The 112,804-nt window shown below is 70.0% G+C and carries 111 protein-coding genes and 1 pseudogene (1 of these 112 cut by a window edge); 78 read left to right on the top strand and 34 right to left on the bottom strand.

Features of this window, described 5'->3' with window-relative positions; translation table 11 throughout:
- The first annotated feature begins 83 nt into the window (after positions 1 to 83).
- Positions 84 to 1,052 carry a pirin family protein gene (locus AB0K11_RS15145; protein WP_364977778.1) on the top strand — a complete coding sequence of 323 codons (969 nt, stop codon included), beginning with the start codon at positions 84 to 86 and terminating at the stop codon, positions 1,050 to 1,052.
- Here the strand turns inward: AB0K11_RS15145 and AB0K11_RS15140 are convergent.
- Positions 1,049 to 3,196, bottom strand: a complete 2,148-nt coding sequence (locus AB0K11_RS15140; RefSeq protein WP_364977776.1) for an FUSC family protein — start codon at positions 3,194 to 3,196, stop codon at positions 1,049 to 1,051. The genes AB0K11_RS15145 and AB0K11_RS15140 overlap by 4 nt on opposite strands.
- Positions 3,197 to 3,216: 20 nt before the next feature.
- Positions 3,217 to 3,780 carry a TetR/AcrR family transcriptional regulator gene (locus tag AB0K11_RS15135; RefSeq protein ID WP_364977774.1) on the bottom strand — a complete coding sequence of 188 codons (564 nt, stop codon included), beginning with the start codon at positions 3,778 to 3,780 and terminating at the stop codon, positions 3,217 to 3,219.
- 145 nt (positions 3,781 to 3,925) lie between these two features.
- Here AB0K11_RS15135 and AB0K11_RS15130 point away from each other — a divergent pair, with 145 nt between their 5' ends.
- The 8 genes from AB0K11_RS15130 (at position 3,926) to AB0K11_RS15095 (ending at position 10,855) form a co-directional block, all read left to right on the top strand.
- The gene (locus tag AB0K11_RS15130) at positions 3,926 to 4,561 is read left to right on the top strand and encodes a helix-turn-helix domain-containing protein (protein ID WP_364978498.1); all 636 of its coding nucleotides are present in this window, start codon (positions 3,926 to 3,928) and stop codon (positions 4,559 to 4,561) included.
- A 60-nt stretch (positions 4,562 to 4,621) separates the two neighbouring features.
- Positions 4,622 to 5,560, top strand: coding sequence for a class I SAM-dependent methyltransferase (locus AB0K11_RS15125; RefSeq protein WP_364977772.1), 939 nt, complete (start codon positions 4,622 to 4,624; stop codon positions 5,558 to 5,560).
- Positions 5,561 to 5,630: 70 nt separating this feature from the next.
- Positions 5,631 to 7,025 carry an aldehyde dehydrogenase family protein gene (locus tag AB0K11_RS15120; protein WP_364977770.1) on the top strand — a complete coding sequence of 465 codons (1,395 nt, stop codon included), beginning with the start codon at positions 5,631 to 5,633 and terminating at the stop codon, positions 7,023 to 7,025.
- 51 nt (positions 7,026 to 7,076) lie between these two features.
- Complete coding sequence (locus tag AB0K11_RS15115; protein WP_364977768.1) at positions 7,077 to 7,943, top strand: SDR family oxidoreductase; 867 nt, start codon at positions 7,077 to 7,079, stop codon at positions 7,941 to 7,943.
- Positions 7,940 to 8,902 (top strand): NADPH:quinone oxidoreductase family protein, encoded by a 963-nt coding sequence (locus tag AB0K11_RS15110; protein WP_364977766.1) that lies wholly within the window; start codon positions 7,940 to 7,942, stop codon positions 8,900 to 8,902. The genes AB0K11_RS15115 and AB0K11_RS15110 overlap by 4 nt, the downstream gene beginning before the upstream one ends.
- Positions 8,899 to 9,603 carry a haloacid dehalogenase type II gene (locus AB0K11_RS15105; RefSeq protein WP_364977764.1) on the top strand — a complete coding sequence of 235 codons (705 nt, stop codon included), beginning with the start codon at positions 8,899 to 8,901 and terminating at the stop codon, positions 9,601 to 9,603. Before AB0K11_RS15110 ends, AB0K11_RS15105 begins: the two co-directional genes overlap by 4 nt.
- 49 nt (positions 9,604 to 9,652) lie before the next feature.
- Complete coding sequence (locus AB0K11_RS15100) at positions 9,653 to 10,351, top strand: methyltransferase domain-containing protein (protein WP_364978495.1); 699 nt, start codon at positions 9,653 to 9,655, stop codon at positions 10,349 to 10,351.
- An 18-nt stretch (positions 10,352 to 10,369) separates the two neighbouring features.
- Positions 10,370 to 10,855, top strand: a complete 486-nt coding sequence (locus AB0K11_RS15095; RefSeq protein WP_364977762.1) for a DUF456 domain-containing protein — start codon at positions 10,370 to 10,372, stop codon at positions 10,853 to 10,855.
- Positions 10,856 to 10,864: 9 nt separating this feature from the next.
- On the opposite strand, the gene AB0K11_RS15090 is transcribed toward AB0K11_RS15095, so the two are convergent.
- From AB0K11_RS15090 to AB0K11_RS15080, 3 genes are all read right to left on the bottom strand, one after another.
- Complete coding sequence (locus AB0K11_RS15090; RefSeq protein WP_364977760.1) at positions 10,865 to 11,665, bottom strand: tyrosine-protein phosphatase; 801 nt, start codon at positions 11,663 to 11,665, stop codon at positions 10,865 to 10,867.
- Complete coding sequence (locus AB0K11_RS15085) at positions 11,662 to 12,885, bottom strand: acyl-CoA dehydrogenase family protein (RefSeq protein WP_364978492.1); 1,224 nt, start codon at positions 12,883 to 12,885, stop codon at positions 11,662 to 11,664. Before AB0K11_RS15085 ends, AB0K11_RS15090 begins: the two co-directional genes overlap by 4 nt.
- A 125-nt stretch (positions 12,886 to 13,010) precedes the next feature.
- Positions 13,011 to 13,235: a hypothetical protein gene (locus AB0K11_RS15080; RefSeq protein WP_364977758.1), complete on the bottom strand. Its 225-nt coding sequence runs from the start codon at positions 13,233 to 13,235 to the stop codon at positions 13,011 to 13,013.
- Between the two features lie 174 nt (positions 13,236 to 13,409).
- On the opposite strand from AB0K11_RS15080, the gene AB0K11_RS15075 reads away from it, so the two are divergent.
- The 4 genes from AB0K11_RS15075 (at position 13,410) to AB0K11_RS15060 (ending at position 16,796) form a co-directional block, all read left to right on the top strand.
- Entirely contained in the window at positions 13,410 to 14,060 is a 651-nt protein-coding gene (locus AB0K11_RS15075) for a response regulator transcription factor (RefSeq protein WP_364977757.1), read from the top strand.
- 1 nt (position 14,061) lies between these two features.
- The gene (locus tag AB0K11_RS15070) at positions 14,062 to 15,261 is read left to right on the top strand and encodes a sensor histidine kinase (RefSeq protein WP_364977756.1); all 1,200 of its coding nucleotides are present in this window, start codon (positions 14,062 to 14,064) and stop codon (positions 15,259 to 15,261) included.
- A 52-nt stretch (positions 15,262 to 15,313) separates the two neighbouring features.
- Entirely contained in the window at positions 15,314 to 15,940 is a 627-nt protein-coding gene (locus tag AB0K11_RS15065; protein WP_364977754.1) for a LysE family translocator, read from the top strand.
- Positions 15,941 to 16,022: 82 nt separating this feature from the next.
- Positions 16,023 to 16,796, top strand: a complete 774-nt coding sequence (locus AB0K11_RS15060; protein WP_364977752.1) for a methyltransferase domain-containing protein — start codon at positions 16,023 to 16,025, stop codon at positions 16,794 to 16,796.
- A 9-nt stretch (positions 16,797 to 16,805) separates the two neighbouring features.
- Here AB0K11_RS15060 and AB0K11_RS15055 read toward each other — a convergent pair whose 3' ends face one another.
- The 6 genes from AB0K11_RS15055 to AB0K11_RS15030 all read right to left on the bottom strand — a co-directional run bounded on the left by AB0K11_RS15055 (position 16,806) and on the right by AB0K11_RS15030 (position 24,519).
- Positions 16,806 to 17,987: an acyl-CoA dehydrogenase family protein gene (locus AB0K11_RS15055; RefSeq protein WP_364977750.1), complete on the bottom strand. Its 1,182-nt coding sequence runs from the start codon at positions 17,985 to 17,987 to the stop codon at positions 16,806 to 16,808.
- A 130-nt stretch (positions 17,988 to 18,117) separates the two neighbouring features.
- Positions 18,118 to 19,557: a Re/Si-specific NAD(P)(+) transhydrogenase subunit beta gene (gene pntB / locus AB0K11_RS15050; RefSeq protein WP_364978489.1), complete on the bottom strand. Its 1,440-nt coding sequence runs from the start codon at positions 19,555 to 19,557 to the stop codon at positions 18,118 to 18,120.
- Positions 19,558 to 19,570: 13 nt separating this feature from the next.
- Complete coding sequence (locus AB0K11_RS15045; protein ID WP_364977748.1) at positions 19,571 to 21,106, bottom strand: Re/Si-specific NAD(P)(+) transhydrogenase subunit alpha; 1,536 nt, start codon at positions 21,104 to 21,106, stop codon at positions 19,571 to 19,573.
- A 91-nt stretch (positions 21,107 to 21,197) separates the two neighbouring features.
- A complete protein-coding gene (locus tag AB0K11_RS15040; RefSeq protein WP_364977746.1) occupies positions 21,198 to 22,568 on the bottom strand; it encodes a glycosyltransferase in 1,371 nt (456 codons plus the stop codon).
- The gene (locus tag AB0K11_RS15035) at positions 22,565 to 23,575 is read right to left on the bottom strand and encodes a glycosyltransferase (RefSeq protein WP_364977744.1); all 1,011 of its coding nucleotides are present in this window, start codon (positions 23,573 to 23,575) and stop codon (positions 22,565 to 22,567) included. Before AB0K11_RS15035 ends, AB0K11_RS15040 begins: the two co-directional genes overlap by 4 nt.
- Positions 23,572 to 24,519 carry a WcbI family polysaccharide biosynthesis putative acetyltransferase gene (locus tag AB0K11_RS15030; protein ID WP_364977742.1) on the bottom strand — a complete coding sequence of 316 codons (948 nt, stop codon included), beginning with the start codon at positions 24,517 to 24,519 and terminating at the stop codon, positions 23,572 to 23,574. Before AB0K11_RS15030 ends, AB0K11_RS15035 begins: the two co-directional genes overlap by 4 nt.
- Positions 24,520 to 24,803: 284 nt before the next feature.
- Here AB0K11_RS15030 and AB0K11_RS15025 point away from each other — a divergent pair, with 284 nt between their 5' ends.
- From AB0K11_RS15025 to AB0K11_RS14990, 8 genes are all read left to right on the top strand, one after another.
- On the top strand, positions 24,804 to 25,682 hold the full coding sequence (locus AB0K11_RS15025; RefSeq protein WP_364977740.1) for a hypothetical protein: 879 nt from the start codon (positions 24,804 to 24,806) through the stop codon (positions 25,680 to 25,682).
- Entirely contained in the window at positions 25,679 to 26,770 is a 1,092-nt protein-coding gene (locus tag AB0K11_RS15020) for a glycosyltransferase family 4 protein (RefSeq protein ID WP_364977738.1), read from the top strand. Before AB0K11_RS15025 ends, AB0K11_RS15020 begins: the two co-directional genes overlap by 4 nt.
- A complete protein-coding gene (locus AB0K11_RS15015; protein WP_364977736.1) occupies positions 26,767 to 27,750 on the top strand; it encodes a glycosyltransferase in 984 nt (327 codons plus the stop codon). The genes AB0K11_RS15020 and AB0K11_RS15015 overlap by 4 nt, the downstream gene beginning before the upstream one ends.
- A complete protein-coding gene (locus tag AB0K11_RS15010; protein WP_364977734.1) occupies positions 27,747 to 28,586 on the top strand; it encodes a galactosyltransferase-related protein in 840 nt (279 codons plus the stop codon). Before AB0K11_RS15015 ends, AB0K11_RS15010 begins: the two co-directional genes overlap by 4 nt.
- A 62-nt stretch (positions 28,587 to 28,648) precedes the next feature.
- A complete protein-coding gene (locus tag AB0K11_RS15005) occupies positions 28,649 to 29,494 on the top strand; it encodes an ABC transporter permease (RefSeq protein ID WP_364978486.1) in 846 nt (281 codons plus the stop codon).
- Positions 29,491 to 30,528, top strand: coding sequence for an ABC transporter substrate-binding protein (locus AB0K11_RS15000; protein WP_364977732.1), 1,038 nt, complete (start codon positions 29,491 to 29,493; stop codon positions 30,526 to 30,528). Before AB0K11_RS15005 ends, AB0K11_RS15000 begins: the two co-directional genes overlap by 4 nt.
- Positions 30,512 to 31,315, top strand: a complete 804-nt coding sequence (locus tag AB0K11_RS14995; protein WP_364977730.1) for an ABC transporter ATP-binding protein — start codon at positions 30,512 to 30,514, stop codon at positions 31,313 to 31,315. The genes AB0K11_RS15000 and AB0K11_RS14995 overlap by 17 nt, the downstream gene beginning before the upstream one ends.
- A gap of 42 nt (positions 31,316 to 31,357) precedes the next feature.
- A complete protein-coding gene (locus AB0K11_RS14990) occupies positions 31,358 to 31,801 on the top strand; it encodes a hypothetical protein (RefSeq protein WP_364977728.1) in 444 nt (147 codons plus the stop codon).
- Here AB0K11_RS14990 and AB0K11_RS14985 read toward each other — a convergent pair.
- On the bottom strand, positions 31,798 to 32,694 hold the full coding sequence (locus AB0K11_RS14985; RefSeq protein WP_364977726.1) for a class I SAM-dependent methyltransferase: 897 nt from the start codon (positions 32,692 to 32,694) through the stop codon (positions 31,798 to 31,800). The two genes, AB0K11_RS14990 and AB0K11_RS14985, sit on opposite strands and share 4 nt — an antisense overlap.
- A gap of 81 nt (positions 32,695 to 32,775) precedes the next feature.
- Complete coding sequence (locus AB0K11_RS14980; RefSeq protein ID WP_264014633.1) at positions 32,776 to 32,886, bottom strand: hypothetical protein; 111 nt, start codon at positions 32,884 to 32,886, stop codon at positions 32,776 to 32,778.
- A 144-nt stretch (positions 32,887 to 33,030) separates the two neighbouring features.
- Here AB0K11_RS14980 and AB0K11_RS14975 point away from each other — a divergent pair, with 144 nt between their 5' ends.
- The 3 genes from AB0K11_RS14975 to AB0K11_RS14965 are packed head-to-tail and all read left to right on the top strand — an operon-like array spanning position 33,031 to position 36,259.
- Positions 33,031 to 33,696 (top strand): TetR/AcrR family transcriptional regulator, encoded by a 666-nt coding sequence (locus AB0K11_RS14975; RefSeq protein WP_364977724.1) that lies wholly within the window; start codon positions 33,031 to 33,033, stop codon positions 33,694 to 33,696.
- On the top strand, positions 33,693 to 34,466 hold the full coding sequence (locus AB0K11_RS14970; protein ID WP_364977722.1) for an SDR family oxidoreductase: 774 nt from the start codon (positions 33,693 to 33,695) through the stop codon (positions 34,464 to 34,466). The genes AB0K11_RS14975 and AB0K11_RS14970 overlap by 4 nt, the downstream gene beginning before the upstream one ends.
- A complete protein-coding gene (locus AB0K11_RS14965; RefSeq protein WP_364977720.1) occupies positions 34,463 to 36,259 on the top strand; it encodes an acyl-CoA dehydrogenase in 1,797 nt (598 codons plus the stop codon). Before AB0K11_RS14970 ends, AB0K11_RS14965 begins: the two co-directional genes overlap by 4 nt.
- A gap of 10 nt (positions 36,260 to 36,269) precedes the next feature.
- Here the strand turns inward: AB0K11_RS14965 and AB0K11_RS14960 are convergent, their stop codons facing one another.
- Positions 36,270 to 37,418, bottom strand: a complete 1,149-nt coding sequence (locus tag AB0K11_RS14960; protein WP_364977718.1) for an FAD-dependent monooxygenase — start codon at positions 37,416 to 37,418, stop codon at positions 36,270 to 36,272.
- A 12-nt stretch (positions 37,419 to 37,430) separates the two neighbouring features.
- Positions 37,431 to 38,474, bottom strand: coding sequence for a cupin domain-containing protein (locus AB0K11_RS14955; RefSeq protein WP_364977716.1), 1,044 nt, complete (start codon positions 38,472 to 38,474; stop codon positions 37,431 to 37,433).
- A gap of 298 nt (positions 38,475 to 38,772) precedes the next feature.
- Between AB0K11_RS14955 and AB0K11_RS14950 the strand changes: the two genes are divergently transcribed.
- Together AB0K11_RS14950 and AB0K11_RS14945 are read left to right on the top strand one after the other, a co-directional pair.
- Entirely contained in the window at positions 38,773 to 39,747 is a 975-nt protein-coding gene (locus AB0K11_RS14950; protein ID WP_364977714.1) for an alpha/beta hydrolase, read from the top strand.
- Positions 39,744 to 42,521 (top strand): AAA family ATPase, encoded by a 2,778-nt coding sequence (locus AB0K11_RS14945; protein ID WP_364977712.1) that lies wholly within the window; start codon positions 39,744 to 39,746, stop codon positions 42,519 to 42,521. Before AB0K11_RS14950 ends, AB0K11_RS14945 begins: the two co-directional genes overlap by 4 nt.
- Positions 42,522 to 42,523: 2 nt before the next feature.
- Here AB0K11_RS14945 and AB0K11_RS14940 read toward each other — a convergent pair whose 3' ends face one another.
- Entirely contained in the window at positions 42,524 to 43,474 is a 951-nt protein-coding gene (locus AB0K11_RS14940; RefSeq protein ID WP_364977710.1) for an alpha/beta hydrolase, read from the bottom strand.
- Positions 43,475 to 43,613: 139 nt separating this feature from the next.
- Here AB0K11_RS14940 and AB0K11_RS14935 point away from each other — a divergent pair, with 139 nt between their 5' ends.
- The 4 genes from AB0K11_RS14935 to AB0K11_RS14920 are packed head-to-tail and all read left to right on the top strand — an operon-like array spanning position 43,614 to position 48,341.
- On the top strand, positions 43,614 to 45,803 hold the full coding sequence (locus AB0K11_RS14935) for a xanthine dehydrogenase family protein molybdopterin-binding subunit (protein ID WP_364977708.1): 2,190 nt from the start codon (positions 43,614 to 43,616) through the stop codon (positions 45,801 to 45,803).
- Positions 45,803 to 46,339 (top strand): 2Fe-2S iron-sulfur cluster-binding protein, encoded by a 537-nt coding sequence (locus tag AB0K11_RS14930; protein ID WP_364977706.1) that lies wholly within the window; start codon positions 45,803 to 45,805, stop codon positions 46,337 to 46,339. Before AB0K11_RS14935 ends, AB0K11_RS14930 begins: the two co-directional genes overlap by 1 nt.
- Positions 46,336 to 47,328, top strand: coding sequence for a xanthine dehydrogenase family protein subunit M (locus tag AB0K11_RS14925; protein WP_364977704.1), 993 nt, complete (start codon positions 46,336 to 46,338; stop codon positions 47,326 to 47,328). Before AB0K11_RS14930 ends, AB0K11_RS14925 begins: the two co-directional genes overlap by 4 nt.
- Positions 47,325 to 48,341: an amidohydrolase family protein gene (locus tag AB0K11_RS14920; protein WP_364977702.1), complete on the top strand. Its 1,017-nt coding sequence runs from the start codon at positions 47,325 to 47,327 to the stop codon at positions 48,339 to 48,341. The genes AB0K11_RS14925 and AB0K11_RS14920 overlap by 4 nt, the downstream gene beginning before the upstream one ends.
- Before the next feature lie 25 nt (positions 48,342 to 48,366).
- Here the strand turns inward: AB0K11_RS14920 and AB0K11_RS14915 are convergent, their stop codons facing one another.
- Positions 48,367 to 49,305, bottom strand: a complete 939-nt coding sequence (locus tag AB0K11_RS14915; RefSeq protein ID WP_364977700.1) for a LysR family transcriptional regulator — start codon at positions 49,303 to 49,305, stop codon at positions 48,367 to 48,369.
- A 126-nt stretch (positions 49,306 to 49,431) separates the two neighbouring features.
- On the opposite strand from AB0K11_RS14915, the gene AB0K11_RS14910 reads away from it, so the two are divergent.
- Genes AB0K11_RS14910 through AB0K11_RS14900 form a run of 3 tightly spaced genes read left to right on the top strand, consistent with a single transcriptional unit; the run spans position 49,432 to position 52,577 of the window.
- The gene (locus AB0K11_RS14910; RefSeq protein ID WP_364977698.1) at positions 49,432 to 50,454 is read left to right on the top strand and encodes a tripartite tricarboxylate transporter substrate binding protein; all 1,023 of its coding nucleotides are present in this window, start codon (positions 49,432 to 49,434) and stop codon (positions 50,452 to 50,454) included.
- A 2-nt stretch (positions 50,455 to 50,456) separates the two neighbouring features.
- On the top strand, positions 50,457 to 51,038 hold the full coding sequence (locus AB0K11_RS14905; protein ID WP_364977696.1) for a tripartite tricarboxylate transporter TctB family protein: 582 nt from the start codon (positions 50,457 to 50,459) through the stop codon (positions 51,036 to 51,038).
- Between the two features lie 15 nt (positions 51,039 to 51,053).
- Entirely contained in the window at positions 51,054 to 52,577 is a 1,524-nt protein-coding gene (locus tag AB0K11_RS14900) for a tripartite tricarboxylate transporter permease (protein WP_364977694.1), read from the top strand.
- A gap of 73 nt (positions 52,578 to 52,650) precedes the next feature.
- On the opposite strand, the gene AB0K11_RS14895 is transcribed toward AB0K11_RS14900, so the two are convergent.
- Both AB0K11_RS14895 and AB0K11_RS14890 read right to left on the bottom strand, forming a co-directional pair.
- Positions 52,651 to 53,334: a GntR family transcriptional regulator gene (locus tag AB0K11_RS14895; protein WP_364977692.1), complete on the bottom strand. Its 684-nt coding sequence runs from the start codon at positions 53,332 to 53,334 to the stop codon at positions 52,651 to 52,653.
- A 7-nt stretch (positions 53,335 to 53,341) separates the two neighbouring features.
- Positions 53,342 to 54,463: a mandelate racemase/muconate lactonizing enzyme family protein gene (locus tag AB0K11_RS14890; protein ID WP_364977691.1), complete on the bottom strand. Its 1,122-nt coding sequence runs from the start codon at positions 54,461 to 54,463 to the stop codon at positions 53,342 to 53,344.
- Positions 54,464 to 54,583: 120 nt separating this feature from the next.
- Here AB0K11_RS14890 and AB0K11_RS14885 point away from each other — a divergent pair, with 120 nt between their 5' ends.
- Positions 54,584 to 55,501, top strand: coding sequence for a mechanosensitive ion channel family protein (locus tag AB0K11_RS14885; protein ID WP_364977689.1), 918 nt, complete (start codon positions 54,584 to 54,586; stop codon positions 55,499 to 55,501).
- Here the strand turns inward: AB0K11_RS14885 and AB0K11_RS14880 are convergent.
- Positions 55,488 to 56,600 carry an alcohol dehydrogenase catalytic domain-containing protein gene (locus AB0K11_RS14880; RefSeq protein ID WP_364977687.1) on the bottom strand — a complete coding sequence of 371 codons (1,113 nt, stop codon included), beginning with the start codon at positions 56,598 to 56,600 and terminating at the stop codon, positions 55,488 to 55,490. The genes AB0K11_RS14885 and AB0K11_RS14880 overlap by 14 nt on opposite strands.
- Before the next feature lie 35 nt (positions 56,601 to 56,635).
- Between AB0K11_RS14880 and AB0K11_RS14875 the strand changes: the two genes are divergently transcribed.
- From AB0K11_RS14875 to AB0K11_RS14860, 4 genes are read left to right on the top strand one after another with little or no spacing between them, the layout of a single operon-like run.
- Positions 56,636 to 57,079, top strand: a complete 444-nt coding sequence (locus tag AB0K11_RS14875) for a thioesterase family protein (protein ID WP_364977685.1) — start codon at positions 56,636 to 56,638, stop codon at positions 57,077 to 57,079.
- Between the two features lie 19 nt (positions 57,080 to 57,098).
- Positions 57,099 to 57,536, top strand: coding sequence for an SRPBCC family protein (locus AB0K11_RS14870; RefSeq protein WP_364977683.1), 438 nt, complete (start codon positions 57,099 to 57,101; stop codon positions 57,534 to 57,536).
- A gap of 4 nt (positions 57,537 to 57,540) precedes the next feature.
- Positions 57,541 to 59,421 (top strand): protein kinase, encoded by a 1,881-nt coding sequence (locus AB0K11_RS14865; RefSeq protein WP_364977681.1) that lies wholly within the window; start codon positions 57,541 to 57,543, stop codon positions 59,419 to 59,421.
- Positions 59,422 to 59,467: 46 nt separating this feature from the next.
- Positions 59,468 to 61,267, top strand: a complete 1,800-nt coding sequence (locus tag AB0K11_RS14860; protein WP_364977679.1) for a serine/threonine-protein kinase — start codon at positions 59,468 to 59,470, stop codon at positions 61,265 to 61,267.
- A gap of 25 nt (positions 61,268 to 61,292) precedes the next feature.
- Here the strand turns inward: AB0K11_RS14860 and AB0K11_RS14855 are convergent, their stop codons facing one another.
- A complete protein-coding gene (locus AB0K11_RS14855; RefSeq protein WP_364977677.1) occupies positions 61,293 to 61,997 on the bottom strand; it encodes a GntR family transcriptional regulator in 705 nt (234 codons plus the stop codon).
- 71 nt (positions 61,998 to 62,068) lie between these two features.
- Between AB0K11_RS14855 and fadD5 the strand changes: the two genes are divergently transcribed.
- From fadD5 to AB0K11_RS14765, 18 genes are all read left to right on the top strand, one after another.
- Positions 62,069 to 63,784, top strand: a complete 1,716-nt coding sequence (fadD5, locus tag AB0K11_RS14850) for a fatty-acid--CoA ligase FadD5 (RefSeq protein WP_364977675.1) — start codon at positions 62,069 to 62,071, stop codon at positions 63,782 to 63,784.
- A gap of 212 nt (positions 63,785 to 63,996) precedes the next feature.
- Entirely contained in the window at positions 63,997 to 64,797 is an 801-nt protein-coding gene (locus AB0K11_RS14845) for an ABC transporter permease (RefSeq protein WP_364977673.1), read from the top strand.
- Position 64,798: 1 nt separating this feature from the next.
- Entirely contained in the window at positions 64,799 to 65,692 is an 894-nt protein-coding gene (locus AB0K11_RS14840) for an ABC transporter permease (protein ID WP_364977671.1), read from the top strand.
- Positions 65,693 to 65,694: 2 nt separating this feature from the next.
- Complete coding sequence (locus tag AB0K11_RS14835; RefSeq protein ID WP_364977669.1) at positions 65,695 to 66,906, top strand: MCE family protein; 1,212 nt, start codon at positions 65,695 to 65,697, stop codon at positions 66,904 to 66,906.
- Positions 66,903 to 67,934, top strand: coding sequence for an MlaD family protein (locus AB0K11_RS14830; RefSeq protein ID WP_364977667.1), 1,032 nt, complete (start codon positions 66,903 to 66,905; stop codon positions 67,932 to 67,934). The genes AB0K11_RS14835 and AB0K11_RS14830 overlap by 4 nt, the downstream gene beginning before the upstream one ends.
- On the top strand, positions 67,931 to 69,514 hold the full coding sequence (locus tag AB0K11_RS14825; protein ID WP_364977665.1) for an MCE family protein: 1,584 nt from the start codon (positions 67,931 to 67,933) through the stop codon (positions 69,512 to 69,514). Before AB0K11_RS14830 ends, AB0K11_RS14825 begins: the two co-directional genes overlap by 4 nt.
- Before the next feature lie 14 nt (positions 69,515 to 69,528).
- A complete protein-coding gene (locus AB0K11_RS14820) occupies positions 69,529 to 71,175 on the top strand; it encodes a virulence factor Mce family protein (RefSeq protein ID WP_364977663.1) in 1,647 nt (548 codons plus the stop codon).
- 15 nt (positions 71,176 to 71,190) lie between these two features.
- Entirely contained in the window at positions 71,191 to 72,360 is a 1,170-nt protein-coding gene (locus AB0K11_RS14815; RefSeq protein WP_364978482.1) for a virulence factor Mce family protein, read from the top strand.
- A gap of 3 nt (positions 72,361 to 72,363) precedes the next feature.
- Positions 72,364 to 73,923 (top strand): MlaD family protein, encoded by a 1,560-nt coding sequence (locus AB0K11_RS14810; RefSeq protein ID WP_364977661.1) that lies wholly within the window; start codon positions 72,364 to 72,366, stop codon positions 73,921 to 73,923.
- Positions 73,893 to 74,579 (top strand): hypothetical protein, encoded by a 687-nt coding sequence (locus AB0K11_RS14805; RefSeq protein WP_364977659.1) that lies wholly within the window; start codon positions 73,893 to 73,895, stop codon positions 74,577 to 74,579. The genes AB0K11_RS14810 and AB0K11_RS14805 overlap by 31 nt, the downstream gene beginning before the upstream one ends.
- Positions 74,576 to 75,550, top strand: coding sequence for an RDD family protein (locus AB0K11_RS14800; protein ID WP_364977657.1), 975 nt, complete (start codon positions 74,576 to 74,578; stop codon positions 75,548 to 75,550). The genes AB0K11_RS14805 and AB0K11_RS14800 overlap by 4 nt, the downstream gene beginning before the upstream one ends.
- The gene (locus AB0K11_RS14795; RefSeq protein WP_364977653.1) at positions 75,547 to 76,101 is read left to right on the top strand and encodes a mammalian cell entry protein; all 555 of its coding nucleotides are present in this window, start codon (positions 75,547 to 75,549) and stop codon (positions 76,099 to 76,101) included. Before AB0K11_RS14800 ends, AB0K11_RS14795 begins: the two co-directional genes overlap by 4 nt.
- On the top strand, positions 76,068 to 77,027 hold the full coding sequence (locus tag AB0K11_RS14790; RefSeq protein WP_364977651.1) for a mammalian cell entry protein: 960 nt from the start codon (positions 76,068 to 76,070) through the stop codon (positions 77,025 to 77,027). The genes AB0K11_RS14795 and AB0K11_RS14790 overlap by 34 nt, the downstream gene beginning before the upstream one ends.
- Positions 77,028 to 77,047: 20 nt before the next feature.
- Entirely contained in the window at positions 77,048 to 77,728 is a 681-nt protein-coding gene (locus AB0K11_RS14785; RefSeq protein WP_364977649.1) for a YoaK family protein, read from the top strand.
- A gap of 35 nt (positions 77,729 to 77,763) precedes the next feature.
- Positions 77,764 to 78,447, top strand: a complete 684-nt coding sequence (locus AB0K11_RS14780) for a hypothetical protein (protein WP_364977647.1) — start codon at positions 77,764 to 77,766, stop codon at positions 78,445 to 78,447.
- A gap of 9 nt (positions 78,448 to 78,456) precedes the next feature.
- Positions 78,457 to 79,296 (top strand): SDR family NAD(P)-dependent oxidoreductase, encoded by an 840-nt coding sequence (locus AB0K11_RS14775; RefSeq protein WP_364977645.1) that lies wholly within the window; start codon positions 78,457 to 78,459, stop codon positions 79,294 to 79,296.
- Positions 79,297 to 79,298: 2 nt separating this feature from the next.
- The gene (locus AB0K11_RS14770; RefSeq protein ID WP_364977643.1) at positions 79,299 to 80,069 is read left to right on the top strand and encodes a fructosamine kinase family protein; all 771 of its coding nucleotides are present in this window, start codon (positions 79,299 to 79,301) and stop codon (positions 80,067 to 80,069) included.
- 365 nt (positions 80,070 to 80,434) lie between these two features.
- Entirely contained in the window at positions 80,435 to 82,762 is a 2,328-nt protein-coding gene (locus AB0K11_RS14765; RefSeq protein ID WP_364977641.1) for an AAA family ATPase, read from the top strand.
- Positions 82,763 to 82,830: 68 nt separating this feature from the next.
- Here AB0K11_RS14765 and AB0K11_RS14760 read toward each other — a convergent pair whose 3' ends face one another.
- The 3 genes from AB0K11_RS14760 to AB0K11_RS14750 all read right to left on the bottom strand — a co-directional run bounded on the left by AB0K11_RS14760 (position 82,831) and on the right by AB0K11_RS14750 (position 86,970).
- On the bottom strand, positions 82,831 to 84,906 hold the full coding sequence (locus AB0K11_RS14760; protein WP_364978479.1) for an acyltransferase family protein: 2,076 nt from the start codon (positions 84,904 to 84,906) through the stop codon (positions 82,831 to 82,833).
- A gap of 143 nt (positions 84,907 to 85,049) precedes the next feature.
- Complete coding sequence (locus tag AB0K11_RS14755; protein ID WP_364977639.1) at positions 85,050 to 85,883, bottom strand: alpha/beta hydrolase-fold protein; 834 nt, start codon at positions 85,881 to 85,883, stop codon at positions 85,050 to 85,052.
- Between the two features lie 7 nt (positions 85,884 to 85,890).
- The gene (locus AB0K11_RS14750; protein WP_364977637.1) at positions 85,891 to 86,970 is read right to left on the bottom strand and encodes a phosphodiester glycosidase family protein; all 1,080 of its coding nucleotides are present in this window, start codon (positions 86,968 to 86,970) and stop codon (positions 85,891 to 85,893) included.
- A 224-nt stretch (positions 86,971 to 87,194) separates the two neighbouring features.
- On the opposite strand from AB0K11_RS14750, the gene AB0K11_RS14745 reads away from it, so the two are divergent.
- Positions 87,195 to 87,482, top strand: a complete 288-nt coding sequence (locus tag AB0K11_RS14745; RefSeq protein WP_264014591.1) for a GlsB/YeaQ/YmgE family stress response membrane protein — start codon at positions 87,195 to 87,197, stop codon at positions 87,480 to 87,482.
- Here AB0K11_RS14745 and AB0K11_RS14740 read toward each other — a convergent pair whose 3' ends face one another.
- Both AB0K11_RS14740 and AB0K11_RS14735 read right to left on the bottom strand, forming a co-directional pair.
- On the bottom strand, positions 87,483 to 88,805 hold the full coding sequence (locus AB0K11_RS14740; RefSeq protein WP_364977634.1) for a gluconolaconase: 1,323 nt from the start codon (positions 88,803 to 88,805) through the stop codon (positions 87,483 to 87,485). It lies immediately after the preceding gene.
- Positions 88,783 to 89,541 carry a pirin family protein gene (locus tag AB0K11_RS14735; protein WP_364977632.1) on the bottom strand — a complete coding sequence of 253 codons (759 nt, stop codon included), beginning with the start codon at positions 89,539 to 89,541 and terminating at the stop codon, positions 88,783 to 88,785. The genes AB0K11_RS14740 and AB0K11_RS14735 overlap by 23 nt, the downstream gene beginning before the upstream one ends.
- A gap of 68 nt (positions 89,542 to 89,609) precedes the next feature.
- On the opposite strand from AB0K11_RS14735, the gene AB0K11_RS14730 reads away from it, so the two are divergent.
- Positions 89,610 to 90,053: a MarR family transcriptional regulator gene (locus AB0K11_RS14730; RefSeq protein WP_364977630.1), complete on the top strand. Its 444-nt coding sequence runs from the start codon at positions 89,610 to 89,612 to the stop codon at positions 90,051 to 90,053.
- Here AB0K11_RS14730 and AB0K11_RS14725 read toward each other — a convergent pair.
- The 4 genes from AB0K11_RS14725 to AB0K11_RS14710 form a co-directional block, all read right to left on the bottom strand.
- Positions 90,050 to 90,844: an ANTAR domain-containing protein gene (locus tag AB0K11_RS14725; RefSeq protein ID WP_364977628.1), complete on the bottom strand. Its 795-nt coding sequence runs from the start codon at positions 90,842 to 90,844 to the stop codon at positions 90,050 to 90,052. The genes AB0K11_RS14730 and AB0K11_RS14725 overlap by 4 nt on opposite strands.
- Entirely contained in the window at positions 90,844 to 91,149 is a 306-nt protein-coding gene (locus tag AB0K11_RS14720) for an STAS domain-containing protein (RefSeq protein WP_364977626.1), read from the bottom strand. The genes AB0K11_RS14725 and AB0K11_RS14720 overlap by 1 nt, the downstream gene beginning before the upstream one ends.
- A 103-nt stretch (positions 91,150 to 91,252) precedes the next feature.
- Positions 91,253 to 92,377, bottom strand: a complete 1,125-nt coding sequence (locus tag AB0K11_RS14715) for an NDMA-dependent alcohol dehydrogenase (RefSeq protein ID WP_364977624.1) — start codon at positions 92,375 to 92,377, stop codon at positions 91,253 to 91,255.
- Positions 92,378 to 92,524: 147 nt separating this feature from the next.
- Positions 92,525 to 93,562, bottom strand: coding sequence for a sigma-70 family RNA polymerase sigma factor (locus AB0K11_RS14710; protein ID WP_364977622.1), 1,038 nt, complete (start codon positions 93,560 to 93,562; stop codon positions 92,525 to 92,527).
- 19 nt (positions 93,563 to 93,581) lie between these two features.
- On the opposite strand from AB0K11_RS14710, the gene AB0K11_RS14705 reads away from it, so the two are divergent.
- The 10 genes from AB0K11_RS14705 to AB0K11_RS14660 all read left to right on the top strand — a co-directional run bounded on the left by AB0K11_RS14705 (position 93,582) and on the right by AB0K11_RS14660 (position 101,988).
- Positions 93,582 to 94,421, top strand: a complete 840-nt coding sequence (locus tag AB0K11_RS14705; RefSeq protein WP_364977620.1) for a lysophospholipase — start codon at positions 93,582 to 93,584, stop codon at positions 94,419 to 94,421.
- Entirely contained in the window at positions 94,418 to 95,416 is a 999-nt protein-coding gene (locus tag AB0K11_RS14700; protein WP_364977618.1) for a hypothetical protein, read from the top strand. Before AB0K11_RS14705 ends, AB0K11_RS14700 begins: the two co-directional genes overlap by 4 nt.
- A 94-nt stretch (positions 95,417 to 95,510) precedes the next feature.
- The gene (locus AB0K11_RS14695; RefSeq protein WP_364977616.1) at positions 95,511 to 96,260 is read left to right on the top strand and encodes a DUF2786 domain-containing protein; all 750 of its coding nucleotides are present in this window, start codon (positions 95,511 to 95,513) and stop codon (positions 96,258 to 96,260) included.
- The gene (locus tag AB0K11_RS14690) at positions 96,257 to 96,757 is read left to right on the top strand and encodes a TIGR04338 family metallohydrolase (RefSeq protein WP_364977614.1); all 501 of its coding nucleotides are present in this window, start codon (positions 96,257 to 96,259) and stop codon (positions 96,755 to 96,757) included. Before AB0K11_RS14695 ends, AB0K11_RS14690 begins: the two co-directional genes overlap by 4 nt.
- Positions 96,758 to 96,800: 43 nt before the next feature.
- Positions 96,801 to 97,430: an O-methyltransferase gene (locus tag AB0K11_RS14685; protein WP_364978476.1), complete on the top strand. Its 630-nt coding sequence runs from the start codon at positions 96,801 to 96,803 to the stop codon at positions 97,428 to 97,430.
- A 101-nt stretch (positions 97,431 to 97,531) separates the two neighbouring features.
- On the top strand, positions 97,532 to 97,897 hold the full coding sequence (locus tag AB0K11_RS14680) for a hypothetical protein (RefSeq protein ID WP_364977612.1): 366 nt from the start codon (positions 97,532 to 97,534) through the stop codon (positions 97,895 to 97,897).
- Between the two features lie 111 nt (positions 97,898 to 98,008).
- Positions 98,009 to 98,407: an SRPBCC family protein gene (locus tag AB0K11_RS14675; RefSeq protein WP_364977610.1), complete on the top strand. Its 399-nt coding sequence runs from the start codon at positions 98,009 to 98,011 to the stop codon at positions 98,405 to 98,407.
- A gap of 89 nt (positions 98,408 to 98,496) precedes the next feature.
- The gene (locus tag AB0K11_RS14670) at positions 98,497 to 100,071 is read left to right on the top strand and encodes a S8 family serine peptidase (protein ID WP_364977608.1); all 1,575 of its coding nucleotides are present in this window, start codon (positions 98,497 to 98,499) and stop codon (positions 100,069 to 100,071) included.
- A 73-nt stretch (positions 100,072 to 100,144) separates the two neighbouring features.
- Entirely contained in the window at positions 100,145 to 100,660 is a 516-nt protein-coding gene (locus tag AB0K11_RS14665) for a hypothetical protein (protein WP_364977606.1), read from the top strand.
- Positions 100,661 to 100,704: 44 nt separating this feature from the next.
- On the top strand, positions 100,705 to 101,988 hold the full coding sequence (locus tag AB0K11_RS14660; protein WP_364977604.1) for a DUF222 domain-containing protein: 1,284 nt from the start codon (positions 100,705 to 100,707) through the stop codon (positions 101,986 to 101,988).
- On the opposite strand, the gene ilvD is transcribed toward AB0K11_RS14660, so the two are convergent.
- Entirely contained in the window at positions 101,985 to 103,691 is a 1,707-nt protein-coding gene (ilvD, locus tag AB0K11_RS14655; RefSeq protein WP_364977602.1) for a dihydroxy-acid dehydratase, read from the bottom strand. The two genes, AB0K11_RS14660 and ilvD, sit on opposite strands and share 4 nt — an antisense overlap.
- 77 nt (positions 103,692 to 103,768) lie before the next feature.
- On the opposite strand from ilvD, the gene AB0K11_RS14650 reads away from it, so the two are divergent.
- Both AB0K11_RS14650 and AB0K11_RS14645 read left to right on the top strand, forming a co-directional pair.
- Positions 103,769 to 104,383, top strand: a complete 615-nt coding sequence (locus AB0K11_RS14650) for a DUF305 domain-containing protein (RefSeq protein WP_364977600.1) — start codon at positions 103,769 to 103,771, stop codon at positions 104,381 to 104,383.
- Positions 104,384 to 104,406: 23 nt separating this feature from the next.
- Positions 104,407 to 104,718 (top strand): metal-sensitive transcriptional regulator, encoded by a 312-nt coding sequence (locus tag AB0K11_RS14645; protein ID WP_364977598.1) that lies wholly within the window; start codon positions 104,407 to 104,409, stop codon positions 104,716 to 104,718.
- Positions 104,719 to 104,725: 7 nt separating this feature from the next.
- Here AB0K11_RS14645 and AB0K11_RS14640 read toward each other — a convergent pair whose 3' ends face one another.
- A complete protein-coding gene (locus AB0K11_RS14640) occupies positions 104,726 to 105,025 on the bottom strand; it encodes a thiamine-binding protein (RefSeq protein WP_364977596.1) in 300 nt (99 codons plus the stop codon).
- Between the two features lie 25 nt (positions 105,026 to 105,050).
- Between AB0K11_RS14640 and AB0K11_RS14635 the strand changes: the two genes are divergently transcribed.
- Positions 105,051 to 105,566 carry a GNAT family protein gene (locus AB0K11_RS14635; RefSeq protein ID WP_364977594.1) on the top strand — a complete coding sequence of 172 codons (516 nt, stop codon included), beginning with the start codon at positions 105,051 to 105,053 and terminating at the stop codon, positions 105,564 to 105,566.
- On the opposite strand, the gene AB0K11_RS14630 is transcribed toward AB0K11_RS14635, so the two are convergent.
- Positions 105,553 to 105,966, bottom strand: coding sequence for a PPOX class F420-dependent oxidoreductase (locus tag AB0K11_RS14630; protein ID WP_364977592.1), 414 nt, complete (start codon positions 105,964 to 105,966; stop codon positions 105,553 to 105,555). The genes AB0K11_RS14635 and AB0K11_RS14630 overlap by 14 nt on opposite strands.
- Positions 105,967 to 106,059: 93 nt before the next feature.
- On the opposite strand from AB0K11_RS14630, the pseudogene AB0K11_RS14625 reads away from it, so the two are divergent.
- The 7 genes and pseudogenes from AB0K11_RS14625 to AB0K11_RS14595 all read left to right on the top strand — a co-directional run.
- Positions 106,060 to 107,226: pseudogene (locus tag AB0K11_RS14625) on the top strand (MFS transporter); the annotation flags it as partial.
- A gap of 195 nt (positions 107,227 to 107,421) precedes the next feature.
- On the top strand, positions 107,422 to 108,456 hold the full coding sequence (locus AB0K11_RS14620; protein ID WP_364977590.1) for a L,D-transpeptidase: 1,035 nt from the start codon (positions 107,422 to 107,424) through the stop codon (positions 108,454 to 108,456).
- A 115-nt stretch (positions 108,457 to 108,571) separates the two neighbouring features.
- Positions 108,572 to 109,531, top strand: coding sequence for a DUF4129 domain-containing protein (locus tag AB0K11_RS14615; RefSeq protein WP_364977588.1), 960 nt, complete (start codon positions 108,572 to 108,574; stop codon positions 109,529 to 109,531).
- Entirely contained in the window at positions 109,528 to 110,013 is a 486-nt protein-coding gene (locus tag AB0K11_RS14610) for a hypothetical protein (protein ID WP_364977586.1), read from the top strand. Before AB0K11_RS14615 ends, AB0K11_RS14610 begins: the two co-directional genes overlap by 4 nt.
- An 8-nt stretch (positions 110,014 to 110,021) precedes the next feature.
- Entirely contained in the window at positions 110,022 to 110,981 is a 960-nt protein-coding gene (locus AB0K11_RS14605) for a MoxR family ATPase (RefSeq protein WP_364978473.1), read from the top strand.
- Positions 110,978 to 112,225: a DUF58 domain-containing protein gene (locus AB0K11_RS14600; protein WP_364977584.1), complete on the top strand. Its 1,248-nt coding sequence runs from the start codon at positions 110,978 to 110,980 to the stop codon at positions 112,223 to 112,225. Before AB0K11_RS14605 ends, AB0K11_RS14600 begins: the two co-directional genes overlap by 4 nt.
- Positions 112,222 to 112,665 carry a hypothetical protein gene (locus AB0K11_RS14595; RefSeq protein WP_364977582.1) on the top strand — a complete coding sequence of 148 codons (444 nt, stop codon included), beginning with the start codon at positions 112,222 to 112,224 and terminating at the stop codon, positions 112,663 to 112,665. Before AB0K11_RS14600 ends, AB0K11_RS14595 begins: the two co-directional genes overlap by 4 nt.
- A 16-nt stretch (positions 112,666 to 112,681) precedes the next feature.
- On the opposite strand, the gene AB0K11_RS14590 is transcribed toward AB0K11_RS14595, so the two are convergent.
- Positions 112,682 to 112,804 carry the final stretch of a hypothetical protein gene (locus tag AB0K11_RS14590; protein WP_364977580.1) on the bottom strand. Its footprint extends 462 nt past the window's final position, so 123 of the gene's 585 nt are visible here — the last part of the coding sequence; the start codon falls outside the window, past its right edge — the gene reads right to left on this strand; it ends in the stop codon at positions 112,682 to 112,684.

Raw genomic sequence — 112,804 nt, 5'->3', positions numbered from 1 at the left:
CTTTCGCGGCCACTCGGGCGGCGGGGCGTTGACGCAGATGTCTATTAGGGAATGATTCGGACTGCAGTCCGGTTAATCCGAACATGCCTGCCATCACAGCCGACACCCTAACCCTGAGCAGGGTGAGCCCGCCGTCGCCCACCGACACCGACCGTCCCGTCCGATCCATCACCACCGGCCCCCGTGGCTACGAAGGTGAGGGATTCCCGGTGGTGCGCGCCTTCGCCGGAGTCAGCGCCGCCGACCTCGACCCCTTCATCCACATGGACCAGATGGGGGAGGTGGAGTACGAGCCAGGTGAACCCCGCGGCACCGACTGGCATCCGCACCGCGGATTCGAGACGGTCACCTACATGATCGACGGCCGCTTCGCCCATCAGGATTCGCACGGCGGCGGCGGTCTGATCACCGACGGCGCCACCCAGTGGATGACGGCCGGTTCCGGCATCCTGCACATCGAGACCCCGCCGGCCGAACTGGTGGAGAGCGGTGGCGTGTTCCACGGTGTCCAGCTGTGGGTCAACCTGCCGCGCAAGGACAAGTTCGCCGCGCCCCGCTACCAGTCGATCGAGGGCGCTGACGTGGGGCTGCTGTCGTCCCAGGACGGTGGTGCGCTGGTGCGGGTGATCGCCGGAGACGTCGACGGCCATCGCGGCCCCGGTTCCACCCACACGCCGATCACGTTGGCGCACGCGACCATTCAGCCCGGCGCTCAGCTGAGCCTGCCGTGGAACCGGGACTACAACGCGCTGGTGTACGTGCTGTCCGGGCGCGGGAGTGTCGGCCCCGTCGACCATCCCATCGAGCAGGGCCGCCTGGCGGTGCTCGGCCCCGGTGACCGAATCGCGCTGTCCGCGAACAGCTCCCAGGACTCGAACCGGCCCACCATGGAGGTGCTGCTGCTCGGCGGCAGGCCGATCCGCGAGCCGGTGTTCCACTATGGGCCGTTCGTGATGAGCTCGAAGTCCGAGCTGATCCAGGCCGTCGAGGACTACCAGGCCGGCAAGTTCGGCGAGATCCCGCCGGGTGCGCTCATGCCGCACCGGGTCTAACGCTTCACCGGCGCCGCCTGCTTCGGGTACAGCAGTTCCAGCTCGCCCAGGTGGGCGGCGACGGTCACCAGCGGCAGCGCCGCCGACACGGCCAGTTCGTCGTCGCCCGCCTCGGCCCGCAGCGCACCGACGAAGTCGTCGGTGATCGGCGAGAGGGACTGCGCCACGGGCCTGCCGAGCAGCCGAAGACTCACCAGGTCGGCGTGGGTCTCGAGGACCTTGCGGGTGCGGGGGTAGACGCCCAGCGGCGGCGGGACGACGTCGGCGACCAGTTCGGCGGCGGCGCGGATCCGGATCGCCCGGTTCGCCGCCCCGACGACCGGCGCGCGCGCGTCGTTGTCGCTGCGGTTCTCGGAAAGGTATTGCCGCACAGCGTCATCGAGTGTGCGAGACGCCTGGAGCGCATCGTGGCTCAGCGCCATCACCCGGTCGGTGGCGTCCTCGGAGGCCCCGCGGGTGACCCGCAGCACCCCGGCCTTGAGCAGGTCGGCGCCGGCGATGGAGGCTTTGCGCACCGCGATCGACACCGCTGTCGAGGCGCCCCGCGGCCACAGCAGCAGCGAGACGCTGATGCCGACGAGCGCGCCCACCACCACGTCCTCGACCCGGATCAGGCCGACCGACCACCCCGTCGGCTGGATCAGGTTGAAGATGATCAGCACCATCATCGTGAACGCGGCCTGCCCGGCGATGAACGACACGACCTCGGGCACCCATGCCGAACCGAAGGCGACCAGCGGCAGCAGCAGCCACATCACCGCGTGGTCCACCCCGACCAGTTCGATGACGACGACGCCGACGACGAATCCGATCCCGGTGCCCGCGACCGCGCGCAGCACCCGGGTGCCGGTGGTCAGCGCGCTGCTGCGCAGCACCGACATGGCACCGAGAACCACCCAGAATCCGTGTTCGACGGGGAAGACATGGGTGACGGCGACCGCGAGCGCCAGCCCGAGCCCGGTCCGCAGGCTGTTGCGCAGCACCACCGCCCGTGTCGCGAGGAAGCCCTTGGTGATCGCGGCGACTGCCGTCGTCTCGGGCATCACCCAGTCCGCCGCGCCCGTCTGGGGGAGCCTGCGGCCCAGCACGCGGGCCCAGACCGGCCGGGCGTCGGCCAGCGCGGCGTTGCGGATGATCCGGCCGGTGACCCCGACGGTGGCGGAGAAGGTGCGCCGCGCGAGCAGGGTCTGGCCGACCGCGAGCGCCGTCGCGTCGTCGGGCACCGCGAGGATCTGCTCGATGTCCTCGCGGTAGCGGCCCTGCGCCACCGCCCGCAGCTCGCCGAGCGCGGCATCGAGATCGGCGGTCCGGATCGCACGTTCGTCGCGGTCGGCGATGCGCAGCACCGCCGCCGCATCGCGCAGCACCCGGACGATCGGCGGTTTCATGTCGCCGAGCAGGGCGCCGGTGTCGGCGGTCAGGCGGTCGGACAGCCAGCCGAGGTCGTCGACGACGCGGACCAGCGCCCGGCTGCCCGCGGTCAGCGCGACCGGCCGGAAGTCGGCGTTGACGAAGTTGTCCCACAGCGCGTTCATCGCCCGGGTGACGTCGCGGGTGCCCGCGGCGCCCTCGAGGCTGTCGGCCAGCAGCCGGCACACCTTGGCGGCATGGCGGCGCAGATCGTCGTGGTGCCGCGGCGGGAAGACGAACAACGCCGCGGGCACGCACACCGCGAGCGCGATCAGCCAGCCGAGCAGCCGTTCGCCGATGGGCCCGGGTGGAGTGCACGCGGGCAGCACGAACAGCATCAGGGTGGCGCGCTGGCCGGCCGCGACGCTCTCGCTGAGCACCCCGGAGAACGTCACCACCACGCCGAGCACGAACATCATCGCCACGCTCAGCCACGGGTGCGGCGACACCAGGGTGCCGACGGTGATGAGCACCGCGCCGTTGAAGCCCAGGCCACCGTAGGAGAGCGCCCGGGCGGGCCGGTTGCCCGGGAAGTCGACGAGGATCAGCAGTGCCACCGAGCCGAAGATGGTGAACAGCGGGGTCTGCGACCCGGCGCCGACGGTGAAGCTCACCGCGGCGGCCGTCGGCAGGACGATCGCCGCGCGGGCGGCCCGCCGCAGCGCGTCACGCTCCGGGTCGCGCTCACCGATCCCGTCTGCCGCCCGGCGCCAGAGAACGCCCGGAGTCAGCATGCCCGCCGATGGTAGACCGGTCAGACGGGCGGCACCGTCGCGAAGCGGCCGGAGTCGAGTGCCTCGAGCAGCTGGTCGGCGATCCAGTTCAGCGCGGGGATGTCCCGGGGCAGGGCGGTCTGCTCGTAGCCGATCAGGATGTAGACGCTCCAGGCGGCGAACACCTCGGCCTGCCGCTTGTCCTGGAGGACTTCGTAGGCCGACTCGAACATGATGTCGTAGCGCTGCTTGTCCACCGCGGCCTGCACGGCGTACACCTCGGGATCGAGCGAGCTCCACACCCGGATGGCGGCCTCGGCGCTGTGCGGCAGCACGAGCGCCTCCTGCACCAGGGTGTCGATGCGCCGGCGCGGATCGGGTTCGGCGCGGACGGCGTCGACCACCCCGGTGGTGCGGGCCTGCCGCCAGTGGCTGACGAGGTCCTTGGTGTAGGCGGGCCAGCTGGGGAAGTAGTGGTAGAACGAACCGGTCGTGACGCCGAGCCGGTTGCACACCTCAGCGAGTTTCAGCCCGCCGTACCCGAGTTCGGAGAGCACATCGAGGCCGGTCTCGAAGTACGCGTCCCGTGAGACGACACTGGCCATGGGTGGCACCTTAGTTGTTCCCCGGCCCCCATTCGGACGCAAATCGAGAGCCCCGACCAGCGGGAATTTGCTGGCATCGAATGCGATCGCGGCTGGTCTGGCAACTCTTGACGGCAGCGTAGGTGACGTGTGGCACAATTTGACCGTGCCGTATACCGCGAGTCGGGGACCGGGTCGACCTCCCGCAGCGAAGGCCGCGGAAACGCGGGAGCGCATCCTGCGCGCGGCACGGGAGATCTTCAGCGAACTCGGCTACGACGCAGCGACCTTTCAGGCGATCGCGGTTCGGGCGGATCTGACCCGGCCGGCAATCAACCATTACTTCGCCAGTAAGCGGGTTCTGTACCGCGAAGTGGTCGAGCAGACGAATGCGTTGATTGTTAGCGCGGGGATGGCGCGGGCGCAGGGCGCCACCACATTGTTGAGCAGGTTGTCCGCCTTTTTCGCCGCCACAATGGACGCCGGTTCCGAAGATCGCTCGGCGGCAGCTTTTCTCGTGACGTCGGTGCTGGAGTCCCAGCGGCACCCGGACCTGCGCAACGACGAGCACGACGCGTTGCGGAATTCGCGCTCGTTCGTGGCGTGGGCCGTCAACGACGCGATCGAGCACGGCGAGCTCAGCACCGACACCGACATCCCCTCGATCGTCGAGATGCTGGTCGCGGTGATGTGGGGGATGGGGTTCTACGCGGGCTACGTCGGCGACCACGACGAGCTGGAACGGGTCATCGACAAGTTCGAGCTGCTGATGGCCAACAAGCTCTGGCAGCTCAGCGACTGAGCCGTCCGGCCCGCACACCCATCGCATAGCCTGGCTAAGCTCTTCGCGTAGCATGGCGTGATGAGCTCTCTGCGCACCCATGACGACACCTGGGACATCACCACCAGCGTCGGCACCACGGCCGTGATGGTCGCCGCGGCCCGCGCCGGCGAGACCGTGCGGGACAACGCGCTGATCCGTGACCCGTTCGCGCGCGTGCTGGTCGACGCCGCGGGCAGCGGGGTGTGGAGCGCGATGCTCGACGGTGACTTCGCCGAGAAGGTCGGCGAGGTGGACGCCGAGGCCGCCGCCATCTTCACCCACATGGGCAGCTACCAGGCGGTGCGCACCCACTTCTTCGACCGGTTCTTCGCCGAGGCGAGCGCCGCCGGTGTCCGGCAGGTCGTCATCCTGGCCTCGGGCCTCGACTCGCGCGCCTACCGGCTGGACTGGCCGGCAGGCACGACCGTCTACGAGATCGACCAGCCCAAGGTGCTGGAGTTCAAGGCGGACACGCTCGCCCGGCACGGCGTGCAGCCGTCGGCCACCCGCCGGGAGGTGCCGATCGACCTGCGGTTCGACTGGCCCGCGGCGCTGCGCGACGGCGGCTTCGACCCGGCGCAGCCGACCGCCTGGCTGGCCGAGGGACTGCTGATGTATCTGCCCGCCGACGCCCAGGACCGGCTGTTCGAGCAGGTCACGGCGCTCAGCGCGGTGGGCAGCCGGATCGCGGCCGAGACCGCGGGGGTGTCCTCGGAGGACCGCCGCGAGGAGATGCGCGCGCGCTTCGAGCGGATCGCCGAGAAGTTCGGCATGGAGGAGACGCTCGACATCCAGGAGCTGATCTACGAGGACCCAAACCGGGCGGACGTCGCCCAGTGGCTCGACGGCCACGGCTGGTCTGCGCACCCGGTGGACTCGCAGCAGGAGATGCGCCGGCTCGAGCGGTGGGCACTGCTGGCGGATCTGTCCGACGACAACGCGTTCTCCCACTTCGTCACCGCCGAACGAACCGGGTAGCACGGGGGTTCTGACGGCCCAACCGGTTGGTTAGGATCGGGTCATCCTCGGGTCAGGAAGGACTCCCGTCATGACCACCGAATCCGTCAGCGCTCCCACCAACGACATCGACTCGACCGTCGCCAGGCTCCGGCAGACGTTCGCCACCGGCCGCACCCGCGACATCGAATGGCGCAAACAGCAGTTGAGGGCGATGGAACGCCTGATGCTCGAGAACGAGGCCGTCATCGCCGACGCGCTGGAACAGGACCTCGGCCGCAAGCCGTTCGAGGCGTGGCTGGCCGACATCGCCAGCGTCGCCGGCGAGGCCAAGGACGCGGCGAAGAACCTCCGCAAGTGGACGCGGCGCAAGTACCGGATGCTGGAGATGTCGCAGCTGCCCGGCCTGGGCTGGGTGGAGCACGAGCCGTTCGGCACGGTGCTGATCATCGGCGCCTGGAACTTCCCCTTCGCGCTGACGCTGGGTCCGGCCGTCGGCGCCATCGCGGCAGGCAACACCGTGCTGCTCAAGCCGTCGGAGGTGGCGGCCGCCTCGTCGGCGGTGATGGCCGACCTGGTGCCCAAGTACCTGGACAACGACGCGATCGCGGTGATCGAGGGCGACGGCACGGTCAGCCAGGAACTCATCGCCCAGGGCTTCGACTATCTGCTGTACACCGGCGGCACGGAGATCGGCCGCAAGGTCTACGAGGGCGCCGCGCCGCACCTGACACCGGTGACGCTCGAGCTTGGCGGCAAGAGCCCGGTGATCGTCACCGCCGACGCCGACATCGACGTCGCCGCCAAGCGCATCGCCTGGACCAAGCTGATCAACTCCGGTCAGATCTGCATCGCCCCCGACTACGTGCTGGCCGACGCCAAGATCCGCGACGAACTCGTCGACAAGATCAAGGCCGCGGTCACCACGTTCGAGTCCGGCAATCCCGAGGGCAAGCGCATCGTCAACGAGCGGCACTTCGACCGGCTCGCCACGGCGCTGGCGGCGACCAAGGGACAGGTCGTCGTCGGCGGCGGGTCCGACGCGTCGACGATCAGCATCCAGCCGACGGTGGTCGTCGATCCCGACCCGGCCGAGCCGCTGATGACCGACGAGATCTTCGGCCCGATCCTGCCGATCGTGACGGTCCAGTCCCTGGACGACGCCATCGATTTCGTCAACGCACGGCCGAAGCCGCTGGCCGCGTACCTGTTCACCAAGACCAAGAGCATCCGCGAGCGGGTGGTCAAGGAGGTGTCCGCGGGCGGCATGGTGGTCAATCACCTGCTGTTCCACTTCGCCACCCACAAGCTGCCGTTCGGCGGCGTCGGCCCCTCGGGCATGGGCGCCTACCACGGCCGGTTCGGCTTCGAGACGTTCAGCCACAAGAAGTCGGTGATGACGAAGACCACCCGACCCGACGTGGGCGCCTTCATCTATCCCCCGTATACAGAGAAGGCCTGGAAGCTGGCCCGCAAGCTGTTCTGATCTCACCCCCTCGCCACCCCTCGTCAACGAAGCTCGAGAGATAGGAAACCCATGCCAGGAGTGCAGGATCGCGTCATCGTCGTCACCGGGGCCGGAGGCGGTCTGGGACGTGAGTACGCGCTGACCCTCGCCAGGGAGGGCGCCAGCGTCGTCGTCAACGACCTCGGCGGTTCGCGCGACGGCACCGGCGCGGGTTCGGCGATGGCCGATCAGGTGGTCGACGAGATCAAGGCGGCAGGCGGCCGCGCGGTCGCCAACTACGACTCCGTCGCGGAGTCCGAGGGCGCCGAGAACATCATCAAGACCGCGATCGACGAGTTCGGCAAGGTCGACGGTGTGGTGAGCAACGCGGGCATCCTGCGCGACGGCACCTTCCACAAGATGACGTACGAGAACTGGGACGCCGTGCTGAAGGTCCATCTCTACGGCGGATACAACGTGATCCGCGCGGCGTGGCCGCACTTCCGCGAGCAGAGCTTCGGCCGGGTCGTGGTGGCCACGTCCACCAGCGGTCTGTTCGGCAACTTCGGGCAGGCCAACTACGGGGCCGCCAAGCTCGGCCTGGTCGGGCTGATCAACACCCTGGCCCAGGAGGGCGCGAAGTACAACATCAAGACCAACGCCGTCGCACCCATCGCGGCCACCCGGATGACGCAGGACATCCTGCCGCCGGAGGTCTTCGAGAAGCTCACCCCGGAGTACGTGGCGCCGGTGGTGGCCTACCTGATGACCGAGGAACTGCCCGACACCGATTCGATCTTCATCGTCGGCGGCGGCAAGGTCCAGCGCACCGCGCTGTTCCAGAACGAGGGCATCACCTTCTCCGACGGGGTGCCGTCACTCGACGACGTCGCGGCCAAGTGGGGCGAGATCACCGACCTGTCGGCGGCGCAGCAGGCCAGCTTCAAACTCGGGTGAAAGCGCTTGTCGCGCAATCGTTGACGGGCCCCGCCGGCCTGGAGTACACCGATGTCGACGACGTGCGCAGTGCCGACGCCGTCGTCATCGACGTCGGGGCTGCGGGGGTCAACTTCCCCGACCTGCTGCTGCTGCGCGGCGAGTACCAGCTGAAGCTGGATCCGCCGTTCATTCCGGGCGTCGAGGTGGCGGGCATCGTGCGCTCGGTGCCCGAGGACTCCGAGTTCACCGTCGGACAACGGGTTTCGGCGTTCTCGCTGCTGGGCGGCTTCGCCGAACGGGTCGCGGTGCCCGCGTCGTCGGTGGTGCCGACCCCGCCGGGTGTCGACGACGCGTCCGCCGCGGCGCTGCTCGGCAACTACTACACGATGTACTTCGCGCTGGCGCGCCGTGGCGCCCTGCGCATCGGGGAGACCGTGCTGGTGCTCGGATCGGCGGGCGGCATCGGCACGGCCTCGATCCAGATCGCAAAGGCGATGGGCGCCAAGGTGATCGCGATGGTGCACCGGCCCGACGCCCGGGACTTCGTCGAGTCGCTGGGCGCCGACGTGGTGCTGCCGCTGACCGACGGCTGGTTGCAGGCGGTCCGCGACGCCACCGACGGCCGCGGCGTCGACCTGGTGGTCGATCCGGTCGGCGGCGAGGCGTTCGACGACGCGATCCGCGCGCTGGCAACCGAGGGCCGGCTGCTGGTGATCGGCTTCGCCGCGGGCGGCATCCCGACGGTGAAAGTGAACCGGCTGCTGCTGCGCAACGTCTCGGTGGTCGGCGTGGGCTGGGGCGAGTTCGTCAACCGCAATCCCGGCGCACAGTCGCTGTTCGGGTCCGGGCTGGGCAAGCTGGTGGAGGCCGGGCTGCGCCCACCGCCGCCGGTGACCTACCCGCTCGCGGAGGGTCGCGCCGCACTCGAGGCGCTGGCCGCGGGTGAGATCCGCGGCAAGCTGGTGCTCACACCGTGACGCCGGTTCGCGCCCTGGCGTTCGACGTGTTCGGCACGGTGGTCGACTGGCGGTCCAGCATCGTCGCCGAACTCGAGGCGTTCGGCCGCCGGCACGGGCTGTCCGAGGACTGGCCGACGTTCGCCGACGACTGGCGGGCCGGGTACGCGCCGGCGATGGACCGGGTGCGGCAAGGCGAGCTGCCCTGGACGCGGATCGACGACCTGCACCGCGGCCGCCTCGTGGAGCTGCTCGCCGGCGCGGGCATCGCGGTCGGCGAGGACGAGATCGGCGAGCTGAACCGGGCCTGGCACCGTCTCGACCCGTGGCCGGACACGGTGGCCGGGCTGACGCGGCTCAAGGACCGGTTCGTCATCACCACGCTGTCCAACGGCAACGTCTCGCTGCTGACGAACATGGCCAAGCGCGCGGGTCTGCCCTGGGACTGCGTGATCTCCGCCGAGCTGTTCCGGCACTACAAGCCGGATCCGGAGGCCTACCTCGGCTGCGCCGACCTGCTCGGCATCGCGCCGCAGGAGCTGATGCTGGTCGCCGCCCACCCCGGTGACCTGCGCGCGGCCCGGTCGGCGGGACTGCGGACCGGCTTCGTCTTCCGTCCGCTCGAACACGGACCCGACCGGGTGTTGCGGATGCCGCCGGACGGCGAATTCGACGTCATGGCAGCCGATTTCCAGGATCTGGCCGACAAACTGGGGGCATGAGCGGCGTAGCGTGGACGGCGTGACCACACCTCTTCCGCCCGCGCTCCGGATGGCTCAGAAGCTGCTCGCCGATCCGCCGGCGAACCCGAGGATCGACGGCGGTTACCTCGACCTGCTGGGCGACACGGGTGACGCGTCCGAACGCAACAGCGGAACCATCCAGGCGATGTGGGCGTCGCGGCTGGGCTCGATGGTCTACGACAACTCCCAGCTCGTGGTGCGCCGGCTGGTCACGTCGTGGCAGCTGCCGATCGACTGGCTGAGCCTGCCGGTCGGTGGTGTGGCGCTCGACGTCGGCAGCGGGCCGGGCAACGTCACCGCGGCGCTCGGCCGGGCGGCCGGTCCCGGTGGACTCGCGCTCGGCGTCGACATCTCCGAGCCGATGCTCGCCCGTGCGGTGCGCGCCGAGGCCGGACCGAACGTCGGATTCGTCCTTGCCGACGCGCAGCGGCTGCCGTTCCGCGACGAGTCGGCCGACGCGCTGGTGTCGATGGCGATGCTGCAGTTGATCCCCGATCCGGCGGTGGCGCTGGCCGAGATGGTGCGGGTGCTGCGGTCCGGCCGCCGGATGGCCGTCATGGTGCCGACGGCGGGACCCGCTGCGCGGCTGATCGGGGTGCTGCCCAACGCGGGCGCCCGCGTCTTCGACGAGGACGAGATCGGGGACACCCTCGAGTCGCTCGGCCTGGTCGGCGTGCGGACCAAGACGATCGGCACCATCCAATGGGTGCGCGGCAGGCGGCCGTGACGCCGTAGGCTCGCTGACGTGAGCACGGGCGGCATCCTCCTGGTCGGATTGGCGATCGCCGTCGGTCTGGTCGGCATCCTGGTTCCGCTGCTGCCGGGCACGCTGCTGATCTTCGCGGCGATCCTGGTGTGGGCGCTGGTGGAGCAGGACATGACCGGCTGGGTGACGCTGGCGGTGGCCTCCGTGCTGCTCGGCGCGACGACCCTGATGAAGTACATGTGGCCGGTGCGCCGGATGCGCGCGGCCGACGTGCGGACGTCGAGCCTGGCGGTGGGCGGTGTGCTGGGCATCATCGGCTTCTTCGTCATCCCCGTCCTCGGCCTGCCGATCGGCTTCGTCGGCGGCATCTACCTCGCCGAACTCGCGGCGCGCCGCGATCAGCGGCTGGCCTGGGCGTCGACGGTGCACGCGCTGAAGGGCGTCGCGCTGTCCATGTTCGTCGAGTTGGCGGGTGCGCTGCTGGCGACGGCGGCGTGGGTGGCCGGGGTCTACGTCACGCAGTAGCGCTGTCGGTCAGTCGCGCAGCTGCTGCCGCAGGCGCGCGACCTCCTCGTCGGTGACGCCGACGGCGGCCAGGTAGTTCTCCAGCGAACCGTAGTCGCCGAGGATGGTGCGCCGCGCCGCGTCGAGGTATTCCTTACGCACACCGAGGATCTCGTTGGCCAGCCGGGCCTCGGCGAACGTCACGATCTCATCGGTGGGCTGTTCGGCGGCGCGGGCACGGATCGACTCCATGATCTGTTCGCGCAGCAGCGGAACGGCGTCGTTGCTGCGGAGGAAGTCGGCGACGATGGCGTCGCGGCCGATACCGGCGGCCTCGAGCACGACCGAGACGGTGAAGCCCGTGCGGTCCTTGCCGGCGAAGCAGTGCGTGAGCACGGTCCGCTGGTCGGCGAGCAGCGTCACCATCCGGCGCACGGCGGCCTGCGCTCCGGCCATCGCCGGGTACTTGGCGTACTCCTCGGTCATGTAGCGGCCCGCCGCGGCCGCGACGTCCTCCGCGCCCTCGGTCTCCTGCGCCAGCATCTGCTCGAAGCCCTGCTCGTGCGGGGCGTGGGTGCCGACCTCCCGGAACGGCAGCCGGTGGACGGCGACGCCGTCGGGCACCAGGCTCGCACCGCGGCGCTCGACCTCACGGTCCGAACGCAGGTCCGCGACGTCGGTGACACCGAGCCCGGCGAGGGCCGCCCGCCCTGCGTCGTCGAGTGCGGCCAGCTCGCTGGACCTGAAGAACCGGCCGGGCCGGATCGCGGTGTGTTCGGCGATGTCGCGGAAGTTCCACGCCCCCGACAGCTCTTCGAGGCCGTGGGTCACGTGCCCGTCACCGCCGCGGCGAACGGGGACTTCTCGCTGCCGAGTTCGGCGCGGGCGATGGTGCGCATGTGCACCTCGTCGGGACCGTCGAAAAGCCGCATCGCGCGGTGCCAACCGTAGAGCCGGGCCAGCGGCACGTCGTCGCAGATGCCCGCCGCGCCGTGCACCTGGATCGCCCGGTCGAGCACGTTGCACGCCATCTGCGGCGCCACCGCCTTGATCTGCGCGACCTGCATCCGGGCTTCCTTGCTCTTGTTGCCGTGCTGGTCGATGGTCCACGCCGCCTTGTGGCAGAGCAGCCGCGCCTGGTCGATCTCGTTGCGCGACAATGCGACCTGCTGCTGAACTACACCCTGCTCGGCCAGTGGCTTGCCGAACGCTATGCGTGTCTGCACCCGGTCGACCATCAGCGCGAGCGCACGCTCGGCCACCCCGATCGCACGCATGCAGTGGTGGATCCGGCCGGGACCCAGGCGAGCCTGGGCGATCGCGAAGCCGCTGCCCTCCTCGTGCAACAGGTTCGCGATCGGTACCCGCACGTTGTCGAACGAGATCTCACAGTGTCCGTGCTGATCCTGATAACCGAACACGGGCAGCGACCGCTCGATCGTCACCCCAGGCGTGTCCACCGGGACGAGGATCATCGACTGCTGCTGATGGCTGGCCGCGTCGGGGTTGGTCCGGCCCATCACGATCAGGATCTTGCAGCGGGGATCGGCCGCACCGGAGATCCACCACTTGCGGCCGTTGATGACGTAGTCGTCGCCGTCCCGCAGCATCGTCGTCTCGATGTTGCGCGCATCCGACGACGCCACCGCCGGCTCGGTCATCGCGAACGCGCTGCGGATCTCGCCGGACAGCAGCGGCTCGAGCCACTGCTTGCTCTGCTCCTCGTCGGCGAACAGGTGCAGCGTCTCCATGTTCCCGGTGTCGGGGGCGGCGCAGTTGAGGGCTTCAGGAGCGATCTCCATGCTCCAGCCGCTCAGCTCGGCCAGCGGCGCGTACTCCAGGTTGCTCAGCCCCGATTCCGACGGCAGGAACAGGTTCCACAGCCCCTGCTCCTTGGCGCGTGCCTTGAGCTCCTCGACAATCGGCGGGACCGTGTGGTCCTTGGGTCCGGCCTCCTCGCGGTAGCGGTGGTACTCCGCTTCGGCGGGGAAGACGAACTCCGTCATGAAAGCGGTCAGCCGCTTGTGGTAATCCAGTGCCTTGGCCGACATCGCGAAGTCCATCCGGCCACGATATGACACGTGTAAAAGCCTGCGGCTCCCGCCCACGCTCGCCCGGGGTGTGAATGGCCGACGGCCCCGCCGTGGGGATGGCGGGGCCGTCGGTGGTCGGTGGATCAGTGCTGCCGCCGGTGGTGGCGCATGACCTTCTTGCGGTGGTGTGAGCCCTTCATCTGCTGGGCGGTCGGCTTCGCCTTGGTCGGCTGGACGTAGGAGTGGCCGGGGTCCTGCGGAGCGGACTGCGGGGCGGCCGATGCGGTGCCGGCCAGGCCGAGGGCGGCGCCACCGATGATGCCGGCCGAGAGGACCGGGAGGGCGAGGACGCGGACGATGGTGTTCATGATTTCTCCTGTGTTCGTTGACTTTTGAGTTCTTCCGCCGGTGTTCTCCGGCGATGACACAACTATGTCGCGATCCGGGGCCCGCGTCTGTCCGCCGATCAGCGGTCACACCGGTGGAATCCCCGTTCCCCCGATCGGGGGAACGGCGGCGACCGCTGTGTCAAGCTGATCGGCGTGGCCGACGAGGCGCTCGGCAAGGTGCGCGTGGTGGTGGGCGACGACCACCCGCTGTTCCGCGACGGTGTGGTGCGTGCGCTGCAGTCCAGCGGTGCGATCGACGTCGTGGCCGAGGCCGACGACGGAGTGGCCGCGCTGGCCATGATCCGCGAGCACCGGCCGCAGGTGGCGCTGCTGGACTACCGCATGCCGGGGCTGGACGGCGTCGAGGTGGCCGCGGCGGTGATCCGCGACGACCTGTCCACCCGGGTGCTGCTGCTGTCGGCCCACGACGAGTCCGCGATCGTCTACAAGGCCATACAGGAGGGCGCCGCAGGCTTCCTCTCGAAGGAGTCGTCGCGCAGCGAACTGGTCGAGGCGGTGCTCGACTGCGCCAGGGGCCGCGACGTCATCGCCCCGGCGCTGGCCGCCGGACTGGCCGGTGAGATCCGCCGCCGCAACGAACCCGACGCCCCGGTGCTGAGCCCGCGCGAGCGCGAGGTGCTCACGATGATCGCCGGGGGGCTCAGCATCCCGGCGATGGCCAAGGACATGTTCCTGGCGCCGTCGACGGTGAAGACCCACGTGCAGCGGCTCTACGAGAAGCTCGGCGTCAGCGACCGCGGCGCGGCTGTCGCGGAGGCGATGCGCCGAAAACTGCTCGACTGACATGTCTTTCGGCACGCGGCAGCTGGTCGAGCGGTACGCCACCGAACCCGTGCGGGTGGCCGCGGTGCTACGGCTGCCCCTGATCGCCCTGATGCTCGTGCTGGTCATGGAGTGGGAGGTGGACCACTGGCTGCCTGCGCTCTACGCCGCGATTCTCGGCGGCTACGCCGTGGCCGCGATCGCCTGGCTGGTGGCGACCCACCGACGTCCGTTGCCGCGATGGTCGACGTGGGTGCCCACCGCGGTCGACGTGGCGGTGGTGGTGATGCTGTGCCTGGTGTCGGGCGGCGCGACCGCGGCCCTGCTGCCGGTCTTCTTCCTGCTGCCGCTGTCGGTGGCGTTCCAGGACCGCCCGGTGTTGACGGCGGCGCTCGGATTGAGCACTGCCGTCGGCTATCTCGCGGTGTGGGTCGTCTACTCCAAGCGCGACGACCGCGTCGGCCTGCCGGACATGGTGTATCTGCAGTTCGGATTCCTGGTGTGGCTGGCCGTCGCCACCACCGCGCTGTGCTTCGTGCTGGCCCGCCGGGCGGCGCGGGTACGGGCCCTGCAGGAGGTGCGCCGCCGCCTGGTCTACGAGTCGACCCGCGCGGAGGAACGCCAGAATCGGGAACTGGCCGAGCATCTGCACGACGGTCCGCTGCAGACATTGCTCGCCGCCCGGATGCAGCTCGACGAGATCCGCGAGGGTCATCCCGACGCGCGCCTCGATGCGGTGTACGCCGCGCTGCAGGACACCGCGGCGGGGATGCGCTCGACGGTGACCGAACTGCACCCGCAGGTGCTGGCGCAACTCGGACTCACCGAGGCGGTACGGGAGTTGTTGCGCCAGCACGGCTCCCGCAGCGAGTTCCTGCTCGAGGCCGACCTGGAGGATGTCGGGGCTCCCGCCTCGCAGGCGCTGCTGTACCGGGCGGCGCGCGAACTGCTCACCAACATCGGCAAGCATGCGGGCGCCACGGAGGTGACGGTGTCGCTCCGTCGCGACGGCGACCGCGTGGTGCTCACCGTCGTCGACGACGGCACCGGATTCGACCCCGCGATCGTCGATGAACGGGTCGCGCAGGGGCACATCGGCCTGGCGTCGCTGATGGTGCGCATCGACGCGATGGGCGGGCACCTGCACGTCGCGTCGACAGACGGCGAGGGCACCCGGATCACCGTCACCTCACCGCCCGAACCCGACCCCGGGGGCTCGTGAGCACCGGTAAATCGGTGGCGGCCGGGAGCGGTCGACGACGAGGATCACGGGGGTGATCGACTTCTCCGCCGTCGCCGGTGTCGCGCTCGTCGCCCTTCTCATGGTGCTGACGCCGGGTCCGAACATGATCTATCTCGCCTCCCGCAGCGTCAGCCAGGGCCGTGCCGCCGGGTTGGTGTCACTGGCCGGCGTCGCGACGGGTTTCGCGGTGTACCTGTCGGCGGCCACCCTCGGCCTGACGGCGATCTTCGTGGCGGTGCCCGCGCTGTTCACCGCCGTCAAGATCGCCGGTGCGCTCTACCTGGGCTACCTGGCGTGGACCATGCTGCGGCCCGGCGGGAAGTCGCCGTTCGGCGGTGCCGACCAAGAGGCGCACCGGCCGCTGCGGCTGTTCGGCATGGGCCTGGTCACCAATCTGCTGAACCCGAAGATCGCGCTGATGTACATGGCGCTCATCCCGCAGTTCATCGATCCGGCGCGCGGGTCGATCTGGTTGCAGGCATTGCTGCTCGGCCTGGTCCAGATTGCGATCGCGGTCACCGTCAACGGGGCGATCGTGCTCGCCGCGGCCACCATCTCCGGCTTTCTCACCGCGCGACCGGTCTGGCTGCGGGTGCAGCGGTACGTGGCGGGGACGGTGCTGGGTGGGATGGCCGTGAAGATGGCCGTCGACAAGTAGGCGCCGACAAGTAGGCGCCGACAAGTAGGCACCGATCGGCGCGAAACGGCCGGCGCCCGAGCCGGGCCACTACGCTCGACCGATGTCACGGACACCGCTCGAAGCGGCGCGTTCGCGCGACTACCTGCTGCGGCTCGCGCATTCCGACGCGGGCAGGTTCAAGGCGATCGGAAACGCTCAACTCGACCTCGGCAGGGGGCACGTGGTCGTCGACGTGGGGTGCGGGCCTGGCGCTGATCTGAGGTCCTACGCCGAGGCGGTCGGCCCGGCCGGCCGGGTGATCGGTGTCGATCACGACGTCGAACTGATCCGGCACGCCCGGGCCGACACCGCCGACCTGCCCAACGTGTCGACCGAGATCGCCGACGCACACCGGCTGCCCGTCGAGACCGGTTCGGTGGACCGGGTGCACATCGACCGGATGCTGCAGCACGTGTCGTCGCCGGCCACCGTGATCGGTGAAGCCGCCCGGCTGTTGCGCCCGGCGGGGCGGATCGTCTGCGTCGAACCCGACTGGGCCACCCTGGTCATCGACCATCCGGACGCCGCCATCAGCGGTGCGTACACCCGCTACAACGTCGAGCGCACCGCGCCCAACGCCACCATCGGCCGGGCACTGCCCCGGCTGCTCCGGCACGCCGGGTTGACGGTCGACGCGATCATCCCGGCCACCGTGGTGTTCACCGACGCCGCCGAGGCCGAGAACGTCCTCACCATCCGTTCGGTCACCGAAGGCGCTGTGGCCGCCGGCTACCTGAGCGAGGAGCAAGCGCGCAGCTGGCTGCAGCACCTCGACGCGGAACCGTTCTTCGCCTCGATCACGTTGTTCGTCGTCGCAGCCACGGCTCAGGCCTAGCGCAGCCGGTCAGCGCGCCGTGAGCGCCCGGGAGATCACGAGCCGCTGAATCTGGTTGGTGCCCTCGAAGATCTGGGTGATCTTGGCCTCCCGCATGAACCGCTCCACCCGGTAGTCACGGGTGTAGCCCACCCCGCCGAGCACCTGCACGGCGTCGGTGGTGACCTTCATCGCCGCGTCGGTGGCCACCAGCTTGGCGATGCTGGCCTGCATCGAATACGGCAGGTCGAGATCGCGCCTGCGCGCCGCGTCGAGATACGTGGTCCGGGCGCTGACCACGGCGGCGGCCATGTCGGCCAGCAGAAACCCAAGCCCCTGGTGGTCGATGATCTTGCGGCCGAATGTGGTTCGCTCGTTGGCGTACTCGGTGGCGGCGTCGAGTGCGGCCTGCGCGATCCCGACCGCCACCGCGGCGATGCCGAGCCGGCCGGAGTCCAGGGCGGAGAACGCGATCTGCAGGCCCTGGCCCTCGGCGCCGATCCGGCGGTCGGGGTCGACGCGGGCGTGGTCGTAGTACGCCGACGTGGTGGGCACCGCGTGCAGCCCCATCTTCTCCTCGGGCACACCGAAACTCAGCCCCGGCAGATCACCGGGGATCAGGAAGCTGCTGATGCTTCCACGACCTCCCCGGTCGCTACGCTCCTGCCCGCCGGCGCGACCCTCCTCGCCGGTGCGGGCGAACAACGTGTAGAAATCCGCCCGCCCACCGTGGGTGATCCAGGACTTCTCCCCGGTGATGACGTAGCCGTCGTCGTCCCGCACGGCCGCGCAGCGCAACGCCGCCGCGTCGGATCCGGCCTGCGGCTCCGACAGGCTGTACGCGCCGATCTGCTCACCGGACAGCATGCCGGGCAGCCAGCGCTGCTTCTGCTCGTCGGTGCCGTACGCCAGCAGCGGATGCGACGACAGGCTGTGCACGCTGACCGCGACGGCGACGGCCGCCCACCGCGCCGCGATCTCCTCGAGCACCTGCAGATACACCTCGTAGGGCTGGCCGCCGCCGCCCCACTCCTCGGGTTGCGGCAGGCTCAGCAGCCCGGCGGCGCCCAACTGCTCGAACACCCCGTCGGGATACGTCTCCGCCTTCTCGTGCTCGTCGACGATCGGTTCGAGCACCTTGTCGGCGATGTCACGCGTCAGCGCGATGAGATCGCGCGCCTCGTCGGAGGGCAGCAGGCGGTCAACGGGCATGGTCGAACATCCTAGTGATCCGCGCTGAGCGGTCGACTAGCGCTGCCCGCCTGCTCTCGAATTTGCGCGCAGGGTCGTGATTCCGCGGAGTGCGCAACCCTGGGCGCAAAAACGACGCCAACGACGTCGGTTACACGTGCTCGCTGACCGACAGCGCCGCGTTGATCGCGTCCACCCGGTCCTTCGCGTCGCCGAACAGCATCTGGGTGTTCTCCCGGAAGAACAGCGGGTTCTGCACGCCGGCGTAGCCCGACGCCATCGAGCGCTTGAAGACGATGACGTGGTCGGCGTTCCACACCGTCAGCACCGGCATGCCGGCGATCGGGCTGCTGGGGTCCTCTGACGCTGCCGGGTTGACGGTGTCGTTCGCGCCGATGACGAGCACGACGGAGGTGCCGTCGAAGTCGTCGTTGATCTCGTCCATCTCCAGCACGATGTCGTAGGGCACCTTCGCCTCGGCCAACAGCACGTTCATGTGGCCGGGCAGGCGGCCCGCGACGGGGTGGATGCCGAAGCGCACGTCGACGCCGCGCTCCCGCAGCTTGCGGGTCAGGTCGGCCACCCCATACTGGGCCTGCGCGACAGCCATGCCGTAGCCGGGCGTGATGATCACCGACGACGCGGTGCTGAGCAGCTCGGCGGCGCCCTCGGCGTTGATCTCGCGGTGCTCGCCGTAGTCCTTGTCCTCGGCCGGGCCCGCCTCGATGCCGAAGCCGCCGGCGATGACCGAGATGAACGACCGGTTCATCGCCTTGCACATGATGTAGGACAGGTAGGCACCGGAGGACCCGACCAGCGCGCCGGTGATGATCAGCAGGTCGTTGCCGAGCAGGAAGCCCGACGCCGCAGCGGCCCAGCCCGAGTAGCTGTTCAGCATCGACACCACCACCGGCATGTCACCGCCGCCGATCGAGGCGACCAGATGCCAGCCCAGCAGCAACGCCAGCACCGTGACGACGACCAGCAGCCACAGCTGCGGGTCGATCACGAACCAGACGGTGAGCGCGGCGAACACCACAATCGCCCCGACGTTGAGGAAGTTCTTGCCGGGCAACATCATCGGGGCGGACTTGATCCGGGCCGACAGCTTCAGGTTGGCCACGATCGAACCGGTGAACGTCACCGCGCCGATGAAGACGCCGATGACGACCTCGGCGGAGTGGATCCCGAGCATTCCCTCGCCCGCCAACTGCACGGCTTCGGAGCCCCCCGCGTCGCCCTCGACGTGCAGGTAGCCGTTCCAGCCGACCAGCACGGCGGCCAGGCCGACGAACGAGTGCAGCAGCGCGATCAACTCGGGCATGCCGGTCATCTCGACGACCTTGGCGCGCCACAGGCCGATCGCGGCGCCGATGACCACGGCACCGGCCAGCAGCGCCAGGCCGACCGGTTCGATGTGGCGGGCCAGCGCGAGCGCGACGGTCGCGATCAGCGCCAGCGCCATGCCTGCGATGCCGAAGCTGTTGCCTGCGCGCGACGTCTCGTGCCTGGACAGCCCGGCCAGCGCCAGGATGAACAGCAGCGCGGCGACGACGTAGGCCGCGGTGGCGGCGGTTTCTATGTTTATCAAGTGGAACATGTCCTTAGCTCCTCGAGAACATCGCGAGCATGCGGCGGGTCACCGCGAACCCGCCGAAGACGTTGATGCTGGCCAGCAGGATCGCGGCGGTGGCCAGGGCGGTGACGGCGACGTCCCCGTGGCCGATCTGCAGCAGCGCGCCGACCACGATGATGCCCGAGATCGCGTTGGTCACCGACATCAGCGGAGTGTGCAGCGCGTGGTGCACGTTGCCGATCACGTAGTAGCCGATCACGATCGCCAGCGCGAACACCGTCAGGTGCACCTGCAGCGCAGCAGGGGAGAAGGCGATGAGGGCGAACAGCACCGCGGCCGCCGCGAAGGCGATGCCCAGCCGGCGTCCCGTCGACATCGGTTCCTTGGCCTTGGGCGCCTCCACCGGGGCGGTCTTGGCGGCGGCGGCCGGTGCGGCGGACACCTGCACCGGTGGCGGCGGCCAGGTCACCTCGCCGTCGCGCACGACGGTCACCGACCGCTGCACCACGTCGTCGAAGTCGAGGGTGAGCTGGCCGTCCTTCTCCGGGGTGAGCAGCTTGAGCAGGTTCACCAGGTTGGTGCCGTAGAGCTGGGAGGCCGTCGCGGGCAGCCGCCCGGCGAGGTCGGTGTAGCCGATGATCGTCACGCCGTTGTCGGTGACGACCGCCTGGTCCTTGACCGTGCCCTCGACGTTGCCGCCGTTGGCCGCGGCCATGTCGACGATCACGCTGCCAGGGTTCATCGAGGCGACCATCTCCGCGGTGATGATCCGCGGCGCCGGCCGGCCCGGGATGAGCGCGGTGGTGATGATGATGTCGACGTCCTTGGTCTGCTCGGCGTACAGCGCCGCCTCGCGGGCCTTGTAGTCGTCGCCCATCTCCTTGGCGTAGCCGGTCGCCGAGATCTCGGCTGCTTCCGGGTCGACGTAGAGGTACTCCCCGCCGAGCGACTTGACCTGGTCGGCGACCTCGGGCCGCGGGTCGGTGGCCCGCACGATCGCGCCCATGCTGCCCGCGGCGCCGATGGCGGCCAGCCCGGCCACGCCCGCGCCGACCACCAGCACCTTGGCCGGCGGCACCTTGCCCGCCGCGGTGACCTGCCCGGTGAAGAACCTGCCGAAGCTGTGCGCCGCCTCGACGACGGCCCGGTATCCGGCGATGTTGGCCATCGACGACAGCACGTCCAGTGACTGCGCCCGGGAGATGCGCGGGACGGCGTCCATCGCCAGCACGGTGATCGGGCGGGCGGACATCTTCTCGACCAGTTCAGGGTTCAGCGCCGGCGAGATGAGGCTGACCAGCGTGGCACCGTCGCGCAGCGCCGCGATCTCGTCGTCGGCGGGCGCGTTGACCTTGAGGACGACGTCGGCGGACAGCGCTTCTTCGGACGAGCCGACCTGGGCGCCTGCGTCGACGTACGCGGCATCGGAGAAGCTCGAGGCGTCACCGGCACCGGACTCGACGACGACGGAGTACCCGAGCTTGATGAGCGCTCCGACGGTCTGCGGCGTGCCGGCGACACGCGTCTCACCCGCGTGGGACTCGCGCGGTATTCCGATAATCATCCGAAGAGTCTCCCATTTGCTCTCAGGGCCCGCGCGCGGCCCTGCGGCGGTAAGCGGTGCGCTTACCCGCCACCTGGACGGGGGCCCGGGTTCACCAGGACAGGTCGGGCTCGGATTCTGCGCAGCGAAGGTCCAGATCGGCAGGCGCAAGGGTCACCGTCCTGCTCACGCGGTCGGCGTCGGCCGGGTCGGCGAACCGGACGCCGCCGGAGCTCCACCGGCGCACCCGATTGGCCGCCCACGAGGCGCGGCAGACCACCGACGCGCCCTCGGTCCGCGATGCGACGGCGCCGACACCGGGTCGCGCGCACTCGCCGATGACGGCCGTCACGGCATCCCGTGGCAGCACCGCCCGTCCCGTGACGGTGAGCGCGAAGCGGCAGCGTCGCCGCACGCCCTCGGGGACCGGACCGGTGTGCACGCGCTGCTCTTCGACGCCGATCTCGCGGAGCAGCGGGGCGGCACGTGGGCCGTCGACCCAGATGCCGACGTCCTCGTGCAGGAAGCAGGCGAGGGTGCGGACGAGCGACGCCGCGCTGTGCCCGGTGGCGTCGACCTGCACGGCGATGTCGGGCAGGGCGTAGCGCAGTCCCGGCCTGCGGGCGTCCGGATCGGTGATGAGCCGCGCCAGGGTGAGCGCCTCGGCGTTCTTCACCGCCCGGCGGTCGGCGACGGGACGGTCGGCCCAGTCCGGGCCGTCGTGCCAGGCGACGGCGTCGCGGGCGTGGTGCAGGACGGCGCCGTTGGCCATCGCGCGGTGAGCGAACTCCCAGTCCTCGCCGCCGTACCGGCCGAATGACTCGTCGAAGCCGCCCGTGTCCTCGAACAGGGTGGCGCTGCAACACATCACCGAGCTGATGAGGTAGCGGTAGGAGCGGTGGTCGATGTCCAGGAGGTCACCGCTGGCCCGGTACGCGTCGGCAAGCCAGGCCGGTTCACGCAGCACCGGCGGCGCGACGGCACCGGCCCACCAGTCCGGCAGCCGCTCGGGGCCGATGTCGTCGAGCACTGCGTGTCGACGCCGGCCCACCACCAGCGCGTCGGGCACTCGTGCCGGAAGCCGGGTGATCTCGCTCAGGTAGGACGGCTCGGGAACGGTGTCGGCGTCGAGGAAGCACAGCACCTCCGCGTCGGTCGCGGCGGCGCCGAGGTTGCGGGCTGCCGCGGCGCGGAACCCGAGGTCGTCCTGCCGGACGGTGGTCACGCTCAGCCCAGTCGGCGGGATCACCGGAGGACGGGCTGAGCCGTCGTCGGCGACGACGACGTGGACGAGACGACCGGGGTGGGTCTGCAGCTCCAGCGCCGCGAGCAGGCGTTCGAGTTCGCTCTGCTGGTTGTAGAACGGGATCACCACGGCCACGGTGGGCAGGTCGCGGGGAGGACCGGTCACCAGATCCCACCGGTTGGCGGGAACGGTGACGCGTCCATCGGTCAGCGGTATGGCCGCGTCGGGTGTGGTCATCGATGCCACCGCGCGAGCAGTTCGGCGTAGCGGGCGGCGGCCTCGTCCCTCGTCGGTGTGCACACCGTCCCGGCGGTCAGCCAGGTGTGCCCGGGCTCGGCGAGCGCCCGCGCCAGCGACTCGCGCAGCCCTTCGACGGTGTCCGGGTACAGCGACAGCACGCCGGGATTGCGGACGTCGATCTCACGGGTGTACCGGTTCGACGGCGCGAGCGGCCGACGGCCCGCGGCGAGCCATGAGTTCAGCGACCCCGACGCCGAGATGTGCCGGTGCGGTGCCACCGGCACCGTGACGCGGCGCAGGGCGTCGGTCACCGTGTCGTCGGGGAGGTGACCGGTCAGGGTGAACCGGCGGCCACGACGTGCACTGCGCGCACGCAGTTTCTCGACCAGGTCGTCGTGTCCCGCCGACGGCGCTCCGATCGCCAGCACCTCGATGCCCGGATCCGAGCCGGTCAGGGCATCGATCACTTCCGCGTGGCCTTTGCCGGGGTAGACGAAGCCGAAGATGCCGACCGTCGGCGGCACCGCGGCCGCCGGTATGGGCGCGAAGGAGACGTCGATCGGCAACGGCACCACGCCGACACGGTCCGCCGGGGCGCCGGATTCGAGCAGCAGCGACCGCTCGTGTTCGCTGCTGACGACGATCCCGTCCGCGGCGGCGGCCACGCTCCGGTATGCCGCCAGCCGCCGCCGGTGGTTCGTCCCGTCGGACGGCTGCGGCAGGTCGTGCAGGGTCGCCGTGACGCGGCCACCGCCTGAGCGCACCGCGCCTGCGACGACGGCGACCGCGTCGGCGGCCTCCTCCGGAGTGCCACCGAACAGTCGGTCGGTGAACTGGAGGTGCGCGCCACCGGTCCACGCGTGCGGGACGTCCGCGATCCCCGCGGTACACACCGCGTGCAGATCGAATCCGTTGTCGCGCAACGCTTGGGTGAGATCGACACCGAAGCGCACGACGCCGTGCCGACGGGGCCCGACGACGAGATGGGTGACGGCCGGTCTCAACGTCGGACCCGGTGTCCGGTCAGGCCCAGCAGCTCAGCGGTGGCCGCATGCCGTTGCAGGGCGAGTCCGACGTAATCGGGATTCTGCGCATACCAATGCATCTGAGTGGCATGCACGTCCTGTGGTGACAGCGGACCGTGCTCAGTGGTCCAGCAGGCGCGCGGCGTCGCGTCGATCCGCAGCGCCTCGAGCACCCGCGGCTCGAGCGGGGCGTAGACCGAGCGCAGCAGGGTCCGCGGCGGTGCGGGCACCCTCGCCGCCACGCCCTGCGATGCGAGGATGCGCCTGCCCAGCTCGACGAGCACGGAGTTGCCCGGATGGTTGATGGTGTGGGCGGCGTCGGCGCCGCAGCGCATCAGCACGTCGGAGACGCCGACATCGGTGTCCCGTTGTTCCCGGCGGCCGAGCTCGGCGAGGCTTGCCTCGGCGGCCGCGACGAGCTGCGCTGCGGACACCTCGACATCCCACGGTGCCTCCGGAGACCGTCCGTCACGCGCGGCCACGATCGTGCGCAGGTCGTGGTACGGCACCGCAGGAGGGACGACGGACCGGTCGGCGGGGTGCCGCACGATGACCTGGAACGGGTACAGACCGGCGTACCGGATCACCGGCCACCGCACCACGGCCGCCGACCGCGGGAGACGGGCGGCGAGCTGGCCGGTGCCGATCGGCAGGTCGCGGTAGTCGGGCCGGATCGGCTGGCTCAACAGCACTGACGTCCGCGCGAGCAGCGCGTCCACGTGAGGCAGATCGGAGTGCTCCAGTTCGTGCACCGGGGGTGTCCGCACGGTCCGGTACGGCCGGCTGGGCACCGCGTCGAGCACCAGACGCAGCGCCTCGGCCTGACAGTTCCCCATGATCAACCACAGCGGTTCGTCCGCCCCCGGATCGGACCGTCCGTAGAACTCGCCGTAGTGCGCGGCCCGCCCGGTGTCTTCGCTCACTCCGCGAGGGTAGATGGCTCCAGGTTGGGTATAGATCACCGTCTACACATCGTCGCAGCGGCGGCGAGGTGTTGCCCGTCGCTGTCCGAAGAAGGTTGAGCAACTTGATCACCGTGGCCTCAGTTCCTGCTGGGCATCCCTATGTCTGCGCGATCACTGACTCCGAAGATGTTGCGCTGCTGCGTGATCCGGTGCCACCGGGTGCGACGTTGCCAGGACAGTGGTGGCCGCCACGCATGCTCGAGCCGAATTATCTGATCGGTCAAATTGATCGAATCGACCTCGTGCACGTGCATTTCGGTTTCGACTCCACGGCGCCCGAGGTGCTGCGGGACGTCGTGCGCCTGCTGCGTGCGCACCGTGTCCCGCTGGTGCTGACGGTGCACGATCTGCACAACCCGCACTTCGTCGACAGCACCGATCACCTGGCTCGGCTCGACGTCCTCGTTCCCGCCGCGGCGGAGGTGATCACCCTCACCCCGGGAGCGGCCGACGCCATCCTCGCGCGATGGGGACGGGTCGCCACGGTGCTCCCGCACCCGCACGTGCTGCCGGTCGAGGCCATCGGCGCGCCGCGCACACCTCACCCCGAACCCGTGGTGGCGGTGCACGCCAAATCGTTGCGCGCCAACATCGATCCCCTTCCGGTGATCGACGGGCTGCTGGCGGCGGAGCTGCCGGACTCGCGGCTGCGCCTCGACGTCGACGACGACGCGACGTCGTCGTCCAGGTCTGACGAACTGTCGGCCGCCCGGCTCGACGAGCTGCGCACCCGAGGTGTCGACGTGCGGGTGCATCCGCGCTTCACCGACGCCGAGCTGGTGCACTACCTGCACGAGGTGGACGTCCTGGTGCTGCCCTATCGGTTCGGCACCCACTCGGGCTGGCTCGAGGCCTGCTTCGACGCCGGTGTGCGTGCGGTCGTCCCCGACTGCGGCTACTTCCACGAGCAGCACGACTTCCCGACCTACCGCTGCGAGGCGGGCGTACCGGACCCGGTGAGCCTGCGGTCCGCCGTGAACGACGCCGTCGACGGCATCCGCCCGCCGCGCCCGATCGAGGATGCCGGCCGCAGACGGGAACGGCTGAACCAACGAACCCGCATCCGCAGGCAGACGACCGGCATCTACCGACGGCTGCTCTCCGAAGCGGCCGCGGCATGATCCGTCCGCTTCGGATCGCGCTGCTCGCGTCGTCCCGCTATCCCGTCCGGCAGCCGTTCGCGGGCGGACTCGAGGCCTTCGTCTACGAGTTGGCCCGCGCACTCACCGCCGCGGGCCACCACGTGACGATGTTCGCCGCGCCCGGTTCTGCCGTCGACCTGCCGTGGGATGTGCTGCCGGTGCACACCTTCGAGATGAGCGAGGCGTCGCGCGACGATCCGTCGGTGCCGGAGTGGGTGGTGCACGAAACCCACGCCTATCTGTCGGTGATGCTGGATCTGGCTGACACGCTGCGGAATTCGTTCGACATCGTGCACAACCACAGCCTGCACTATCTACCCCTGGCGATGGCGCGGACCATCGCGACACCGATGCTGACGACGCTGCACACCCCTCCGCTGAAGTGGCTGGAGCAGGCGGTGGTGCTCCCCGGCGGGGTGGCGAGCGAGTTCGTCGCGGTCAGCGCGTTCACCGCCCGCCAGTGGAAGCCGGTGACCGGTCCGGTCCCGGTGATACCCAACGGCATCAACCTCGACGACTGGCGACCCGGACCCGGTGGCGACTACGCGGTGTGGAGCGGGCGCCTGGTGCCGGAGAAGGGCCTGCCCGACGCGATCGCCGCGTCGCGCCGGGCCGGCATCCCGCTGCGCATCGCCGGGCCGATGGGCCCCCCGGACTATTTCGCCGAGCATGTCCGGCCCCGGCTCGGCGGTTCGGTGAGCTACGAGGGACACCTGTGCCGCGAAGATCTCAACGACCTGGTCGGGGGTGCCGCCGTCGCGCTGGTGACGCCGCGCTGGGAGGAGCCGTACGGACTGGTCACCGCCGAGGCGCTGGCGTGCGGCACGCCGGTCGCCGCGTTCGCGCGCGGCGGCATCCCCGAGATCCTGGACGCGACCAGCGGCCGGCTCGCACCGCCAGATGACCGCGACGCCCTCGCCGATGCGATCGTGGACGCCGCCGAACTGCCGCGGTCACGGGTGCGCGCCCGCGCCGAAGCGCACTGTTCCCAGGCGGTGATGGTGCGCCGGTACCTCGACTGCTACTCCGGACTGCTCGACGAGGAACCCGAGAGTCTGTCGGCGTGATCGGCTACTACGTCCATCATCACGGGCGGGGGCACCTCACCCGCGCGCTGGCCATCAGCCGGCACCTGACCGACGACGTGGTGTTCTTCTCGTCGGCACCGAGGCCGGCGGCGATCCGGCCGGGCGACGACTGGGTACAGCTGCCCTCCGACGTGCCGCCCACCGGCCAGGCCGCCGTGGACGCCACCGCGAACGGCCGGCTGCACTGGGCGCCCGTGGGGGTGGGCGGGCTCGCCGAACGGTCGGCGATGCTCCTCGATGCGATCGCGGAACTGCGGCCGCGCCGCATGGTCGTCGACGTCTCGGTGGAGGTGACGATGCTGGTCCGGCTGGCCGGCGTGCCGGTGACGGTGATGGCGATGCCCGGGGACCGCAACGACCGGGCGCACCGGCTGGCCTACGACGTCGCCGACCGGATCGTGGCGCCTTGGTCCGCCGACGTCTACCGGCCCGCCTGGCTGCGTCGGTATGACGAGCGGACCCACTACGTCGGCTCGATCAGCCGGTTCGACGGGATGCCGCTGCGACCCGGGCCGCAGTCGACGGCGACGACCGGGCTTGTGCTCGCGGGCGCGGGGGGATCGGAGGCGCCGCGCGATGCGGCGGCGGAACTCACGCGCGCCGCACCGGGTCTGCGCTGGGTGGCGGCGGGCGGCGGCGCCGACTGGGTCGACGACCTGTGGCCTCTGCTCTCGGCCGCCGAGGTGGTGGTCACCCACGCCGGCCAGAACGCGATCGCCGATGTGGCCATGGCCAAGGCGTGCGCCGTCGTGATCCCCGAGCAACGGCCGTTCGGGGAACAGCACGCCACCGCGGCCGCTCTCGCGGAGGCGGGCATCGCGGTGTCGGTGCCACGCTGGCCTTCCGCCGACCAGTGGGCGGCGCTGGTGGAACGCGCGCGCCACCAGGACCCGCGGCAGTGGAATCGGCTGCGGGTGGAAGGTGCGGCCGCGCGCGCCGCGGCGGCCGTCGCCGCATGACCGGGCCGAAGACCGCCGTCGTGACGGTCGTCCACGGCAGGCACCATCACCTGCGCGCGCAGAACGCCGGCCTGGCCCGGTCGGACGCCCGACCCGACGTGCGGTGCGTGGTGGCGATGGCGGATCCGGCGATCGCCGCCATCGCCGGAGACCGGGCGGAGGTCGTCGACTGTCCGGTCCCAGGTGCCGGCCTGCCGCTGGCAGCTGCGCGCAACGCGGGCGCCGAGCGGGCGCTGTCGCGCGGCGCCGAGCTGCTGATCTTCCTCGACGTGGACTGCATTCCCGGCCCCTCGCTCGTCGGCCGCTACGTCGAGGCGCACCGCACCCTCGGCGCCGCCGCCCTGCTGAGCGGTCCCGTCACCTATCTGCCGCCGGCGGGACCGAACGGCTACCCCCTCGACACCCTCGACGAGCTGACGCGGCCGCACCCGGCCAGGCCCTCGCCGCCCGTCGGAGCGCTCGTCCGCGCGCCGGACCACGATCTGTTCTGGTCGTTGTCGTTCGCGGTATCGGCGGACACCTGGGGTCGCATCGGCGGCTTCTGCGAGGAGTACGTCGGCTACGGCGGGGAGGACACCGACTTCGCGGCCGTCGCCCGCCGCCATGGCATCCCCCTGGTGTGGGTGGGCGGTGCGCACGCCTACCACCAGCACCACCCGGTGTCCGACCCGCCGGTGGAACATCTCGCTGAGATCGTCGACAACGCCCGCGTCTTCCGCAGCCGCTGGAACCGCTGGCCGATGCCGGGCTGGCTGGACGCGTTCGAGCGGATGGAGCTCATCGTCCGCCGCGGGGACGAGATCACCCTGAGCGTGCCGGAATTCGAATCGCGCTGAGCGCAGCTATTCGCCTGAGCTGAGCCAACCGCCACAGTGTCCGGGTGTCAGTGTTCACCGATATCGAGCCCGACGCGCAGCAGGCCGACGCGCCGGTGGCCGCCCCGCCCGCGGGCCGGTGGCGCGGCCGCCTGACGCGTGCGGCGTTGCCGCTGCTCTCGGTGGCCGTGTTCTTCGGTGTCTGGCAACTCGTCGCGGTCAGCGGCGTCTGGAACCAGACCTTCGTGCCCTACCCGAGCACCGTGTGGCGGGCCCTGCTCGACGTGTCGACCACCCACGACGGCGTCCGCGGCTACGCCGGCTACCTGCTGTGGGAACACCTCTACATGACGCTGCGGCGGGTGCTCGTCGGCGTCGTGGTCGGCGTCGCGCTGGGCGTCGCGCTCGGCGTGGTGATGGGATCGATCTCCTGGGTGCGCAGCGTGCTCGAGCCGTGGCTGACCTTCCTGCGGGCGCTGCCGCCGCTGGCCTACTTCTTCCTGCTGGTGATCTGGCTGGGGATCGACGAGGCGCCAAAGATCACCCTGCTGGCGCTGGCCGCGCTGCCGCCCGCGGCGGTCGCCACCACGGCGGCGGTGATGGCCGCGCCGGTCGGCCTGATCGAGGCCGCACGGGCGCTGGGCGCGTCCCGCCGCGATGTCATCCGTGACGTCGTCATCCCGTCGGCGCTGCCCGAGACGTTCACCGGCGTGCGCCTCGCCGTCGGGATGGCGTACTCGTCGGTGGTGGCGGCCGAACTGTTCAACGGGCTGCCCGGCGTCGGCGGCCTGGTCAAGGACGCGAGCAACTACAACAACACCCCGGTCGTGCTGGTCGGCATCTTCGCCATCGGCATCTCGGGCCTTGTCATCGACGGTCTGTTGCGCGCCATCGAACGGCGCGCGGTCCCCTGGAGAGGAAAAATATGAGGCGCAGGGCATTCGGAGCCGCTGTCGCGGCGCTGGCGGTCACCGCACTGGGGTTGTCCGGGTGCTCGGTGGACCGCTCGGGCGGGGACGCCGAGAAGCCGACGATCCGCATCGCCTACCAGAGCTTCCCGAGCGGCGATCTGATCGTGAAGAACAACCGCTGGCTCGAGGACGCGCTGCCCGAGTACAACGTCAAGTGGACGAAGTTCGACTCGGGCGCCGACGTCAACACCGCGTTCGTGGCCAAGGAGGTCGACTTCGGGGCGCTGGGGTCCAGCCCCGTCGCGCGTGGCCTGTCGGCGCCGCTGAACATCCCGTACCGGGTGGCGTTCATCCTCGACGTCGCAGGCGAGAACGAGGCGCTGGTGGCCCGCAACGGCAGCGGCGTCAACACCGTCGCCGATCTGAAGGGCAAGCGGGTCGGCACGCCGTTCGCGTCGACGGCGCACTACAGCCTGCTGGCCGCACTCGACCAGAACGGCCTCTCACCGGCCGACGTCCAACTCGTCGATCTGCAGCCGCAAGCCATCCTCGCCGCGTTCGACCGGGGTGACATCGACGCCGGCTACTCCTGGCTGCCGACGCTGGACCAGCTGCGCCGCAATGGCAAGGACCTCATCACCAGCAAGCAGCTCGCCGACAGCGGCAAGCCGACCCTCGACCTGGCGGTGGTGGCCGACGAGTTCGCCGAGGCCCACCCCGACGTGGTCGACACCTGGCGGCAGCAGCAGGCCCGCGCCGTCGACCTGATCAAGGACGATCCCGCGGCCGCGGCCAAGGCGATCGCCGCCGAGAGCGGCCTGACGCCGGGTGACGTCGAAGGCCAGCTGAAGCAGGTCGGCTTCCTGACACCCGCCGAGATCGCCTCGCCGGAGTGGCTCGGCACCGAAGGCAGCCCCGGCAATCTCGCCGCCAACCTGCAGAGCGCCTCGCAGTTCCTGTTCGAGCAGAAGCAGATCGAGGCCGCCGCGCCGCTGAAGACCTTCGAGGACGCGCTGTACACCACGGGTCTGCCCGGTGCCCTCACCCAGTGACGGCGCGGTCCGCACCGCGCTCGACGACGGCATCCGCCTGCGGGGCGTCTCGCACCGCTACGGACGCGCAGGCGCCGAGGTCACGGCCGTCGGACCGGTCGACCTGACCGTCGACCCCGGCTCGTTCCTGGTCCTGGTCGGCGCGTCGGGGTGCGGCAAGAGCACCCTGCTGCGGCTGCTCGCCGGCTTCGAATCGCCCAGTGAGGGTTCGGTGCAGGTCGCAGGAACCGTGCCCACCCCGGGTGTGACGGCGGGTGTGGTGTTCCAGCAGCCGCGGCTGTTCCCGTGGCGCACGGTCGGCGGGAACGTGGACCTGGCGCTGAAGTACGCGAAGGTGCCGCGGGACCGACGGGCCGAGCGGCGCGACCAGCTGCTGGAGCGCGTCGGCCTCGAGGGCACCGCGGACCGCAAGATCTGGGAGATCAGCGGCGGTCAGCAGCAGCGTGTCGCGATCGCCAGGGCGCTGGCCGCCGAGACGCCGCTGTTTCTGCTCGACGAGCCGTTCGCGGCGCTCGACGCGCTGACCCGGGAACGGCTGCAGGAGGACGTCCGGCAGGTCAGCGCGGAGTCCGGCCGCACCACGGTGTTCGTCACGCACAGTGCCGACGAAGCCGCGTTCCTCGGGTCGCGCATCGTGGTGCTGACGCGGCGGCCCGGTCAGGTCGCTCTCGACCTGCGGGTGGACCTGCCCCGCGTCGGCGTCGACGCCGACGAGCTGCGCCGGTCCCCGGAGTACACCGACCTGCGCGCCGAGGTGGGGCGGGCGGTCAAGGCCGCCGCGGCCTGATCGGTGCCATCGTGGTCGTCCCGCGCGGGCGACAATCGAGGGATGACGCGGCGCAGATGGTGGTTCGCGGGCGGGGTGGTCGTCGTGGTCGCTGCCGTCGGGATCGGGCTCGGGGTGGTCCTGGCGGGCGGGGGTTCGCCGGACTGCGACGCCGCCCGGGCGGTGGTCGACGAGGCCGGGCGGTTCCATGACGCCGTCGCGAAGGACGTCAACGGCGAGAAGGACACCCCGTCGGCCGAGTATGACGACCGGATCGCGCGAATCACCGCTGCGGCGAACATGATTGGCGACGAGGGTCTGGCCCGGCGGGCACATGACGTGGCCGGTCTGGCCGACCGGACGGCCGCGCTGGTGTCTCGGCAGCGGACGGCCGACTTCGCCGCGGACTTCAGCCGCAACGGCGCGGAGTTCACCGCGAACCTGATGGCGCTGTCGCAGGCCTGTCCCGACCCGGGCGACCGGATCAGGATCGGCGAGCCGGGCTAGTCCAGTTCAGCGCGCAGGTAGGTGACGTCGGAGAACATCGCGAACTCGTCGCTGTCCGGGTAGTCCAGGCCATTGGCGGTATAGAGCTGTGCGGCGGTGCGCAGGGTGCTGCACCAGTCCAGCCCGCGCAGGTAGTCGGGCACCTGGCTGCGGTCGTCCTGGTACACGAGGTCGCGGACGTTCACCGCCGACTGCTCGAACATCTCGCGCAGCGACTCGTGGCCGAACACCGACATGTCGGGCACGTACTCACAGGCCAACTGGCTGCGCGGCGCGCTGAGGGCGGTGAGGTCGTCGAAGAGCCGGTCCTGGGCGGCCGAGGGCAGGTACACCAGCAGGCCCTCGGCGCTCCACGCCGTCGGCGCCGCCGGGTCGAACCCCGCGGCACGCAACGCCGCCGGCCAGTCGTCACGCAGGTCCACCGGCACGCTCCGGTGCTTCGCGGCGGGGGCGGCGTCGAGTGCCCGCAGCGTCGTCGACTTGAACTCCAGCACGCCGGGCAAGTCGACCTCGTAGACCACGGTGTCCGACGGCCACGACAGTCGGTAGGCGCGGGTGTCGAGTCCGGACGCCAGGATCACCACCTGACGGATGCCGCCGCGGACCGCGTTGAGGAAGAAGTCGTCGTAGAACCGCGTCCGCACCGCCATGTGCTCGCCGGATCGTTCGGCGTCGTAGCGGGGCTGGGCGTCGGGCACCTTGCCGTCGAGCAGGTGGACGAAGAACTCCAGGCCGACGGCGCGCACCAGCGGTTCGGCATACGGATCGTCGATCAGCGCCCCGGCGCTGCGGGTGGCGAATGCCCTCGAGGTGGCGACCATGGTCGCGGTCGCGCCCACGCTCGAGGCGAGATCCCAGCTGTCGTTGTCGTCGCGTGCGGTGTGTCGGCTCATTACTTAGAGAAGCTAACACAAAGCGCTGTCACCGCAGCGCGGAGCGCTGCGGGCGTGCAGTTGAACGGAAGCCGTGAGTGTCTAGACCGGCGGGTAGGACGGCGGTGGGTAGACCCCGCGCAGGCCCCAGGGGAACCACTGGAAGAAGTACTCGATCTCGTCGCTCGCGTCGTAGTCCGGATTCGGATCCATCGGTACCTCCCAGTTGACGCGGCGTTGAGGAAAGTCTAGCCCCGCCGGACCCGTCACCGGCAGGGGTTCGGACCCGCATTGCCTAGACTGATCGACCTACCGGTTAGTTGACGCCCCAGCGGGCACGTTCGATAGCGAGTCACCATGTCCGATACGTCCCCAGCAGCCTCGCCGAACGGGATGTCCCGGCGCCAGGAACTGCTGGCAGTGGCCACCAAGCTGTTCGCGGCGCGCGGGTACCACGGCACCCGGATGGACGACGTCGCCGACGCGGTCGGCCTGAACAAGGCGACGGTGTACCACTACTACGCCAGCAAGTCGCTGATCCTCTACGACATCTACAAGGGCGCCGCGGACTTCACCGTCGACGCACTGCACGACGACCCGTCGGCGTCGGCGCGCGAAACCATCTACCACTTCACCCGCCGCCTGCTGGTCGGCATCGCGGGCGACCTGGAGCGCGCGGCGGTGTACTTCCAGGAGGGGCCCTACATCACCGAGTGGTTCACCGAGGACCAGGTGGCCTACATCCGGGAGAAGGAGACCCAGGTCTACGAACACGTCCGCGACGTCATCGACCGCGGGATCGCCAGCGGCGAGTTCTACGACTGCGACTCCCACGTGCTGGCGCTCGGCTACATCGGCATGACGCTCGGCGCCTACCGCTGGCTCCGGCCGCAGGGCCGCCGCACCGCGCAGGAGATCGCCGAGGAGTTCAGCACCGCACTGCTGCGCGGCCTGATCCGCGACGAGACCATCCGCGCCGAATCGCCGCTCGGCCTGGACGTCACCACCGGCCGCGGCGCATGACCGACATGTTCCGCCTCGACGGCAAGGTCGCCGTCGTCACCGGCGGCGGCCGCGGTATCGGGGTGATGATGGCGCGGGGCCTGCTGCAGGCCGGCGCGAAGGTGTACCTGTCCAGCCGCAAGGAGGCCGAACTCGCCTCGGCCACTGCGGAACTCTCCTCGCTCGGCCCGGTCGAGGCGGTACCCGCCGACCTCGGCACCGCCGAAGGCGTGCAGACGCTGACCGCGGCGCTGACCGACCGCGAGGACGCGGTGCACGCGCTGTTCAACAATGCCGGCTCGAACTGGGGCGCGCCGTTCGACGAGTTCCCCGAGTCGGGCTTCGACCGGGTCTTCGACGTCAACGTCAAGGGCGTGTTCCTGCTGACCCGCGCGCTGGTGCCGCTGCTCACCGCGGGCTCGACGGACGACGATCCGGCCCGGGTGGTCAACACCGGCAGCGTCGACGGGTACTTCACCCCGGAGAAGGGCCGCGACAACTTCTCCTACGCGGCCAGCAAGGCCGCCGTGCACATGCTGACCAAGCACCTGGCCACCGAGCTGGCGCCGCGGATCCTGGTCAACGCGATCGCACCCGGGCTGTTCGAGTCGCGGATGACCAAGGTGCTGCTGGCCCCCGGCGCCGACGCCGTCGGCCGGGCGCTGCCGCTGGGCCGCATCGGGGCACCCGAGGACATGGCGGGCATCGCGGTGTTCCTGGCGAGCCGGGCCAGCGCGTACATCACCGGGACCGTGATCCCCGTCGACGGCGGGGTGAGCACCATCCGATGAAGTCCGTCCTGCTGTCGCGGCGCGACCTCGACTTCCTGCTCTACGAGTGGCTGCGGGTCGAGGAGCTGACCAAGCGCGACCGGTTCGCCGAACACTCGAGGGAGACCTTCGACGGCGTCCTCGACCTGTGCGAGCAGCTCGCCGAACGCTACTTCGCCCCGCACAACAAGAAGAGCGACGCCAACGAGCCGACGTTCGACGGGCAGCGGGTAACCCTCATCCCGGAGGTCAAGCAGGCGTGGGACGCGTTCGCCGCGGCGGACCTGCTCGCGATGGGCATGGACGCCGAGGTCGGCGGCGCGCAGCTGCCCGCGACCGTCGCGCAGGCCGCGTTCGCGTGGATCTCCGCGGCCAACCTGGCCACCTCCGGCTACCTGATGCTCACGGTCGCCAACGCGAACCTGCTCGCCGAGTTCGGCACCGCCCAACAGATCGAGACGTACGTCAAACCCATGCTGGCGGGCCGCTTCTCGGGCACCATGGCACTGTCGGAGACGCAGGCCGGATCGTCGCTGGCCGACATCACGATGCGGGCGGAGCCGCAGGCCGACGGCAGCTACCGGCTGTTCGGCTCGAAGATGTGGATCTCGGGCGCCGAGCACGAGATGACCGACAACATCGTCAACCTGGTGCTGGCCAAGATCCCCGGCGGACCGCCCGGCACCAAGGGCATCTCGCTGTTCATCGTGCCGAAGTTCCTCGTCGCCGACGACGGCGCGATCGGCGAGCGCAACGACGTCGTGCTGGCAGGGCTCAACCACAAGATGGGCCAGCGCGGCATCACCAACACCGTGCTGAACTTCGGCGACGGCACCCACCGCCCGGGCGGCGCGGACGGTGCGGTCGGCTACCTGGTGGGTGAGCCGCACCGCGGGATCACCTACATGTTCCGGATGATGAACGAGGCGCGCCTGGGCGTCGGCATGGGCGCGGTCGCCCTCGGCTACACCGGCTACCTCAAGTCGGTGCAGTACGCCAGGGAGCGTCCGCAGGGCCGTCCGGTGACCGCCAAGGATCCGTCGACGCCGCAGGTGCCGATCATCGAGCACGCCGACGTCAAGCGAATGCTGTTGGCGCAGAAGGCCTATGCCGAGGGCGCCCTGGCGCTGGCGCTGTACTGCGCCCGGCTGGTCGACGTGTCGCACAGCACGGAGTCCGACGGCGAGCGCGACACCGCCGCCCTGCTCCTCGACATCCTCACGCCGGTCGCCAAGAGCTGGCCGTCGCAGTGGTGCCTGGAGGCCAACAGCCTGGCGATCCAGGTGCACGGCGGCTACGGCTACACCCGCGAGTACGACGTCGAGCAGCACTACCGGGACAACCGGCTCAATCCCATCCACGAGGGCACGCACGGCATCCAGAGCCTGGACCTGTTGGGCCGCAAGGTGACCCAGCGCGGCGGCGCCAGTCTGGCGGCGCTCGGCGAGGCCATCGCCGGGACGGTAGCGGCCGCCGACAGCATCCGCGGCGAGGCGGCCGAACTCGCCGCCGCGCTGCACGGGATGTGGCAGCGCCTGGTCGAGGTCACCACCGGCATGTTCGCCTCCGGTGACGTCGAGGCGGCGATGGCCAACAGCGTGGTCTACCTGGAGGCGTTCGGGCACCTCGTGATCGCCTGGATGTGGCTGGAGCAGTTCATCGCCGCACACAGCGAGTGCGGCGGGTTCTACGACGGCAAGCGGCAGGCCGCGCGGTACTTCTTCCGCTACGAGTTGCCGCGCATCGCACCGCAACTCGATCTGCTCGAGAGCCTGGACCGCACCACGCTGGAGATGTCGCCGGACTGGTTCTGACGCGCGCCGGTCACAGCAATGGCGCGATGCCGGCCCCCAGCGACGAACTCGCCGCCAGTCGCACCCCGGCGGCGGCCACCGCTTGCAGGTGGGCGAGCCTGCCCGCCTCCCATCTCTGCAGGGCGGGCAGGGGAAGGGGCTGACTCGCGTCCCAGCCTGCGAGCGCGCGGGCGAGGCCTGCGGCGTCACCGAACGCCTTCGACGTTCCAGAAGCGGTGTGCGGCCGAACGGTTCCCACCGCATCGCCGACGAGCACGACGTGGTCGGCGACCATGCGGGACGGCCTGAGGTCGAACACCGGTTGCAGGAACACCGCCGAGAGCCGCACCAGCGCGGCGAACGGTTCGGGAAGCGCGCCGTCGGCGAGCGCCAGCACCGCCCGCTCGGACTCCGGGCTGAGTTCACCGGGTGGCAGGAACTGGTCGAACCGCCGCCCCGAACGCCCCGTGAGCAAGGCCGGCAGCCGTGACTCGGCGGTGTTGACGTACCAGACCCAGTTCACCCGTCGCTCGCCCGGCACGGTCTCGCCGTGGGCGCCCGGGACGAGGTAGCACAGCATCTGCAGCCCGGGAACGGCGAACGAGGTGAACCGTTCGGCCAGCAGGCAGCGGAGCTCGTCGGGCAGCGCCGACTCCTCTTCGAGCCCGCGCAGCGCGATGTACCCGGCGTAAAGCAGGTCGTCACGGTCGGTGAGCAGTCGCCTTGTGGCCGAACCGATCCCGTCGGCGCCGACCACCAGGTCACCGCCCGCCTCGTAGCCGTCCGCGAAGGTGGCCGTCACCTTCCCGTCGTCGAGGCGCAGCGCCTCCAGCGTGCTGTCGAGGCGTACGCACACGGACTCCAGCGGCTCGCGCAGCGCGTCGTGCAGCGTGTCCCAGGCGGACATCCACTGCGGCGCCCGGTACCGCGCGGCGTCGCCGCGGCGGTGGAGTTGTTGGCGCTCCGACAGTTCCACGCTCACCGAGGGCACCGTGCGGCCCAGCCGTCGCAACAGCGATTCCACCTCGGGTTGCATCACGATGCCTGCGCCCCGGGGCTGGGTGCGGTCGACGGACCGCTCGTACACCGCGACGTCGGCTCCCACGGACGCCAGTTCGTGCGCCGCGGCGAGTCCACCGAGGGAACCCCCGACGACGAGTGCTCGGAACGCATTGGGCATGTCGACGCGGGGTCAGTCGAGGGGGTTGGAGCGGGTGACGATCAGCGGATCGGCCGGCGTGAAGGGAAACCGGGGGAGGTCGTCGATGTGGGTGTCGAACGCCGCGGCGAGCACCTCGCGCGAGTACGCACTCGCCGAGGCGCGGTAGCCGATGTCGGCGGGGAAGGGCTGGTCGAAGAAGATCAGGAAGTGCCAGTCGTCGTGGCCGATGTTCTCGATGTGGTGGGGGTACGCGCGCGGGATGAAGTACATGTCGCCGGTCGTGAGGTTCCAGGTGTCCAGCGCTCCATCGGGATTCATGATGGTCATCCGGGCCTCGCCGTGGTGCACGTATCCCATCTCCGCGGTGACGGGGTGCCAGTGCGGTTCGCGCATGCCGTCCTCGGTCACGCGCAGCGAGTACATCGAGATGTCCTTGAGCGCGGGCCAGAACTGGTCGCGGGCGAACCGGGCGTTGCCGCTGGCGTAGTTCAGCCCCGGCGCCTGGGCTTCGATGTCGAACTTGTGCGGGTCGTTGAAGCGTGCCGCGGCGGGGATCACGACGTCGCCGACGCGGGCGGCGAGCTTGCGGTCGGTCCTGCTGCGCCGCATCGTGGCGAAGTCGGCGGCGGGCAGGTCGTAGGTGTTGCCGAGCACCGCGTCGCTGAAGGCGCCGAGCGTGGCGCCGAACCCGAAGTCCTCGGGCCGTTCGTGGCGGAAGGCGATGATGAACTCCGCGACGTCGTCGCCGACGTTCTCGATGTGGTGCAGGGAGCCGGACTCGGCGTGGAACATCTGGCCGGCCGTGACGAGGAACGTCGAGAACCTGCTGCCGCTGTCGAGGATGGAGACCAGGGCGGTGCCGGAGATGCAGTAGGTGAGTTCGTTGGCGTTGGCGTGCCAGTGCGGGGTCCGCATCGCGCCGGGGTTGAGCAGCACCCGCTTGATCGACAGCCCCGCGAGGATCGGGAGGTTGTCGGCCGTCACTCGCCGCATCGAGCCGAGGTCGGACTCCTCCACGACCTCACCGTCGAGAAGGGAGGTGGTGTGGCTGCTTCGGGCGATCGACGTCGTCACGGTGGGCTCCTCTGCGATGGGTGGCCGGGCCGGCCTGCTGACCGGATGGTGCTGCCGTCGACTCTCGCGCAGTCGGCACCCGGTTGTCATGGACGCCTGCACCCATCCGTGGTGCCGGTCGGCGCACCACCCGATTCCGGCCAGCCGGTATCGAGTGTCGGTGCCCGCGTCGCCCTCGTCATCAGTCGGGTGACTGATGGTTCGGGCCTCATCCGCCGCTCTGCCGCCGCCGCGAATCGCGCCTATCATTCGGCGACGACGGGCCGCGTCGGCGGCCACCCGGAAGACAGGACGCGCGGTGAGCACATCTCGGCCCGCGGGAAGCGGCGGCTCGGCCGTCGTCCTAGACCCGGCGATCACCCGACTGCTCGACGCGATGGCGACGCCCCCGACGCTGCGCCAGCTCGGGCCGGACGACGGCCGCACCGCGCTGCGGGAGGCGCAGCAGGCGACCTCGGTGCACGACGGCGTCGAGGCCCGGTTCCACACCGCCGAGGTGGGGCCCGCCGGCCTGACCGGGCTCTGGGTGGTGCGGCCCAGGGACGCCTCGGGTGACCTACCCGCGGTGTTCTATCTGCACGGCGGCCGGTGGATGTTCGGCGATGCGGACACCCACGCCCACCTCATCGGCGAGCTCGCCGTGCGGGCCGGCGTGGCGGTGGTGGTGCCGGAGTACAGCAGGACCCCCGAGGCCCGCTTCCCGGTGGCACTCGAGGAGTGCTACGCCACCCTGTTGTGGATGCACGGCAACGCCGAACTTTTCGGGCTGGACGCGAAAGCGGTTGCCGTGGCCGGCGATTGCGCCGGGGCGACCCTGGCCATCGCCGTCGCGATGCTCGCCAAGACGCGAGGCGGGCCGCGGCTGCGGGCACAGCTGCTGTACTACCCGCCGACCGACGCCGCCTGCGCCTCGGCCTCGCACCGCGACTTCGGTGAGGGCTACCTGCTGTCGAGCGACGAGCAGGCCTGGTACTGGGATCACTACTGCGGCGCCGACTGCACGATTCCGACCGCGTCGCCTGCGCGGGCCGCCCGCGAAGACCTCGCGGGCCTGCCGCCGACGATGCTCGTCACCGCCGAGGCGGACGTCGTGCGTGACGAGGGCGCGCTGTTCGCGAGGGAGCTGCGCGCCGCCGGGGTCGAGGTGACCGCCCTGCGATACCTGGGCACGGTGCACGACTTCGTCGTGCTCAGTCCGCTGGCCGGCATCCCGCCCACGAAGGCCGCCATCGCGCAGGGCGCCTGGTTCCTCGCCGAGGCGCTGCACCCGTGACCACCACGGAGAACTTCCCGCTGATCGGCCGGGACGACCTGATCGCCCTCACCGACGCCGTGGTGAGCGGGGCGGGCACCGCGCCGCCGGCAATCCTGCTGATCGGGGAGGCCGGGTCGGGCAAGACGACCGTCCTTCGGCACGCCGTGCGCGGCGCCGGCGACGACCTGCGGGTGCTGACCGCGGCGGGTGGCGCCGACTCATCCGCGCACGGCCCACTGGCGCGACTGCTCTGGCCCGTCCTGCCGTTCGCGAGTGCTCTCCCGCCCGCTCTACGGGACGGCCTCGCCGGGCTCGTCGACGCATCGGCGGCGACCTCGCCGCGGCGGGCGCTGATGCGGGACTCCGTTGCGGCACTGCTGGAGGCGGCCGCCGTCGAGCGTCCGATCCTGCTGGCGGTCGACGACGTCGACCGGTTCGACGACGACCTGCGCGACCTCCTCGTCGGCGTGAGCGCGCACCTCATGACGACCCGGGTGCGTGCGGTTCTGACCTCGCGGCGCCTCGACGTGCTGCGCGGCGCCGACCGCACGATCCGCACCGTCGAGCTGGCTCCGCTGTCGCCGCAGCACTCCGCGAAACTCGTCGACGCCCAGCCCGACCAACCCGATCCCAGCGTGCGGGGGGAGATCATCCGCTGGTCGCGGGGGAATCCGCTGGCGCTGATCGAGTACACCCGTGCGTACGCCCGCAACCGCACGACGACGTTCCACGGCGCGACGATGTGTGATCCCGCAGGCGCCCACCCGCTGTTCGCCGACCAGATCGCCGCCCTGCCCGAGGTGACCCGGACGCTGCTCGCGCACGCAGCGGCCGGGACGGGTCAGGAGACTGTCGACATGGTCACCGCCGCAGCGGGTTTCGCGCAGGACTTCTCCGGGTGGGAGCCGGCCCGCGCGGCGCGGCTGGTCGAGTTCGCCGACGACCGCACGGTGGTGTTCACCGGCGCGCTGCTTCGGGCGGCGGCCTATGCGGCGTGCGACTTCGGTGAGCAGAGGACAGCGCACCTCGCACTGGCGGCGATGCCCGGTCTCGACGCGGGCACGCGGGCCTGGCATCTCGGTTCGGCGGCGGCGGGACCCGACGAGACGATCGCCGCGGCGCTGGAGGACACGTCGGCACAGTCGAGCGGCCGGGTGCCGGAAGTGCAGCGCGCCCGGGCGCTTCAGCGTGCGGCCGAGCTGAGTCCGGACCGCGCCGACGCCGCCCGCCGGTACGCGCTGGCTGCCGGCGCCGCGAACTACGCCGGTGACGTCGCATGGGCGCTGTCGCTCGCCGACGTGCCACTGCGCGAGTCCGACGACCCCGACGTGTCGGGTTATGCGGCGCTGATCCGGGCGTCCATCCTGCTCCAGAGCGGACGCCCGGGCGACGCGTTCACCGCCGTCGGCGACGTGCTGGACGCGGACTGGCCCGGGGACAGCCACCTCGTGCTCGCGTTGCTCTACTCGGCCGCGGGGTGCACGTACTACACCGGGGTGTTGAAGCACCGGCGAGATCTTCGGCGCTGGCTGGACCGGATGCCGGACATCCCGGTGAGCCCGAGCAGATTCCCACTGCCGTTCCCGGCAGAGGCGGCGGCGTTGCAGCGCGCGTACGCGGCGATGTACGCCGATACCGCCGCTTCGGACACGCGGCCCGCGCCGCCCGACGGCCGCTGGTTCGAACCGCAGTCGCCCGCGGTCGAACCGTACCGGAGGCTCGTCGCGGGGGTGATGGCGTTCGTCGGTGAGGACACCGCGGTGGCCGCCCGGGAATTGAGCGTTGCGATAGAACGGCTTTCGGCAGGCGGTGGGCTGCGCGGATTCACGTTCGCATTGGCGCCGCTGTCGTGGACGCTGCTCGACACCGGGCAGTGGACCAGGCTGGAAGGGGTGCTCGACGAGGCGGCGGTGCTGTCCGCCATGGCACCCGACGCGGCGCTGATGCGGCGGGAGACGCTCGCCTGCCGGGCACGCCTGCTTGCGACGCGGGGCGAAGTGGACGCCGCGGCGCGAGCGGTGCGCGAGGCACGCGACCTGTCCGTGACGGGCGGCCAGCCACCCGGGGCCACCGAGGTCAACCTCGAAGGCGCCGCCGGGTGGATCGCGCTGGCCGGCGGCGACTTCGATGAGGCGTACCGCCGGTTCCGGGCGATGTTCACCGCCGACGGGGAACCCGGGCACTTCGTGGTGTCCTACCGGGCGATCGCCGACGTGGCCTGGGCGGCTGCGCGCAGCGGGCGCATCGGCGAGGTGCAGCCCCTCATCGCGGCGGTCAGCCGCACGCTCGGCTCGAAACCTCCGGTGCGACTGCGTCTGCTGCGACACCAGGCGCTCGCTCTGACCGCCGAGACCCAGTCGGCCGAACGACACCACAAGCTCGCGGTGTTCGACCCGGCCGGCGAGCAGTGGCCGTTGGAGCGCGCCCGTGCCCGGCTGCACTACGGCGAGTGGCTGCGGCGGGCGCGGCGTCCCGCCGAGGCGAGGCCGTTGCTGGCGGCGGCGCTCGACGTCTTCGAGCGGTTCGGCGCCGAACCGCTCGCCGCGATCGCCCGCTCGGAGCTGCGAGCCGCGGGGGTCACGGCCGCCACCCCGGGTCCTGTCGACGACGCGCTGCTCGCACTCACCGCCCAGGAACGCCAGATCGTGGCGCTCGCGGCATCCGGCCAGACGAACCGGGAGATCGCCGAGCGGCTGAAGCTCTCACCGAGAACCGTTGCCTCCCACCTGTATCACGTGTACCCGAAGCTCGGTGTGAGCCGCCGCCACCAACTGCGGGCGTTCACGTCCTGACCTCACCGCGGCGGGCGTGCACCCGTGCCGAGCGAGTGCCGCAGTGCCGAGACGGCCTGGGCCAGCGCGGCCCGGGATGCGCCGGTGTCACGCAGGGCGTCGAGTGCGGCGAAACCGTGGACGGTGCCCTCGTACCGCACCGCCGTCGTCGCCGCACCCGCCTCGCGCAGGCGCGCGGCGAACGCCTCACCCTGGTCGCGCACCACGTCGGCCTCGGCCGTGATGATCAGGGAGGCAGGGAATCTCGCCAGCTCCGATCGATCGGCACGCAGCGGTGCGACGGTCGGATCGCTGTGCCGCCCGCCGGGCAGGTACTCATCGCGCCTCGAGCACAGGTCCTCGCGGCGCAGGAAGTACCCCTCGGCGAACAGCGCGCAGGAGCCGGCGTCGCACGCGGTGTCGGTGATGGGCGTGAACGCGATCAGCTGTGAGACGCGGAAGTCCCTGCGGCGCAGCGAGAGCAGTACCGCACCGATCGCGGCGTTCCCGCCCGACGAGTCACCCGCGACGGCGATTCGCGACGGATCGAGCCGCCACCGCGGGCCGTCGGAGGTGACCCAGCGGGCCGTCGCGTAGGCCTGCTCGACGGCGGACGGGTGGCACGCCGGCGGGACGACGCAGTACTCCGGAACGACGACCGCCACACCCGACCCGAGCGCCAGGCCCGCGATGAGGCGCTCGTGAGAGTAGAGACCCTCCGCCGTCCAGCCACCCCCGTGCAGGTAGACCACTGCCGGCAGTGGCGCCGTGCTGGCTGCGGGCCGGACGATGCACGCGGGGATCGATCCGAACTCCCCGGTGTCGATGTCGGCCACCTGCTCGTCGACGCCGAGACCCGCGAAGCGGCCCGCCAGGCTGACATCGCGGCCGGCCGTGGTGGCCCGGCCGTCGACGAACTCCAGGAACCGCGCCACGGTTCGGTCGAGGCTCAGGCGGTGCGGGTTCGCCGGCACGTCCGTCCTCCCCCGGGCTCGCGGACATCGCCACCAGTGTGGGTGGTGCGCCCGCCGAGCCCATCAGTCATCCGACTGATGACGTCGGCGGGATCGGCGCGCAGGCTGGAGGCGCACCCCGCGAAAGGACCCTGGAGACATGACGGCGACCGTGGATCAGACGGACCGGTCGGTCAACCGCGTCGAGGGCGCTGAGAAGGTCACCGGCGCCGCGCACTACACCGCCGACGTCGCACTGCCGGGCCAGGTGCACGCCGTGCTCGTCCAGTCGGAGATCCCGCACGGCCGTGTCACCGAGGAGTCGATGCGCGCGAGCGCTGATCGCGCGTCGGCGGCCCCGGGGGTGCTGCACGTCCTGACACCGCTGAACTGCCCGGCCCTTGGCGCGGTGCCCGAGGATCTGACCTGGGACCTGCCGCTGGAGCGGCGTCCACCGCTGTCGGACATGACCGTGCAGCACGTCGGGCAGCACATGGCGCTGGTGGTGGCCGACACCCTGGAGAACGCCACCGCCGCGGCGGCGCTGTTCGAGCTCGAGTACGAGCGGCTGCCGGCACAGCTGAACGCCCACGAGGTCACCACCGCTCCGGACGGGCAGGACGGGCCCATCCGACAGGGCAGCTACCGGCCCGACCACTTCGTCAAGCTCTCCGAGGAGAAGCTGCAGGACCGCCGCGGCGAGCCGCCGGCCGACGGCGCCCACCGGGTGGCCTCCCGCTTCACGACGCCGCTCAACGCCCACTACCCGATCGAGCTGTCCGCCACCGTCGCATCGTGGTCCGGAGATCAGCTGACGGTGCACGACAGCACCCGGTGGATCGCCGGTGAGCGGACGGCGCTGGCCGCCTACCTCGGCATCCCCGAGGAGCGTGTGCGGGTGCTCTCCCCGCTGGTGGGCGGTGCGTTCGGGTCCAAGAGCTTCCTGTGGATGCACGTGGCGCTGTGCGCGGTCGCCGCCCGCGAGGTGGGGCGGCCGGTCAAGCTGGTCCTGACGCGTGACCAGATGTTCTCCTCCACCGGGCACCGGCCCCGCACCGTCCAGGACCTCGTCCTCGTCGCCGACGCCGACGGCCACCTCCTCGGCACCGAGCACCACACCTTGACCGAGACCTCCACCGTCGCGCACTTCTGCGAGCCCGCCGGTCTGTCGACGCGATTCCTCTACTCCTCGCCCCACCTGGAGGTGTCGCACCGCACCGCCCGGGTGCACGCGCCCACCCCCTGCTTCATGCGCGGCCCGGGTGAGGCGCCGGGCCTGTTCGCCCTCGAGTCGGCGATCGACGAACTCGCCCACCAGCTGGGCATCGATCCGCTGGAGTTGCGGGGCCGCAACCACGCGGCCGACGACCAGGCGAGCGGCAAGCCGTGGTCGGGCAAGCACCTGCTCGACTGCTACCGCACCGGCGCTCGCCGATTCGGCTGGGACGCACGGCCGCTCACCCCGCGGGCGCTGGGACGCAACGGCATTCAGGTCGGCTGGGGAATGGCGACGGCGACGTATCCGGGCCGGCGGATGCCTGCGGGTTGCCGGGTGGTCACCGGCGTGGACGGGACCGTCCGGTTCGCCTCGGCCACCCACGAAGTCGGCAACGGCGTGCGCACCGTCATGACACAGGTGGCTGCCGACGTCACCGGGCTTCCGCTGTCCCGGGTCGCCTTCGACTCCGGCGACTCCGATTTCCCCGCCGCCCCCTACAGCGGCGCCTCGCAGACCACCGCGACGGTCGGATCGGCCGTCCATGCGGCGGCCACCGAGTGGAAGCGGCGGCTGCGCGAACTCGCCGGCGCCCATGCCGACCCCGCGGGCGTCGACCTGAGCGGACTGGCCGATCAGCTCAGCTTCACCACCGACAGCGACGCCGGCGACCAGAGCGGAAGCGCCTTCCAGTCGTTCGGCGCCCACTTCTGCGAGGTGGAGGTCGACGAGCAGATCGGCCGCGCGACCGTCACCCGGTGGGTCGCGGTGATGGACTGCGGCCGCGTCCTCAATCCGAAGCTCGCGCGCAACCAGGTGATGGGCGGCATCACGTTCGGCCTGGGCATGGCGCTGCTCGAACAGGTGCCCTACGACGCCGACACCGCGCAGATGATCGGCGAGTACTACCTGCCCACGCACGCCGACCGGCCCGAGTTCGACATCTCGTTCGTCGAGAGCGCCGACTTCGGGCTCGACCCGATCGGGGTGCGCGGAATCGGCGAGATCGGCACCTGCGGCGTACCGGCCGCGATCGCCAACGCCGTCTTCCACGCCACGGGAAAGCGGCTGCGGGACCTACCGATCACCCTGGAGGACCTGATGACGCCCTATTCACCCGCGCAGGAGGCGTGATGAGCACCGACCACGCGGTGGAACTCCGCGTCAACGGCGAGACCCACCGCGTCGCCGCCGACATCCGCACCACGCTGCTCGACCTGCTGCGCGAGCGCCTGCACATGACCGGCACCAAGAAGGGCTGCGACCACGGCCTGTGCGGCGCGTGCACCGTGGCCGTCGACGGTGAGCGCGTGCTGAGCTGCCTGACCCTCGCCGCGTCGATAGACGGATCGGACGTCCTCACCATCGAGGGCATCGCCGATGGGGGAGAGCTGCATCCGCTGCAGCGGTCCTTCATGGACTGTGACGGATTCCAGTGCGGCTTCTGCACGCCCGGGCAGATCTCGTCAGCACATGCGATGCTCGCCGAGCACGCCCGCGGCGATCTGAGCACGGCGTCCTTCGAGTGCAGCCGCGACGACGTCGTCACCGGGCGGGTGCGACTGACCGCCGGGGAGATCCGGGAACGCATGGCGGGCAACATCTGCCGGTGCGGCGCCTACGCCAACATCGTCGCCGCCATCGAGGCCGTCGCGAAGGAGACCACGTGAAGACCTTCGAGTTCCGGCACGCCGCCGGCGTCGAGGACGCCGTCGCAGCCGGTGCGGCGCCCGGCGCGAAGTACCTCGCCGGCGGCACCAACCTGCTCGACCTGATGAAGGGCGGGGTCGAGGAACCGAACTCGCTGATCGATCTCCGGCGGCTCGGCCTGACCACGATCACCGCCACCCCCGACGGCGGCGTGTTCATCGATGCCTGCGTCACCAACAGCGCGATCGCCAACCATCCGCTGATCCGCACCCGCTACCCGGTGCTGTCCCACGCGATACTCAGCGGCGCCACCACGCAGCTGCGCAACATGGCGACCGCCGGCGGGAACCTGTTGCAGCGCACGCGGTGTCCATACTTCATGCAGACGACGTTCGCGTCGTGCAACAAACGCGACCCCGGCAGCGGCTGCGCGGCACGCCACGGCTTCCACCGCGAGCACGCCATCTTCGGCGCGAGCGACGACTGTGTGGCGATCCACCCGTCGGACATGGCCGTCGCACTGGCCATCCTCGATGCGACCGTGCACGTCCGGGCGCCGCAGGGCGGCCGCACGATCGCGATCGACGAATTCTTCGCCCTGCCGGGCAGCACTCCGGAGGTCGACAACGTGCTGCTGCCGGGTGAACTCATCCTCGGGATCGAGCTGCCGCCGTCGGACTTCGCCGATCACTCCTGGTACCTCAAAGTGCGCGACCGGCACAGCTACGCCTTCGCGCTGGTGTCCGTCGCGGCGGGACTGCACATCGCCGACGGTGTGATCACCTCTGCCGCAATCGCTCTGGGTGCGGTGGCCGCCACACCGTGGCGGCTGCACCGGGCGGGGCAGAGCCTCGTCGGGCGTCCTCCCGACGAGGAGGCGTTCCACGCCGCCGCAGCGATGGCGATGGACGGTGCGCAGCCACTGACGCAGAACGCGTTCAAGGTCGACCTGGGCCGGCACAGCGTGGTCCGGGCACTGACCCTCGCCGCCGGGGTGCGCGCCTCATGACGTTGCAGATGCCTGTCTCGCCCGTCGGTGACGTCCACACCGACGTTCGCGTGATCACGCTCGAAGAGCACTTCACCACACCCGAATTCCTCGCTGCCACTGCGGCGTTCATGCCGGACGTCGCGCGGTCGGACGCGCTGGAGAGCCGCCTGCTCGACCTGGACGACGGCCGAGTGAGCGCGATGGACGCCGGGGGAGTCGACCTGCAGATCATGTCGCTGGCCGCGGGCGGGCAGGAATCGCTGGCGCCGGCCGAGGCGACGGCGCTGGTCCGCGACGCCAACGACGCGGCCTTCGCCGCCACACGGCGTCACCCCGGACGGCTGGCCATGTTCGCCAGCCTCGCGCTCAAGGACGCCGACGCCGCGGCGACCGAGCTGGAGCGCGGCGTGCGCGAACTCGGCTGCGTCGGCGGCTTCGTGAACGGCACCGAGGGCGGCGCCTTCCTCGACGACCCGCGCTTCAGCCCGATCTTCGAAGCCGCGCAGCACCTCGACGTGCCGCTGTACCTGCACCCGACACCGCCGCCACCGGCCGTGCAGCAGGCCTACTTCAGCGGACTCCCCGAGCGCAGCGCCTATTTCCTGTCCACGGCGGCCTGGGGATGGCATGCGGAGCTGGGCATGCACTGCCTGCGGCTGATCCTGGCCGGCGTCTTCGACCGCTTCCCCGGCCTCCGCTTCATCGTGGGCCACATGGGTGAGAATCTGCCGTTCTCGCTGATCCGTGCACAGGACGGGTTGTCCCCGGCGGTCACCGGCCTGCAGCGGTCGGTGGCGGACTACTTCCTCGACCACTTCGTCGTGACGACGAGCGGCTACTTCACCGCGCCGCCGCTGCGGTGTGCGCTCGACGTCATGGGCGTCGACCGGGTGCTGTACTCGGTGGACTACCCGTACCGCGCGAACACCGCTGGCGCAGAACTGCTCCGGACCGCACCGGTCGCGACGGCCGATCTCCGCAAGATCGCCTCGGGCAATGCCGAGCGGGTGCTCGGACTCGCCACCGACTGAGCGGGGTCTCGAAGCGCTCGCCTGGTCAGTCCGCGCCGAACACCTCGTCGAGATGCTCGGCCGAGCGCGCCACCAACCGCAGCACCTCACGCAGCAGCGGGGTGAGGCCCTGCCGCGGATAGATCGCGTGCAGTTCGACCGGCCGGGCGGGATCGCTGTCGGGGTGACCGCCGAACACGTCGGTGAGTGCCCGGTAAACCACGCCGTCGACCTTGAGTGCGGTGGCGCTGGCCGGGACGAGCGCCACCCCTTCGCCCGCGGCCACCAGCAGCACCGCGGTGAGGATCTGCTGCACCCGCTGCGTGATGCGGGGGTGGCCGTTGAAGAGGAACCGCACGGTCAGCTCGTGGAAGTAGCGCGCCTGGATCGGGTGGTAGCTGATCACCGGCAGGCCGTCGAAGTCCTGCGGTTCCAGCGGCCGGGTGATCCCGGCGAGGGGATGGCCGACCGGCACCACCGCGCGCAGCGGTTCGCGTGCCACGATCTGTGAGGCGAGCAGCGCGGTGTCGAACGGTGGCCGCGCCAGCCCGAGGTCGAGTTCACCGCGGCGGATGCCGTCGACCTGGGCGCCGGTCACCCGCTCGTGCAGCACCACCTCGATGTCGGGCAGCTCCGTGCCCAGCAGGTTGAGCAGCGGGCCGAGGATGGCGATCGCCGACACCGCGGTGAAGCCGAGGTGCAGCGTGCCCGCCGAACCGCGCTCCACCCGCTGTGCGTGCGCGGTCGCCGCGTCGAGCGTGTTGAGCATCCGGTAGCAGTCCTCGAGGAACGCCGCCCCCGCCGGGGTGAGCAGCACCCGACGGTTGTCCCGGTCGAGCAGGCCGGCGCCGACCGCGCGCTCGAGTTTCTGGATCTGGCGGCTCAGCGGCGGCTGGGTCATCGCCAGCCGGTCCGCCGCCCGGCCGAAATGCAGCTCCTCGGCCACCGCGATGAAGCAGCGGACCTGGTCCAACGTCACCGTCATGCACGCAAAGTATCAAACGATGCCAGAAAGGCGTTGGACAGGTATCACTGATTGTTCCTACCGTGTACGTGACGGCGACCACATTCACCGTCGGCGTCGACCACAGATCACACAGGAGTGACACCCATGCCGATCACCACCGCTTCCCGCACCCGCCGCGCCCGCCGCGCCGGTGTGGCCGTCACCGCCGCCGCCGGCCTACTGCTCACCGCGTGCAGCGGTGTGCAGAGTTCGACCGGTGGGGGATCCGGGGACTCCTGGCCGTCGGGCACCGTCGAGATGTACGTCGGTGCCTCGGCCGGCGGGTCGAGCGACCTGATCAGCCGCGCGATCTCCAAGGGCCTGTCCGACGACCTCGGCGCGTCCTTCCCCGTCATCAACCGGGAGGGCGCCAACGGCGCGCTCGCGGCCGCCGAGGTTGCCAAGGCCAAGCCGGACGGCTCGAAGATCGCCATCCAGAACGCCTCACTGTTCACCATCACCCCGCTGGCCGTGGCGCCCGACGAGGTCACCACGATCGACGACTTCGACGTCGTGCAGGGCGTGTCGCGTGACGACTACGTCCTGGTCACCAACCCGCAAAGCGGGTTGCGCAACCTCGAGGACGTCAAGCGCGCCACCAAGACCGTCCGCTACGGCACCACCGGCGTCGGCACCGGCGCCCAGCTGTCGGCCGCGCTGCTGTTCAAGACCTCCAACGTCAACGCCCAGGCCGTCCCTTTCGACGGCGGCGCCCCGGCGCTGGCCGCGGTGCTCGGCAACCAGGTCGACGTGGCGAGCATCCAGGTCGGCGAGGCGATCGAGAACATCCAGTCCGGCAAGCTGACCCCGCTGGCGGTGTTCGGGCCCGACCGCATCAAGTACCTGCCCGAGGTACCGACCGCCAAGGAGCAGGGCCTCGACGTCGAGGTCACGCAGTACCGGTTCATGACGGTGCCCAAGGGGACCCCGCAGGACGTCCGCGACAAGCTCGTCGAGGGCATGAAGGCCACCTTCGAGACCCAGGGCTACAAGGACTTCAACAAGCAGAACAGCCTCACCCCGATGGAACTGTCCGGTGACGAGGTGCTCGCACAGCTCAAGGAGGACCAGCAGCGGTACGCCGACCTGGTCGAGCAGTACGACATCAATCTCCGCAACGAGGGCTAGCCATGACCTCCACCGCCAAGGGACCCGCCGAGGACGGCGGCGCCGTCGAGGCGCCCCACCCCGAGCACCTGCACACCCGCGACATCCTCGCCGAGATCGAGGCCGAGGTCGCCCACGAGATGGAGGAGGACCGCCCGCCCGAGGGCGGTCCGCTCTACCAGACCGTCGGCGCGCTGGTCGGGATCGCGATCGGCGTCGGCGGTGCGGTGCTGGCCTGGGGCTACGGGCTGGGGTCGCCGGCCGAGCCGGGCCCGGGCCTGTGGCCGTTCCTCGTCAGCGTGGTGATCGCCGTGCTGTCGGCGATCCTGCTGGTGGTGGGGCGCGGTCTCGGCGACAGCGAGGCGTTCACCCGCAGCAGCTGGCTGCCGGTGGCAGGCATCGTCACCTTCATCGCCTTCGGTCTGTTGTTGCCGCTCACCGGGTTCGAGATCCCCGCGCTGGTGCTCTCGGTCATCTGGCTGCGGTTCCTCGGCGGGGAGAGCTGGCGCAACACCGTGGTGATCAGCGTGGTGACCGTCACCGTCTTCTACTTCCTGTTCCTCTACGGGCTACGAATCCCGTTGCCCCACTTGATCTCCTTCTGAGAATCGACTGAATCCATGGACTTCACCGCGTTTCTCGACGGGTTCGCCCTCGTCGTCGAGCCGAAGAACCTGCTGTACTGCCTGGCCGGTGTGCTGATCGGGATGGTCATCGGCGTGCTGCCGGGCCTCGGCCCCGCGGCGACCATCGCGATCCTGCTGCCGATCACCTACACCATCGACCCGGTGTCGGCGATCATCATGCTGGCAGGCATCTACTACGGCGCCCAGTACGGCGGCACCATCACCTCGGTGCTGCTGCGGCTGCCCGGTGAGGCGTCCTCGGTGGTCACCGTGTTCGACGGGTTCGCGCTGGCGAAACAGGGCAAGGCCGGCACCGCTCTTGGCATCGCGGCCATCGGATCGTTCGTCGGCGCGACGATCTCGATCGTCGGCCTGACGCTGCTGGCGCCGGTGGTCGCCAGCGTCGCACTGGACTTCGGCCCGCCGGAGTATGCGGCGCTCGCCCTGCTCGGCGTCCTGCTGGTCGCCACGATCGGCAGCGGCAACAAGCTCAAGGCGCTGATCGCAGGCACGATCGGCCTGCTGCTGGCCACCGTCGGCCGCGACAGCTTCAGCGGCGCAAGCCGTTTCACGTTCGACAGCCTGCAGCTCGCCGACGGCATCGACTTCGTCGTGGTGGCCATGGGCCTGTTCGGTGTCGGTGAGATCCTCTACAACCTCGAGCAGCGGCACCGCAAGGTGCAGCCTCCCACCAAGGTCGGCAACGTCTGGCCGTCGAAGGCGGAGCTCAAGCAGTCCTCGGGCGCCATCGGCCGCGGGTCGATCATCGGCTTCGTGCTCGGCGTGCTGCCCGGTGGCGGTGCGGTGCTGTCCTCGATCGTGGCCTACGCCACCGAGAAGCGCCGCTCCAAGACGCCTGAGCGGTTCGGCCGCGGCGCGATCGAAGGTGTCGCCGCCCCCGAGACCGCCAACAACGCGGCGGCAACGTCGTCTTTCATCCCGCTGCTGACCATCGGCCTGCCGGCCAACGCCACGATGGCGATGCTGTTCGGCGCCTTGCTGATCCTGGGTGTCTCGCCCGGCCCGCAGCTCGTCAGCGAGCATCCCGACGTGTTCTGGGGCGTCATCAACTCGATGTACATCGGCAACATCCTGCTGCTGATCCTGTCGATCCCGCTGGTCGGGCTGTTCGTGCGCATCCTGCGGGTCCGCCCGGCGATCCTGGCGCCGATCACCGCACTCATCACGATCCTCGGCGTCTACACGATCAACAACTCGGTCTTCGACATCTACCTGATGGTGGCCTTCGGCGTGATCGGCTACCTGATGAAGAAGGCCGGCTTCGATCCCGGCCCCATGGTGCTGGCGTTCGTGCTCGGATCCATCATCGAATCCAGCACGCGCCGTTCGCTGCTCATCTTCGGCGGCGACGCGACGGGCTTCTTCACCCGGCCCATCTCGGGGGTCATCCTGGCCATCTTCTTCCTGCTGATCGCGCTGCCCGTGATCCGGCACGTGATGTCGGCGCGCAAGGCCAAGGTCGAATCCGCCGACCCCGCAGACAAAGTGGGCGTCTAGGCCTCACGAGTGTGAAACGTGGGCGGAAATCCGACCGGAATCCCGCCCACGTTTCACACTCGTCGCGTCTGAGTCACCGCCCGGCGGCCAGCCGCCTTCGGGTGTTGCCCAGGTGCAGCCGCATCGCGGCGCGGGCGGTGTCGGGTTCCCCCGCCAGCACCGCCGCCGCGATGTCGTCGTGTTCGCGCTGCACCCGCGCGGCATGGCCGGCGTCGGTGATCGAGTACTCGGCGCCCAGCCGGGTGCGCGGCAGCATGATCATCATCGGGCCCAGCGAGTCGAGCAGCTCGAGGCAGAAGCGGTTCGCGCTGACCGCCGCGACGGCCCGGTGGAAGTGGAAGTCGGCCTCCACGGCGTCCTCGGGCGCGGCCGCGACGAACGCCGCCAGCGCCGACCGGATGGTCTCGCGGCCGGCGGCGTCGATGCGGGCGGCGGCCAGCGCGGCCGTCTCGGACTCCACGCCGAGCCGGAAGTCCACCATGTCGAGCACGTCGCGGTGGGTGCGCAGCGCGGCCGACTCAATGGTGAACGACGTGGGCTCGGGCACCGCGAGCACGAACGACCCGCGGCCCTGGAACGTTTCGACCAGACCCTCGGCGCGCAGGCGGGTGACGGCCTCGCGGACCACCGTGCGCGACACCCCGAACTCCTCGATCAGCTCGGCTTCGGAGGGCAGCTTGTGGCCGGGCAGCAGGGCGCCGGTGAAGATCTTGTCCTTCAGCCCGGCGACCACCCCCGCCGCCAATGTCGTCGTCACGGATAGATCATCGCGTACCGAACGACGCGGACTCCTTGGTCAGCGCGCGCATCCGGTCGCTCAGGGTGAAGCCGAGGCCCGGCCGCTCCGGCAGCCACATCCGGCCGTCCCGGATCTCGATGCGCTCGTCGAACAGCGGGTTGAGCCATTCGAAGTGCTCGACCCACGGCTCGGTGGGATACGCCGCGGCCAGGTGCAGGTGGATCTCCATCGCGTAGTGCGGCGCCAGCGCCAGCCCGGCCTGGGAGGCCAGCGTCGCGAAGCGCAGGAACGGCGTGATGCCGCCGATCCGCGGGGCGTCGGGCTGCACGATCCCGCGGTAACCGGCGTCGAGCAGCGCGAGGTGCTCGGGCACGGAGGTGAGCATCTCGCCGGTGGCGATCGGGGTGTCGAAGGTGTGGCTCAGATCGGCGTGGCCGACGGCGTCCCAGGCGTCCAGCGGCTCCTCGATCCAGATCAGGTCGAAGCGTTCGAGCTCGCGGCACATCCGGCGGGCGCGGGCCCGGTCCCACTGCTGGTTGGCGTCCACCATCAGGGGCGCGTCACCGAGGTGTTCGCGCATGGCGGCGACCCGGTCCAGATCGGTCTGCCAGTCGGGCTGACCCACCTTGATCTTGATGCCGCCGATGCCCGACTCGAGCGACGCGGTGGCCTTCTCCTTGATCTCGTCGACCGAGGCCTGCAGGAAGCCGCCGGAGGTGTTGTACACCCGGCACGAATCGCGGTGCGCACCGAGCAGCTTGGCCAGCGGCAGGCCGGCCCGGCGGGCCTTGAGGTCCCACAGTGCGACGTCGAGCGCCGCGATCGCCTGGGTGGCGACGCCCGAGCGGCCCACCGATGCGCCCGCCCACAGCAGCGACTGGTAGATGCGTTCGATGTCGGACGGGTCCTGGCCGAGGACCGTGTCGGCGATCTCGGACAGGTGCGCGTACTGCGCCCGCCCGCCCGCCCGCTTCGAGTAGCTGAAGCCCATTCCTTCGTGGCCGTCCTCGGTGACGACCTCGACGAACAGCAGCACGGTCTCGGTGAGCGGCTTCTGCCGCCCGGTGAGCACCTTGGCGTCGCTGACCGGGTTGTCGAGCGGCAGGACGACGTGGGAGAGCGTGAGGTGGCGGATGCGGTCGGACATCGGGAACTCCTGGGGGGCGCTAATAGACATATGATGAGTTACCAACTCATCATACATGTTGTGTGTGCCGGGCAACAGCTGTGTTTGGCCCCCCGCGGGCAGTGGGAAGGCTCCCGGGCGATGACTTCAGACACCGAGACCCCAGACATCCGCAACCTCGCGGCGTTCGGCGACTCCTGGCACGGCTTCTGGCAGAACAGCCTGGGCCACTGGCTCGCCACCAAAGGCCTGCACATCCTGCTGGTCCTGGTGTTCGTGGTGATCGCGACCCGGGTCATCCGCTACGTCGCCAAGCGGATCAGCAACCGCCTGAGCCGCGTCGACGACAGCGACGCCGTGGTGCGTTCGGAGAGCGTCAAGCACCGGCAGGCGCTGGCGTCGGTGATCTCGTCGGTGGCGATCGCGGTGCTGTACGTGATGGTCGCGGTCGACATCGCCAACCAGTTGGGCCTGCCGGTCGGATCGCTGGTGGCACCGGCCGCCGTGCTCGGCGCCGCGCTCGGTTTCGGCGCCCAGCGCATCGTGCAGGATCTGCTGTCCGGCTTCTTCGTCATCACCGAGAAGCAGTACGGCTTCGGTGACCTCGTCGAGCTCACCGTGAACGGCGGCGGTACGGCGCAGGGCACGGTCGAGGACGTCACCCTGCGCGTGACGAAGCTGCGCACGGCCGACGGCGAGATGTACACCGTGCCCAACGGTCAGATCGTCAAGGCGCTGAACCTGTCCAAAGACTGGGCGCGCGCCGTCGTCGACGTCCCGGTGCCCGCCTCGGCGGATCTGAACCACGTCAACGAGGTGCTGCGCGCCGTCTCGGGCGATGCGATGAAGGCCGACGGCCTTCCGGACCTGCTCCTCGACGAGCCGTCCCTGATGGGCGTCGACAGCATCGAACTCGACACGGTCAACCTGCAGATGGTGGCCCGGACGCTGCCTGGCAAGCAGTTCGAGGTGAGCCGCAGGCTGCGGTCGCTGGTCGTGGACGCACTCCGCCGCGAAGGAATCGCGACGAAGGCCATGGCGGGCGCTAGCCGAAACTGATCACCTGACGCACCGCCTCGCCCTCGGCGAGACGATCCATACCGGAGTTGATCTCGTCGAGGGTGATCGTGGACGACACCAGGGACTCCACCGGCAGCCGCCCCGACCGCCACAGGTCGACGAACACCGGGATGTCGCGGGCAGGCACCGCCGAACCGAGATAGCTGCCGATCAGCGACCTACCCTCGGCCACGAAACCCAACGGCGACAACGTGATTCGTGCGTCGGGCCGGGGCAGCCCGACGGTCACGGTGCGGCCGCCCGGCGCGGTGAGCGCGACCGCCGTCTCCAGCGCCGCGGGGTGGCCGACCGCCTCGATCACCACCGCCGCCTTGAGGTTCTGCTCAGCGGCCTGCTCCGGGGTGTAGGCCTCGTGGATGCCCATCGCGCGGGCGCGGTCCAGCTTGTCGTCGAGTTGGTCGATGCCGACCACCCGCACGTCGTCGTGGGCCAGCGCGGTGATCACCGCGGCCATGCCCACACCGCCGAGGCCGACCACCGCGACGGTCTGGCCGGGTTGCGGCCGCCCGACGTTGAGCACGGCGCCGCCGCCGGTGAGCACGGCGCACCCCAGCAGTGACGCGACCACCGGCGGGACGTCGGCGTCGACCGGGACCACCGAGTGCCGGTCGACGACGGCGTGGGTGGCGAAGCCGGAGACGCCGAGGTGGTGGTGCACCGGCCGGCCGTCGCGGCTCAGCCGGATGTCACCGTGCATCAACGTGCCCGCGGCGTTGGCGGCGCTGCCCGGCTCGCAGGGTGTGAGGCCGTCGGTCGCGCAGGCGGGGCAGTGCCCGCAGCGCGGCAGGAACGTCATCACCACCCGCTGGCCGACGGCAAGGTCCGACCCACCGGGCCCGATCTGCTCCACCACGCCCGCGGCCTCGTGGCCGAGCAGCATCGGCACAGGGCGCACCCGGTTGCCGTCGACCACCGACAGATCGGAGTGGCAGAGTCCGGCGGCCTCGATGGCGATGAGCAGCTCGTCGGGGCCCGGCGGCGCGAGGTCCAGGTCGCTGACGGTCAGGGGAGTCGACTCGGTGTAGGGCCTGGGGCGCCCGATCTCCTCGAGCACCGCGCCGCGGATGCGCACTGTCATGACCTCCAGACTGCCCGACTGCGAGACTGCTACCCATGCCGACCGACCTCACCAGTCGCGACTTCCCCGTGCACTGGCCGGTGCTGACCCGATGGACCGACAACGACATGTTCGGCCACCTCAACAACGCGGTGTACTACGCGCTGTTCGACACCGCGATCAATGCGTGGATCACCACCACGATCGGCGTGGATCCGCTCGAGGCGCCGTGGCTGGGGGTGGTCGCCGAGTCCGGCTGCCAGTACTACGCGGAGCTCAAGTTCCCCGACCCGCTGGCGGTGGGCCTGGCCGTCACCCGGATCGGCACCAGCAGCGTCACCTATCGGCTCTCGGTCTTCCCGGCGTCGGAGGGCGACGTGCCGGTCTCGGCCGTCGGGCACTGGGTGCACGTCTACGTCGACCGCGGCACCCGACGCCCGGTGCCGATCCCCGATCCGATCCGGGAACTGCTCGAATCTGCTCGCGTGGCGTCGGACTGACGCTCGCTATGCTCGGCCGATGCCGCTGGTGAGCAAGACCGTCGAGGTGTCGGCCCCCGCCGAGGCGATCCTGGGGATCGTCCGCGATTTCGAGAAGTACCCGGAGTGGAACCCCGAGATCAAGGGCTGCTGGATCCTGGCCCGCTACGACGACGGCCGGCCGAGCCAGCTCCGGCTCGACGTCGAGGTGCAGGGCCAGGCGGGCACGTTCATCACCGCCGTCTACTACCCCGGCGAGAACGAGATCTTCACGATGCTCCAGCAGGGCGACCACTTCGACAAGCAAGAGCAGAAGTTCTCCGTGGTGCCGATGGGGCCGACGTCGCTGCTCACCGTCGACCTCGACGTGGAGACCAAGCTGGCCATCCCGAAGCCGATGGTGAAGAAGGCGATCGGCGACACCATCGACTACCTGGCCGACAACCTCAAGGCGCGCTCCGAGCAGCTCTCCGCCTGACCGCATGGACGGGGGCCAGGGGGTGGACGGCGCGACCACGTTCGGGTGGTACCGGCTGGAGCGCCTGCTGGGCAGCGGCGCGATGGGACAGGTCTTCCGCGCATACGACACGCAGACCCAGCGGGTGGTCGCCGTCAAAGTGCTCGCGCCGCACATGGCGGCGGACACCGACTTCCAGGCGCGGTTCCGTCGCGAGGCGCATCTCGCTGCGCAGCTGAGTGATCCGCACGTCATCCCCATCCACCGGTTCGGGGAGATCGACGGGCGGTTGTTCGTCGACATGCGCCTCGTCGAGGGCCGCGATCTGGACCTCGTCCTGCGCGAGAGCCCCGGCGGTCTCGAACCGTTCCGCGCCGTCGCGATCGTCGAGCAGATCGCCTCGGCGCTGGAAGCCGCGCACCGGGTCGGGTTGGTGCACCGGGACGTCAAACCGTCGAACGTCCTGATCGGCGCGCGCGACTTCGCCTACCTCATCGACTTCGGCATCGCCCGCGCGACGCACGACAGCCGGCTGACGGCGACAGGCATGACGTTCGGCACGTTGGCCTACATGGCGCCCGAGCGGTTCAGCACCGACACCCTCGATCCGCGTAGCGACGTCTACTCCCTGGCGTGTGTGCTGTTCGAATGCCTGACCGGGAAGAAGCCGTACGGCGGCGGGAACCCGCAGCGCGTGATGGCCGGGCACATGTTCTCGCCGCCGCCCCGAACCGGCACGGTCAAACCGGGGCTCCCTGCGCAGTTCGACGCGGTGATCGGGCGCGGACTCGCCAAGGACCCGGCGGACCGGTTCGCGACGGTGTCGGAGTTCGCGCGCGCCGCCCGCGGTGTTCTCGACGGCACCATCCAGGTCGCGCCGCAACCGCCGGCCCACGTCGGCGGCTTCGCATCCGCGGGCCCCAGACATGTTCCGACGTCGGGGCCGCACCCCGTACCCGCGGGCGGGTTCGCCCCGTTCGCCCCGCAGCCCGGGCGGCCCCTCGCGGTGAAGCGGCCGTGGTGGCGCCGGCGGGCACCGCTCGTCGCGGTGGCGATCACCGCGGTGGCGGCGCTCACCGCGGGTGGCGTCATCGTCGCGATGCAGGACCGGTCCACGTCACCGGCGGCCACCCGATCGCAGGAGGCGTCTCCTGCGCCCTACGGCGAGCCGATCGAACTCCCCATCAGACAGGTCGGTACGGACGAACTCGCGGTGGACGACGAGGGCAGTGTCTACGCCACCGGTCTCGACGGTGTGATCAAGCTTCCGGCCGGATCCGACACACCGACGAAGCTGCCGCTCAGCAACGTGATGGCGCCGTCGGGAGTGGCCGTCGACGATGCCGGTGCGGTGTATGTCGCCTCCTATCTCCCTCCCGAGCGCGTCGTACGGTTGGCCGCTGGAGCGACGCCGCAGATCGATCTGCCGTTCACGGGCCTCGATTCGCCCCAGGGGGTCGCGGTCGATCCCGGCGGAGATGTGTACGTGGTGGATCAGACCCGTCGGGTGCTGCGGCTGTCCGCCGGCTCGTCCAACCAGGTCGAGATGCCGTTCCGCGACCTGCGGAGCTCCGGCCACATCGCCGTCGACGCGACGGGCACCGTCTACGCCACGCAGGTCCGCGGGGATGTCCTCAAGCTGGGAACCAGCACGTCCGGTGGGCAGGAGGTGGTGCCGTTCACAGGACTGGTCGACCCCTCCGGAATCGCCGTCGGCGGGGACGGCGCCGTGTACGTCACCGATCTGGACACCGGCAAGGTGTGGAAACTCGACGGAGGGACCGGTGACCAGGAGGAACTGCCGTTCGTCGATCTGGTCAAACCGAATGCCGTGGCGGTCGACCGGGACGGCAACGTCTATGTCTCCGACGTTCGCGATCGGGTGGTGAAACTGCCGGTGCGGTGAAACACGCGTCGATGGCCGGCGGCGGGCGGTGGCAGAGTTTCCCAGTGTGACGAGGAACGAGCCGACCGTTCTCGGGGGCTATCGGCTGCTGGAATCGCTGGGCGCCGGACAGGTGGGGCACGTGTTCCGGGCCTACGACACCTCGACCGGACGCTTCGTCGCGCTGAAGGTCCTGTCGCCGCGTGCGGCCGCCGATCCGGACTTCCGGGACCGATTCCGCCGCGAGGGCCTGGCCGCCGCCCGGCTCAACGACCCGCACATCGTGCCCATCCACGGCTTCGGGGAGATCGACGGGCAGTTGTACGTCGACATGCGGCTGATCGAGGGACACGACCTCGGCGCCCTGCTCCGGGACGCGGGGCGGCTTGACCCGACTCGATCGGTCGCCATCGTGGAGCAGGCCGCGCTGGCGCTGGACGCCGCCCATCACATCGGTCTGGTGCACCGAGACCTCAAGCCGTCGAACATCCTCGTCACACCGGACGACTTCGTCTATCTCGTCGACTTCGGCTCGGCCGGCGCAGCACAGGGGAGTGCGGGCACGCACGCCTGGGGTAGCCCGGCGTACACCGCGCCGGAGCTGCTCACCGACGCCGCAGCCGATGCGAGATCCGACGTCTACTCGCTGACGTGCGTGCTGTTCGAGTGCCTGACCGGGCGGCAGCCGGACCGCCCGGCGGGCACGCCGCCCCGAGTCACCGATGTGGTGTCGGACCTTCCGCGGGCGCTCGACGCGGTCGTCGAGCTCGGGATGGCCCGCGACGTGGAGCGGCGCTTTCCCACGGCGTCCGCGCTCGCCGCGGCGGCCCGGGCGGCGATCGCGCCGAGGCAGTCCGTACCGCCGACCGCACCGTGGGCGCCGCGGCCCGCACGCGCACCAACCCAGCCGACTGTGCTGCGCCCGCAGATCAGCGTCTCGCCGGTCCACAGCCGGGGCGGTCGACGCGTCACCGTGATGGCGTGCGTCGTCAGTGCCGTCGTGCTCGTCGCTGCCGGGGTGATCGCGGGGTTCGCGGGAGCGACCGAACGGTCCGTCGTCGGCAACGCCACCACTGCCCAGCCCGAACCGAATGCGGCATCGCCATACGGAGAACCGGTCGAGCTTCCCTTCGGCAGCCTCGAGGAGTCTCCGTCGGGTATCGCCGTCGGCCCCGATCGAACCGTCTACGTGACGCTGTTCGTCGAAGGGGGGATCTGGATGTTGCCTCGCGGCGCCGGCGCACCGACCCGCGTGGCGGCCCCCGATGTGACGTTCGGACAGGGCATCGCCGTGGACACGGCGAACCGTCTGTATATCGCCGACGCGGATCCGTCCGCCGGCGAGGTGGTCAGACTCGCGCCGGGGGCCGTGGTGGAGAAGCTGCCGATCACCGATCTGCGCATGCCTACCGGGGTGGCCGTCGACAGAGCCGGATCGGTCTACGTCACCGATCATCTGGGCAACCAGGTGGTCAGGCTCCCGGCCTCCGGCGGCGGTCAGATCCGGCTGCCCTTCCGCGACGTTCGGGCTGCTTCATATGTGGCGGTCGACAAGGCGGGCAACGTCTACGTGTCCCAGGGAGGTGGGGTCGGCGTCATCAAGCTGTACGCCGACTCCGACAGGCAGGAGGTGCTGCCGTTCCCGGGTCTCGTGGCGCCGTTCGGAGTTGCGGTCGACGGCCAGAACAACGTCTACGTCAGCGACTACCTCGGGGGAAAGGTCCTCAGGCTCGACGCGAGGACCAACGTGCAGTCCGAGATTCCCTTCACCGACCTGGTCAAGCCGTCAGCTCTGGCCGTCGACAACCAGGGCAGTGTCTATGTCAGCGATGAGCGCAACCGCGTTCTCAAAGTGGCCCTCAAGTGATCGGGGCGATGTCAGCGCAGCCTGATCAGCTCCACAGCCCGATCTCCTCGAGCCGCGCCATCAGCCGCCGCGCGCCGTCGGTGAACTGCGCACCCGTCAGGCGCACGACGGTGTCGGCGTCGCGCCTGCGCAGCGCCGCGGTCAGCTCGCGGTGGTTGGTCACCGCCCGCTCGCCCCACTGCGGGTCGTTGGCGTAGAACAGCGGCGGCAGGTTGCGCGCCGCGTGCAGCAGGAACCACGCCAGCTTGATTCGTCCGGTCGACCGGTTGAGGGTCCGGTGGAAGTCGAAGACGGCCTGCGCCACCAGCTCGGGTTCGCGCTCGTCCACCGCCTGGGCCAGTGCGTCGATGAGCCGGTCCAGTTCGTCGATCTGCTCGTCGGTGATGCGCGCGGCCGCACTCGCGGCGAGTTCCTTGGCGATGGTGGCCTGCAGCCAGAAGATGTCCTCGACGTCGGCGCGGCTGAGCGGGACGACGACGTGGCCGCGGTGCGGTTCCAGCTGGACCATGCCCTCGCCGCGCAACGTCCGCAGCGCCTCGCGCACCGGGGTGATGCTGACGCCCAGCGAAGCGGCCGTCTCGTCGAGCCGGATGAACATGCCGGGCCGCAGCGAACCGGACATGATCGCGTACCTGAGATGTGCGGCCACCTCGTCGGACAACTGCTCGCGGCGGACCCGTCGCTTCGGCGCGACCCGGGGTGTCGCTGGTGCGTTCACGGTGGTCTCCATGGCCGGGAGTGTCCGTCTGGCGTGGGGTTGTCCCCGAGCCGCCGAGGCCATAGTGTGACCGGGGCTACACCATGTTTGATCAAATATCAGCTGTGCGCAACCCACGAGCCCCCGGAGCAGTGCCGTTGACCGAGCCCGACCATCTCGCGCCGTCCCTGACCGAGCAGCCGTATCTGGCCCGCAGGCAGAACTGGGTCAATCAGCTCGCACGGCACGCGTCGATGCAGCCGGAGAAGACGGCGCTGCGGTTCCTCGGGCGCACGACGACGTGGCGTGAGCTCGACCGGCGGGTGACCGCACTGGCGGGCGCACTGAGCCGTCGCGGTGTCGGGTTCGGTGACCGGGTGCTGGTGCTGATGCTCAACCGCGCCGAGTTCATGGAGTCGGTGCTCGCGGCCAACAAGCTCGGCGCGATCGCCGTGCCGGTCAACTTCCGGATGACCCCGCCGGAGATCGCCTTCCTGGTCAGCGACTGCCAGGCCCGCGTCGTCGTCACCGAGTCGGTGCTCGCCCCGGTCGCCACCGCGGTGCGCGAACTCGACGCGACACTGACCACCGTGGTGGTGGCGGGCGGCAGCACCGACGCCGACGACGTGCTCGGCTACGACGACCTGCTCGACGAGGCCGGTGACCCGCCCGCGCCGGTCGACATCCCCAACGATTCGCCCGCCCTGATCATGTACACCTCGGGCACCACCGGCAGACCCAAGGGCGCGGTGCTCACCCACAACAACATCGCCGGCCAGGCGATGACCAACCTCTTCACCGTCAGCCCCGACATCAACAACGACGTCGGCTTCATCGGTGTCCCGTTGTTCCACATCGCCGGGGTGGGCAACATGATCAGCGGCCTGCTGCTCGGCCTGCCGACCGTGATCTACCCCCTGGGCGCCTTCGATCCCGGTGCACTGCTCGACGTGCTCGCCGCGGAGAAGGTCACGTCCATCTTCCTGGTGCCCGCCCAGTGGCAGGCGGTGTGCGCCGAACAGCGGGTCAACCCGCGCACGCTGGCACTGCGGGTGCTGTCCTGGGGAGCCGCCCCTGCGTCGGATACTCTCCTGCGCGACATGTCAGAGATGTTCCCGGGCACCCAGATCTACGCGGCTTTCGGCCAGACCGAGATGTCGCCGGTGACGTGCATGCTGCTGGCCCAGGACGCGCTGCGCAAGCTCGGTTCGGTCGGCAAGGTGATCCCCACGGTCGCCGCGCGTGTGGTCGACGAGAACATGAACGACGTCCCGATCGGACAGGTCGGTGAGATCGTCTACCGCGCACCGACGCTGATGGCCGGTTACTGGAACAACCCGAAGGCCACCGCCGAGGCGTTCGACGGCGGCTGGTTCCACTCCGGCGATCTGGTGCGCCAGGACGACGAGGGCTACATCTGGGTGGTCGACCGCAAGAAGGACATGATCATCTCCGGCGGCGAGAACATCTACTGCGCCGAGGTGGAGAACGCGCTCGCCGCGCACCCCGCCATCGCCGAGGTGGCGGTGATCGGGCGGGCGCACGAGAAGTGGGGTGAGGTGCCGGTCGCCGTCGTGGCGGTCGGAGGGGCGGTGACCGAGAACGGCCTCACTCTCGCCGACCTCGACGGATTCCTCACCGAACGGCTGGCGCGGTACAAGCACCCGAAGGCGCTCGAGGTCGTCGACGCCCTCCCTCGCAACCCCGCCGGCAAAGTGCTCAAGACGGAACTGCGCGCCCGATTCGCCGGCCAGCAATATTCTGACGCGCGCGAAACTTCCACTGCGACAACAGTTTCTGCGGCCTCCGGGGAAAGCTAGCCAAGGGTGACACGTTTGCTAACAGTTGATGGCTCAATCCGGCCGATGCGGTGCACCGCCAGGATTTCATCGGGTACAGTCCTGTGGTCTTGCTTACTACCCGTGAGTAGGGAGATCGACGTCACACGTGCGGGGACGGGACAAGGAGGGGGCGTGCGACAGCAATTGCCGTTGCGCCATGACGAATCGGGTTCCGTCGTGGGAGCGCACTGGTGACGGCCGGTTCCGGCAGTCTGACGGGTTACGTACGTGACCAGGCCAGGCCGGTTCTGGAAGCAGTCGGCGGATTCGTCCGCATGTGCGTGCTCACCGCCAGAGCCACATTCAAGACGCCGTTCCAGACGCGCGAGTTCGTCCTGCAGGGCTGGTTCCTGATGACGGTGGCGTTCCTGCCCACCATCGCGGTCGCCATCCCGCTGACCGTGCTCATCATCTTCACGCTGAACATCCTGCTGGCCGAGTTCGGCGCCGCGGACATCTCCGGTGCAGGCGCCGCGCTCGGCGCGGTCACGCAGCTCGGGCCGCTGGTGACCGTGCTCGTGGTCGCGGGCGCGGGTTCGACGGCCATCTGCGCCGACATCGGCGCCCGCACCATCCGCGAGGAGATCGACGCCCTCGAGGTCCTCGGCATCGACCCGATCCACCGGCTCGTCGTGCCGCGCGTGCTCGCCTCGACTTTCGTGGCATTCCTGCTCAACGGCGCCGTCATCACCATCGGCCTGGTGGGCGGCTTCATCTTCGGGGTGTACATCCAGAACATCTCGGCGGGCGCCTACGTGTCGACGCTGACGCTCGTCACCGGGCTGCCCGAGGTGCTGATCTCGATCGTCAAAGCGCTCACCTTCGGCCTGATCGCCGGTCTGGTGGGCTGCTACCGCGGCCTCACGGTGTCCGGCGGCGCGAAGGGCGTGGGCACGGCCGTGAACGAGACGCTGGTGCTCTGCGTGATCGCCCTCTTCGCCGTCAACGTCGTGATGACCACCATCGGCGTGCGTTTTGGAACGGGGCGCTGACATGGCCACCAAGACTCAGGGACACTCGGAGACCGGAACGGTTCTGCGGCAGCGCTTCCCGCGGGGCGTCGCCCGGGCCGAGAAGATCGCCGGCGCACCGGCGCGCGGACTCGACAGCATCGGCCACGTCGCGTGGTTCGTCGTCACCTCGGTCGGCTCCATCGGCCACGCGCTGCGGTTCTACCGCAAGGAGATGCTGCGCCTGATCGCCGAGATCGGCATGGGCACCGGCGCCATGGCCGTCATCGGCGGAACGGTGGCGATCGTCGGCTTCGTGACCCTGTCCGGCGGCTCGCTGATCGCCATCCAGGGTTTCGCGTCGCTCGGCAACATCGGCGTCGAGGCGTTCACCGGGTTCTTCGCCGCACTGGTCAACGTCCGCATCGCCGCACCCGTGGTGTCCGGCCAGGCACTGGCCGCGACCGTGGGCGCAGGCGCCACCGCCGAACTGGGCGCCATGCGCATCGCCGAGGAGATCGACGCCCTCGAGGTGATGGGCATCAAGTCCATCTCCTACCTGGTGTCCACCCGGATCATGGCCGGCTTCGTGGTGATCATCCCGCTGTACGCGATGGCGATCATCATGAGCTTCCTGTCCGCACAGATCACCACGACGCTGTTCTACGGTCAGTCGACGGGAACCTACGAGCACTACTTCCGCACCTTCCTGCGGCCGGACGACGTGATGTGGTCGTTCGTGCAGGCGATCATCATCTCGGTGATCGTCATGCTGAATCACTGCTATTACGGCTACTTCGCCAGCGGCGGCCCGGTGGGCGTCGGTGAGGCGGTCGGCCGGTCCATGCGTGCCTCCCTGATCGCGATCGTGCTGGTGGTCCTGTTTGCTTCGTTGGCGCTCTACGGCACCGACCCGAACTTCAACCTGACGGTGTAGCCATGACCGCTCCCATCAACACGCCCAAGACCCCGCCGTACAAGCTGGCCGGCCTCGTGCTGGTGCTGATCGCCGCGGTGGTGGTCACGCTGATCTGGTTTCAGTTCCGCGGCGACTTCGCCCCGCGCGAGACGCTCACCATGATGTCTTCGCGCGCCGGGCTGAACCTCGACCCCGGCAACAAGGTGACGTACAACGGCGTCGAGATCGGCCGGGTCGCTGAGGTCGAGGCCGAGAGTGTCGGCGAGGAACCGCGCGCCAAGATCCTGCTCGAGGTCGAGCCCAAGTACATCGACCTGATCCCGCAGAACGTCAACGCCGACATCTCCGCGACGACGGTGTTCGGCAACAAGTACGTGTCGTTCACCACGCCGGAGAATCCGTCGAAGCAGCGCATCAGCAGCTCCGACGTGATCGACGTGACGAAGGTGACCACCGAGTTCAACACACTGTTCGAGACCGTGGTCGACGTCGCCCAGCAGGTCGACCCGATCAAGCTGAACCAGACGCTGACCGCGGCGGCCGAGGCGCTCGACGGACTCGGTGACCGATTCGGTGAGTCGGTGATCAACGGCAACGAGATCCTCGCCGACATCAATCCGCAGATGCCCCAGCTCCGCCGCGACGTTCAACTGCTCGGCGAATTGGGCGAGGTGTACGCCGACGCGTCGCCGGACCTGTTCGACGGGCTGGAGAACGCCGTGACCACCGCGCGCACCCTGAATCAGGAGCGCGGCAACCTCGATGCGGCGCTGATGGCCGCGGTGGGATTCGGCAACACCGGCGGGGAGGTCTTCGAGCGCGGCGGCCCCTACCTGGTGCGCGGCGCGGAGGACCTGGTCCCGACGAGTGAGATCCTCGACGAGTACAGCCCCGCGCTGTTCTGCACCATCCGCAACTTCCACGACGTCGAGCCGAAGATCGCCGCCTCGCTCGGTGGCAACGGCTACTCCCTGCAGACGCACTCCGAGGTGCTCGGCGCAGGCAACCCCTACGTCTACCCGGACAACCTGCCGCGGGTGAACGCCAAGGGCGGCCCCGAGGGCAGGCCGGGCTGCTGGCAGCCGGTCACCCGTGACCTGTGGCCCGCGCCGTACCTGGTGATGGACACCGGTGCCTCCATCGCTCCCTACAACCACATTGAGCTCGGCCAGCCCATCGCCATCGAGTACGTCTGGGGACGCCAGATCGGGGAGAACACGATCAACCCATGAAAATCACCGGTACCGCCATCAAGCTGGGCGCCTTCTCCCTGGTGCTGCTGCTGTTCACCGCGATCATCATCGTGGTGTTCGGGCAGATGCGGTTCGACCGCACCTCGGGATACACGGCGATCTTCTCCAACGCCAGCGGCCTGCGCCCCGGCCAGTTCGTCCGGGCCTCCGGCGTCGAGGTCGGCAAGGTCAAGGACGTCAAGATCATCGACGAGGGCAGCCGTGTCGAGGTGAGCTTCGCCATCGACCGCTCGCTGCCGCTGTTCGAGGGTTCCACCGCCTCGGTCCGCTACCTCAACCTGATCGGCGACCGGTACCTGGAGCTCAAGCGCGGCGACAGCGACCGGCGGATGCCCTCGGGCGGCACCATCCCGATCGAGCACACCGAACCGGCACTGGATCTGGACGCGCTGGTCGGCGGATTCCGGCCGCTGTTCCGGGCGTTGGACCCGGACAAGGTCAACAACATCGCCCAGTCGATCATCACGATCTTCCAGGGCCAGGGCGGCACCATCAACGACATCCTCGACCAGACCGCGTCGCTGACGTCGGCGCTGGCCGACCGCGACCAGGCGATCGGCGAGGTGATCCGCAACCTCAACACGGTCCTCGACACCACCGTCAAGCACCAGAAGCAGTTCGACGAGACGCTGGTGAACTTCGAGAAGCTCATCACCGGCCTGAAGAACCGCGCCGACCCGATCGCCACGTCGGTCGCCGACATCAGCGACGCCGCGGGCACCGTCTCCGACCTGCTGGCCGACAACCGGCCACTGCTGCAGGACACCATCGGATATCTCGAGGCCACCCAGCAGCCGCTGATCGACCAGAAGGAGCAGCTCAATGACATCCTGGTCCGGCTGCCGAACGCGTTGAAGATCATCGGCCGCGCGGGCGGCGTCTACGGCGACTTCTTCAACTTCTATGCGTGCGACGTGACCCTCAAGCTCAACGGCCTGCAGCCCGGTGGTCCGGTGCGCACGGTCAAGGTCTGGTCGCAGCCGTCGGGTAGGTGCACGCCGCAATGAGGACACTCGAAGGAAGCAACCGGGTCCGCAACGGCCTGATGGGCATCGTCATCCTGGCGCTGGTCATCGGGGTCGGGCAGAGCTTCGCCAGTGTGCCGATGCTGTTCGCGCAGCCGGTGTACTACGCGCAGTTCACCGACACCGCGGGCCTGACCCCCGGTGACAAGGTCCGCATCGCCGGCGTGGACGTCGGCGAGGTCAAGAGGACCGAGATCGACGGCGACAAGATCCGCATCGGCTACACCCTCGGCGGGGTGGAGATCGGCAGCGACAGCCGCGCCGCGATCCGCACCGACACCATCCTGGGCCGCAAGAACCTGGAGATCATCCCGCGCGGCTCGAAGGCGCTACAGGTGAACGGCGTCCTGCCGCTCGGACAGACCACCACGCCGTACCAGGTGTACGACGCGTTCTTCGACGTCACGAAGGCGGCGTCCGGGTGGGACACCGACACGGTGAAGCGGTCGCTGAACGTGCTGTCGGAGACGATCGACCAGACCTACCCGCACCTGAGTGCCGCACTCGACGGGGTGGCCCGGTTCTCCGACACGCTCGGCAAGCGCGACGATCAGCTCAAGGAGCTGCTGGCCAACGCCAACAAGATCGCCGGTGTGCTCGGCTCGCGCAGTGAGCAGGTCAACCAGCTGCTGGTGAACGCGCAGACGCTGCTCGGGGCGATCAACGAGCGCCAGTACGCCGTCAGCATGCTGCTGGAGCGGGTGTCGGCGTTCTCCGAACAGGTCAAGGGCTTCATCGACGACAACCCGAACCTGAACAAGGTGCTCGAGCAGCTCCGCACCATCAGCGACATCCTGGTGGAGCGCAAGTTCGACCTGGTCGACGTGCTGACCACGCTGAGCAAGTTCACCGCATCGCTGGCCGAGGGCCTCGCATCCGGCCCGTACTTCAAGGTGATGCTGGTCAACCTGGCCCCGTACTGGATCCTGCAGCCGTGGGTGGACGCCGCCTTCCAGAAGCGCGGCATCGATCCGCAGAAGTTCTGGCGCGACGCCGGCCTGCCCGCCTACCAGTTCCCGGACCCGAACGGCGAGCGCCAGCCCAACGGCGCCCCGCCGCCCGCGCCCGCGACGCTGCAGGGCACCCCGGAGTTCCCGGGTCCGGCCGTGCCGAGGGGCAGTCCGTGCTCGTACACGCCGGCTGCCGACGGCCTGCCCACGCCGGGCAACCCGCTGCCGTGTGCCGATCTGACCGTCGGTCCGTTCGGCGACAACCCGTACGGCCCGAACTACGGCCCGCCGAACGTGGCGACCTCGGATCCGAACCCGAACGGGCTGCCGCCCACGCCGGGCATCCCGGCCGCGGCCGTCCCCGGTCAGGTGGCTCCGCCGGTGCCGGGCACCCCGGTGCCGCTGGCTCCCGGACCGCCCGGGGCGCGACTCTCGCCGCCGGGTCCGTTCCCGGAGCCGGCGCCGCCCGGTCCGCTGCCGGGGTTCGCACCGATCCCCGCGCCGCTGAACGGTCCGCCGCCACCACCGGGACCCGGCCAGCAGTTGCCGCCCGTCAACACGGCGCCGCTGCCCGGTAACCCGCCCTTCCTCCCGCCCGGAGCACAAGAATGACGGGGGCCTGAACGATGTCGACGATCTTCAACATCCGGAACATGAAGATGCCGGCGATGTCCCGTGCGACGGTCATCATCGGAACCCTCGTGGTGATCGTGGCGCTGGTGGCCGCGTTCGTCGGGTGGCAGCTCTACAAGAAGCTGACCACCAACACCGTCACCGCCTACTTCACCGACACCCTGGCGCTGTATCCCGGCGACAAGGTGCAGATCATGGGCGTCCAGGTGGGCAAGATCGACGCGATCGACCCCGACGGCGACAAGATGAGGGTCACCTTCACCTACGAGTCGAAGTACAAGGTCCCGAAGGACGCGTCGGCCTCGATCCTGAACCCGAGCCTGGTCGCGTCGCGCACCATCCAGCTCACCCCGGCCTACACCGGTGGCGAAGTCATGAAGGACGGCGCGGTCATCCCGCTGAACAAGACCCAGGTGCCCGTCGAGTGGGACGAACTGCGTGACTCGCTCGACAAGATCCTGACCGACCTCGGCCCCTCCAAAGAGGACCCGAAGGGCCCGTTCGGCGAGGTCATCGAATCGTTCGCCGACGGCCTGGCCGGCAAGGGCAAGCAGATCAACACGACGCTGAACAGCCTGTCGGAGGCGCTGACCACCCTCAACGAGGGCAAGGACGACTTCTTCAGCATCGTCAAGAGCCTGGCCATGTTCGTGAACGCGCTGTACCAGAGCGACCAGCAGTTCGTCGCGCTCAACGACGACCTGGCACAGTTCACGAACGCGTTCACCAACACCGACCGCGAATTGGCCAACGCGCTGCAGGACCTGAACCAGCTGCTGTCCACCACTCGCGGCTTCCTCGACGAGAACGCCGAGGTGCTGACCCACGACGTGAACAACCTCGCCGACGTGACGAACGCGATCCTGCAGCCGGAGCCGCTCGACGGCCTCGAGACCGGTCTGCACGTGTTCCCGAACCTCGGCTCAAACATCGTCAACATCAGCTCGCCGGTGAACGGCGGCATCGTGGGTCTGCCGGTGATCAACAACATGGCCAACCCGATGCAGTTCATCTGCAGCGCGATCCAGGCGGGCAGCCGGCTGGGTTACCAGGAGTCGGGCGAACTGTGCGCGCAGTACCTGGCACCGATCCTCGACGCGATCAAGTTCAACTTCCCGCCGTTCGGTGTCAACCAGGTCAGCACGGCGCTGACGCTGCCGAAGCTGGTCACCTACTCCGAGCCGCGGCTGCAGCCGCCACCCGGCTACAAGGACACGACGGTGCCCGGCATCTTCTCCCGCGACACGCTGTTCTCGCACGGCAACCACGAGCCCGGCTGGGTCGTGGCGCCCGGAATGCAGGGTGTCGACGTGCAGCCGTTCACCGCGAACATGCTGACGCCGGACTCGCTGTCCGCACTGCTCGGAGGCCCGGACATCGCACCGCCGACCGCCCCGCCCGCCTTCGGCGTCGGAGCGAACGGCAAGCTTCCCGGACCGCCGAACGCCTACCAGGAGAACCAGCCGCTGCCGCCGCCGTGGTACCCGCAGCCCGGTCCGCCGCCGGCCCCCGCGCCGGGCGTGATCCCGGGTGATCCGGGTGGTCCGTCGCCGATGTCGGGTCCCGCCGCGGGACCGGCACCCGGTCCCGCCCCGGCCGCACCGGCCGGTCCGCCCCTACCCGCCGAGGCAGGTGGATAAGTGAAAGCGATGAGGATGCGCAGTTTGCGATTCCCGGGTCGGTCCGTTTCGGCCCGCCGCGTCGCATCCCGCACGGCTGCGCTGGCCGTCGCGGCGGTGGTGCTCACGTCCTGCGGGTCGTGGAAGGGCATCGCGAACGTGCCGCTGCCCAGCGGTCCCGGCTCCGGCTCGGACAAGATGACGGTCTACGTGCAGATGCCGGACACCCTCGCGCTCAACGTGAACAGCCGCGTCCGGGTGGCCGACGTCTATGTGGGCGCGGTCCGTTCGATCGAGCTGAAGAACTGGGTCGCGGTACTGACTCTGGACCTGCAGCCGAACGTCAAGCTGCCGCGCAACGCGACGGCGAAGATCGGCCAGACCAGCCTGCTGGGCTCGCAGCACGTGGAACTCGCTGCACCGGAGGATCCACAGGGTGAGCTGCGCAGCGGCGACACGATCGAACTCCGCAACGCCTCGGCGTTCCCCACCACCGAGCGGGTGCTCGCCAGCATCGGCAACATCCTCACCGGCGGCGGGATCCCGAACCTCGAGGTGATCCAGACCGAGATCAACAACGTGCTGACCGGTCGGGGGGACCAGATCCGTGAGTTCCTCAACCGCCTCGATGTGTTCACCGACGAGCTGAACCAGCAGCGCGAGGACCTGACCAGGGCGATCGACTCGACCAATCGGCTGCTGAGCATCGTCGCGAGTCGCAACGAGACGCTGGACCGGGTGCTCACCGAGTTCCCGCCGCTCATCCAGCACTTCGCGGAGACCAGGGACCTGTTCGCCGACGCCGTGCAGGCGGTCGGCCGGATCAGCAGCGCGGCCGACACCTACCTCGGTCAGGCCAGCGATCCGCTGAACACCAACCTGAACAACCTGCAGCGGCCGCTCAAGCAGCTCGCCAAGTCCGCGCCGTACCTCGTCGGGGCGCTGAAGCTGATGCTCACCGCGCCGTTCAGCATCGAGAACATCCCCAAGGTGGTGCGCGGCGACTACATCAACGTGTCGCTGCTGGTCGACCTGACGCTGTCGGCTCTCGACAACGGCTTCCTCACGGGAACGGGTGTGTCGGGCATGGGGCGTGCACTGGAGCAGTCGTGGGGCCGTGACCCGGCGACGATGATCCCGGATGTGCGGTTCACACCGAACGCGCACAACGCGCCCAACGGACCACTGGTCGAAAGGGGTGAGTGAGCTGTGCTGACTCGCTTCATCAAGATCCAGTTGGTGCTCTTCGCCATTCTGACGCTGCTCGCGTTGGTGGCCTTGGGCTGGTACTACCTGCGCATTCCGAGCCTGGCAGGCATCGGGCAGTACACGCTGCACGCCGACCTGCCGCGGTCGGGTGGGCTGTACTCGACGGCGAACGTCACCTACCGCGGCACCACGATCGGCAAGGTGACCGCCGTCGAGCCCACCGAAGACGGCGCCAGGGCGACGATGAGCATCGACAACCGGTACAAGATCCCCCGCGACACGGTGGCCAACGTGCACTCGGTCTCGGCGATCGGCGAGCAGTACCTGGACCTCGTCCCCGCAGGGGAGTCGAACCAGTTCTTCGCCGACGGTCAGACCATCACCGACAGCACGGTGCCCAGCGAGGTCGGTCCTGCACTGGACGCCGCGAACAACGGCCTGAAGGTGTTGCCCAAGGAGAAGATCGACTCGCTGCTGACGGAGACGTCGGAGGCGGTCGGCGGGCTCGGTCCGGCGCTGCAGCGGTTGGTCGACTCGACGACGAACATCGCGCAGGGCTTCAAGGACAACCTCGATCCCGTCAACGACATCATCGCCAACTCGGCGCCCATCCTGGAGAGCCAGGCGCAGTCCCGGGACAACATCGCGCAGTGGTCGCGCAACCTGAACACCTTGGCTTCGCAGTCGGCCGAGCAGGACGCGGCGCTGCGGAGCGGTCTGCAGCAGGCGGCGCCGACCGCCCAGCAGCTCGAGTCGGTGTTCGGCGGCGTCCGTGAGTCGCTGCCGCAGACGCTGGCGAACCTGGCGGTCGTCATCGACATGCTCAAGCGCTACAACAAGGGCCTCGAGCAGGCGTTGGTGGTGCTGCCGCAGGGCGCCTCGGTCGCCCAGGCAGGCACCATCTTCGAGGGTGAGGGCCTGCTGCACTTCGGCCTGTCGATCAACCAGCCACCGCCCTGCCTGACCGGCTTCCTGCCGGCCTCGGAGTGGCGATCGCCGGCCGACACGTCGATGGCGCCGCTGCCGTCTGGCACGTACTGCAAGATCCCGAAGGACTTCCAGGCCAACGTCGTTCGTGGTGCACGTAACTATCCGTGTGCCGACGTGCCGGGCAAGCGGGCCGCGACGCCACGGGAGTGCCGCAGCGACGAGCCGTACGTGCCGCTGGGTACCAACCCGTGGTACGGCGACCCGAACCAGATCCTCAACTGCCCGGCGCCTGCCGCTCGCTGCGACCAGCCCGTGCACCCGGGCCGCCCCGGCGTCATCCCGGCGCCGTCGATCAACAACGGGATGAACCCGCTGCCCGCCGACCAGTTGCCGTCGCCACCTGCGCCGATCAGTGATCCACTGAGCCAGCCCGGCCAGGGACGCGTCGAGTGCAGTGGACAGCAGCCCAACCCCTGCGTCTACACTCCGGCAGCAGGACCTCCCGGTGCCGCGGTGTACAACCCGTCCAGCGGTGAGGTGGTCGGACCTGACGGCGTCAGGTACAACGTCAGCAACTCGAATAACCCAGGAGATAACGGATGGAAGGAGATGCTGGCACCCGCCAGCTGAACCCCACCGATGCTGACCAAACGCCGGACGAGTCGTTAGCAGTATCAACCGAGACGACAACCGAAGAACCCATCGAAGACACCACCGCAGGCGAGCCTGATAAGGCCGTCGCCGACGCGGACGCGACACCGGCCACCCCGGTGGACGACCGTCGCCCGACACGGCTCGGCCGTGGCTGGGTGGGCGGGATCTGCGCAGCGCTGGTGGTGCTGGCCGTCGGCGCAGGCGTGGGCGGTTACCTCACGCTGCGGTCGAACGACGAGAGCGAGACGCTGGCGCGCAACGAGGCCACCGCCCTGCAATCGGCCAAGGAGTGCGTCGCAGCCACCCACGCACCGGATGCCGCCGCGATGAGTGCCAGCCAGGCGAAGATCCTGGAGTGCTCGACCGGGGACTTCGCGGTGCAGGCGGGCCTCTACGGCGGCATGCTCGTCGACGCGTACCGAGCCGCGAACGTCGCGGTGCAGGTCTCCGACATCCGGGCAGCAGTGGAGAAGCACAACGACGACGGCTCGATCAACGTGCTCGTCGCGGTGCGGACCAAGGTGACCAACTCCGAGGCCAGCGATCAGGAGCAGGGGTACCGGCTGCGCGTGCAGATGGCCCCCGCCGACGGCACGTACAAGGTGGCCAAGCTCGACACGGTCGCATCGTGACGGCTGTCCTCGACGCCACACCGCAGGAAGCGACCGCCGTCAGCACTCCTGACGGGACGCTGGCGTCGTGGCCGGCGCGGGCGGCGGCGATCGCGCTGGACGTCCTGCCGGGCGTCGCCGTCGCCGCGACCATGGCGCTGTGTGCGTTCACCGCGCTCGAGACCGGGTGGCTGTTCTGGGTGTTCACCGTCGCCGGCGCGGCGGCGGTGCTGCTGACGATGGCCAACCGCTGGCTGCTGCCCGCCACGACGGGATGGTCGGTCGGGCGCGCGGTGACCGGCATCCGGGTGGTGCGGCGGGACGGCACCGCCGCCGGCGTGTGGCGGCTGCTGGTGCGGGACCTCGCACACCTGCTGGACACCGCGGCACTGCTGGTCGGCTGGTTGTGGCCGCTGTGGGACGGCAGGCGCCGCACCTTCGCCGACCTGCTCGCCCGCACCGAGGTCCGGGAGTCCACCCGCCCCGAGCGCGACGTCCGCCGCACGGCGGGCAAGGTGCTGCTGGCGGCCGTGGTGGTCTGCGCGCTCGCCGTGGGGCTGAGCTACCTCGTGGTGTACCGCGAGGAGCGGGCCGTCGATCAGGCCCACCAGCAGATCGCCGAGCAGGGCCCGCGAATCGTCGAGCAGATGCTGAGCTACGGCCTCGACACCATGGCCGACGACTTCGCCAGGGCGCAGGGCCTGGCCACCGACTCGTACCGCGCGCAGTTGACCGAGCAGCAGGATGCGGCGAAGAAGTCCGGTGCCAGCACCAACGAGTACTGGGCCGTGAGCAGCGCGGTGCTGCCCGGCGTGACGGAGGACCGGGCGGCGATGCTGCTCGCGATGCAGGGCCAGCGCGGTACCAACCCGAAGGACCTGAAGTTCATCACCGCCACCCTGCGGGTCGACTTCGAGAAGTCCGGCGACCAGTGGCGGGTTTCCAACCTCGCCGTGCTCAAGCGGCCGCTCATCAACGGGGCGACCCAGTGAGCCCGCGCCGCAGGGTCGAGTCGGGCGAGCCCGACTACTTCTTCCGCATCGAGCCGAAGCCGCCGATCCGTTGGGGCCTGCCGATCGTCGCGGCGATCGCCACGCTCCTCGTCGCGGCGGCGATCACCGCGAGCACGCTGATGCTCGTCAGCCACGAGCGCGACCATCGAGCGCAGACCGAGGACGCCGCCGCACTGGGGTACGTGCGTAGCTTCATGACCACCTACACGACGCTCGACCCGTTCAACGCGAACGCCTACGCCGACCGCGTCCTGGCCCAGGGCACCGGCGAGTTCGCCAAGACGTTCCGCGAGAAGCTCAACGAGATCGTCGTCCAGGTCGCCCGCGGCGAACCCACGACGGGCACGGTGCTCGAGGCAGGCGTGCAACGCTGGAACAACGACGGCAGCGCCGACGTCCTCGTCGCCACCAAGATCAGCACCAAGTCGCCGGACGGCAAGTCGACGATCGAGAGCGGCAGCCGGTGGGTGGCGACCGCAGCCCAGGAAGGACAAGAGTGGAAGATCAGCAACCTGATCCAGGTGATCTGACCACGGATGCCGACCGGGGCGGCGAGGTCGGCACCGGTACGGAGTCCGGGGCGGGCACCGCGCCCGCGGCACGCCGCAGGCGGTGGCCGCTCGGCCGCGGCCGCAGGTCGAACCCGGCTCCCGAAACAGCGCTCGAGACAACGGATTCCGAGGACGCAGCGGCGCCACGCACCCCGGTCGGGAAGTCGCGGCGCTCCCGGGTGGCCGCCGCGCCGCTCGATGAGTCGGCCGTCGCCGGTGACGAATCAGCCGTCGTCACCGCCGATCCGGACGGCCCTGTCGAGCCGGACGAGGAGGCCGCCGAGGAGGCAGCCGGCGTGTCCGACGACGACGCCGAGGAGGCAGCGGCCGACGACGTGGACGAGGCGCCTCAGGAACCGGAGCCGGAACCGGTTCTGGTGCCGCACCGTCCCGCGGGCCGACGGCTCATCGCGGCGGCCGCCGCGGCCGGAGTGCTGTTCGTCGGCGCCGCGGCGTTCGCGGGGTCACAGCTGCAGCCGTATCTGGCCGACCGGGCGTCGGTGGACATCAAGATCGACATCGCCCGCACCGCGACCGAGGCGGTCACCACGCTGTGGACCTACACCCCGGACGACATGGAGACGTTGCCGGACAGGTCGTCGCGTTACCTGACAGGTGAATTCGCGTCGGAGTACCGCCGCTACATCGACGCCATCGTGGCCACCAACAAGCAGGCGCAGGTCACCAACACCACCGAGGTGATGGGCGCGGCGGTGGAGACACTGACCCCGACGGAGGCCACCGCGCTGGTGTACACCAACTCGGTGTCGACGAGCCCGGTGAACAAGAACATCCCGTCACTGCGGTACCTGTCCTACCGGCTCACCTTGGAGCGCCAGGACGCGCACTGGATGATCACCCGGATGAACGCCGTGACCAAGTTGGACCTGACACCTCAGATCTAGCCCGATGGGGGTGGGACGCCATGGCCGTCGCTTCACCTGTCTCACAACGGGCGACGGTCGCCGCGCTGTTGTTGCTGACCTTCGCCACCGGGCTGGTCGACGCGGTCAGCGTCCTGGTCCTCGGCCATGTGTTCGTCGCGAACATGACCGGCAACGTGATCTTCCTGGGCTTCTGGTTCGTGCCCAACTCCGGGGTCGACCTGACCGCCGCCGTCGTGGCGTTCCTCAGCTTCGTAGCGGGCACCGTGCTCGGCGGCAGGCTGGCGCGCCACCTCGACAGTGAAGTGCGTCGCTGGCTGACTGTCGCGCTCGGCGTGGAAGTGGTTGCCCTGCTTGTCCTCTCGGTGCTCGCCGGAGCGGGTGTGCTCGAATACCGCGACGGCGGCAAGCTGGTCCTGATCGCCGGCCTCGCGGTGGTGTTCGGCAGCCAGAACGCCACCGCCCGGTTGTTCGGGATCCAGGAGCTCAGCACGACGGTGCTGACGTCGACGATCGTCGGACTCGGCTTCGACAGCAGACTCGCCGGCGGCACCGGCGAGCGCGAGAAGCTGCGGTACACGGTGGTGTTGACGATGTTGGGGGGAGCGGTGGTGGGTGCGACGCTGACGCTCGTGACCGTGGCGCCGGTGATTGCGCTCGCGGCAGCCGTGGTGGCGGGCGCGGCGGCGATCTTCCGCTTCGGACCCGACGCGGACGGTTAGGGTCATCGCGGGATACGCATCGAGGGGAGCCGTCAGTGTCGAATGATCCGTCCGAGTGGAACTCCGGCGCCGGGCCCCATCTGCCGCCCCCACGGCCGAACCCGGCTCAGTACGGATACCCGCAGGCGCCCAGCGGAAGCCACCCCGAACAGCCGTGGAGTCCGGCGCCGGGCTTCTACCCGCCGCCGCCCGGCAAGCGCCCGCCGAAGAAGACCTGGTACGTGGTGGGCGCGGTGCTCGTCTTCCTCGGCCTGGTCGGGGTGGGGGTGGCCGTGGCGACGATCGTCAACGTGATCGGCAAGGCGCCCGACGACGCGGACACCTTCTCGAGTGGTGACGCCGTCGTGGTGCAGATCGACGCGGGTGCCACCAGGGTGGTGTTCGTCGACAGCGGTGGCGCGGAAGCGCACGACGTCAACTGCAACGTCGCCAACCGGCCGGGCAACGTCGTGCGGATGGAGCGCTTCGGCGGCGAGTTGACCCTCAACGAGTGGGAGGCGGTCTTCACGGTGACCGCGCAGGACGCCGGCGAGTACCGCGTCACCTGCACCGGGCTGCCGTCGGACTCCTTCGGCGTCGGGGACGACGTCGGCGTCGGCTCGTTCGTCGGCGGCGTCTTCGGCGCGATCGTCGGCGCGGGCGTGGGCTTCGTCGGTGTGGTGGTGCTGGTCGTGACGGCCGTCCTGCGTCATCGCCGGGCGCCGTCCGCCGGCCGCTAGAGTCGGGCGATGCCGACCGTACTGATCACCGGAGCGTCCAGGGGAATCGGCCGCGAGCTCGTGACGCACCTGGCCGCCGCGGGCTGGGACGTGATCGCGGGGGTGCGAACGGCGGCGGACGCCGAGGCGGTGACGGCGATCGATCCGAGGCGGGTCTCGACGGTGCTGCTCGACGTCACCGACGACGACCATGTCGCGGCGCTGCCCGACGCGCTGCCTGCGCGGTTGGACGCGGTGGTCAACAATGCGGGCATCGTCGTCGCGGGTCCTGTGGAGGCGCTCGATTCGGCGGCGTGGCGACATCAGTTCGAGGTCAACGTGTTCGGCCAGCTCGCCGTCACGCGAGCGGTGCTGCCGAAGCTCCGGGAGACGCGCGGCCGGGTGGTCTTCGTCTCGAGTGTCAACGGGCGGCTCTCGATACCGATGCTCGGGGCGTACAGCGCCTCGAAGTTCGCGCTGGAAGGAGCCGCCGACGCGCTGCGGGTCGAGCTGCGGCCGTGGGGCGTCGCGGTCGCCGTCGTGGAACCGGCGCAGACCGACACGGACATGTGGCGGCTGGCGGACACCATGGTGACCGACACGGAGGCGGGCCTGTCCGCCGGGTACCGCGCCATGTACGCCGGCCACATCGCGGGGATGAAGAAGTTCGTCCCCGCTGCCCGCAGGATGACGGTGCCTGCGGCGAAGGTCGCCGCCGTCGTGGATCGGGCTTTGACGGCGCGCCGACCGAAGGCCCGATACGTCGTCGGCGTCGGGCCCAGGCTGCAGATCGTCCTCATGTCCAATGTGCCTGTGCGACTGCGGGATCAGGCCATCGGGTTGATCGCCGGCGTGCCGCGCCGGCGATAGGGATGGCCGACTTCGTCAAGCGCAACGCCGCGGCGCCCGACGGGTTCTTCGCCCTCGAGGCGGCGGGTCTGCGGTGGCTGGCGGACGCAGGCGGCGTGCGCTGCGCGCGAGTGGTCGCCCACGACGCGACGTCGCTCACGCTGGAGCGTCTGGTGCCGTCATCGCCGACGAGGGCCGCAGCGCGCGACTTCGGTGCTGCGCTGGCGGTGACACACGACGCCGGAGCCGACGCCTTCGGGACGGGCCCCTGGGGCCGCCACGGCGACGGGTACTTCGGTCCGCTGACGGACCCGCTGCCGATGTCGCTGACCGCACACGATCGCTGGGGCGAGTTCTATGCCGTCGAGCGGTTGCGGCCGATGGCCGCCGCGGCGGCGCCGCGGATGAGTCCCGCCGGGCGCGCGGCGGTCGAGCAGGTCGCCGGGCTGTGTGTGGCGGGGCGTTTCGACGACGACGACCGGCCGGCGCGCCTGCACGGTGACCTGTGGAGCGGCAACGTGATGTGGACGCCCGACGGCGTGGTGCTCATCGACCCGGCCGCGCACGGCGGTCACCGGGAGACCGACCTCGCGATGCTGGCGTTGTTCGGCTGCCCGCACCTCGACGACGTCGTCGCCGGCTACGGGGCTGCGCGGCCGCTTCGCGACGGGTGGCGCGACCGTATCGGGCTCCATCAGCTGTACCCGCTGCTGGCGCACGTGGTGCTGTTCGGCGGGAGCTATGCGGCCCGGACCGAGTCGGTCCTGGCAGGGGTGCTGCGACGCTTCAGCTAACGACGGATTTCGTTGTTGCATCGAGTGCCAGAAGTGTTTCCAGATGCGGTGACGTGCTGCGATGGCAGCCGAGTGGCCTTGACGCCGCAAATGTTTGCGTTCGCACGGGCTACCGACGATGCGAGCGACGCCGAGGATCGAGATCAGCAACTTAGCCAGTCTCGGGTCTGAGATTTGCTCCCCGAGACTGGTCCGCAGACGAATCGGCGGTTGAACAGCGGGGACACCTGCACGGTGTTCGACGCGGGCGCTCCGAAGGTTTGTTGTTGAAGGCACCGAAAATTTCCCAGCAATGTGTCGCGGATCTCGTAAGCCCTGTTATGGTCCCTGAGAACAACCTGAGAGTCGGGGAAGGGACGGTCCGGATGGGGAAGCATCGCACCGCAGTGCAGCGGTCGAGCAAGATCGCTGCGATCGGGGCGGTGACGGCCACGGCGACCGCACTGACAGTCGGCGTCGGCGAAGCGCCGAAGGCGCACGCTGCCGCGGTGTCGCAGGATGCCTACGACCTGACCGCCGGTGTGCACATATTCCCAGCGCCCGAGGCGATCCCTGACGTGACGGGTGGCCTGGGCACCGGGGCGTACAACGCCTCACAGGCGTTCGCCGACATCGTGCTGCGGGCGATCGTCGAGAACGTCAATCTCGCCGCGCTCGCCGAGGCCGCAGGTGTGGACCCGGAGACGCTGGCGACCGCTCTGCTCAACAACGCGCTCGGTGGCGTGTTGGGCAGCGCTGGTCTCGGCGGCCTCGGCCTGGACCTGGGCGAGCTCATCGCCGGCGACAGCACCCTCGGCACCCTTCTCGCGGTGGTCAACAATGTGCTGCCCGGCGAGCTGGACCTTTCCATCGGGCAGCTGCTCGGTCTCGACCCGAGTCAGCCGCTGGATCTCTCGGAGTTCGGGAACACGCTCGGTCTGAACCTGGTGACCTCGGGTGGTCCGTTCACGCTTCTGAAGCTGCTGGGCGTCGACCTCGGCTGGACTCCGCCGCTTCCGAATTCGATCGCCGACGAGATCAACGGCACCGATTACCTCTCGCTGAGCCTCACCGACATCCTCAGCGATCTCGGCCTCAGCACGGCGCTGGTCGGCACGATCGACGCGGCCATCAAGGTGCTCAATCTGACACGCCCCGAGGGCGAGAAGATCCCGATCATCGGCGAGCTGCCGTCGATCGTCGCGCTGCGAGTCCCGGTCGTCGCCGGTTACGGCCTCGGGGCGTTCGCCGCGGGCGCGGCCTACCAGCAGGTCGTCGATGCGCTTCCGCAACAGCCCGGCGGCGCCGACGCCGAAACGGACCCGCTGCTGGGCAGTTTCACCATCCTGCCGATGCTGCTGATCGACAATCCCGGTCGCGCGAACGGTGGCATCCTCGCCCGGGCGTACCCGCTCTTCCGGTTGCTGGGCATCGACACCGTCACGCCGGACACGAACATCCAGAGCAGCGCGGACCCCGACGACCCGCTCGACATCACCATCCCGCTGACGGGCCTCACGCTCGGCGGCGCGAACCTCATCCCGATCAAGTTGGACGTGACGGCCGAGTACCTGCCGATGTCCGATTTCGCCGCATGGCCTAATCCGTTCACGATGGCGAACAACGTTGCCGCGGGACTCTTCCCGACGTACATCCTTCGCGACCAGTCGCTGGGCGGAATCGTCGGCGACCTCACGAGTCAAGTGGTCACCCAGCTCACCGCCGACCTGCTCGGCTTCGAGTACGACCCCGAGAATCCAACGCAGGGGCCCGGTCTCAACGTGTACTACACGCTGGACGCCCAGAGCCTGCCGCTGCTCGAGCCGACGTACCTGGCGGTCGACGTCATCAACCTGCTCACCGGTGCGAACCTGAACAACCCGGTCGGCACCGCACTGAATCCGGTGCTGACCAATCTCGTCAATCTCGGCTACACCGACGTCGAGCGGGTCTGGAACCCCGACGGGTACTGGGAGTACGAACGCAGCTTCGACGAGGCGGACATCCCCACCGCGTTCGGCACGTTGCCCGCCGACGTGGACTGGGCCAAAGTGCCCGAGGACGTCGTGACGTCCTTCGTCTACGGCGTTCAGAAGGCGATCGACGACGGCCTGGTGAAAACCGACGCACCGGCATCGAATGCGCTCGCCGCCGTACTCGGCCTCCTCGGTTTGGGCGATCTGACGAGTGGGGTCACCGGCCTCGACGCGGGCACCCTCACCTCGCAGATCCAGGATGCGCTGGACAAGCTGCCCACGGCGCAGGACACCCGGGCCGACGAGAATGACCTCACCCTCGTGTCGAAGGTTCCGGACCTCGAGCAGCCGACGACGTTCGGCATCGCGGTGGAGCAGGAGGAGGGCACCGAGCCTGCGCCTGGCGAGAACCTGAAGCCGGTGACCGTCGAAGAAGAGAAGGGCGTGAAGGTCACCGGGGACGCGCGCGACGAGCTGACCGATGCCGACGGCGACGAGGAGTCGCCGAAGACGACTCGACCGCGTCCGCTTCGTGACGCCGCGAATGCGGCGGGCAAGGCCGTCAAGGACACGGTCAACGCCGTGGACAGGACCGCCAAGAAGGTCGAAGCCGGTGTGAAGAAGGCGCTCGGCGCCGACAAGAAGGCAAAGCAGACGTCAGGCACGTCCGACAAGGATGCGGGCAAGACCGACGACAAGGACAGCAAGGACAGCAAGGACGCCAAGGCGGCGAGCTGACCGCACCCCCAGACGAAGCCCCGGAGCCGAAATGGCTCCGGGGCTTTCTCTATTGGCCGCCCGGGCGGTCAGCCCGCGAGGTGCTCCACCATCCCGGCCACCAACGGCCCAAGCACCTTCGCGTACTCCGACGTGATGTGGTTGTCGTCGCGGTACACCAGCGTGTCACCGATGATCACCGGGCAGCGTTCGGCGGTGCAGAACAGGTCCGACAGCGCCGCATACGACCCGCCACCGGCCGCGACGGCCGCCGCCTCGGCCCCGATACCCGCGTCGTTCAACGCCTTCGGCCGGTCGGGGGAGCAGGCGACGACGTCGTTCATGTGCCCGGACACACACGTCGGCACCGTCCCGTTCGGGTCGGGCACCGGACCGAGCACGAGCACCTGCGCACCCGTGCCCCGCAACCGCGTCACCAACCGCGTCAGCGCGTCGAGCCACACCGGGTCGTAGGCGACGAAGCCGAAGTCCGCGCCGTAACGGCGCGACATGTCGACCACGACCACCTGTGGCTTCTCCCGCTCGAGCCGATTCAGGGCCTCCCGGCGCCACTGCACGCACTCGGTGAAATCGCGGCCCAGATACGGGCTGCTGATCGGCAGCTCCATCAGCGGGCACGTCACCTTGCTCATCGTCGAGAGCCGCCAATGCTTTTCTCTGGCGATGTCTTCGACACCGGGATGCCACATCGCCGCATGTGAGTCACCGATGAGCGCGACCGTCAGCGGCGACGTGGGGTCACCCGACACACACTCGGGCTGGCGCACATCCGCCCACGAGAGCACGCAGCCGTTGACGAACGCCTCCGGCTTCGCGATGGCGCCCAGCGGGGGAGACAGATTGGCCGGCACCGCACGCTGATCGGCAGACGCCACCACTGCGGCCTGCACCTGCTCGCGTGGTGACAGTTGCCGCGGCGCCGTGGACGACGTGGGCATCTCGACCACCACCTGGCGCGCGGGCGCACCCGTTCCCGTGGGCACCGGCCGCACCGAGAGCAGCACCAGTGCCGCGCACACCACCATTCCGGTCGCGACGGCGCCGACCAGCAGACTGCGCGACGCCGACGTCCGCAGGCGCACCGCGAAGCGGGCGGGGTTCTCGACCAGGTGCAGGGTGAGGATCGCCAGGCCGAGCGAGATCACCACCAGCGCCAGCCGACCCGCCAGGCCGGGCATCTCCCCGAACACCGGCGGCGCCAGCACCAGCACCGGCCAGTGCCACAGATACCACGAGTACGACACCCGGCCGATCCCGCGCAGCACCGGCCTGCCGAGGAACCTGCCCACTCCGAGATCGGTTGTCGCGCAGCCGGCACCGATCACCAGCACGGTGCCCAGCACCGGGAGCAGCGCCGCGGTGCCGGGGAACGCCGTCGACGAGCCGACCTGTGTGCAGGTGACCACGATCATCGCCAGGCCGCCCCACCCGGCGACGGCCGCGGCCACCGGAGGCAGCGACCGCCAGAAGCCGACGGTCAGCGCCACCAGCCCGCCGAGGGCCAACTCCCACGCCCGGGTCGGCAGCGAGAAGAACGCCCACGACGGCCACTCATGCGTCCAGGACAGCGACACCGCAAACGATGCCGCCGCCACCGCGGTCAGCGCGACGACATAGGGGCGCACGGAACGCGCCGCTGCCCACCCCGCGCGAGCGACCAGCCACGCCGTCGCGATCATCAGCGCCGGCCAGAGCAGGTAGAACTGCTCCTCGACGCCGAGTGACCAGTAGTGCTGCAGCGGTGACGGCGCCACGTCGGCCGCGAGGTAGTCGGTGCCCTCGACCGCGAACCGGTAGTTGCCGACGTACAGCGCGCTCGCGATCGCGTCACCCAGCACGGCGCGCGCCTGCAGGGCAGGCAGCATGGCGGCGGCGGTCACCGCGGTCGCCGTCAGCACCAACGCCGCCGCCGGGAGAAGCCTGCGGGCCCGCGCCGCGTAGAAGGCGCCAAGCCGCACGGATCCGGTGCCGGCCACCTCGCGCCACAGCAGGCCGGTGATCAGGAATCCCGACACGACGAAGAACACGTCGACGCCGATGAAGCCGCCGCCGATACCCGGAACACCGGCGTGGTAGAGCACCACCGCCAGCACGGCGATCGCCCGCAGTCCCTCGATGTCGGGCCGGAAGTCACTCCGTGTCAGCGTGTTCCGACCGCTCGCGGCGGGGCCGCGTCGGGTGGTGGATCCGGTAGTCGCCGCCACTTCAGTCACTTCGGCCCCGATCGTCGCACGTCGGCGGCGTGTCGCCCGGGATTGCCCGCTCCGACGGCGCGCGTGTCAGGGCGTCAGGGCTGTGCGGCGATCCAGGCCAACTCGGCGGGCAGTTGGCGCCGCCACCCCTCGGCGTCGTGACCGCCGGGGTAACCGATGCCCGACGGCGGTCGGCGCAGTGAGGCGGTGAACTTCTTGGTGGCCGTGTAGAACTGGTCGCTGGTCCCGCAGTCCACCCGCACCGGTATCGCGGAGAGCGCTTCGGCGCCGAACACTAAGTACCTGGCGTAGTCGTCGGGGCCGTCGACCGCCCCGTTCACCATCGCCGGGATCCACCCGGTGTAGAGCGCCGGGCTGACCGCGCAGATGGCCGACGTGCGTGCCGGACCCAGCAACCCGCCGAGCAGCAGCGCGCCGTACCCGCCCATCGACCATCCGATGAACGCCACCCTGCTGGTGTCGAGTCCCTTCTCCGCCAGCATCGGCAGCAGTTCGTCGAGCACCATCTTTCCGGCGTCGCCACCGGATTCCCTTGCGTGCCAGTACCCGTTCCCGCCGTCGACGCTGACCACCGCCAGCGGACGGCCACCGGCACGCGCCACCTCGCTGAGTGCCGACTCCACACCGAGCGCCATCACCCCTGCGGCGTCGGAGTCCTTGCCGTGCAGAGCGATCACCGTGCGCGCCGGCCCCGTCGCCCCGGGGGTTCTGGCGATGATCCACCGGGTGTCGGTCCCGCCGCGCGCGTCCGAGCGGAACGACCCCGACAGTGCGGCGGTGGGAGCCGTCGACGGCGCACCCGGATCGGCTCTCGTGGGTGCGGCGCCGAGCAGCGGCGTCAAGGCGAAGGCGGCTCCGGCACCCAGCCGCAGTGCAGCGCGGCGTGACAGGAACGAGTCAGACGACATGGCGGCGTCAGTTGAAGGCGAGCCAACTGGGCAGGGCGCGCTCCTTCGAGTCGCACAGCACGGCGTAGGTGTCGCAGCTCCCGCGGGGAACCCCTGCGCCGGTCCACATTCCACCGGTGTCGCGGCGCAGGACGATCGCCGACGACCCGCCACCGTCGAGCAGCACGGCACTCTCGGCGCCGAGTCCCCGGAAGAGATCCTGCATGTTGTCAGGTGTGTAGCTGCCCCCTTGGAATACGTACAGCTGATCGCTCTGACGGTTGTAGGCGATGGCCGTGCGGGCCGCGCTCGGTCCGCCGTCGTTGAGCTGGCCGGTCTCGCCGGGCCCGAGCAGGCCGATGCCTGCGACCGCGACGAACCGGGTGCCCGCGTCGACGAGTTTGGCGACCTCCGGGGTGGCGGCGTCGTAGTCGTTGTCGCCCTTGGGCATCACGACGTAGGGGGCGCCACCGACGGGCAGGATCATCGTCGCCAGCGCCGACCAGTGCTCGTTGCCGCCCGACAGTCCCTGCTTGCCCGCGTAGGCCAGCGTGCCGGTGACGGCGGCGTTCGCGTGGCCCTGCCCGCGGGTGTTGTCGACGTAGGCGCCGAGCGGGGAACTGCAGTTGGTGTCCCGCCAAGACCCGCCCTTCTGGCCGCGCACGTCGAAGAAGTTGGCGTTGATCGCGATGGTCGGCCGGCCCAGTGCCTGCCACGCCTGCAGTGGCGGATAGGTCTCCGAGGCCTGCCACAGTCCCTCGCCGGTGCGCGCACGGGGATCGCGCTCGCAGCGGGCCTGGTATCCGGAGTGCGAGTCGACCAGCAGACGGGGGGTGAGGCGACCTGCGGCGTTCTTGATCGTCATCAGGTGCCCGCCGTTGTTCATCGTGTACTCGCGGCCGTCGGCGCTGCGGAACGGCGCGGCGAACTGGCCGCCGAAGTTGTACACGAGATAGGCGCCCTTGGTGTTGGCGATCGCGCCGAGCAGCATTCCGCGGGCGTCCTCGGCGCGGGCGATCGGGCCGCCCACCGTCGCCAGCGCAGCACAGAGCGCGAGCACGGCGACACCCGCCGTCCATCGCCGCATCAGTGCTGCTGGGGCAGTCATCACCGGCCCTTTCGTCGCGGGTCACCCAGCAGACAACACTAACCACAGCAACCACACTGTCAACTTGCGTAACAGCTCCATCACGATGCGCTAACGCACGAATGTCGCTTCGGCGGCAGGTCTTTTGCCGAACGTGCGCGAAGGTGTGCGATTAGAGGGCAGGCATCCGGGAAACACCGCTTCCGTGACGGCGCCACCCGGTGTCGCTGACAAAGGAGTGCGAAATGTTCTGGACAATCATCTCCGCGATCATCGGAGGCCTGATCATCGGCGCACTGGCGCGCCTGGTCATGCCCGGCAAGCAGAACATCGGCGTGATCATGACGATCGTGCTCGGCATCCTCGGGTCGTTCATCGGCTCGTGGGCGTGCTACAACCTGTTCGGCTATCAGAACTCCAGTGGCGGCTGGGCCGTGATCCCGTTCCTGGTGGGCATCATCGTGGCGGCCATCCTCATCGCGGTCTACCTCGGCATCACCGGGCGGAAGACCCGGGGAACCACGGTTCGCTGATCACCGGCCGGGCGGCGCCAACCGGTAGACCGCGTCGGCATAGTCGTCGGTGATGTAGACGGCGCCGTCCGGTCCCGCGACTGCGGCGACCGGGCGGCCCCACCGCGACCCGTCCTCGGACTGGAACCCACCGACCAGCGTCTGCTGGTCACCCAACCCGCCGTCGCGCCAGGGGTAGAACGACACCTCGGGCGCGCGCGGCGGTTCGGCGTTCCACGACCCGTGTATGCCGACCAGCGCCCCGGCCGAATACGGGTCCGGCAGCGCCCGTTCGGTGAAGCTGAGACCGAGCGGCGCCGAGTGCGCGCCGAAGCTCTGCTCGACCGCAGGCAGGGCCGCGCAGTCCATGTTCGCGCCGTCGGGATTGGTCTGCACGTCGCGGATGAACGGCAGATTCGCCGGGCCGCCGTCCGGATTGCAGTAGGGCCACCCGAGCTCGCGACCCAGGGTGAGTTTCGCCAGCTGCTCGCGCGGATGCTCGGAGACGTAATCGGGCAGCACCTTGCCGTAGTCCGGCCCGGGCTCGGGGAATGCGACGTTGTCACGCCCGTTGTTCGCCGTCCACAGCGTGCCGTCGGGCGCGAAGGCCAGGCCGGTGCCGTTGCGCACGCCGGTCGCGAACGGCTCGGCGGGCCCGCCGCCCGGCGGCACCCGCATGACGGTGGCCCGCGGCGGCGTCGCGGTCCGATCTTCGGCGGAGACGTTGCCGGTGGATCCGATCGAGAAGTACACCGCACCATCGGGTCCCACCGCCACGCTCTTCAACGCGTGGGCGTAGGCGCCCTTGAGGTCGGGACTCTTGGCGTCGGGCAGCCCGCCGGCGACGGTGCGGCGGTTGACCGCCTGCCCGCCGGCGTAGTCGTAGGCGTCGACGCCGTCGCTCTCGGCGACGTAGAGCGTCGAACCGGCGAATGCCATTCCGTGCGGCTGGTTGAGGCCCTCGAGCAGCAGCGTGTCCCGCGGGCCTGCGCCCGACGGTTCGAGCCGGACGATCTGGCCGGTGCTGGGGACCGAGACGAGCAGCGCGCCGTCGGGGGCCCAGGCCATCAGGCGCGCCTGCGGGATACGCGCCCACACCGACATCGTCCATCCCGGCGGTACCAGCGCCTGGCGGGGTTCGTCGAACGGTGCGGCGCCGAGGTCCTCGGGCACCTCCACCGTCGTGGCCGCCAGTTCGGTACTGCCGATGGGCGCGGCCGGCGACGTGTTCGTCGCCGGCGCGTCGCCCTTCGGGTCGTCGGGCGGAGATGCGGAGCACCCGGCCGACAGCGTCACGCCGATCAGTGCGACACCGATGTGCTTACGCTGCAGCCAGATTCGCATGCATCTCCCAGACCAGGATCTCCGACGGTTCGGTGGCGGTGACGCGCTGGCCACCGGAGGCGGTGAACCGCACGGCGTCACCCTCGTGCAGCGGGCCCGCGCCTTCCAGGGTGACGTCGCCCCGCGCGACGAACAGGTGAAGGTATGGAGCCGACGGCAGTTCCACGCTGTCGCCGGGCTGTAGGCGGCCGCCGTGCAGTGCGGCGTACTTGTTGCGGATGGTGATCGCCGACTCACCGTCGTGCTCGGGCATGCCCGAGGCGATCGGCACCAGCCCACCGCTCAGCAGTTCGTCCTCGATCTCGAGCTGTTGGTAGCCCGGCGTGATGCCGGATTCGTCCGGCACCACCCACATCTGGACGAAGTGCACCGGTTCGCTGTGGGACTGTTCGCCGGTCAGGGTCCACGAGTCGTTCTTCTCGGAGTGCAGGATGCCGCGCCCGGCGGACATCCGCTGCGCCAGCCCGGGGTAGATGACACCCGAGTGGCCGGTCGAGTCCTGGTGCACCAGCGACCCGCGCAGCACCCAGGTGACGATCTCCATGTCGCGGTGGGGGTGGGTGTCGAACCCCGAACCCGGGGTGACGATGTCGTCGTTGTTCACCAGCAGCAGGCCGTGATGGGTGTTGCCGGGTTCGTAGTGCTGCCCGAACGAGAACGAGTGCTTGGAGTCCAACCAGCTGATCCTGGTCTTCGCGCGGTCGGCTGCGCGCCGGATGTCGACGGTCTCGGACATGGTGAAGTCTCCTCGGTTCCGGCCAGCCTAGGTGTGGCCTCTGGACGCGACAACATAAATGATGTGTCATGTATTTCATGTGGCTGTCGGACGAGGAGCAACGCATCTGGCGCGGGTACCTGGCGTTGGTGTCACACCTGCAGGCCGCGATGAACCGCCAGCTGCAGCGGGACTGCGGCCTGTCGCTGAGCGACTACGAGGTGCTGGTCGCGCTCTCCGAGCGGGGTCCGCAGCGGATGTATCAGCTCGCCGAGGCGCTCGGCTGGGAGCAGAGCCGGCTGTCCCACCAGCTTCGGCGGATGCGCGACCGCGGGCTGATCGACCGGCACGGCGCGGACTCCGACCGTCGCGGCGCGACGGTCGACCTCCTCGAGGCGGGCCGCTCGGCACTGGAACTGGCCGCGCCGGGGCACGCCCGGTTGGTGCGCGAGGTGCTCTTCGACGGTGTCGCGGCCGCCGACCGTCGCGCATTCGGCGTCGTCATCGAGAGTGCGCTGGGGCGGCTGCGTTAGCGCTCGTCGGCCGTGAGGCTCTCCCACAGTTCCTTGGCCGCGAACCGGGCGCGGTCGTCCACCTCGATCGGCGCCGCGGAGGTCTGCTGTTCGGCAGGCGCGCCGCCGACGTGCTCGACCACGGCCACTGCGAGGGCCCGTAGCTTGACGTTGGCACGCTGACTGGCGTCGCGCAGCATCACCCAGGCGGTGTCGGCGGCGCATCCCTGCCGGCCCATCAGCGCACCCTTGGCCTGCTCGATGGCGCTGCGCGACTGCAGCACCGTGAGCACGTCGGCCATGTTGGTGCCGCTGTCGGCGGCCACCGTGACCAAAGCCGCAGACACCAGTTGCTCGTAACCGATCAGCGTCGCCACCGTGCCCGCCGTGGCCGGGCCGTCGAGCGTGCACGACAGCACCACCGCACCGTCGCCCCACACACCGGGCACCGCAGCGGCGCCGCCGACCTGCTCCCAGGTGCGGGCGTGGTCGGTCAGGCGTTCGGTCATCGCGGCCAGCGTCAGGTCCGGCCACCGGTCGTCCGACCAGAGCCGCAGGCTGACGATCGGCAGCTGATGGATCAGCGAGTCGGCCACCGGCCCGCCGAGTCCGCCGGTCTGCGCCGCGATCAGTTCGCCCTCGACCCCGAGCTGACACAGCACCACCGGAGCGCCTGCGTCCATCGTGCTGTCGTGGACGGCGATCGCCACGCCGAGTACACCCGGCAGGTCGTCGCGGATGCGCTCGAGTACCCGTTGCAGGAGGGTAGCCAGCTGCGGTTGATCCCGCAGCGCACGCAGGGCGGGCGTCATCAGTCGGTCAGCTCGACGACGGTCACCCGGTCCAGACCTGAGATGTCGAGCAGCTTCTTCAGCGGCCCCGCGCGATCGATTCGCAGCGTCAGGTCGGCGCCGGCGCCGGCCTTGAACAGCGCCCGCACGCCCGCGCTGTCGCAGTACGTCACGTCCACCATGTCGACCACGACCGGCTGTCCGTCACGGGCGGCCTGCCGCAACACGTCGCTGAATTGCTCGACATTGCCGAGGTCTATGTCGCCGGTCGCGATCACGATCACCCGGCCGTCCCGGTCTTCACTGAAGAACTGAGGCGAAATCATCCCTGTGTACTTCTCCACCACGTCACACGTTTGTCCGCCGATGAACTTACTGGTGCGCGGCGGGATGTGGTGGCGGTCGAGAAATGTCAGAAATCTGACATGGTCACCAGTCCGACTCGTCGAACGTGATGACGCCGCGGATGTTCTTGCCGTCGAGCATGTCCCGGTAGCCCTGGTTGATGTCCTCGAGCCGGTAGGTGTTGGTCACCATCTCGTCGATCTTCAGCAGCCCGGACTTGTACAGGCCGATCAGCCGCGGCGTCTCGACATGGCTGCTCCCGCCGCCGAAGATGTTGCCCTTCAACGTCTTCTGCAGCATCGTGAACAGGAAGAGGTTGAGCTTGACGTCGACGTCCATCATCGAGCCCATCCCGGTCACCACGCAGGTGCCGGTCTTGGCGGTCAGCGTCATGGCTTCCTCGACGTACTCGCCGCGCATCTCGCCCACGGCGATGATCGTCTTCTCCGCCATGAAGCCGTGGGTGAGCTCGAGCACCGGGCCGATCGCCTCGGCCATCGACGTGAACACGTGGGTGGCGCCGAACTTGACCGCCTGATCGCGCTTGAATTCGACGGGGTCGATCGCGACGACGTTGCGCGCACCGGAGATGACGGCGCCCTGCAGCGCGGAGAGTCCGATGCCGCCGACACCGACGATCACCACGGTCTCGCCGGGCTGGACCTCGGCGATGTTGGTCGCCGACCCGAAGCCCGTCGGCACCGCGCAGCCCAGGATGGCCGCGGTCTCGAACGGCACGTCCGCGTCGATCTTGACCACGGAGTCCTTGTGCACGGTCATGTACGGGGCGAAGGTGCCCAGCAGGTTCATCGGCGACACCTCGGTGGTGCCCGCGTGCACGCGGCTGGTGCCGTCGGCGATGGCCTTGCCGCCGAGCAGCAGGGCGCCCCGGTCACACAGCGACCGGAAGCCTTTGAGGCAGGGCTGACAGTCACCGCAGGCGGGGATGAACGCGAGGATGACGTGGTCGCCCTCCTGCAGGCCGGTGACGTTGCGGCCGACCTTGGTGATGACGCCTGCGCCCTCGTGGCCGCCGAGTGCGGGCAGGGCGATCGGGGTGGCGCCGGTGGTCAGGTGGTAGTCGGAGTGGCACATGCCCGCCGCGTGCATGCGGATCTGCACCTCGTCGTCGACGGGGTCGCCGATCTCGATCTCGTCGATGCGGAACGGGGTGTTCAGCTCCCACAGCAGGGCGCCCTTGGTCTTCATGATCCGCGATAATAGAACACGTTGCAGAATCGTGAGTTACGTGCCCTCTGAACTGGCCTTATGCCTACTCCTACCCGTCGAGTGGCCAAGTGTCGCGCAGGCATGCGTATCGGCGATCCGGTGGCCTGACTGGCCACTCGCCTGAAGTCAGAGGTATTCCGGCAGACCGAAATCAACGAACGTCGACGCGTGGAACGCCACCACATGCGAGATCCCGCCACCGGTCCTGACGTCGAGCACGTGCAGCTGGAAGGGTTCGTGGCGGCCGGACTCCGGGTTGAGCATGTACATCGCCCCGGCAGGCTGACCGTTGGCGATCGTCGGCAGTAGCCGCATGTCGCCAGGGTTCTCCGCCGGACAGTGCGTCTTCGACAGCAACACGATCTCCTGCGGGCCCTGATACCAGCCGTCGAACGGCGGCATCTCCCAGATCGCGTCCGCGGTGAACAACTCGACCAGCTTGTCCATGTCGTAGGCCTCGAAGGCCGCGATGTAGCGGTCGAGCAGGTCCTGTGCCTCGGGCGACTCCGGCGGCTCGATCGTGTCGTCCTCGCTGGGGCCGATCTCGTCGAGCTGCGCGCGGGCGCGCTGCAGCAGGCTGTTCACCGCGGCCGTCGACGACCCGATCGCGTCGGCCACCTCGGCGGCCTTCCACTGCAGTACCTCGCGCAACACCAGCACCGCCCGTTGCCGCGGGGGCAGATGCTGCAGCGCCGCGACGAAGGCCAGACGCACCGACTCACGCGATCCGACGATGTTCGACGGGTCCGTCGAGTCGTCGGGGATCGGCTCCAGCCAGGGCACCTCGTCACGCGCGACGATCTCGCTCGACGGATCCGAGCTGGGGGCTCCCAGACCCGTCGGCAGCGGCCGGCGCTTACGGCTCTCCAGTGCGGTAAGGGAGGTGTTGGTGGCGATGCGGTACAGCCAGGTGCGCACCGACGACTTGCCCTCGAAACCCTTGTAGGACTTCCACGCCCGCAGGTAGGTCTCTTGCACCAGGTCTTCGGCGTCGTGCAGCGATCCGGTCATCCGGTAGCAGTGCGCCGTCAACTCCCGGCGGTACTGCTGGGCGTCGGCCAGGAAGTCGTCTTCTGAGCCGGGCCGGTCGAGACTGTGCGCGAGGACGGTCACGTCGCCGAGCTTACTGAGGACGCCGACAACCGGCACGCGTCTTCGTCCCATCTCCCGTTACCCTCCGGTGGTGACCAGCACCCGCACCGAACGGAGCTTCGACGGCGTCGGCGGCGTCCGGATCGTCTACGACGTGTGGACGCCGGACACGGCGCCGCGGGGCGTGGTGCTGGTGTCCCACGGCTACGCCGAGCACGCCCGCCGCTACGACCACGTGGCGCAGCGCCTCGGCGAGGCCGGCCTCGTCGTCTACGCCCTCGACCACCGCGGGCACGGCCGCTCCGGTGGGAAGCGCGTCTACCTCAAGGACATCTCCGAGTACGTCGACGACTTCCACACCCTCGTCGGCATCGCCACGGCCGAGCACCCGGACCTCGAACGCATCGTGCTCGGCCACAGCATGGGCGGTGGCATCGTCTTCGCCTACGGCGTCGAACACCCCGCCGACTACTCGGCGATGGTGCTGTCAGGCCCCGCGGTCGACGCCCAGCGCACCGTCTCGCCGGTCATGGTCTTCGTCGCCAAGGCGCTCGGCCGCATCGCACCGGGCCTGCCGGTCGAACAGCTCGACGCCGACGCGGTGTCCCGGGACCCGGAGGTGGTGGCCGCCTACAAGGCCGACCCGATGGTCTATCACGGCAAGCTGCCCGCAGGCATCGCCCGCGGGCTGTTCCGCGTCGGCGAGAGCATGCCGCGGCGGGCCGGCGCACTGACCAAGCCGCTGCTGGTGGTGCACGGTGAGAAGGACAGGCTGATCCCCGTCGAGGGCAGCCACCGGCTCGTCGAGTGCGTCGCGTCCGAAGACGTGCACCTGAAGGTCTACCCGGAGCTGTTCCACGAGGTCTTCAACGAGCCCGAGCAGGGGCTGGTGCTCGACGACGTCACCTCGTGGATCGAGACCCGGCTGTGAGGCGCGTGCTGGCCTGCCTGGCCGCGGTGCTGCTGCTGGCCGGCTGCTCCGGCGACGACGCCGCCGACGCCGGCACGGACGCCGAACCCACGGGCTGGGTCGACGACGACGTCACCTTCACCGCCGACGGGCTGACCATCCACGGCACCTACCGCCACGAGCAGGACCGGACCGCGCCCGCCGCGCTGCTGATCTCCGAGAGCGGGCAGACCGACCGCAACGGCGACAACGCCGTCGCCGGGCCGGTCGGCAACATGCGCCAGCTGGCCGAATACCTGTCCGGCAAGGGCGTCGCGAGTCTGCGCTACGACAAGGTCGGCACCGGCAAGACCGGGCTCGGCCCCTACGCCGTGGCGCCGAAGGAGGTCGGCAGCGCCGTCTACACCCGCGGTGCCGGAGCCGCACTGCGCTACCTGGCCGATCAGCCCGGCACCGATGACCCCCGGCTGTCGGTCTGGGCACTCGGCGAGGGCGCCATCCACGCGATGGCGCTGGCGGGCGCGGCCGCGCCGAAGGTCCACTCGCTGGCCCTGTTCCAGCCGCTGCCCGGCCGCTACCTCGACATCATCACCGGCCGCGTTCGCGCGAACGGCAATCCCGCGGTGCTGACGACCTGGCTGGCCGCCGTCGAAGAGGCGCGCACCAAGCGCGTCGCGCCGCCGAATCTGCCGGAGGGACTCAGCGCACTGCTCAACCCCAGCAACGTCAAGGCCGTCGTCGAGGCCGACGCCATCGACCCGGTGGCGCTGGCCAAGCGCGTTCCCGCGGGCACGCCGGTGCTGTTGAGCTGCTCGGATGCCGACGGGCAGGCGCAGTGCGACGCCGAGCGTCCGTTGATCGACGCGCTGGCCCACACGGCGCTGACCGTGGTGGAACTCAAGGGCGTCAACCACGTGCTGCGCGACGACCCGACCGACAACGTCGCCAACTACGCCGACGGTGCTCCACTGTCTCCGCAGCTCGTCACCGCGCTGGACGGCTTCGTCGGTAAGTAGACTCGCCGGTGATGCCTGTGGATGAAAACCGCTCTGTGCACAACGGGTTCCAGCGCACCCGGAATCGTCGCACCGGGTCCCTAACCTGACCGCCATGACAGACGACAAGATGCTGGCGCGCATCGCCGCGCTGCTCCGCCAGGCCGAGGGCACCGACAACCCGCACGAGGCCGAGGCGTTCATGGCCGCCGCGCAGCGGCTGGCCACCGCGACGTCCATCGACCTGGCGGTGGCACGCAGCCACGCGGACAACAAGACCAAGGCGCAGATGCCGGTGCAGCGCACCATCACCATCGGCAACGCGGGCGCGCGCGGGCTGCGCACCTATGTGCAGCTGTTCGTGGTGATCGCCGCCGCCAACGACGTGAAGTGCGACGTCGCGTCGAACTCGACGTTCGTCTACGCCTACGGCTTCGCCGAGGACATCGACACCACCCACGCGCTGTACGCGAGTCTGGTGATGCAGATGGTGCAGGCGTCGAACAACTACATCAACTCGGGCGCACACCGTCCGACGCCGACCATCACCGCCCGGCTGAACTTCCAGCTGGCATTCGGCGCGCGTATCGGCCAGCGGCTGGCCGAGGCCCGCGACGAGGCACGGGCCGAGGCCACCAGCTCCCGCGACAGTCGGCCTGGTACCGCGATCGCGCTGCGCGACAAGGACATCGAACTCAAGAGCTTCTACCGGGAGGCGTCCCAGGCCCGGGGCACCTGGCGGGCGACCAGCGCGACGGCCGGGTACTCGTCTGCGGCGAGGCGGGCCGGTGACCGGGCGGGACGACGGGCGCGGCTCGGACCGGGCACGGAATTCGCGGGCGCACGCACCGCCCTGGAGAAGTGACGCCCCGCGACACCCAGCGCGCGAAGGTGTACGCGGCCGAACAGTTCGTGCGGACGCTGTTCGACCGTGTCGCCGAGCGGAACAACCCCGTCGTCGAGTTCTTCGGCGCCCACCTGACGCTGCCTCCCGAGGGCCGCTTCGCGTCGGTCCCGTCGGTGCGGCGTTACGTCGATGACGTGCTCTCGCTGCCCGCCGTGCGGGAACGTTGGCCGGCTGCGGGCGCGCTGTCCGTGCGGGCCCGCCGCGGCGCCACCGCCGCCCACTACGAGCGCACCGGCACGAGCGCCGTCATCGCGGTGCCCGAGCGGCAGAGCACCTGGGCGCTGCGGGAACTCGTGGTGCTGCACGAGATCGCCCACCACCTCTGCGACGCGGAGCCGCCCCACGGGCCGGATTTCGTCGCCACCTACTGCGCGCTCACCGAGGCCGTGATGGGTCCGGAGGTCGGCCATGTGTTGCGCGTCGTGTACGCCAACGAGGGGGTGCGGTTCGGCTAACGTGTGGCCGGTGAGCGAGCCGGATCCACGCGCGGTCGACGGGATGTTCACCGCGCTGCTGCACACCGAGGACGATGCGCTGATCGCGGCCAGAGAGTCGGCGGCCGCGGCGAACATGCCGGCGATCGAGGTGTCGGCGCAGCACGGTGCGCTGCTGCGACTGCTCACGTCGATTGCCAGGGCGCGCCGCGTCCTCGAGATCGGCACCCTCGCCGGCTACAGCACCATCAACCTCGCGCGCGGTGTCGGAGCGGGTGGCCGCGTCGTCACCCTCGAATTCGACGCCGCACACGCGGACGTGGCGCGGACCAACCTCGCCCGCGCCGGCGTCGCCGACCGGGTCGAGGTGATCGTCGGCGCCGCCCTGGACACCCTGCCCACCCTCGCCGACCGTGATGAGCCGTTCGACCTGGTGTTCATCGACGCGGACAAGGAGAACAACGTCGCCTACGTCGAGTGGGCGATCCGGCTCGGCCATCCGGGTTCGGTCATCGTGGTCGACAACGTCACCCGGATGGGCCGCGTGCTGGATCCGGCACCGGATGACCGGCAGGCCCGCGCGGTGCGCGACATGCTGGAGATGATCGGCAACCACCCGCGCCTCGACGCCGCCGCGATCCAGACGGTCGGCACCAAGAACTGGGACGGTTTCGCCGTCGCGGTGGTCGTCTAGCCGACGGCCGTCGGGCTTCGCGTCAGGGAGTGCAGAGGGGTCCGACGCACGCGCCTGCGCCGCCCGGTCCGGCACCCGCCTCGGCGCCTGGGACCTGCACCGTGGCGCCACCAGGTCCGGCACCCGCATCGGCGCCGGGCACCTGCGCGGTCGCGCCACCCGGTCCCGCGCCCGCACCCGTGTCGGCGCCCGGCACCTGCGCGGTCGCACCGCCCGGTCCGGCTCCCGCACCCGGAGCCCCCGGCGCACCCGGAGCCCCCGGCGCAGGCGCAGGCGCGCTGCTCGGCGTCATGGCGGGCGGCGCCACCGAGGTGGTGGTCGTCGTGGAGGTGGTGGAGCTCGTGGTGCTGCTCTCCGAGGACTCGCCGTCGCCGCCGCCACAGGCGGCGAGCAGTGCGCTCGCGGCGATGGCCGCGGCACCGACGGTGACGGGAAAACGGCGGATGGTGCGCTGGGCGGGCATCTGAACTCGATTTCTGTCGGGGATCCTTGGACTGCGTGATCAGTACCCAGCTCGGCGCAAATCGAATCCGGTCCGCGATCGTTTAGCGCGACCGCCTCCAGGGCATCGCCACGGCATGAACCTCGCGCTGCGCAGCGGCATGCTCTCCGTGGACCGGGTGATCCGCGCGTCACCGGCCGCGGTCTGGTCGGTGCTGACCGACCTGAACCGCTGGCCGGAGTGGGGCCCCACCGTCTCGGGTGCGGAGCTGCTCGACGCCGACGAACTCGGCCTCGGCGAGCGCGGCAAGGTGTGGACCCCGGTCGGTGTCCCGCTGCCGTTCACCATCACCGAGTTCGAACCGGGGCGCAGTTGGTCGTGGCAGGTGGCCGGCATCCCGGCGACCCGGCACAGCGTCGTGCCGCACGACCGTGGCGCGCTGGCCAGCATGGCGGCGCCGGTGTGGGCGGGCGCCTACCTGCCGGTGCTGGCGATCGCGCTGCGCCGCATCGACCGGATGGTGGCCGCGCACTGACGAATTGCCCGTTCGCGCACAGTTTGCGCACATCGGCTCTTCCGGCGTGTTCCGGTGTCATGCTGGCGTGACCGACGCGGGGGTGGAACATGAGCGCAGTCACCGACGCACTCGAAGCGGCCACGACACCGAGGCCGCCCGGGAGTAGCGGAGCGCCAGCACGATTCGCCGTCGAGCTGCGCGACGACCAGCACGCGGACGAGGTGTCCGCCACGGTGCGGGACGCCTGCGCGGAACTGACGGTGACCGTGTCGGTGCTGGACGCGCCGGTGCTCGTGGTCGAGATGCCGGGCCGCACCTTCGACGGAGTGTCACCCGCGGCGGCGTTCTCGGCGGCCTACGTCCTCGGCGATGCTGTCGGCGCACCCGCCGCCGAACCCGACCTGCCGACGGCGTTCTTCCCCGAGGTCGATCCCGCCGAACCGGTGCAGGAGAGCCTCGGTGGGGTACCCGGGTGCAACGTGGCCACGGAGCCGGAACTGGCGGCGGACTGGGCACTGGACACCATCCGGGCGAGGGAGGCGTGGGCGCTCTCGGAATCACTCGGCCGTCCGGCGGCAGGCGCGGGCATCGTCATCGCCCAGCCCGACACCGGCGTCTTCCTGCATCCCGAACTCGAGGGTGTGGACCGCGCGGGCGGATTCGACACACTCGACGACGACAGCGATCCCACCGACCCGCTCGACGGCTTCAATCCCGGGCACGGCACCGGGACGGCGAGTGTCGTCGTCTCACCGAAGTCGCTGACGGTGATCGGCTCCGCACCCGCCGCGCGGCACATGCCGATCCGGGCCATCGAGAGCGTGATCCGGGTGACCCAGGTGTCGGTCGCGAAGGCCATCGACTGGGCGGTCCGCAACGACGCGCACGTCATCACCATGAGTCTCGGTGGCATACCGTCGTTCTCGTTGCACGCCGCGCTGCTGCGGGCGGTGGCCGACAACGTGATCGTGCTCGCCGCGGCGGGCAACTGCGTCCGGCAGGTGGTGTGGCCCGCGCGCTACGGCGAGTGCATCGCGGTCGCCGGCGTCAACGCCCGCGACGGACAGTGGCCAGGATCGTGCCGCGGTTCGGCGGTCGACATCTCCGCACCGGCGCAGAACGTGTGGCGGGCGGCGCGCTCGGGTGGCGCCGAACAGGGCCAGGGCACCAGCTTCGCGGTCGCGATGACCGCCGGTGTGGCCGCGATGTGGCTCGCCCACCACGGCCGCGATGCGCTCATCGCCGAGGCGCAGGCCCGCGGCGAGACGTTGCAGCAGATGTTCCTGCGACTGGCCAAGGCGACGGCCCGGCGGCCGCAGGGGTGGAACTCCAGAGAGATGGGCGCGGGCATCGTGGACGCCGCGGCGCTTCTGGGCGCCGACCTCGACCTCGGCGCCGGCCTCGAGACCGTCACGCTCGCCCAGGGCGTGGCGCCCGCCCCTGCCGCGGGCAGCGTTGCGTCACTGATCGCCGAGACGGTGGGCGCAGGGGCCGCCGATTCCGTCGACCTGCACCGGTTCGGGCCGGAGATCGCCACGGCCATCCTGAGTCGCGCTCTCGCGGCCGAGGACGGGCTCGAGTCGCCACCGCCGGTCCGCGTGTCGGCGGAACTGGCTGCGGCCGTGCCTGATCCGGAGCTGTCCCGCTGGCTCGGCATCAACCACCACACCGTCCCTGGCTGAGCACCCACATCCGGACCTGAGGCGAAAGCGCGCATTCAGCGACGACGGCCGCTGCCATGTGTTATCGACGACTATGTCGAGAACAGCGTCGGTCGCCGTCATCGTTGCCTGCGCGGCGTTACTGGCTTCGCCGGTGGCTCATGCGGACCGCGTCGAACCGGTTCCGGCGTACGGGTTCTACGACGTTTTCGTCGACTTCTCCAAGCAGACGTTCAACGGCGTGCCGACACCGATGGAGTCGAAGACGTTCCCGGTCGAGTTCAGCACCCACTGCGACGTGAACGGGTGCGTCATGCGGATGGACAACAGCGGTGATCGGGCCCGTAATCCGGGCGCCCCAGCGCAATTCGAATATCGCTGGACCAACGGTCGGTGGGAGACCAGCGGCGAGCAACCCTACCTCTGCCAACGAACCGACCCGAACAGCGGAGTGCCGTCGCAGCGCTCGGACTTCTGGATTCCCGGGCCGGACGGCAGTTTCCACGGCGAACGCACACTCGTCGTCGGGGGAGTCGGTTGCCCGGGCGAGGGGGTGGGCACGCACCGGGTGCCGATCACCATGACCCCCATCGACCCGCCGCCTCGGTAGATCGCGCGGTCCGACTTGTCGGACCCTTCTGCAATGATGGGGTCATGTCCTTGAGCGCAACGTCTTTCGCTCCTTCGGTGAGGCCGAAGGACCGGCTGGCGGAGCTGTTCGACGAGATCGCCGAGTTGTGCGGTCAACGCAACGCGATCGACGGGCGGTTGGTGGAGATCGTCGCCGAAATCGACCGCGACGGGTTGTGGGGCATGACGGGCGCGCGGTCGGTGGCCGCGATGGTGGCGTGGAAGACCGGGTCGTCACCGAGGAACGCAGAGATCGTCACCGCCGTCGCGCAGCGGTGGGAGGAATTGCCGCGCTGCACCCAACTCCTGCGCGAGGGTCGGGTGTCACTCGATCAGGTCGGAGTGATCGCCGAGAAGGCCGGGCCAGGATCGGATGCGCACTACGCCCAGTTGGTCACCGCCGCGACGGTGAACCAGTTGCGCACCGCGATCAAGCTCGAACCCCCACCCCCACCGGAACCGAAACCCGACCCCAAGCCTGAACCCGCACCGTCGTTCAGCAAGACCACCGACGACAAGGGCACCTGCTACCGGATCTGGCTGCCACACCTGGAGGCGGCCAAACTCGACGCCGCCGTACAGTCACATCTCGACGGGATGGTCGCCGATTGGAAACGCGACCACACCGACAGCGACGGCGACCCCGATGGCGCATCCGAGCAGGTTCCGCCGATGCCCACCACCGTCGATGCGTTCCTGAGCCTCGTCGACGCCGGCTGGGACACCGAGGTGGCCCGCCGCCCGCACGGACACCGCACCACCGTGATCGCCCACGTGGACGTCAAGGAACAGGTCGCCTCTTTGCATCTGGGTCCGGTACTGACCGACGCCGATCGCCAATTCCTGCTGTGCGACGCCACCTTCGAGGTGTGGCTGGAACGCCACGGGCAGGTGATCGGCTCCGGGCGGGAGACCCGCCAGATCAGCCGCCGGCTGCGCCGGGCGCTCGAGCACCGTGACCGGTGCTGCGTGGTACCCGGATGCGGAGCCACCCGCGGACTGCACGCCCACCACGTCAAGCATTGGGAGGACGGCGGCGCCACCGAACTGGACAACCTGGTCCTGGTCTGCCCGTATCACCACCGGATGCACCACCGAGGCGGCATCACGATCACCGGCCCGGCGCAGCACCTTGTCGTCACCGACAGGGACGGAAGGCAATTGAGTTCGGCATCACTGGCCCGACCACCGACGAAACCGCCACCCGGTGTACCTCCCTGTCCCGGGCCCACCGGCGAACGCGCCGACTGGTGGTGGTACTCACCATTCGAACCACAGCCACCACCGCCGCGGTCACCGGCGAACTAGCTGCAGACGGCGCCCGTGGCTGCCGAGCCGACCAGCTTGGTGTACTTGGCCAGCACGCCCGTCTTGTACACCGGGGGTAGTGGCTCGAATCCCGCCTTGCGCGACTCGAACTCGTCCTTGTCGACCAGCAGGTCGAGCGTGCCCTTCGCGACGTCGAGGCGGATCCGGTCGCCGTCCCTGACGAAGGCGATCGGTCCGGCATCCACGGCCTCGGGTGCGATGTGCCCGACGCACAGTCCCGTGGTGCCGCCGGAGAACCGGCCGTCGGTCATCAGCAGCACGTCCTTGCCCAAACCCGCGCCCTTGATCGCGCCGGTGATGGCGAGCATCTCGCGCATCCCCGGCCCGCCCTTGGGGCCTTCGTAACGGATGACGACGACGTCGCCGTGGGTGATGGTGCCGTCCTCCAGCGCGTCGAGTGCGGCCCGCTCACGCTCGAAAACCCTTGCGGTGCCCTCGAACACGTCGGAATCGAAGCCCGCCGACTTGACCACCGCGCCCTCGGGCGCCAATGACCCGTGCAGGATCGTGATGCCGCCGGTCGGGTGGATCGGATTGTTCATCGCCCGCAGCACCTTGCCGTCGGGGTCGGGCGGCTCGATGTGCGCGAGGTTCTCGGCCATCGTCCGGCCCGTCACCGTGAGGCAGTCGCCGTGCAGCAGGCCGGCGTCCAGCAGCGCCTTCATCACGACCGGCACGCCGCCGATCTCGTCGACGTGCTTCATCACGTGGCGGCCGAACGGCTTCACGTCGGCGAGGTGCGGCACCCGCTGCCCGACGCGGGTGAAGTCCTCCAGCGAGAGCTTCACGTTGGCCTCCCACGCGATGGCCAGCAGGTGCAGCACGGCGTTGGTGGAGCCGCCGAAGGCCATCACGACGGCGATCGCGTTCTCGAACGCCTCTTTGGTCAGGATGTCGCGGGCCGTGATCCCGCGACGCAGCATCTCGACCACTGCCTCGCCGGATTTGCGCGCGTACTCGTCGCGCCGCTTGTCGATCGCCACCGGCGACGCGCTGCCCGGCAACGACAGGCCCAGCGCCTCGGCGGCCGACGCCATGGTGTTGGCGGTGTACATGCCGCCGCATGCGCCCTCGCCCGGACAGATGGCGCGCTCGATGATGTCGACGTCCTCGCGCGACATCAGCCCGCGGGCGCACGCCCCGACCGCCTCGAAGGCGTCGATGATCGTGACTTCCTTCTCGGTGCCGTCGGTCATCCTGGCGACGCCCGGCATGATCGAGCCGTTGTAGAGGAACACGTTCGCCAGGTCGAGCCGCGCGGCGGCCATCAGCATGCCGGGGATCGACTTGTCGCAGCCGGCCAGCAGCACCGTGCCGTCGAGACGCTCGGCCTGCACGACGGTCTCGACGCTGTCGGCGATCACCTCTCGGGAGACCAGCGAGAAGTGCATCCCCTCGTGGCCCATCGAGATGCCGTCGGACACCGAGATGGTGCCGAACTCCAGCGGATAACCGCCCCCGGCGTGCACGCCACCCTTGACCGCCTGTGCCAGCCGCTGCAGCGACATGTTGCACGGAGTGATCTCGTTCCATGACGAGCCGACGCCGATCTGCGGTTTGGCCCAGTCGTCGTCGCCCATGCCTACGGCGCGCAGCATCCCGCGGGCGGCGGTCTTCTCGAGGCCGTCGGTGACGTCGCGACTGCGCGGCTTGATGTCGATGGCATCTGACTCTGAGGGCATCCGTCGATTATGCGCCTGGCGTTTCACCCGGCCAAACCGTTATCGATACCCCCATGGGGTACCTGTACGGTGGTGTCATGACGAACTTCACCGCACGCGGCGCCGCCATCCTGGCCGCCCTCGCCACGGCCCTGTTCCTGACCTCGTGTACCAGCCAGGAGTCCGGCAACGCCACCGACGGCCACACCGACCATCAGCACAGCGAGACCCAGGACAGCGCCGGGCAGGCGGCGCACAACGCCGACGACGTGGCTTTCGCGACGCAGATGATGCCGCACCACAAGCAGGCACTCGAGCTCACCGACCTGGCGCGCGACCGGTCCACCGACCCGGCGCTGCTCGAACTGGCCGCCGGCATCGCCGCCGTCCAGGGCCCGGAGATGGGACAGCTGGCCGACATGCTGCGCGGCTGGGGCGAGAACCCCGATGCCGACATGGGTCACGGCGCCCACTCCTCGATGCCCGGCATGGTCGACGACGCCGCGCTGTCGCGGTTGCGCTCGCTCAGCGGCAAGGAATTCGACACACTGTGGCTGGAGTCGATGATCGGCCACCACCAGGGCGCGGTCGAGATGGCCAAGGCCGAGCTGGCCAACGGTCAGGACGCCGGCGCCAAGGAGATGGCGCAGCACATCGTGGACACGCAGCAGGCGGAGATCGACCAGATGAAGCAGATGCTTGGAGGCGGCTAGACACGATGGACAAGGACGTCACTGTGCGCACTGACAGCGTCGAAACCACCGGCGCGCACGGCTATTCGGGTCAGAAGGACAACTACGCGAAGCGGCTGCGGCGGATCGAGGGACAGGTCAGGGGTATCGCGAAGATGATCGACGAGGACAAGTACTGCATCGACGTCCTCACCCAGATCAGCGCCGTCAACAGCGCCCTGCAGTCGGTGGCGCTCGGCCTGCTCGACGAGCACCTCGGCCACTGCGTCACCCAGGCGGTGGCCGAGGGTGGCGAGGAGGCCGACGCGAAACTCGCCGAGGCGTCAGCGGCCATCGCCCGGCTGGTCCGCTCCTAGCGGCCCGTCAGGATCCGAGTTCGCGTTCCAGGCGCTCGACCTTCGCGGTCAGCTGACCGGTGAAGCCGGGCCGAATGTCCGCCTTGAGCACCAGGCTCACCCTGGGCGCCACCGCGGCGACGGCCTCGACCGCCCGCTTCACCACAGCCATCACCTCGTCCCACTCGCCCTCGATGTTGGTGAACATGGCGTTGGTCTCGTTGGGCAGCCCCGACGCCCGCACCACCCGGATCGCCTCGGCGACCGCCTCGCGCACGCCGCCGGACTCGTCGCCGCCGGACGGACTCACACTGAACGCCACGATCATCGGCTCAGCCTGACACACTGCTGACGTGATCGACGTCGTGCTGATGCCCGCCACGGTGGAGCACCTCACCGCCCTGCGTGCCGACCGCAACGCCTTCGGCGAGCTGCTCGGCGCTGACGTTCCCGAAGGCTGGCCCGAGTTCCCGGAGTCGGTCGAGTTCACCATCGACAAGCTGACCGAGCACCCGCACCAGGCGGACTGGTGGATGCACTTCTTCCTCGCCGACAACGGCGCGCTGCTCGTCGGCTCGGGTGGTTTCGTCGGGCCGCCGCAGAACGGTGTGGTCGAGATCGGCTACGAGATCGCCCCCGAATTCCGCGGACGGGGCCTGGCGACGGCGGCAGCCCGGGCCATGATCGGCAAGGCGAAGGCCAGCAGCAACCGGCTCTCCACGATCGTCGCGCACACGCTGGCCGACCACAACGCCTCGACCAGCGTGCTGCGCAGGCTGGGCTTCACGCATGCCGGTGAGATCGAAGACCCCGACGAGGGCACCGTCTGGCGTTGGGAGCTGTCGGTGGACCCCGCTACTGCTTACTGAAGCCGGTCGGCCGCACCACCAGGATCACCCGGTCCTGCGCATCGGCGGGCGGCTCGGTCAACGGTCCGCTGTACCGGTCGTTGAGGTGCAGGTAGAACGCCCCGGTCGGGTCCGGCACGATCTCCTCGACCACGCCGCGCACCTCGAGATAGCGATAGGGGTTGTTCGGATCGCTGATGGACATCGCCACCACGGGTTGTGCGGCGATGGTGCGGTACTTCTGCCGTTTCGTGGTGTGGGTGAACCGCAGCAGTTCCCCGTCCCAGGCGAACCACATCGGATTGACCTGCGGCGTCCCGTCCGGACGCACCGTCGCCAGGTGGCCGTACAGCGGTAGATCGAGCAGGTGCTCGTAACCGTCGGGAACTTCGACCTTCGGTGTCGCGTCGAAACTGACCATCACGATCCTCTCTCGATTGGGCGGCGATCCGTCACCTGGGCAATTCGCGCCGCGGTTGCGGTATTCCCGCTCACTACCGTGACCCACGCTGCCATGACCGTCGACATCCGCCACCCACCGCCCACCCTGATGTGGACGCCCCGCACCGCCGCTGCGCTGGCGGTGCTGGCCGCGGCTGCCTTCGTCTACGTCACCGCCGAGATCGTGCCTATCGCCGCGCTGCCAGCGATCGCGGCCGATCTCGACGTCAGCGCCGCGCTCGTCGGCACCCTGCTCGCCGGGTATGCGTTGGTCGCCGCCGTGACCACCGTGCCGCTGGTGCGATGGACGGCGCACTGGCCCCGGCGACGGACGCTGCTGGTCACGTTGGTGTGTCTGGTGGCGTCGCAGGTCATCTCGGCGATGGCGCCGAACTTCGCGGTGCTCGCGGGCGGGCGGATGCTCTGCGCGCTCACCCACGGGCTGATGTGGTCGGTGATCGCCCCCATCGGCGCCAGGCTGGTGCCCGCCGACCACGCCGGGCGGGCGACCGCGGCGGTGTACACCGGCACCGGCCTCGCGCTGGTGGTGGGCAACCCGCTGACCGCCGCGATGAGCGAGCTGTGGGGCTGGCGGGTGGCGGTCCTTGCGGTCGCCGCCGCCGCGATGGCGGTCCTGCTCGGCGCGCGCGCCATCCTGCCCGCCATGCCGTCCGCAACGGCCCCCGCCTGCCGATCCGGCCGACGTGATGCCGGCGGCCGGTCCGGTGCGCTGTCGGCGCTGACGCTCGTCGGCGTCACCGGGCATTTCATCTCCTACACCTTCATCGTCGTGATCCTGCGCGACGTGGTCGGACTGCGAGGTCCGCAGCTGGCGTGGCTGCTGGCCGCCTTCGGCGTCGCCGGCCTGCTGGCGATGGCGGCGACGGCGCGCGCAGGCGACCGGAATCCCCGTGCCGCGGTGCTCTGCGGTCTCAGCGCGCTGGCCGCGGCGTTCGGGGTGCTGGCCTGGACGGCGGCCGACGGCCGCGCGGCGCTGGTCGGCGTCGTCGCCGTCCTGGTGTGGGGCGCCACGTCGACGGCGCTGCCCCCGATGCTGCAGGCGGCGGTCATCCGCAGCGCGCCTGAGAACCCCGACGCGGCGTCCGGCCGTTACGTCGCGGCGTTCCAGGTGGGCATCATGGCCGGCGCACTGGCCGCCGGAGTGCTCTACGAGTGGGCCGGGCCTGCCGGTCTGCTCACCGCGTCGGCGGTGCTAATCGGGGCCGCACTGGGCGGTGTACTGGCTGTTCGCGACCTGTTCGGCGTTCCCTCGGCCATTGCCGGGGGTAACGCTGGGAACGTTCTCAGCGATCAACATCGCAGTTCAGCGCGTCGGCCGCCGGCCGACGCCGCGGACGAGCCGCCCCGCGAGGCGGTAGCTGGTCCCTGCGCTGTGCGAGACTGGTTCCGAGCTTTGTGCAATTGGAGGTGACGCATGCGGCAGCGAACCGTGCGGAAATTGGTGACCGCGATCTTCGCGGGAACCCTCGTGGCATCAATGGCGCTGGCAGCGCCCTCGGCGACGGCGCAACCCGCCCCACCGCCACCGCCGCCGCCCGCCCCCGTGGTGCCCTTCGCACCGCCGCCACCGGCGGCGCCGTTCGGGGCGCCCCCGCCTCCGGCCCCGGCGCCCAACCCGTTCGCCCCGCCGCCACCGGCGGCCAACCCGTTCGCGCCGCCTGCGGCCGATCCGCTGGCCGGGCCGCCGCTGCCGATTCCCGAGGGCACCCCGGCGGGCCAGAATCCCACGCCCTTCAGAGGGCAGGCGCCGTTCCTGCCGCCGTCGTTCAACCCGACCAACGGGTCGATCGCCGGCGCCGCCAAGCCGATCTACATCAACTTCCAGCGGCCGATCGCGAATCGCCAGATGGCCCAGGATGCGGTCCACATCTCGTCGAACCCGCCGGTTCCCGGCCGGTTCTACTGGACCAGCGACACCCAGCTGCGCTGGCGTCCGCAGGACTTCTGGCCGGCGGGCACCACCGTGAACATCGACGCCGCAGGCACGAAGTCGTCCTTCACCGTGCCCGAGCAACTGGTCGCGACGATCGACAACGCCGCAAAGACCATGACGGTCGTGCGCAACGGCGAGGTGGAGAAGGAGTTCCCCATCTCCATGGGCAAGCGCGGCTACGAGACCAAGAACGGCACGTATTACGTGCTGGAGAAGTTCGCCGACATCGTGATGGACTCGTCCACCTACGGCGTGCCGGTCTCCGATGACGAGGGCTACAAGCTCAAGGTCCAGGACGCGGTCCGGATCGACAACAGCGGCGTCTTCGTGCACAGCGCCCCGTGGTCGGTCGGCTCGCAGGGCGAGGCGAACGTCAGCCACGGCTGCATCAACCTCAGCCCCGCCAACGCGCAGTGGTTCTACGACAACTTCGGCAGCGGCGACCCGGTCGTCGTCAAGGGCTCGACAGGGTTGTACACCCAGCCCGACGGTGCGTCGGACTGGCAGATGTTCTGATCCGCTGCGCAGCGGGTAGCCCACCCACTTCACCGGCGGGCGGTACGCCAGCCGTGCCACGATGGGACCAGGCCGATGGCCGCCCCGGACGTCGGTACACAGCCGAGGGTGGGCCATGCCCGGTGACGACAAGGCGGTGGCACGCACGGTCACGGTGATCGTGCTTGTCATGCTCGCTACCGTCGCGCTGCGCGGACACCTGCCCGGTGCGCAGCGCGCCGAGGCCGAAGCCGTCGAAGCCGAGACCGCGACCGGCGGGGCGGGCACGCTGGTCGCCGTCATCGCGATGCTCGCGCTGTCGATGGCCGTCATCGCGATCGCGATCGTCAACCAGACCCGCCGCCCTGCTGCCGCGGCACTTCCCGTCGGCGCTCCGCGCGATGCCCGCGGAGAGGGCGGCAGGCCGCCGTGGCGGCTGCTGGCGATCGCCGCTGCGGGTCTGCTGGTGTGGCTGCTGGTTGTGCTGTTGTTGATGCGCTGGGGCAATCAGCTGGCGGTCGACGACGTGCCGGTTCCGTCGGACACCGAACCCGCTGCGGCTCCCGACGTCGTCCCAGCTGCCGAGCCGCCGGAACCACCCGACGGCGAGGGCACGCCCGGCGGCAACGTCTTCGGGTATCTGATGGCCGCGACCATCGCCCTGTTCGTGCTGTCGTTCGCCGCGACGATCGCCGGCCGCAGGAAGGTGAGCGCCGTCGCGCCGTCCCCGGCCGGTGCCGTCGCGCCGCCGGAACCGGCTCCGGCCGGCCCGGACCTCGCACGGGCCGCCGAACTCGGGCTGGCCGAGATCGGCGACCACAGTCGCGACCCCCGCGAGGCGATCATCGCCTGTTACGTGGCGATGGAACGCGAACTCGAGAAGTCGCCGGGCACCGTCCCGCAGGCGTCGGACACCCCGTCGGAGGTGCTCGCCCGCGCCGTCCGCAGCCACGCCCTGCGCGCCGAGAGCGCAACCGAACTGGTCGACCTGTTCGAGGAGGCGCGGTTCAGTCCGCACGAAATGGGGGAGGGCCACCGGACCGCCGCGGTGCGCGCGCTGCGACTGGTGCGCGACGAACTCGAGGCGGCGCGATGACGAGGCTGGTCGCCGTCGGTGTGACGCTGGTCGTCGTGGTCGAGCTGTTCGCGATCGCCCGGCTCGACCGCACCGACGTGCTTGTGGTGTCCGGCGTCGCGGTCGCCGCCGTGCTGCTGGCCGTCCGCTGGCACCTGACGCGCGGCCCCGCCGGCGTGGCCGACGAACCCGCCCACGACGACACCGGGGCGTCGCTGCGGCGGTGGCACGCCCGTACCGAGACGATGATCTCGTGGTCGGAGACCACCCGCACCGACTGGGACCGGCGGCTGCGCCCGATGCTGGCGCGGCAGTTCGAGCTGGCCAGCGGGCAACGAAGACTGAAGAGCCCGAACGCCTTCCGCGCCACCGGCGAGATGCTCTTCGGCGCGGAGCTGTGGCCGTGGGTGGATCCGGAGAACATTTCGCGGACCGGCAGCAGCGAACCGGGGCCCGGCCGCGACACCCTCAACGACATCCTGCAACGTCTGGAGCAGATATGACGGCCGAGATGGGGATGCCGGTGGCGACCACCAGCGCCCACTGCGACGCGGTGCTCGACGAGATCGGCAGGGCGGTGGTGGGCAAGCGCAGGGCGCTCACCCTCATCCTCACCACAGTGCTCGCCCGCGGGCACGTCCTCGTCGAGGATCTGCCGGGGCTCGGAAAGACGCTCATCGCACGATCTTTCGCCGCCGCCCTCGGACTCGAGTTCACCCGGGTGCAGTTCACCCCCGACCTGCTGCCCGCCGACCTGCTGGGCTCGACGATCTACGACATGCAGTCCGGCCGCTTCGAGTTCCGCCGCGGACCGGTGTTCACCAACCTGCTGCTCGGCGACGAGATCAACCGCACGCCGCCCAAAACGCAGGCCGCGCTGCTGGAGGCGATGGCCGAGCGCCAGGTCAGTATCGACGGCGTCACCCATCCGCTGCCCGCGCCGTTCCTGGTGCTGGCCACCGACAATCCGATCGAGTACGAGGGCACCTACCCGCTGCCCGAGGCCCAGCTCGACCGGTTCGCCATCCGCCTGGAACTCAAATACCTGTCCGAACACGAGGAGGCCACGATGCTGCGCCGCCGCCTCGACCGCGGATCGGAGCCGCCGATCGTGGGTCAGGTGGTCGACGCCCATGACCTGCTGGCCATGCAGGAGTCGGTCGAGCAGGTGACCGTGCACGACGACGTGCTGCAGTACGTGGTGTCGCTGGCCACGGCCAGCCGCCAGCACCCGCAGGTCGCCGTCGGCGCCAGCCCGCGCGCCGAGCTCGACCTGGTGCAGCTGGCGCGGGCCCGGGCCCTGCTGCTCGGCCGGGACTACGTCGTACCCGAGGACGTGAAGGCGCTGGCCGTGCCCGCGATGGCGCACCGGATCAGCCTGCGGCCCGAGATGTGGGTGCGGCGGGTGCAGGGCTCCGACGTCGTCGAGGAACTGCTGCGACGGCTGCCGGTGCCGCGGGCCGCCCGGTGACGACGCCGGATCACCGTGCGACCGTCGAGTTGCGTTGGCGCGCATCGCCGCTGACCCGCGCCGTGGCCACGTGCGCCGGGGCGGCGATCATCGGGGCGTTGCTCGGCGGGCGGTGGGATCTGGTGGCGTTCGCGGCGCCGCTTCTCGGGGTAGTGTGCTCGCTGTCGTGGCAGCGGCCGCCCCCTGCCGTCGAGGTGTCGGGCAGGCCGGGGATGCAGCGCTGCTTCGAGTCCGAGTCGGTGACCGTCGCGCTGTGGGCGGCCGCCGACGACGGCAGCGAGGTCGACATCGCCTGTGCCGCAGTGCCCGGCATGGATCTCGAGGTGGTGGACACCGGTCCGCCGCTGACCGTCACGGCCGAGGCGGCGCGGTGGGGTCGTTATCCGGTGCGGGCCGAGGTGCGGGTGACTGCCCGCGGCGGCCTGCTGGAGGGCACCGGCACCGTCGACGCCGTCGAGGTCTGCGTGTTCCCGGTGGCGCCGCCGCAGACCACCCCGATCCCGCGCACCGACCTGCTGGACCGGCTGGGTACCCACTTGACCCGGCACACCGGCCCGGGCGTCGAGTACGCCGACATCCGGCCCTACGTCCCTGGCGATCAGCTGCGGACGGTGAATTGGCCGGTCAGCGCGCGGCGCGGGGCGCTGCACGTCACCGAGCGGCTCACCGATCGGGCGGCCGACGTGGTGGTGCTGATCGACACGTATGCCCAGCCGGCGGGACCGGCGACCGCGGCCACCGAGCGGATGGCGCGTGGCGCAGCGCAGGTGGTGCAGAGCGCGCTGCGCTACGGCGACCGGGCCGGTCTGGTGGCGCTGGGCAACCGCGACACCCGTTGGCTCGGCGCCGACATCGGTCAGCGGCAGTTCTACCGGATCCTGGACACGATGCTCGGCGCCGTCGGCGGTTTCGAGCGGGCCGGGGGCACGCTGGCACCCAGACCGGCGGTGCCGGCGGGGGCGATCGTGATCGCGTTCTCGACGCTGCTCGAGACGGAGTTCGCGTTGGCGCTCATCGATCTGCGCAAGCGCGGCCATCCCGTGGTCGCCGTCGACGTGCTCGAGGGATCTCCGATCGAGGGCGCCCAGGATCCGCTGGTCGACCGGATGTGGGCGTTGCAGCGCTCGTTCATGTACCGCGACATGGGCACCATCGGCGTCGACGTCGTGGCATGGCCGAGCACCGGGACCCTCGACCAGGCGATGATGCTCATCCCCGACCGCAGGACCGGGATGCGGAAATGACGGATCCGGCGCAGCGAGCGGTGAAGCTGTTGTTGCCCAGCGCCTTCGGGGTGCTGATGGTGGCCGCCGCGGCGTACCGTGCCGACGGGGACGCACTCGTCTCGGCGGCCGCCGCATTGTTCGCGGTGGCGATAGCGGCGTGGTGGCGCCCGGCCGCGACCGTGGCGGTGCTGCTCACGGTGGGCACCCTGCTGCTCGCCGCGCCGTCGCCGATGTACACCGCGCTGGCGGGTCTTGCCGCCGCCGCGTACCTGGTGTTGCGGCACGGAGAGGGCCGGGCCGCCGCGGCGACGGTGATCGGCGCCGTCGGGTTCGGGGTGGCCGCAGCGGTCGCGGTGCTGCTACCCGTGCAGCTGCCGTGGCTGCCGCTGGCCGCTCCGCTGGTGCTGCTCGCCGGCTACCTGCTGGCGGTCAGGCCGTATGTCGGCGGCGCGCGCTAGCGGGCCGCCCTTTGATTCACACCGCCGCCGCCATGTCCTCTCTGAGCACGGCGATGCCACCGCGCAATGTGACCGCCCCCGGGAAGCCCCACTGGCGCTGCCGCTTGGTCAGCGTGACGCCCTGCGCGGTGAGTTCACC

Source organism: Mycobacterium sp. NPDC050551 (genome assembly GCF_040674075.1).
Lineage (GTDB): Bacteria > Actinomycetota > Actinomycetes > Mycobacteriales > Mycobacteriaceae > Mycobacterium.
Note: the sequence above shows the minus strand (reverse complement) of the source record. Positions and strands in the feature narration are given on the sequence as shown.

Excerpts from the sequence above, each read along its gene's own strand:
- AB0K11_RS14660 (WP_364977604.1), top strand. The coding sequence starts at position 100,705 with ATGTCCTTGAGCGCAACGTCTTTCGCTCCTTCGGTGAGGCCGAAGGAC.
- AB0K11_RS14685 (WP_364978476.1), top strand. The coding sequence starts at position 96,801 with ATGTTCACCGCGCTGCTGCACACCGAGGACGATGCGCTGATCGCGGCC.
- AB0K11_RS14840 (WP_364977671.1), top strand. The coding sequence starts at position 64,799 with ATGGCCACCAAGACTCAGGGACACTCGGAGACCGGAACGGTTCTGCGG.
- AB0K11_RS14985 (WP_364977726.1), bottom strand. The coding sequence starts at position 32,694 with ATGAGCCGACACACCGCACGCGACGACAACGACAGCTGGGATCTCGCC.
- AB0K11_RS15080 (WP_364977758.1), bottom strand. The coding sequence starts at position 13,235 with ATGAACACCATCGTCCGCGTCCTCGCCCTCCCGGTCCTCTCGGCCGGC.
- AB0K11_RS14750 (WP_364977637.1), bottom strand. The coding sequence starts at position 86,970 with ATGACTGCCCCAGCAGCACTGATGCGGCGATGGACGGCGGGTGTCGCC.
- AB0K11_RS14770 (WP_364977643.1), top strand. The coding sequence starts at position 79,299 with ATGGCCGACTTCGTCAAGCGCAACGCCGCGGCGCCCGACGGGTTCTTC.
- AB0K11_RS14745 (WP_264014591.1), top strand. The coding sequence starts at position 87,195 with ATGTTCTGGACAATCATCTCCGCGATCATCGGAGGCCTGATCATCGGC.
- AB0K11_RS14870 (WP_364977683.1), top strand. The coding sequence starts at position 57,099 with ATGCCGCTGGTGAGCAAGACCGTCGAGGTGTCGGCCCCCGCCGAGGCG.
- AB0K11_RS14965 (WP_364977720.1), top strand. The coding sequence starts at position 34,463 with ATGAAGTCCGTCCTGCTGTCGCGGCGCGACCTCGACTTCCTGCTCTAC.
- AB0K11_RS15070 (WP_364977756.1), top strand. The coding sequence starts at position 14,062 with ATGTCTTTCGGCACGCGGCAGCTGGTCGAGCGGTACGCCACCGAACCC.
- AB0K11_RS14725 (WP_364977628.1), bottom strand. The coding sequence starts at position 90,844 with ATGACGCCCGCCCTGCGTGCGCTGCGGGATCAACCGCAGCTGGCTACC.
- AB0K11_RS14805 (WP_364977659.1), top strand. The coding sequence starts at position 73,893 with ATGGAAGGAGATGCTGGCACCCGCCAGCTGAACCCCACCGATGCTGAC.
- AB0K11_RS14620 (WP_364977590.1), top strand. The coding sequence starts at position 107,422 with ATGCGGCAGCGAACCGTGCGGAAATTGGTGACCGCGATCTTCGCGGGA.
- AB0K11_RS14755 (WP_364977639.1), bottom strand. The coding sequence starts at position 85,883 with ATGTCGTCTGACTCGTTCCTGTCACGCCGCGCTGCACTGCGGCTGGGT.
- AB0K11_RS15135 (WP_364977774.1), bottom strand. The coding sequence starts at position 3,780 with ATGGCCAGTGTCGTCTCACGGGACGCGTACTTCGAGACCGGCCTCGAT.
- AB0K11_RS14740 (WP_364977634.1), bottom strand. The coding sequence starts at position 88,805 with ATGCGAATCTGGCTGCAGCGTAAGCACATCGGTGTCGCACTGATCGGC.
- AB0K11_RS14935 (WP_364977708.1), top strand. The coding sequence starts at position 43,614 with ATGACGGCGACCGTGGATCAGACGGACCGGTCGGTCAACCGCGTCGAG.
- AB0K11_RS14775 (WP_364977645.1), top strand. The coding sequence starts at position 78,457 with ATGCCGACCGTACTGATCACCGGAGCGTCCAGGGGAATCGGCCGCGAG.
- AB0K11_RS15140 (WP_364977776.1), bottom strand. The coding sequence starts at position 3,196 with ATGCTGACTCCGGGCGTTCTCTGGCGCCGGGCGGCAGACGGGATCGGT.
- fadD5 (WP_364977675.1), top strand. The coding sequence starts at position 62,069 with ATGTTTGATCAAATATCAGCTGTGCGCAACCCACGAGCCCCCGGAGCA.
- AB0K11_RS14975 (WP_364977724.1), top strand. The coding sequence starts at position 33,031 with ATGTCCGATACGTCCCCAGCAGCCTCGCCGAACGGGATGTCCCGGCGC.
- AB0K11_RS14820 (WP_364977663.1), top strand. The coding sequence starts at position 69,529 with ATGTCGACGATCTTCAACATCCGGAACATGAAGATGCCGGCGATGTCC.
- AB0K11_RS15040 (WP_364977746.1), bottom strand. The coding sequence starts at position 22,568 with ATGACCACACCCGACGCGGCCATACCGCTGACCGATGGACGCGTCACC.
- AB0K11_RS14970 (WP_364977722.1), top strand. The coding sequence starts at position 33,693 with ATGACCGACATGTTCCGCCTCGACGGCAAGGTCGCCGTCGTCACCGGC.
- AB0K11_RS15085 (WP_364978492.1), bottom strand. The coding sequence starts at position 12,885 with ATGTCGGCCAAGGCACTGGATTACCACAAGCGGCTGACCGCTTTCATG.
- AB0K11_RS14835 (WP_364977669.1), top strand. The coding sequence starts at position 65,695 with ATGACCGCTCCCATCAACACGCCCAAGACCCCGCCGTACAAGCTGGCC.
- AB0K11_RS14640 (WP_364977596.1), bottom strand. The coding sequence starts at position 105,025 with ATGATCGTGGCGTTCAGTGTGAGTCCGTCCGGCGGCGACGAGTCCGGC.
- AB0K11_RS14915 (WP_364977700.1), bottom strand. The coding sequence starts at position 49,305 with ATGACGGTGACGTTGGACCAGGTCCGCTGCTTCATCGCGGTGGCCGAG.
- AB0K11_RS14865 (WP_364977681.1), top strand. The coding sequence starts at position 57,541 with ATGGACGGGGGCCAGGGGGTGGACGGCGCGACCACGTTCGGGTGGTAC.
- AB0K11_RS14670 (WP_364977608.1), top strand. The coding sequence starts at position 98,497 with ATGAGCGCAGTCACCGACGCACTCGAAGCGGCCACGACACCGAGGCCG.
- AB0K11_RS14605 (WP_364978473.1), top strand. The coding sequence starts at position 110,022 with ATGGGGATGCCGGTGGCGACCACCAGCGCCCACTGCGACGCGGTGCTC.
- AB0K11_RS14815 (WP_364978482.1), top strand. The coding sequence starts at position 71,191 with ATGCGCAGTTTGCGATTCCCGGGTCGGTCCGTTTCGGCCCGCCGCGTC.
- AB0K11_RS14615 (WP_364977588.1), top strand. The coding sequence starts at position 108,572 with ATGCCCGGTGACGACAAGGCGGTGGCACGCACGGTCACGGTGATCGTG.
- ilvD (WP_364977602.1), bottom strand. The coding sequence starts at position 103,691 with ATGCCCTCAGAGTCAGATGCCATCGACATCAAGCCGCGCAGTCGCGAC.
- AB0K11_RS14715 (WP_364977624.1), bottom strand. The coding sequence starts at position 92,377 with ATGAAGACCAAGGGCGCCCTGCTGTGGGAGCTGAACACCCCGTTCCGC.
- AB0K11_RS14880 (WP_364977687.1), bottom strand. The coding sequence starts at position 56,600 with ATGACAGTGCGCATCCGCGGCGCGGTGCTCGAGGAGATCGGGCGCCCC.
- AB0K11_RS15020 (WP_364977738.1), top strand. The coding sequence starts at position 25,679 with ATGATCCGTCCGCTTCGGATCGCGCTGCTCGCGTCGTCCCGCTATCCC.
- AB0K11_RS14695 (WP_364977616.1), top strand. The coding sequence starts at position 95,511 with ATGACAGACGACAAGATGCTGGCGCGCATCGCCGCGCTGCTCCGCCAG.
- AB0K11_RS15145 (WP_364977778.1), top strand. The coding sequence starts at position 84 with ATGCCTGCCATCACAGCCGACACCCTAACCCTGAGCAGGGTGAGCCCG.
- AB0K11_RS14875 (WP_364977685.1), top strand. The coding sequence starts at position 56,636 with ATGCCGACCGACCTCACCAGTCGCGACTTCCCCGTGCACTGGCCGGTG.
- AB0K11_RS14730 (WP_364977630.1), top strand. The coding sequence starts at position 89,610 with ATGTATTTCATGTGGCTGTCGGACGAGGAGCAACGCATCTGGCGCGGG.
- AB0K11_RS14710 (WP_364977622.1), bottom strand. The coding sequence starts at position 93,562 with ATGGGACGAAGACGCGTGCCGGTTGTCGGCGTCCTCAGTAAGCTCGGC.
- AB0K11_RS14960 (WP_364977718.1), bottom strand. The coding sequence starts at position 37,418 with ATGCCCAATGCGTTCCGAGCACTCGTCGTCGGGGGTTCCCTCGGTGGA.
- AB0K11_RS15120 (WP_364977770.1), top strand. The coding sequence starts at position 5,631 with ATGACCACCGAATCCGTCAGCGCTCCCACCAACGACATCGACTCGACC.
- AB0K11_RS14720 (WP_364977626.1), bottom strand. The coding sequence starts at position 91,149 with ATGATTTCGCCTCAGTTCTTCAGTGAAGACCGGGACGGCCGGGTGATC.
- AB0K11_RS14890 (WP_364977691.1), bottom strand. The coding sequence starts at position 54,463 with ATGTCCGACCGCATCCGCCACCTCACGCTCTCCCACGTCGTCCTGCCG.
- AB0K11_RS14785 (WP_364977649.1), top strand. The coding sequence starts at position 77,048 with ATGGCCGTCGCTTCACCTGTCTCACAACGGGCGACGGTCGCCGCGCTG.
- AB0K11_RS15010 (WP_364977734.1), top strand. The coding sequence starts at position 27,747 with ATGACCGGGCCGAAGACCGCCGTCGTGACGGTCGTCCACGGCAGGCAC.
- AB0K11_RS14885 (WP_364977689.1), top strand. The coding sequence starts at position 54,584 with ATGACTTCAGACACCGAGACCCCAGACATCCGCAACCTCGCGGCGTTC.
- AB0K11_RS15000 (WP_364977732.1), top strand. The coding sequence starts at position 29,491 with ATGAGGCGCAGGGCATTCGGAGCCGCTGTCGCGGCGCTGGCGGTCACC.
- AB0K11_RS14855 (WP_364977677.1), bottom strand. The coding sequence starts at position 61,997 with ATGGAGACCACCGTGAACGCACCAGCGACACCCCGGGTCGCGCCGAAG.
- AB0K11_RS15060 (WP_364977752.1), top strand. The coding sequence starts at position 16,023 with ATGTCACGGACACCGCTCGAAGCGGCGCGTTCGCGCGACTACCTGCTG.
- AB0K11_RS14980 (WP_264014633.1), bottom strand. The coding sequence starts at position 32,886 with ATGGATCCGAATCCGGACTACGACGCGAGCGACGAGATCGAGTACTTC.
- AB0K11_RS14610 (WP_364977586.1), top strand. The coding sequence starts at position 109,528 with ATGACGAGGCTGGTCGCCGTCGGTGTGACGCTGGTCGTCGTGGTCGAG.
- AB0K11_RS14910 (WP_364977698.1), top strand. The coding sequence starts at position 49,432 with ATGCCGATCACCACCGCTTCCCGCACCCGCCGCGCCCGCCGCGCCGGT.
- AB0K11_RS14920 (WP_364977702.1), top strand. The coding sequence starts at position 47,325 with ATGACGTTGCAGATGCCTGTCTCGCCCGTCGGTGACGTCCACACCGAC.
- AB0K11_RS14905 (WP_364977696.1), top strand. The coding sequence starts at position 50,457 with ATGACCTCCACCGCCAAGGGACCCGCCGAGGACGGCGGCGCCGTCGAG.
- AB0K11_RS14665 (WP_364977606.1), top strand. The coding sequence starts at position 100,145 with ATGTCGAGAACAGCGTCGGTCGCCGTCATCGTTGCCTGCGCGGCGTTA.
- AB0K11_RS15045 (WP_364977748.1), bottom strand. The coding sequence starts at position 21,106 with ATGATTATCGGAATACCGCGCGAGTCCCACGCGGGTGAGACGCGTGTC.
- AB0K11_RS14735 (WP_364977632.1), bottom strand. The coding sequence starts at position 89,541 with ATGTCCGAGACCGTCGACATCCGGCGCGCAGCCGACCGCGCGAAGACC.
- AB0K11_RS14990 (WP_364977728.1), top strand. The coding sequence starts at position 31,358 with ATGACGCGGCGCAGATGGTGGTTCGCGGGCGGGGTGGTCGTCGTGGTC.
- AB0K11_RS15100 (WP_364978495.1), top strand. The coding sequence starts at position 9,653 with ATGGCTCAGAAGCTGCTCGCCGATCCGCCGGCGAACCCGAGGATCGAC.
- AB0K11_RS14630 (WP_364977592.1), bottom strand. The coding sequence starts at position 105,966 with ATGGTCAGTTTCGACGCGACACCGAAGGTCGAAGTTCCCGACGGTTAC.
- AB0K11_RS14650 (WP_364977600.1), top strand. The coding sequence starts at position 103,769 with ATGACGAACTTCACCGCACGCGGCGCCGCCATCCTGGCCGCCCTCGCC.
- AB0K11_RS14900 (WP_364977694.1), top strand. The coding sequence starts at position 51,054 with ATGGACTTCACCGCGTTTCTCGACGGGTTCGCCCTCGTCGTCGAGCCG.
- AB0K11_RS15125 (WP_364977772.1), top strand. The coding sequence starts at position 4,622 with ATGAGCTCTCTGCGCACCCATGACGACACCTGGGACATCACCACCAGC.
- AB0K11_RS14595 (WP_364977582.1), top strand. The coding sequence starts at position 112,222 with ATGACGGATCCGGCGCAGCGAGCGGTGAAGCTGTTGTTGCCCAGCGCC.
- AB0K11_RS15115 (WP_364977768.1), top strand. The coding sequence starts at position 7,077 with ATGCCAGGAGTGCAGGATCGCGTCATCGTCGTCACCGGGGCCGGAGGC.
- AB0K11_RS14765 (WP_364977641.1), top strand. The coding sequence starts at position 80,435 with ATGGGGAAGCATCGCACCGCAGTGCAGCGGTCGAGCAAGATCGCTGCG.
- AB0K11_RS14830 (WP_364977667.1), top strand. The coding sequence starts at position 66,903 with ATGAAAATCACCGGTACCGCCATCAAGCTGGGCGCCTTCTCCCTGGTG.
- AB0K11_RS14825 (WP_364977665.1), top strand. The coding sequence starts at position 67,931 with ATGAGGACACTCGAAGGAAGCAACCGGGTCCGCAACGGCCTGATGGGC.
- AB0K11_RS14930 (WP_364977706.1), top strand. The coding sequence starts at position 45,803 with ATGAGCACCGACCACGCGGTGGAACTCCGCGTCAACGGCGAGACCCAC.
- AB0K11_RS15055 (WP_364977750.1), bottom strand. The coding sequence starts at position 17,987 with ATGCCCGTTGACCGCCTGCTGCCCTCCGACGAGGCGCGCGATCTCATC.
- AB0K11_RS14675 (WP_364977610.1), top strand. The coding sequence starts at position 98,009 with ATGAACCTCGCGCTGCGCAGCGGCATGCTCTCCGTGGACCGGGTGATC.